Here is a 115,343-nt window from a genome sequence, read left to right as displayed (position 1 = left end):
CACCGCCGCCATCCGCAGCGTGGACGCCAAAACACCGATCATGCTGGACGGTAGCTGGTACGCCAGCGCCCGTGGCGGCCTGGCCTACTGGCCGCAGCCCAGCGCCGATAGCCGCACGCTGTACGCCTACCACATGTACGAGCCCTACGCCTGGAGTAACCCGAAGAACCACAAACAGGCCACGCCGTGGCGCTACCCCGGCGTGGTAGCCGGCCAGCGTTGGGATAAAGATGCCGTTGCCGCCTGGCTGGCGCCGGCACACGACTGGGCGCGGGCGCACCGTATTCCGGCCAGCCGCATGGTGGCCGCCGAGTTCGGTTGCCACCGCCGCAGCCCGGGTTGCGCGGCGTATCTGGAAGACGTGTTGCAGGTAGTGGAAGGGCAGGGCGCGCACTGGGCGGTGTACGCCTGGCGTGAGGACGCCTACGACGGCTACGACTACGAGCTGGGCGACAAAGCGCTGCCGTGGCAGTACTGGCAGGCGCAAGAGCAGGGCAAGCCCTACGAGCTCAAGCGCGCCAACACCGTGCAATGGCAGCCGGTGGCACGCCGGCTGGCGGCGACGCGGCCGTAAAACGCTCTCGCCGGCAGGCTGCGGCCAACTCGCCCGGTGGCCTGTTCAATCGCGGGTATGCAGTGCGCGGCCGGTGTGCGCCAGCGCCAGCTTTAGCAGTGCGTGCTGGCTATCGGCGCCCAGCTTCTGCTTCAGCTTCTGGCGGTGGGTTTCCACCGTGTTGGCGCTGATACCCAGCCGCGCGGCCATCTCGCCCTTGCCCAAACCCTGCGCCACCAGCAGGAACACCTCCAGCTCGCGGGCGCTCAGGCTGTCCACGCCTTGCGGTGCTTGCAGCCCCTGGCGGCCAGCCAGCCGTATCGCCACATTGGGCGCCAGGTAGCGCTGGCCCAGCGCCAGGGCAGCCAGCGCCTGCGCCAGCTCCTTGCCCGCCGCGTCCTTGATCAGGTAGCCGTCGGCCCCGGCGGCCAACGCCTGTTCGATGATGCTGGCCTCGTCGCGTATCGACAGCACCAGCACGCGGCTGCCAGCGGCCAGTAGCTCGGGCAGCAGTTGCAGGCCGTTGCCGCGCCCCAGGTTGATGTCCAGCAGCGTCAGTTGCGGTGGCGTGGCGGCCAGCGCGGCGCGCGCTTCGGTGAGGCTGCCGGCCTCGGCAATGCGCACGCCTGGGCAGTGGCTACCCAGCAGCGCGGCCAAGCCCAGCCGTACGATGGGGTGGTCGTCCACCAGTAGCGCGTGTTGCAGCATCAGGCCAGACATACGGTGGTGCCTCTTCCGGGTGCGGTCTGCAGTTGCAGGCTACGGCCCAGCAGGCCAGCGCGCAGTTGCTGCGAGCGCAGGCCGATGCCGTGGCTGATGGCGGCCGGGTCGAAGCCGCAGCCGTTGTCCTGCACGGTCAGCAATGGCGCGTTGCCCAGCGCCAGCGTGACGTGGTTGGCCTGGCCATGACGGATGGCGTTGTTGATAGCCTCCTGGGCGATGCGGTACACGTGCAGCCGCGCTTCGGCGCTGAGCTTGGGCGGCGTGTCGCACACCTGTAGCGCTACGCTGACGCCGCTGCCGTCGTGCTGGCTGGCCAGCGCCTGCAGCGCCGGCTCCAGCCCGTCTTCCAGTAACGGTGCGGGCGTCAGGCCGCGCGCGCCCAGCCGCACTTCGTTTACTGCCTGCTGCAGGCAGCTTTGCAGCGCGCCCAGCGCCGGCGGTAGCGGCTGCAAGGTGCTGGCCAGGCTATCGGCCAGCAGGCGCGCAGCGGTCAGCGACTGGCCGGCGCCGTCGTGCAGCTCGCTGCCAAGGCGCTGCTTTTCGCGCTCGCTGGTGTCCAGCAGCGCCGCTTCCAGCAGCTGCTGTTCTTCTTGCGCCTGCTTCAGCTCGCGCGCGCGGCGGGCCAGCCGGCGGCGGCGGCTGTCGGCGGCGCGGCGCAGACGCTGGCGGGTGCGCAGCAGCGTCCAGGTCATTCCGATCACCACGATGAACAGCGCAGCGGACAGCGCGATCACGATGATGGCTGCCGGCTCGATGACCAGCCAGCTATGCAGCGGGCTGCGCGCGAACAGGGTAAGGCGGTAGGGTTGGCCGCTGCTGGCGGTGTAGTCCAGGTTGTCCCAGTGGGTTGCCCATGGCGGCAGCGATAGCCCGCCAAGCTGCTCGTCCACGATGTAGCGCCCGGGTGGCCAGTGCGCACTCTGCCGTAGCGGGGCCGGCGGGTAGGCGTCGTCGCCGTCGTCGGGCGACAGCGGGTTGTCTGCGTCCAGTGCGTATTCGCCGTGGTCCGGCTGGCTGCGCACGGCGGCATCGATACCGCTTTGCAGGCGGTAGTGCAGGCGCACAAAGCCCGGCAGCGGCGTACCGGCTGCGTGTGGCAGCGGGTACAGCCATTCCAGGATCGGGTCTTGCCCTTGTCTGGCCCGGCGTGTACTGGCTGGCCCCGGCTGCGGTTGGCGGGCATGGGCCAGTTGCTGTGCGTTCAGTACGTCTTGCGCTGCCAGGGTTTGTAGTGTGTTGCTACCGCAGGCCAGACGGCCGGGGTGTTGGCCACGGGTAATAACCAGCTCGGCGCGCGCCCAGGTGCCGCTGGCCAGTTGGCCGCAGATGCGCTGCAGCAGCGCGCTATCGACGCTGCCGTCTGGCCGCAGCGCCAGCGTCAGGCTGGCACCGTCGCCGCGCGACTGGTCCAGGTGCTGCTGGAAGCTGCGGTAGAAATTGTCCTTGTGGTCACGAAAGCGGCGGCTGGCCTCGTGGATGCTGGCGGACCAGTGCATCAGCACTTGCAGGTAGAGCAGCGCCAGGGCAATGGCGACCACGCTGGCCATGATGAGCAGGTCGCGGCGCGGCCAGCGGTGTCGGTGTCTGAGAAATTGCATGGTGTGCCAAGTGAGGGGGTGGGGGTCAACCGGTGAGTGATTCTCACACGAAAACCCGCTGCTTATGCTGCTGCTATTGCAATCAGTCTGTCTGATGTCATGGCGACATGCGGGCAAGCAACACTGCCGGAGGCTTTCATGCACAGCGTTTTCCCCTTATCCCGCCTGGCGCACTGGCGCCGTCTCGGTATCTTGCTGGCCTGCCTACCCTTGGCCGCCTGCTCGTTTGCGCCAGTGGTGGCGCAAAAACTGGGCGTTGGCGTGGCCAGCGACCAGCAGGTGGCCGACGCCACCGCCAAGCATTTCGGGGTGCCGGCCAGCCAGGTGCGCGTTAGCGAGCTCAGCCGCGACAACAGCCTGAACGGCACCATCATCTATTACAACGCCCAGGTTGGCAGCAAGCGCTTCCGCTGCGTGATGGCCAGCTCGTTTGCCTCGGACTCGCTGCCCAAGTGCGCGAAACCCGGCGAGCCACTGCCCAGCGCCTTCTGAACCCGACACCCATCCACGAGGAGCATGCAAACATGAACAATACTTTTCAGCGCGCCGGCCTGGTACTGGCGCTGGCTTGTCTGGCTGCCTGCGGCGGCGGCGGCGGCGGCGGGGGCGGTGCGGCGGGTAGCACTACGGCGAATACCGGCAGCGCGCCAGCTGCGGGCAGCGCCGGCAGCAGCACCACGCTGAGCGGCGTGGCGGCTACCGGCAAGGCGCTGGCCAGCGCACGTATCAGCCTGCGCGACGCCGCCGGCGTAATCCGCCGCACCACCAGCGACAGCAACGGCGCGTTCAGCCTGGATATGAGCGGCCTGCAGGCACCGATGGTGCTGGAGGCGCAGTCCGGCGGCACCACCCTGTACGCACCGGTATTTGCCGGCGATACCCACGTCAACGTGAACCAGCTGACCAATGCCCAGCTGCGGCAATGGCTGCGCAGCCGCTGCGCCGACGACACCTGCCGCGGCCAGGCGGCCACCCAGCAGCTGTATGACTTTCTGGCGGCCGGCAAGGGCGACCTGGCGGCGCTGACGGCGGACAGCTTCGATAGTGACTTGCTGGCGCTTACCAGCGCCGCGGGTGGCAGTGCCGGCAAGCTGCGTACCGACAAGACCTTTGCGGCCAACGGCAAGGGTTGGGACGCGCTGCTGGACGCGAACCCTTACGGCGCCATCACGGTGGGCGACAACGGCATCACCAGCCAGGCCGGCCTGCTACAGGCCGCTGTCAGCAGTGTGCCGCTAGCCAGTGCGCCCATCTTGCCGACCTACCCGTACGACAATCTGTGCCGCGGCACGCTGAACGCCACCGTATACCGCACCGCCAATGTGGACATGTACGGCCAGGGCATCAGTGCCGACCAGCAACGCCGCGCCGCCTTGCTGGCCGATTACTACCTGCGCATGGAGCGCAGCCGCTTCGAGGTGTTGACCGATACCGGGCTGACCGGCCAGCGCGCGCAGTACTGCGTGGATGGCAGCGTGGTGAATGCCGGTGGCAGTGCCAGCGGCGGGGCGATCGGTGGCAGCCTGGGTTATTTCAGCGGCCCGCAGGCAGCGGGCGAGGACGACTGGCGTCAGGTGCTGCACCACGAAACCGTCCACATGGCGGTGAACGCCGCCACCGGCAATACCGCGGCTGGCGGCCCGAATATGGTGGAAAAGTGGCTGGATGAAGGCCTGGCCGTGCACTTTGCCGGCCAGGACGGCTGGCTGAGCGATGTGGACGGCTGGTTTGCCGACAGCGACCACAGCGTGCACCCGATGGATGTGGGGCTGGATGGCATGATCGGCAGCCAGCGTTTTGGCAACCTGGGCTACTACGAGATGTTCCGCCTGATGCTCAAGCAGCTGGAAACCGCCAACGCCGGCCCGCAGGAGCTGGGCCGCCGCGTGGCCAGCGTGCTGCGTGCTGTGAAAGGCAAGCCGATTGCCACTCACCCTGGCGTGTTCCAGAACGCAGCCAGCCAGTACCTGTTTGGCAACAGCCCGTACGCGACGTACCGCAGCAATCTGCCTGCCACCCTGCGTGACTATGTGGCCAGCCATACCGTGGCCGTTGGCGTGAGTGGTGGCACTGTGTTGCGTGGCAGCCTGCTGGCGGAAGGCGCGGCAGTCAGCTGCAGCAGCCTGCGCAATGCGCAAGATGTGCAGCTGGTGGCTGGCAAGCTGCTATTGCCCAAGGTGGACGGCAGCTATCGCCTGCTGGCGATACAGTCGGTGAGCAAGGCCGGCGGCCAGGCCACGGTCAGCTATTACCCGCTACAGACCGTCACCATCAGCAATGGTGCGGTCAACCCGGCCACGCTGGCCCTGGCCGGCCAGACGGTGGCCAGCCTCAGTTGCAGTAACTAAGCAAGCGGCTGCGGCCAACCTGCTGCAAGGTTGGCCGCATGCTTGTGCCCCGCCTGCTACACGTGCAGCAGCAAAAAGCGCCGCTCCCACGGGCTGATCACGTTGAAGTACTCGCCGTACTCGGCTTCCTTGATGGCGCTGTAAGCCTGGATAAAGTGCTCGCCAAACAGCTCGGCCAGCGGCTGGCAGTTCATCAGCAGGTCGATGGCGTCGTCCAGGTGGCGCGGCAGCTGGTGCGGCTGGTCGTAGGCGCTGCCCGCCAGCGGCGCGTCCGGCTGCAGGCCCTGCGTCATGCCCAGGTAGCCGCAGGCCAGGCTGGCTGCCAGCGCCAGATAGGGGTTCACGTCCACGCCGGCCAGGCGGTTTTCCACGCGCCGTGCTTCCGGGCCGCTGTGCGGCACGCGCAGGCTGCAGGTGCGGTTGTCGTAGCCCCAGCTCAGGTTGATGGGTGCCGAGGTAAAGCGCGACAAGCGGCGATAGCTGTTTACATAGGGCGCGAAGAAGGGCATGGCGGCCGGCAAATAGGTTTGCAGCCCGCCGATAAAGTGAAAGAACGCCGGTGACGCGCTGCCGTCGGGCTGGCTGAAGATATTGTGGCCGCCGTCCAGCGCTACCACGCTCTGGTGGATGTGCATGGCGCTGCCGGGCTGGCCCTGCATCGGCTTGGCCATGAAGGTGGCGTACATATTGTTGCGGATGGCCACCTCGCGCACGGTGCGCTTGAACAAAAACACCTGGTCGGCCAGCGCCAGCGGGTCGCCGTGGTCCAGGTTGATCTCCATCTGCGCGGTGCCCATTTCGTGGATCAGCGTGTCCAGCGCCAGCCCCTGCGCTTGGCACCAGTCGTACATCACGTCGAAGATGTCGTCGTATTCGTTCACCGCGTCGATGCTGAAGCTCTGCATGCCCGCCTCGGTACGGCGCGTGCGGCCCACCGGCGGCTTCAGCGGCATGTCTTCATCCGGCTCCAGCTGCACCAGGTAAAACTCCATTTCCGGCGCCACAATCGGCTTCCAGCCCTGCTGCTCGTACAGCTTGAGGATGCGCTTGAGCACGTTGCGCGGCGACAGCACGGCCGGGGTGCCGTCGAAATTGACGCAGTCGTGAATGATCTGCGCGGTGGGCTCTTTGGCCCACGGCACCGGGCGGAGGGTGCCGGCGTCGGGGATCAGCCGCATGTCGGGGTCGGCCGGGGCGGTGAAGTCCTGCTCCGGGTAGTCGCCGGTCACCGTCATCATCAGCACCGCCTCCGGCAGGCGCAGGCCCTCGGCGGCGTTGTACTTGTGGCGCGGCACAATCTTGCCGCGTGCCAGGCCGGTCATGTCCGGTATCAGGCACTCCACTTCGGTGATGTGGTGTTCGTCCAGCCAGCGCTGGATGGTTTGGGCATCGTTCATGGGCAGGCTCCTCGGGAGGCAAGGCCGCCGCATGGCGGGCCTTGTGGTTGTGCTGTCTTGCGTTGCCGCCTGGCGGTGGCAAAAGGTTATAGAATGCAGGCAAACGCTTGTACGCATTACCTTTCAGCAAGAACGGGGCCATGCTGTGGCTTGCGCCCCTTCCATCCTTACTAGCAGATTGTTACCGTTATGACCGAAGCCTCGCCGTCTCCTGCCGCTCATGCCGCCTCACCTTGGCCGCGCCGCCTGTTATGGACGGGTGGCACGCTAGCCGTATTGCTGGCAGGCAGCTGGGCTGCCGTGCCGCAGCTGATACAGCATTACGCCGGGCAGTGGGCGCAGGGCATAGGCCGCCAGCTGACGTTTGGCGAGGTGGTGTTCGAGCCATGGGCGCTGCGGCTGAGCTTGCGCGACATCCGCCTGGCCGACCGCGACGGTAGCCCCCTGCTGCTGGCCAAAGGCTTGCGGGTGGACGCCGACGCACTGCCCTTGCTGCTGGGGCGGGTGTCGCTGGCCGAGCTCGCGCTGGATGCACCGCAGCTGCTGGCCAGCCGCGATGCTGCCGGGCAGTGGAACTGGGCGCGCTTTGCCGCCGACGCCGCCGGCCCGGCCAAAGCCGGGCCCCAAGATAGCGAGCCGGTGACGCTGCTGATCGCCCGCCTGGCGATCCAGCAAGGCCGCATCCAGCTGCAGGATGCACTGGCAGGCGGGCTACAGCGCCAGGTACTGCCGCTGGACTTGCAGCTGAAAGACCTGTCCACCTTGCCCGGCAGCGATGGCCGTTACCGGCTGGCCGCCGCGCTGGACGACGGCACCCGGCTGGACTGGCAGGGCAGCCTGCAGCTGCAACCGCTACAGTCCGACGGCGTGCTGAAGGTGCGTGATTTGACGCTGGCTGCGGTGTGGCCCTACGTGCAGCCACACCTGACGTTGGCCGCACCGGCCGGCAAGCTGGGCCTGAGCGTGCCTTACCACGTGGACCTCAAGGGCAAAACGCTGCAGCTGGGCAGCCAGGGTTTTGCGGCCAACTTGCAAGGGCTGGCACTGCAGGCACCGTCTAGCAACAGCGCGCTCAAGCTGGCCAGCCTGACGCTGGGCGGCGGCCAGTTCGACCTGGCCTCGCGCCGCCTGGCTATTCGCCAGCTGACGCTCAGCGGTGCCGAGCTGGCCACGGTGCTGGACCGCTACGGCCGCGCCGACTGGCTGGCCGCCTTGCCGCCCGCCGCGCCGGCCAGCGCCGCTGCCAAGCCAGCCGTCAAGCCAGCCGTCAAGCCAGCCGCCGGCCCCGGCTGGCAGCTGCAGCTACCCGCCATCACGCTACAGAACTGGCAGCTGAAAGCCACCGACCAGCGCTTTGTTAGCCCGCTTAGCGCCAGCCTGACGCTGCAACGCTTGCAGGCATCGCTGGCCATGGGTGCTGACGGCAGCGTGAAGCTGGATAAAGCCACGCTGGCGCTGCGCGACCTGGCGCTGGCCAGTGGCCGTCAGCCACCACAGGCCCGCCTGGCGGCGCTGGACGTGGCCGCCAGCAGCGCCGACCTGGCCAAGCATCAGCTGGTGGTCGGCGATATCCAGCTACGCGGTTTGCAGCTGGCCGCCGCGCGTGACAAGCAGGGCGAGCTGGATTGGCAACGCCTGCTGCGTCGCCACCCGCAGCCGGCAGCAGTGGCCGCAACCGGCAGCGCGGATAAGGCACCCGCACCGGTCTGGCAGCTGCGCTACCCGCAGCTGACGCTCAGTGACAGCCAGCTGCGCTGGCGCGACGCCACCACCGCGCAGCCGGTGGTGCTGCAACTGGCAATCGACCAGGCCTCGCTGCAAGGCAACCCGCAGCAGGGTTTTGCGCTGGGCTGGCAGTCGCGGCTGGGGCGCGGCCAACTGGCGTTGCAGGCGCAGCTGGCGGCCAACCTGCAAGACGTCACCGCCACGCTGGACGCCCGCAATCTGCCGCTACAGGGCGTGGCACCGTACGCGCTGGACGCCACCACACTGCGCTTTGGCGGCGGCGAGTTATCGGCCAAGCTCAAAGGCAGCTGGATAAACCGGCGCTGGCAGGCAGATGGCCAGCTGGCACTGGCACGTTTTGCCTTGTACGAACCCGGCCAGCGCGAGCCGCTCTTGGGCTGGCAGCGCCTGCAGCTGGGCAACATCCGCGCGCGGCCGCAGCGCGTCAGCGTAGGCGACGTGCGGCTGCTATCGCCACAGCTGCGCTTTATCCTGGACGAACAGCGGGTGCCCAACTTTACCCACGTGCTGAAACCGCAAGCCGCCACGGCGCCGGTTGCGGCCAACCCCGCCGCCAACCCCGCTGCGCTACCGGTGGTGGACGTGCGTGCGGTACGGGTGCGTGACGCGCAGCTGGATTTTGCCGATCGTGGCCTGAACCCGGCATTCGGTACCCGCATTCACAGCCTGTCCGGTAGCGTGCTCGGCCTGTCCAGCCAGCCAGGGCGCCGTGGTACGGTGGCGCTGGATGGCCGCGTCGACCAGTACGGCGACGTGCGCATTCGCGGCAGCCTGTCGCCGCTGGATGTGACCCGCGACCTGGATATGGCGCTGAATTTCCGCAATATCCCGCTGGGCAGCCTCAACCCGTACGCCATGACCTTTGCCGGCTGGAAGATTACCGACGGCCGCCTCGGCACCGAGCTGCGCTACCTGCTGCAAGACCGCCAGCTGAAGGGCGATAACCGCATGGTGGTGGACAATATCCAGCTGGGTGAAGAAGTGGTGGATTACCAGGGCACGCGCCTGCCGCTGCGGCTGGCGGTGGCCATTCTGGAAGACAGCGATGGCCGCATCGACCTGTCGCTGCCGGTGGCCGGCAGCCTGGACGCGCCGGACTTCAGCTACGGCCACCTGGTGTGGCAGGCGCTGCGCAATGTGCTGGTGAAGGTGGCCACCGCGCCGTTCCGTGCGCTGTTCGGTGGCGAGGGCTTTGACGAAATCTACGCCGACGCCGGCGACGACCGTATTCCGCCGCCGGAGCGCGAAAAGCTGCACAAGCTGGCCGAGCTGCTGGCCAAGCGGCCCAAGCTGAAGCTGGCGCTGGGCGGCGGCTACGATGCCGCTGGCGATGCTGGCGCACTGGCACGGCAGCATGTGGATAGCGACATCCTGCAGCGTGCCGCGTACAAGCTGCACGCCGACGAGCCACTGCCGGTGCCCGACCTGGGCGACCCGGCCGTGCGTAGCGCGGTAGGTGACGCCTACAGCGTGCAGTTTGGCCGCCTTGCCTGGCTCAAGCGGGTGGCCAGCACGGCAGACACGCCGGCGCGGGCACAAGCCATGCGTGCCGAACTGCTGGCCGCCCGCAAGGTAGACGACAAGGCGCTGCAAGCGCTGGCTGGCGCCCGCGCCGCCGCCGCCCGGCAGCTGATGTTGGCCGCACAGCCTACCCTGGCCGAACGGATTGCCCTGCTGCCGCCGGAACAAGTGAAATCGGCGGCTGACGGCGTCCCCCTGTTGCTAAAGCTGCAGTAAATCCCCCTGCTACACCTTGGCTTGCCCTGGTGCACCAACGCCCCGCACGCCGGGGCGTTGTCATGCCTGCTTGCCCGCCCTGGGCGTTTGAAAGCGCTTTGACAGCCAAGCGTGGCAAGCTTGGTGCAAGCCGGCTTGCCTAATGCACTGCGCTGGTTCATACCACAGCAATGGCAATAAAACAGCGCCAGGCTGCGGGTATCCCCAATGGCCAGCGGTGTTCATGCCTGTTCTCATGCACCAGCCCGCTGCACGCGTGAGCAGATAACGATAAATAGAGAGAGGAAACACCCGATGAAGCTGTCTACCCGCCTGCTGATTCTTACCCTGGCCAGCCTGTTTGGCCTGCTACTGCTGGGTGGCATGTCGCTGTATTTCAAAAAACAGGGCTTGCTGCACGAAAAAGAAACCCAGATTACCCACTTGTTGCAGGTGGCAGAAAATATTGTAGAGCGCCACGCCAAGCTGGCGGCAGAGGGTAAGCTGCCCGAGGCCGAGGCCAAACAACAGGCGCTGAAAGCGCTATCCATGGTGCGCACCAAAGAGGTGTATTTCTTTGTGCGCGACAGCGGCAACGTGATGCTGTACCACCCGAAGGAGTCGCGCATCGGCAAGTATGACGACGGCGGCAAAGGGCAGGATGGCCGCACCTCGGTAGAGGTGTATGCCGAAGCGCTGGGCAAGGCACAGTACGGCATGGTGTACGTAATGGCCGCGCGCCCGGGCAGCGACGTGGACATCCCCAAGCTGAACGGTGTGGTGCGTGCCCAGCCCTGGGGCTGGGTGGTGGGCACCGGCTTTTTTGTGGATGATATCGACGAGATTTTCTGGCGCGAAGCGCGTCTGATGCTGCTGTTTGTGCTCATCGGCATTGTGGCCGTGGGTGTACTGGCCTGGTTGCTGTCGCGCAGTATCCTGCGCTCGCTGGGTGGCGACCCGGCCTATGCTGCGGCAGTGGTGCGCCGTATTGCCGAAGGCGACCTTACCGAAAAAATCGTGGTCAACGGCCCGTCAAGCAGCCTGCTGGGCAGCATGCACAGCATGCAGCACAAGCTGGCACAAATCATTACCGATATCCGCACCGGCAGCCACGATATTGCCGACGCCGGCAACCAGCTCAAGCAGCATATGGGCCATTTGCAAAGCGTGTCGCACAATGCCAGCGAATCCACCGCCTCGGCTGCGGCAGCCATCGAGCAGCTGTCGGTCAGCATCGACCACGTTACCGCCAGCGCCCGCGATAACGAAAACGATGCCCGCCACACGGTAGACGAGGCGGCCAGCGGTACGGTGCTGACCAGCGAAGCCAGCCGCCATATCGAACTGATTGCCAGCCAGATCGGCGAGGTGAATACCCAGGTGCACTCGCTGTCAGAACGCACACGCAACATCAGCGGCATTGCCGAAACCATTCGCGAGATTGCCAACCAGACTAACCTGCTGGCGCTGAATGCGGCGATTGAAGCCGCCCGGGCCGGTGAAACCGGACGCGGCTTTGCCGTGGTGGCCGACGAAGTGCGTAAACTGGCCGAGCGTACCGCGCTGGCCACCGACGAAATTTCGGCCATTGTGCAAGCCGTGGTGGCCGATACCGGCACGGTATCCAGCCAGGTGCAGAGCATCGCCCCGGTGGTAGAGCAAGGCGTGACCCGTGTGCAGGAGGCGTCCAGTGCGCTGCAGGCGATCAACAGCCGTGCGCAGGACTCGCTCAGCCGCATCCGCTCGGTAGCGCTGGCCATGTCCGAGCAGAGCAAGGCCGGTACCAGTATCGCCGGCAGCGTGGAGCAGGTGGCCGGTGTGGTGGAAGATGCTTTGTCCTCTGCCAGCAACGCGGTAGAGCAGGTGAATGCCATCCATCAGCAAGCCGAAGTCTTGCGTGCCTCGGTAAACCGCTTCCGCACCTAGCCCGCTGGCGGGCTGCCAAAGATGCCTCCTGCGGGAGGCATTTCTGTTTCTGCGGCGGTGTAGCCTGGGAGGTGGCGACGTTGCTAAGCACGCGCCAGGCCGGCGGTGGGGGCCTCGCTTCGCCCTTGACCCCCATCAATGCCCGGCACCACTAAAAATTGTGTAATCTGACGATTGGGGTGCTACATATGGTGGTGTGGTCATGGAATGGGAGCAGGCAATGGCATGGGTGGAACAAGACATTTCGCGTGAAGTGCTGCTGGAAAAATACGCCAAGAACGGCGAGCAGAGCATGAGCGAAGTACGCCAGCGCGTCGCGCGGGCGCTGGCCGAGCTGGAGAGCGACCCGGCGCGCTTTGCGCCCTTATTCTTTGCCGCACTGGACCAGGGCTTTATTCCAGGCGGGCGCATCAATTCGGCCGCCGGTACCGACCTCAAAGCCACCCTCATCAACTGCTTTGTACAGCCGGTGGGCGATGCGGTTTCGCAAAGCGAAAACGGCAAGGTCGGTATTTACGAGGCGCTGCTGCAGTCGGCGGAGACCATGCGCCGTGGCGGCGGCGTGGGCTACAACTTTAGCCGCATCCGCCCGCGTGGCGCCCAGGTCAAGGGCACCAATAGCCGCGCTTCCGGCCCGGTTTCCTATATGCGGGTGTTCGACCGCAGCTGCGAAACAGTCGAGTCGGCCGGCGCGCGCCGTGGTGCGCAAATGGGCGTGCTGGACGTGAGCCACCCGGATATCGAAGACTTCATCCACGCCAAAGACCAGGGCGATTTGCGCAATTTCAATATGTCGGTGGGCGTGTCCGACGCCTTCATGCAGGCGGTAGAGGCCGACGGCGACTGGCCGCTGACCCACGCCGTGGCCCCGGCCAACAGCGCCTTCCCCGGCAGCTACCAGCGCGAAGACGGCCTGTGGGTATACCGCACCGTGCGTGCGCGCGAGCTGTGGCAGCAGATCATGCACAGCACCTACGACCACGCCGAGCCCGGCGTGCTGTTCATGAGCAAGATCAACGCCGACAACAACCTGTCGTACTGCGAAGTGATCGAGTCCACCAATCCGTGCGGCGAGCAGCCATTGCCCGACTACGGCTGCTGCGACCTGGGTTCTATCAACCTGTGCGGCTTTGTGCGCCAGCCGTTTGGCGAGCACGCCAGCTTTGACTACGCCGCCTTCGAGCAGGTGGTGCGTACGGCCATCCGCATGCTGGACAACGTGCTGGACCTCACCGTGTGGCCGCTGGTGGAGCAAGAGCGCGAAGCACAAAACAAGCGCCGGGTGGGGCTGGGCTTTACCGGGCTGGGCGACGCGCTGATCATGCTGCGCGTGCGCTACGACAGCGAAGAGGGCAGAAGGTTGGCCGCGAGCATCGCCGAGCGCATGCGCGACGCCGCTTACGACGCCTCGGTAGACCTGGCTATCGAGAAGGGCGCGTTCCCGCTATTCGACGCCGAGCGCTACCTGGCGGCACCACACTGCGCCAGCCGGCTGCCGGCAGCGATTCAGGCGCGCATCCGCCAGCACGGCATCCGCAACTCGCACCTGTTGTCGATTGCGCCTACCGGTACCATCTCGCTGGCGTTTGCCGACAATGCATCCAACGGCATCGAGCCGCCGTTCAGCTGGTTCTACACCCGTAAAAAGCGCATGGCCGACGGCAGCCAGCAGGAATACCTGGTAGAAGACCACGCCTACCGCGTGTACCGCATGCAGGGCGGCGATACCAGCGCGCTGCCCGATTACTTTGTCAGCGCGCTGCAGATGAGCGCACTGGACCACATGCGCATGGTGGCGGCGGTGGCGCCGTTTATCGATACGGCGATCTCCAAGACGGTAAACGTGCCGGCCGACTATCCGTTTGACGACTTCGAAAGCCTGTACCTGGAAGCCTGGCGCGCCGGACTGAAAGGCATCACCACCTACCGCCCCAATAGCGTGCTGGGCTCGGTACTGTCGGTGGCGCCGGCTGCGGCCAACCCTGGCAGCCAGACGCTGCCGCAAGACCTGAACCAGAGCGACCCGGACCGCCGCATTACGCTGAACAGCGCGCCCAGCCCGGCGCTGGCCAGCCTCAAGTGGCCGCACCGGCCCAAGCTCAAGCACGGCAACCCGTCGTGGACCTTCATGGTAGAAGGCGAGGAGGGCGATTTTGCCGTGATGGTGGGTCATATCGATGGCAGCCAGCCGGGCGAAGCGGCGCTGCCGTTCGAATGCTGGGTCAATGGCGACGTGCCGCGTGGCCTGGGCGCCATCGCCAAAACGCTATCCATGGACATGCGCTGCCGCGACCGCGCCTGGCTGGCCGCCAAGCTGGACGCCCTGGCCGCCACCCGTGGCGACCGCCATTACCGCGTGGAGCTGGCCGACGGTGCGCTGCAGAGCAGCGCCGCCGCCGCCGCGCTGGCGCGCGTGGTGAAATACCGCGTGGCACAGCTGGGCGCGCTGGAAGGCGCCGACGGCGACGCCACGCCGGTGATGGACGCGCTGTTTGCCCGCAAGGAGCCCAAATCCGGTGCCGATGGCACCATCAGCTGGTCGGTAGATGTAGTCAACCCGCAAACCGGCGACGATTTTGCCCTGTTCGTGAAAGAGCTGGTGCTGCCCAATGGCCAGCGCCGGCCGTACTCCATGTGGCTGGCCGGCCACTACCCGCGCGAGCTGGACGGGCTGTGCAAGATGCTCAGCCTGGACATGCGCGTGATCGACCCGGCGTGGATAGGCATGAAGCTGCGCAAGCTGCAAAGCTACGCCGAGCCGCAGGCCGACTTTTTTGCCCGCACACCGGGCAGCGACAAGTCGCAAAGCTGGCCGTCTACCGAGGCGTATCTGGCGCGGCTGATCATCCACCGTTACGCCATGCTGGGCATCCTCAGCGAAGAAGGTGTGCCGGTAGAGGATATGGGCGTGATGGTGCCGGAGCAGGGCGAGCTGTTTGGTAACAGCGTGGTCAGCCCCGCGGCGGCAACCATGGCGGGCAAAGCCTGCCCCGAATGCGGTAACCGGGCACTGATCAAGAAAGACGGCTGCGAATTCTGCACCGCCTGCGGCCACGTAGGGGCGTGCGGCTAACCCGGTAAACGTGGTGACCCTGTGCCGCCTGCGGGCGGCATTTTGCTGTCTGCCACTGCTTTGGTATCGATTTCAGTATTTTTTGCCATGCAGCGAAAAGCCAGCCAGTGTGATGGTTAATTGCTTGGGGCTGCGGCGGGGTGTTTTCCAGCGTGACAGGGTTGGTAAGTGAAAGTTCATTGCCGATTAATATAATTTGTAGCGTGGGTGTCACTTGATTTGGCGCAAAAAGCGCTTGGCCAGAAAGCGTAGCCTGCAGGCATGAGATCGTTTTCATGAAAGGGCAAGAAAATGGCTGTTAGCGAATTCCACATCCCCGCACTTAACCTGATGGGCGCCGGTAGCGTACAAAAAGCAGTAGACGCCATGCAGGCCCGTGGTCTGCGCCGCACCCTGATCGTCACCGATACCGGCTTGGTGAAGGCCGGCCTGGTCGCCCAGGTGCAACAGAAGTTGGCCGCAGCGGATATCCAGTCTTTCGTGTTTGACGGTGTGCAGCCTAACCCCACTACGGCCAACGTGAATGCCGGCCTGGCGCTGCTGCAGGATAAAGCCTGTGACAGCGTGATCTCGCTGGGTGGCGGCTCGCCGCACGACTGCGCCAAAGCCATCGCGCTGGTGGCGGTGAATGGCGGCAAGATCCAGGATTACGAAGGTGTAGACAAGTCGGCCAAGCCGCAGCTGCCGCTGGTGGCCATCAACACCACCGCCGGTACCGCCAGCGAAATGACCCGTTTCTGCATCATTACCGACGAATCGCGCCATATCAAAATGGCCATTGTGGACAAGCACACCACGCCCATCCTGTCGGTGAACGACCCGGAAACCATGGTTGGCATGCCGGCCAGCCTGACCGCCGCTACCGGTATGGATGCGCTGACGCACGCGGTAGAAGCCTATGTCTCCACCGCGGCCAACCCGATTACCGACGCTTGCGCACTGAAAGCGGTCAGCCTGATTGCGGCCAACCTGCGTGCCGCCGTCAGCAATGGCAAGGACATGGTGGCGCGCGAGCAGATGGCTTACGCCCAGTTCCTGGCCGGTATGGCGTTCAATAATGCGTCGCTGGGCTATGTGCACGCCATGGCGCACCAGCTGGGCGGCTTCTACGACCTGCCGCACGGTGTGTGCAATGCGGTACTGCTGCCGCACGTGCAGGCGTTTAATACCCGCGTCGCATCGGCCCGCCTGGCCGATGTGGCGGTGGCGCTGGGTGCCGAAGCCAGTGCCGAGGCAGCATTGGCTACCATCCGTCAGCTGGCGGCCGATGTGGGTATTCCGGCCGGCCTGACCCAGCTGGGGGTGAAAGATGCCGATATTCCGACACTGGCGGCCAACGCGTTGAAAGACGCCTGCGGCCTGACCAACCCGGTGCAGCCGACGCAGGCCGAAGTAGAAGCGATTTATCGCGCCGCCCTGTAAGCGGGTAGCCTTATCGGGTAGTGCCCAAGCCGGTGCCTGTGCACCGGCTTTTTTGTGTGCCGGCCAGGGCTAGGGCGCGGCCGCACCGGCGGCCAGCATGGCGTCCACAAAAGCGGCGACCAGCGGCGAGCTGTCGCGTTCGCGCCAGGCCACGGTCAGCGTCATGTAGGCGTGGCTATCCAGCAGCGGCACATAGCAGATGCCGGGCAGCTGCACGCACTGCAGCGGTGCCGGTAGTACTGCTACGCCCAGCCCGGCGTCCACCAGGCCGATCTGGGTGGTGGCCTCACCGGCCAGCTGGTGGACGCGCCACTCGAAACCGGCCTCGCGTGCCAGTTTTTCCAGGCGGCGGGTAAGCCAGTTACCAGTGCTGGACGGGTAGCCGATGATGCGTTCGCCTGCCAGCTGTGTCAGGTCAATGCCGCTGCTGGCCGCCAGCGGGTGGCTGCGCGGCAGCACCGCGCACAGGCGGTCGCGCCGCACTTCGCGCAGTGCAATCCCCGGCGTGTCCTCTTCGCCATTGAAGCGCACCACGCCGACGTCCAGCTTGTTGCTGCCCAGTAGCTGGAACTGCTCGCGGGTAAATTCTTCGTGAAAGTGCAGGGTGACGTTGCCGTGTTGCTGGCGAAAGCGCTGCAGTGCGGCCGGCAGCAGCGACATCAGCGGCAGCGAGGAGGTAAAACCGATATTCAGCTCGCCAATTTCGCCCCGGGCGGCACGGCGTGCCTCGTCGGCGGCCTGGCTGGCGCCCTCCAGCAGGGCGCGCGCGCGTAGCAAAAAGCGCTCGCCGGCCGCGGTAAGTTTGACCGCACGCTGGTGCCGCTCGAACAGGCGTACGCCCAGCTCGTCTTCCAGCGCACGTATCTGCTGGCTAAGCGGCGGCTGTGCCATGTGCAGGCGCTCGGCAGCGCGGGTGAAGTGCAGCTCTTCGGCTACTGCCACGAAATAGCGCAGGTGTCGCAGCTCCATTTGATACTTTCAATGTATTAATGCTTATTGAAATATATATTGGACGTTGCCATGCGCCAAGCCTAGGCTGACACCATTCCCTGACAAGGTGTTGGATCATGTCTTGTGCTTCTGCTGTGCTGGCCCGTGTGGCTGGCGATACTACCCCGCATCACGCTGGCTCTGCCGCCTGGTGGCGCGCCACCTGGGCGGCGGCGATTGGCGGCTTTGCGACGTTTGCCCTGCTGTACGGCGTACAGCCATTGATGCCTTTGTTTGCCGCGCAGTATGGTCTGTCGCCCGCAGCGGCCAGCGCGGTGCTGTCTTCTGCCACCTTGCCCATGGCGCTGCTGCTGATTCCGGCCAGCCTGCTGGCGGAAAGGGTTGGCCGCACGCCCTTGATGGTGGCCTCGCTGGCCGGCGGGGTGCTGCTATCGTGGCTGGCGGTGTGGAGCAGCAGTTTTGGCTGGCTGCTGTGGTGGCGGGCGCTGTTTGGCGTGCTGATGGCGGGCTTGCCGGCGCTGGCGCTATCTTATCTGTCCGAGGAGCTGGCGCCGGAGTCCTTGGGGCGCGCGGTGGGCTTGTACATTGCGGCCAACGCGCTGGGTGGCATGAGCGGGCGCTACGTGGCGGCGGTGGTGGCCGACGCCTGGGGCTTGCAGGCCGGGCTGCTGGCGCTGGCGGTGATGGGTACCCTGGCCGCGCTGGTGTTCTGGAAGCTGCTGCCGCCGTCGCGCCGCTTTGTGCCGCGCCCGGTATCGCTGGCCAGTGTCTTGGCGGATAGCCGCCAGCATTGGCGTGACCCTGGTTTGTCGCGCCTGTTTTTGCTGGGCTTCATGCTGATGGGCGGTTTTGTCAGCCTGTACAACTACCTGGGTTTTCGCCTGCAGGCGGCACCGTTCGGGCTGTCGCAAAGCGCCATAGGCCTGATTTTCCTGCTGTACGTGGTGGGCATGGTGTCGTCCGGCCTGGGCGGGCGCTGGGCCGACCGCTACGGCCGCCGTGTGGTGTTGTGGAAAATGGTGGCGCTGATGCTGCCGGCGCTGCTGCTGACGCTGAGCCAGAACCTGTGGCTGGTGGTGGCCGGTGTGGCGCTGTTTACCTTTGGCTTTTTTGCCGCGCACTCGGTGGCAGCCAGCTGGGTTGGCCGCCGCGTGCAACACGCCCGCGCGCTGGCCTCGGCGTTTTACCTGACATCGTATTACCTGGGTTCGGCCTTTATCGGTAGTGGCTCCGGCCTGATGTGGCGGCTGGACGGCTGGCCGGGCGTAGCCGGGCTGATTGGTGCGCTATTGTGTCTGTGTTTGTACTTGACCTGGCAGCTGCGCAAAGTCGAGCCACTGCCGGTATTGAAATGATAGGGAGCATGCGATGACTCGCGACCAACAACTGGCGGCGGCTTGTGCCGCCGAGGGGCTGGACCCGAATGAGGCGCTGCAGATCGGCGGGCAGTACGTACCGCTGCTGCAGCACGGGCAGGAGCTGCACATTAGCGGCCAGATCCCGCGTGTGGGCAGCCAGGTGGTGGTATGCGGCCGCGTGGGGGAGCGCTGCAGCGAAGCCGAGGCGCAGCGTGCAGCCCGCATCGCCTGCCTGCGCGCGCTGGTGTTGCTGTATCAGCACCTGGGCTCGCTGGAGCGGGTAGCACGCATCCTGCGCCTGAACGTGTATGTACAAAGCGCGGCAGACTTCACCCGCCAGAGCGAGGTGGCCAATGGCGCCTCGGCCCTGCTGTACCAGCTGCTGGGCGAGGCCGGCGTGCACGTGCGTACCTCGGTGGGTGTTTACCAGTTGCCCAAGAACGCGGCGGTGGAGCTGGACATGGTCGCCATTGCGGCCTGATGTCAGGCTGGCGGATGACGCGGTGATGGCGTATACCGGATGAGTCACCACCAAGGAGTACGCCATGAGCCTGAACGTTGTTGCCATTTGTGGCAGCCTGCGGCAGAAATCCGCCAATAAAGGCCTGCTGCGCTACGCTGCGGCCAACCTGCCGGCAGGCATGCAGCTGACCATCGCCGACCTGTCCGATATGCCGTTTTACAACGCCGACATCAGCGACAAGCCCGCGCCCGTACAGCGCCTGCTGGGCCAGCTGGCCACTGCCGACGCGCTGCTGTTTGCCTGCCCGGAGTACAACTACTCCATCGCCCCGGCGCTGAAAAACGCGCTGGACTGGGCCTCGCGCGAGCCGGGCAACGCGCTGCTGGCGGGCAAGCCGGCGGCCATCATGGGGGCCGGTGGCGGCATGGGAACCTCGCGCGCGCAGTACCACTTGCGCCAGGTGTGCGTGTACCTGAACCTGCACGTACTGAATCAGCCCGAGGTATTTGCCAATGCCTTTGCCGGCGGGTTTGACGGTGATGGCAACCTGCTGGACGCGACGATCCAGGAAAATATCCGCAAGCAGTTGGCCGCATTGCAGGCCTGGCATGCACAGCTGAAAGGCTGATGCCGTTCCGGCATTGGCCACGCAACAAGGCCGCGCCCCGGGCGCGGCCTTGTTGTTTTCATCGCCCGGGTGGCTAGGGGCTATACCATAGCTCTTTGCGTTGTAGCGGTGTTTCCGCCGGTAGCAAGGGATTGTCCAGCCGGATGACCACCCGCTTGTTCAGCTGCAGCCGGCGCAGGGCGCCTGCATGGAACTGCCGGAACAGGCGATCGAAGCTGCCGTCGGCGATGGCACGCTCCAGCCCGCTTTCCAGTATGCCTGCCAAGGTCTTGTTGCCCGGCGCCACAAAGAAGTAGAACGCCGTGGGGTAGTGGATCAGGATATGCGGGTCGATGCTGATACCGCTATTGCGATGCGCTTGGTACTCGTTTTCCACCTCGATCACAGCGCGTGGGAAATAATCGAAACGTTGCTGGTTCAGCATGCTGAATAGCGGCTCGTAGTCGGACGAGGTCAGTACGGTCAGGCCGGCTGCGCGCAGGATATTCACGTCCGGCCAGTCATGGCCTTGGCCGGCGCTATAGGCGCGCAGGTCATTGATATTATGCACATCGGCCAGCAGTTGTTCCCGGCCTTCCCCCAGCAGGGCAACCCGCCAGCCTATCAGCCCCTTGTACAGCGGGATGCGTACCGGCTGAAGCTGGTGTTCACGCTCTTTGCTGGTCATCGTCCATAGCAGGTCTATGCTGCTGTCCGGGCGCTGCAACTGCAGGATGGCGCGGCTTTGTACCATCGGGCGGGCAGCTTGCAGCTTGCAGTTTTCACCGGCCTTGGTGCAGGCCAGGCGCAGCAGCCCCAGCATGTACTGCTGTTGCGGGTCGTTGGCAGTAGCCAGTAGCGGGTAACGGATGGTAATGGCCGCCTGGCTGCAGGCTGTTAGCAACACACACAGCCAGGCGATATGGCGCAGCGATAACATGATAAAGGCCTCCATTGCCGTAACATTGCATCATAGGGTCATATCCCTGATCTGCATAAATTACCGCAGACCAGGGCCTGCACCCATGATGGGCGACTTACTGGATGATGCCGCCGCCCAGGCAGATATCGCCGTCGTACAGCACGGCAGACTGGCCAGGTGTTACCGCCCACTGTTTGTCGCTAAAGGTCAGCGTGGCTTTGCCATCCACTACCGGCGACAGGCTGCACGGCGCATCGGCCATGCGGTAGCGGTTTTTGGCGGCGTAGCTGCCGGCAGCGGGTGCCTGTGGCAGCGTCCACGACAGGTCGTCCATCTGCAGCGTCGGCTTCAGCAGCAGCGGGTGGTCGTGGCCCTGTACGACGATCAGACGGTTGGCCGCCATGTCCTTGCCGGCTACAAACCACGGGTCGCCGGTGCCATCCTTGGCGCCGCCGATGTTCAGGCCCTTGCGCTGGCCCAGGGTGTAAAACATCAGGCCAACGTGCTCGCCTACCACTTTGCCGTCTGGTGTCACCATCTCGCCCGGCTTGGTGGGCAGGTAACGCTGCAGGAACTCGCGGAACGGGCGTTCGCCGATAAAGCAGATGCCGGTGGAGTCTTTCTTGCCGGCAGTGGGCAGGCCGGCCTCTTCGGCCAGGCGGCGTACTTCGGTTTTATGGATATCGCCCAGCGGGAACATGGCACGCGCCAGCTGGTGCTGCTGCAGACGGTACAGGAAGTAGCTCTGGTCTTTGGTGTGGTCCACACCCTTCATCAGGTAGTGCAGACCGCCCTGTTCCAGCTTGCGGGCGTAATGGCCGGTGGCGATACAGTCGGCACCCATGGCCATGGCGTAGTCCAGAAAAGCCTTGAACTTGATCTCTGCGTTGCACAGCACGTCCGGGTTGGGGGTGCGGCCGGCCGAGTATTCTTTCAGGAAGTACGAAAACACGCGGTCTTTGTATTCCTTGGCAAAGTTCACGATTTCCATATCGATGCCGACAATGTCGGCCACGCTCATCGCGTCCAGCGCATCCTGCTTGATGGAGCAGTACTCGTCGTCGTTATCGTCTTCCCAGTTTTGCATGAACACGCCGATAACCTCGTGGCCTTGCTGCTTCAGCAGCCAGGCTGTTACCGATGAATCCACACCGCCGGACATGCCGACAACAATACGTTTCTTACCCGTCACGGGGAAAATCCTTCCTTCCAAAGTGCAAGAGGCACCACCACCGGTGGTGCCCCGAAATGTCGGAACCAGCTATCCATTACCCACATCTGGTCACTGTCGATATCCTGCAGCGCCACGGCATGGTGCTCATCAAGCAGCAGCGGGGCGCGAAACACATCGGCCGATGGCCGGTGATAGCGCAGTAGCCGGTGATCCTGCAGCAGGGCCAACAGGCCGTGCAGATTATGCGTGTGGTCGATGCAGTCCATGCGGCCTATCAGGCGGGCGTCTTCATGGTTACCGCCCTGGTCTTCTGCAATAGGCAGCACCTGCGCGACGATCTGGTAATACGCCAGCACCACATCCTGCAGCGCGGCACGTTCCTCGGCCGCGTTGTCGGCCTGGCGCAGACGTTGTTCGAACCAGATCAGGGCATCGGGCTGCAAATCAATGGCACTGCTGCGATCGCAACCGTAATGGTAACAGAGGGTTAGCACCTCTGCACCGGCCCGCGGGGCGGGCAGGGCAAGGCATAACAATAAAAGCAGGGCTGCCCGGCGCATGCTGGCTAGCGGCCGTGGTGATAAATGCAGGCCAGCGGCAGGCGCTGACCTGCCAGGTAGTCATCCAGGCAGCGGCCCACCAGCGGGCTGCGCCACATGGCTTGTCGTGCGCGGATCTCATCCGGTGTCAGCCAGACGGCCTCTACGATGCCCTCGTCCAGCTGGCTGCGTGTCGGTTGGCCAGCGGCCTGGCACACGAAGGCAAAGCGCAGATAGGTGATACCGCTGCTATCGTCTTTGTCTGCCAGGTAAATACCGCTTAGTGCCACAGGGTTGGCCGCATAGCCGGTTTCTTCCAGCGCTTCACGCGCTACCGCCTGCAACAGCGTTTCGCCGTATTCCAGGTGGCCAGCCGGCTGGTTCAGGCGCAGGCCGTGTTCGGTGTTTTCACACACCATCAGGAAGCGGCCATCGCGTTCGATGATGGCGGCCACGGTGGTGTTGGGTTTCCACTGCGTATCGGGAGTAGGGCTGCTCATATCAATTGACAATCGTTATCATTTGTTTCTAATATACACGTATTGCGACTTATTCTTAATCATCAACGGGTGCTGCCATGTACGTTTGCCTTTGCCACGGTGTAACCGACCGCGACATTCGCCAGGCTGTCTTTGACGGCGCCGTCACCATGCGCGATCTGGCGCGTGAGCTGGGCGTAGCCACCGAGTGCGGCCGCTGCGCCTGCAGCGCCAACCAGGTGCGCAAGCAAAGCCTGCTGCAAATCAGCGAACCCGAGCTGGTAGCAGCCTGATTTTTCTGCAGAACCAGCCGCATTTCTATTGCATTTTGGCGCTTGCCGCCACGCTTGTCATTGCATAAATCTGTGCCATAATCCGTGCAATTCGATATAGCAGGAGGTCACGGCCATGCAAGGCGACAAGAAAGTCATCAAGTTTCTGAACCAGATCCTCAAAACCCAGCTTACCGCCATCAACCAGTACTTCCTGCACGCCCGCATCTTCAAGAATTGGGGCCTGAAAGAGCTGAACGAGCACGAATACCACGAATCCATCGTGGAAATGAAAAACGCCGACAAGCTGATCGAGCGCATCCTGTTCCTGGAAGGCCTGCCCAATCTGCAAGACCTGGGCAAGCTGTACATTGGCGAGAACACCCAGGAGATCCTGGAATGTGACCTGAAACTGGACACCGAAAGCCTGCCGCTGCTGAAAGACGCCATCGCCTACTGCGAGTCGGTAAAAGACTACGTCACCCGCGACCTGCTGACCAGCGTGCTTGATAGCGAAGAAGAGCACATCGACTGGCTGGAAACCCAGCTGGGCCTGATCGAAAAACTGGGCCTGGCCAACTACCAGCAGAGCATGATCGAAGACTGAGCGTCTTCAGCCGTATTGCCGTAAAAAAAGCCCGTCGGATGACGGGCTTTTTTCATACCAATTGCCAAAGGCGACTGTAATACCACATCGAAATAGGCTTTTCTTTATGACTTGTTTGGCGTTGAATTTATAGAAAGATGGCTTTAATTTGTAAATGGCATAAAATGTCATTTACATGAGGTGAGCCGGCAAGAATAATGGGCAAACTGAATTTCTACTCGGTTTGCTTGCATGCCCACCCTTGAGATAGAAACAGACAATACCGCCAGCCATCATGCACCAGCACCAGACCTTGGCTTGCTTGGCCTAGTGTTGCTGGCCCAATTCCACGGCGTTGCCGCTGACCCGGCGCAGTTGGCACACCAGTTTGCCGCTGGCAGCCAGCCCTTCAGCGAAACCGATCTATTGCTGGCAGCCAAGTCGCTGTCACTCAAAGCCTCTATTGTCAAACAGCCCCTTGCCCGCTTGGCACGGGTCAATCTGCCAGCCATGGTGCTGCGTGATGACGGCCAGCAGCTGATTCTGGCCCGCGTTGAAGGCGACAAATTTCTGGTCCACGACTTGAAAGCCGGCCGCCCGCAAGTCTTGTCTGATAGCGACTTTGCCGCACGCTACCAGGGTCGGCTGTTGTTGATGACCTCGCGTGCCTCGGTCGCCGGTGTGCTGGCCAAGTTCGACTTCACCTGGTTTATCCCGGCCATCGTCAAATATCGCCGGCTTTTGCTGGAAACACTGGCCGTATCGTTGGTCTTGCAACTGTTTGCGCTGATTACCCCGCTGTTTTTCCAGGTAGTGATGGATAAGGTGCTGGTGCACCGTGGCTTTACCACGCTGGACGTGATCACCGTGGGCCTGTTGGTGATCTCGGTATTCGACATCCTGCTGTCGGCGCTGCGCAGCTATGTGTTTTCGCATACCACCAGCCGTATCGATGTCGAGCTGGGCGCACGCCTGTTCCGTCACCTGCTGGCTTTGCCGCTGGCTTACTACGAAGCTCGGCGCGTGGGCGATACGGTGGCGCGGGTACGCGAGCTGGAAAACATCCGCAACTTTCTTACCGGTCAAGCGCTCACCACAGTGCTGGACCTGCTGTTCTCGGTGGTCTTCCTGGCGGTGATGTTCTACTACAGCGGCTGGCTCACGCTCATCGTGCTGGTCTCGCTGCCGTGCTATGCCATCTGGTCTGCGTCGCTTACCCCATTGCTGCGCCAACGGCTGGACGACAAGTTTGCCCGCGGTGCCGACAACCAGGCCTTTCTGGTGGAATCGGTCGGCGGCATGGCCACCGTCAAGGCTATGGCGGTGGAGCCGCACATGACCCGCCGTTGGGACCAACAGTTGGCTGCCTATGTGGCCGCCAGCTTCCGCGTCACCCGGCTAGCCAATATTGGCCAACACGGTGTGCAGCTGATCCAGAAACTGGTCACCGTCGCTACGCTGTGGTTGGGTGCCCGCCTGGTCATTGATGGTGAGCTGTCTGTGGGGCAGCTGGTGGCTTTCAACATGCTGGCCGGCCAGGTGGCCGCGCCCGTCATTCGCCTGGCCCAGTTGTGGCAAGACTTTCAGCAGGTTGGCATCTCGGTAGAACGCCTGGGGGACATCCTCAATACCCGCACCGAGCTGCCCGCCAGCCGCGCAGCGCTGCCCCCTATCCAGGGGCAAATCGCGTTTGACGATGTCAGCTTTCGTTACCGTGCCGACGGCCCCGAAATCCTCAAAGGCCTCAGCCTGCTGATCCGCCCCGGCGAGATCATCGGCATCGTTGGCCGCAGCGGCTCAGGCAAAAGCACGCTGACCAAACTGGTACAGCGCCTGTATGTGCCAGAGCGTGGCCGGATACTGATAGACGGCAACGACCTGGCATTGGCCGACCCGGCCTGGCTGCGCCGCCAGATCGGCGTGGTGCTGCAAGAAAACCTGCTGTTCAACCAGAGCGTGCGCGACAACATCGCCCTGGCCGACCCAGGCATGCTGCTGGAGCGCGTTATCCAGGCCGCCAAGCTGGCTGGCGCGCACGACTTCATCATGGAGCTGGCCGAAGGTTACGACACCATTGTTGGTGAACACGGCAGCAATCTGTCCGGCGGCCAACGCCAGCGCATCGCCATCGCCCGGGCGCTGGTAGGCAACCCGCGCATCCTGATTCTGGACGAGGTCACCAGTGCCCTCGATTACGAGTCCGAGCGGGCGGTGATGCAGAACATGCGCGTCATCTGCCACGGCCGCACCGTACTCATCATCGCCCACCGCCTGTCCACCGTCCGCCACGCCCACCGCATTGTGGCCATGGACAAAGGGCAGATCGTGGAAGGCGGCCTCCATGACGACCTCATCCGCAAACCGGGTGGCTATTACGCCCACCTGCATAGCCTGCAGCAAGGATAAGCACCATGAAACACTGGCTACAGGGCCTCACCGATTTCTGGCAACGCTACCGGCAAGCCTTCGTCCACAGCTGGGCCATGCGCGCCGAGCTGGCCCCCGTACCGCGCACCCGTGAAGAGCTGGCGTTTATGCCTGCCCACCTGGCGCTCACCGACACCCCGGTATCGCCGCTGCCGCGCTGGAGCATGCGCCTGATCGTGGCGCTGTTTGGCATTGCCCTGCTGTGGGCCTGGTTTGGCCAGCTCGACATCGTGGCGGTAGCCGACGGCAAAACTGTGAGCGGCGGCCGCACCAAAACCATCCAGCCGCTGGAAACCGCCGTCGTACGCAGCATTCACGTACGCGATGGCCAGTACGTGCGCGCCGGGCAAACCCTGCTGACGCTGGGCGGCAGCGACAGCGACAGCGACGTACGCAAAACTCGTGACAGCCTGCAAGCGGCCAACCTGGCCGCCGCCCGGTACCGCAGCCTGTTAGCCGCGCAGGCCAGCGGCACCGCCCCGCAGTTGGGCGCGGTAGCCGGTGCCGACGCGAGCGCCCTGCAGGCAGAGCAGGCACTGGCCAGCGGCCAGTGGCAAGCCTACCTCAGCAAGCGCGATGCGCTGGCGGCCACCCTGCGTCAGCGCGAAGCCGAGCTGGCCACCACCCAACAGCTGATTGCCAAGCTGCAAGCCACCAGCCAGCTGGCCGACGCCCGCGAGCAGGACTTCAAAAACCTGCTGGAACAGAACTTCATCTCCAAACACGCCTGGCTGGAAAAACAGCAAGCCAAGCTGGAACAGCGCAGTGACCTGGCCGCCCAGCAAAGCCGTGCCGTCGAAATCCAGGCCGCCATCCAGAACCAGCGCCAGGAGTTGGCCGCACTCAGCGCCAGCTTCCGTAGCGATGCACTGGACCAGCTGCGTCAGGCTGAAGATCAGGCGCGCCAGTATCAGCAAGACAGCAGCCGCAGCCAACAGCGCCAGGCCTGGATGACGCTTACCGCCCCGGTAGCCGGTACCGTGCAACAGCTGACGGTGCACACCGTGGGCGGCGTAGTGACCGAGGCGCAACCGCTGCTGGCCATCGTGCCGGACAAGGAAACGCTGGAAGTAGAAGCCATGGTGCAAAACAAGGACATTGGCTTTGTACGGGTGGGGCAGCCGGTGACGGTGAAAGTGGAAAGCTTCCCCTACACCCGTTACGGCTACCTGGAAGGCAAGGTGGAAAGCATCAGCCACGACGCGCTGCAGGACGAAAAGCGCGGCTTGGTGTACCAGGCCCGCGTACGGCTGCCTAAAACGTGGCTGCTGGTAGACGGCACCCGGGTCAACCTGACGGCCGGGATGGTGGTGAGTGCGGAAATAAAGACCGGGAAGCGGCAGGTGATGGATTATTTTTTGAGTCCGCTAAAAGCTAATTTGGCGGAGAGTAATCGAGAACGATAGAAGTGAAAATGTATTTCTTATTGTGTATTGGTTGGAGTTGAGATGAAAAGAATCATTATTGCCTTGCTGGTTATTGCTGTCGCATTTTATGCAATGTCAGACAGGGGTGAAAATATTGTCTTCATAAAAAAACACACAACAGGTTTTTTTGAAATTGAATACTGTCCCGTTTTCTTTAAGTCATCCAGTCAGGTTGTTCGTTTTAGCTTCTTCCCTGGAGAGACTGATGCAAAAGTTATTTTTGCATCAATTGGTACATTGGCTGCCAAAGGGGAGGTGATATTTATTGATGACGTGGAAGATAAAAAACTAACCTACAGAAAGAGTGATATGTATCGCCCCTATATATGGGATGGCAATGTGCGCATTACCGATGATTTTCCTTGGGGGAATAAATGTCGCCGTTATAAATTATTAGTGAAGGAGCCGTTTGATGAAGATTTGCAGATAAGTCTGTGGAGTAGAGGTGGATAATGATTTGCATTTTACAGGTGGTAAATTAAGTATATTCGGTAATGTACGCTTTGAATGATATGATATTTTAAATTCCCGTGTTCGTGAGTGGTTTAAAAGGCGCTAATGGTTGGAAGGGTAATATTCTTGCTGTTGATTTTGGAATTTTCTGACTGAATTATTTTGTATTAAAGGTGAAAATTCTATGCGGTTTGCTGTCCAGTCCCGGACGATTACGCACCTGCTTTTTGAACAGTTCGGGATGTGATTTCTGCCACTGTTTCATCGCCAGCAATGGTGTCTGATGCGCCAGCATCCTTTGCGGCAGATGCTGGTTGTACAACAAGACATAACGCAGCAGCGTCGCCTCCAGATCTTGCCCAGACTCAAAGCGGTGCGTGGCCAGCACCTCACTGATACGCCCGTTGAAGCGCTCTACCATGCCATTCGTCTGCGGGTGGCGAGGCTTGGTTAACCGGTGCTCGATCGCCAGCGCTACGCACAGCTGATCGAATTCATGGTGACCGCTGGCCTGCTTCTGCTTATTGAACAGACGGTCGGTGAACTCGCTACCGTTATCTGTCAGCAGGGTGCGGATGTGGCATGGGCTGGCTTTATGCAGCGCCGCCAAGAATTGCCTGGCCTCTTTCGCCGTCTTGCTCGGGCGTAGCTGGGCAAATACCCACCGGGTAGCGCGGTCGATGGCGACAAACAGATAGCGGCGCGAGGTTTCATCCGGCATTTGCGGCAAGTATTTGATATCCATGTGGAAATAGCCAGGCTCGTAGGCTTTGAATGGCTTGCTGGCCGGGGTGATTGGCCGCGTATCCAGATCGCGCAAGTTACCTACACCGTGCCGACGCAGACAGCGGTCCAGGCCGGAGCGGGAGACGCCCGGATTGAGGAATTCGCGTACGACGACAAGCAGATCGTCCAGGCCCAGACGGCAAAGCTTTCGCAGCTCAACCGCCACGATTTCTTGCGCCGGGCTGAGGGTAGTCTGCAGGCGGTGGGCGGTATGGGGCTGGTCCAACACGCTGTCGCGTTGCTTCCACTTGCGGATGGTGTGGATGCTGACATTGAAGCGTGCGGCCAACTCGGCAAGCGTGCCGGTAGCGTGCTTGATTTCCTCGCGGATAGCGGGGGTGGTGCGGGCTTGTTTGTGCAGTTTGACGATCATGGGTTGGGTGCTCGGGAGAGTTGTAGCAGGATACCCATGACTTCTCGTGCTGTGTTCAGTTTGAGTAGCCGATTGCTTATATGATCGTCAGGGATGCGACATGTCAGCGATAACGGCGAATTGTTTACCTTGCAAGAAGTGGGCGTCGCCAGCCTGAATACCGCTTTTACCAATACCAACACCGCCCTGAACGGTGGCAACATCCTCGCTCAGCAAGGCAGCTACACCCGTGCGGACGGCAATACTGCCCAAATGGGAGACGTGAACTTTGTAGCTGACACCAAATACACTGACTACAAGCAAGCCGATGCCACACTGGATATCGAAAAGCTACTGCTGCAGCTATCCCTGCCCAATCTTCGTGGTTACGGCCGCCTGAAGGATCTGAATGTGGCCGCAATGGAAAGTGCACCATTGCGCAGCATACTTATCCAGTATCGTGATGCCCCGACCAAAGCGGCGCAGTTTGCACTAATCGATGCCTTGATTGATGAATGGGTCAAGACAGACCCGCAGTACAAGCCTGTGAAGTTCATGGCGGCAATGCAAGACTCAAGGTCTAGCAACGTTATCGTTGTTGATAGCCCTGAAAATTTTCAGCAGATCATTATTGGGGAAAGTATCGACGAAGGGGAGTATGCCCGCAAAGTCGCTATTTCGAATGCATTCAATGGTACCAACCTGACAGAAATTTACCTGCGTAGCGACCTGGTAGCCGAATTCAAAAAGCAATTTGACGGGTTCTACAATCAGCTAAAGGAAAGCCTGTACGGGACAATTCTGCCCCAGACTAGAGCCGGTGCCATCTTCAGCGAGATCGTTCAGTTCATTCCGTACACACAGGATAATGGCGAGCGCCTTTATGCCCTGCCTTCGGATGGCGGCAATAAGCTACGCAGTTATTTTGATATCCAGTATCAAAAGAAGGGTGCGCAGAGCATTGTTGAGCTGTCTGACTACATTCTGCAAACCAGCAAAACTGGTAAATTTGATGCCAATCTCTCACTACTACTCGGCCAAGTACTAGACCAGCAAGTAAGCCTGGCACAGCAATCTGGTGAGTTGGAAACAATCAGGCCATATGTTGCCTCCAGTGCGTCACTCGGTGGCGGTATCAAGTTAGGTGGTATTGGAAACGAGACTGTCAATGGCACTAGTGGTAATGATGTCTTGTTTGGTTTGGCTGGTAACGACGTACTGAATGGAGGTGCCGGTGATGACACCCTCGAAGGCGGCGACGGCGACGACGTACTCAACGGCAACGACGGCGCCGACATCCTGCGTGGTGGCGCGGGTAACGACACCCTGACCACCGACTGGTGGGCGTGGAACAACACCTTCGAAGGCGGTGCCGGCAACGACAAGATGGTAGGCAGTTACGCCAAGGACACCTACGTGTTCAACTTGGGCGATGGCCAGGACACCATTATTGACTCGGCGGCCCAGTACCGAGACTACGCAGACTGGAATGCCAATTACCACGATGAGTTGCGCTTTGGTGCCGGTATCAGTAGTGATCAATTATGGTTTAGCCGCAGTGGCAATGATCTCCAAGTCAGTGTTGTTGGTACGGAAGATCAAGTCACTATCACCAACTGGTACGCAGACAAGGCTTGTCAGATTGAAACTGTACGCGCTGGCGATGGAAAGGCGCTGTTGTCTAGCCAGGTCCAGAACCTGGTTAGCGCCATGGCAAGCTTTAGTCCTGCTGCTGCTGGTCAAGTGACGCTGAGTGCTGACTATCGAGAGGCGCTACAAACAGTACTTGTTGCTAACTGGAAGTAAGGCCTGGCCAGCCCTATTGGCTAGCTGTAAATAAGAACCCCGCCATTTGGCGGGGTTTGTCTTGTGCGGCCAACCTTTGCGGCCAACCTTACTGCGCGGCGGAGGCCTCGGCCGGGGCGGGTTCTTCCGGCTCCTGCCATGGCAGCGCTACGTTGTGGTTGTTTACTTTCAGGATGCCTTCGTTGAACAACAGGCTGGTACTGATCTGGCCCCCTTCGCGGCGGATCAGCTTCTGCGCGGCCCATTCGTCCAGCTGGGCAGACAGCAGGCTGCGCGCCAGGGCGTCGATTTCTTCCAGGTTCGGCTGCTCTTCGGCGCTGGCGTCCACGGTAAACAGGTTGCGTGCTTGCGCTACTACCAGGTTTTCCAGGGTTTGCTGCGGCAGCTCGATATTGGCCTGTGCGGTAAAGCGCTTCAAGAATAGCAGGGTGTTTTTCAGGTCGCTCTGCTGGAAGCCTTTCAGCGCCAGGCTGCCGCTGGCTTGCGCCACGCCGCTAGGCATTTTGAGGTAGAAGGCATTCACCATCAGCTTCGGGTCGTTCTGCAGCAGGGGCAGGCCTTCTTTCACGATGGTGTCGAGGTATTTCTTGCGCAGCTGCGCGGGCTCCAGGCCCTGGAAGGGCAGCTTGCCCAGCGCGTCGTCCAGTTTTACCAGGGTAGGGCCGTGCAGGTGGTTGGCCGAAATGTCCAGCTTGAACGGGCCGTACACGCTGTCGTTGTAGGCAAAACGCTCGAAATCCAGCTTGCCGCGGGTGTTGACGAAGTCGTCCTGCTCGCTGGTGACAATCTGGTACTTCAGCTTGGACAGGCCCACGTTGGACGGACGGAACTCGCCGGACGGGTTGATGAACTCGCCCACGCGCACGCGGCCCACCAGGTAGATCAGCTCGTTCAGCTTGATGCTATAGGGGATGGCTTCGTTCCAGTTGAGCTTGATGTCGCCCACCGTCAGCTCGCTGCTGCCCAGCTTTACCCCGCTGCTGCCGGGGCGGACTTCGGACAGGTACTTCACGCTGTCGAAGGCAAAGCGGCCTTTCGGGCCGGCTTCCAGCGTAAAGCCCGGGCTGGTGGATTCGACGTGGTATTCCTTGTAGCCGGCCTGGTAATTGACTTTCAGGTCAAAGCCTTTCCAGTTCATTTTTACGCCAGCCAGCGTTTCTTCGTAGTCGAAGGTCGGGATAGAGACCGCCAGCTCGCCACCACCGGTCAGGCCCAGGCGGTTGACCACCGTAATGGGTGGCGCGTCGCCAAAGAAGCGTTGCAGGGTCTTGCGCGTGGCATCGCTCATGTCGAACTCGGTGCGCACAATGGCGCGCGCCGGGCGCAAGTCCATGTCGAACAGGCCGGGTAGCAGGCCGTGGCGGACCTGGTGGCGGTAGCGCAGCGTGCCGCCTAGCAGCGGGCGCAGGTTTTCCGGCAGCAGGCCGATGTAGGGGCCTAGCAGCTGCTGGTTCAGCGCCAGCTCGGTGGTTTCTTCGGACGAGAACCAGCCGCGCTCGTACTGGTGCGATTTCACCGTGAATACCGACATCGCGGCAATCATGCGGTGCTGTTCGGCCAGGGTTTCTTCGGCCTTGATGCCCGCCCAGTAGGCAAAGCCACTGTACAGTACGAAGGCACCGGCGATGCCGGCGGCAGCCAGTTTGAGGTGTTGCTTGTTAACGTTCACGATCCGGCCTGAAAAACGAAATGAACAGGCATCTTACAATACCTGCGCCGGCTTATGAATCGGCATGCAGGCCGATGTTGGCCGCAGCACCCTTGTGCGTTGAATTTTCATGGCATTTTGCGCGGTTTTCTGAGCATTAGGCTGGCGAATGTGCTGGGTTTCAATAAAGCAATAGGTGTAAAATGAGGCATTGTCTCTACGTACCATGAGGTTTGACGCATAAATGGAATGGCTTAACGGTCTGATCGACCTGCCCTGGTGGGGCTATATCGTGGTGGCGCTGGTGCTGACCCACATCACCATTGCCTCTGTCACCATTTTCCTGCACCGCCATCAGGCGCACCGTGCGCTGGACTTGCACCCGATTCCTAGCCATTTCTTCCGTTTCTGGCTATGGCTGACTACCGGCCAGGTTACCAAGGAGTGGGCTGCCATCCACCGCAAACACCATGCGCGTTGCGAAACTGCCGAAGACCCGCACAGCCCGCAAGTACTGGGTATCGACAAGGTACTGTGGCAAGGCGCCGAGCTGTACCGTACCGCCTGCCAAGACCGCAGCATCATGGAAAAATTCGGCCACGGCACGCCGGACGACTGGCTGGAGCGCCACGTGTACACCGGCCAGACCGGCAAGGGTATCTTGCTGATGCTGGTGATCGACCTGGTATTGTTCGGTGCCGCCGGTCTGGCGATCTGGGCGGTGCAAATGGCCTGGATCCCGTTCTTTGCCGCTGGTGTGATCAACGGCATTGGCCACTACTGGGGCTACCGCAACTTCGAAAACGAAGATGCCTCTACCAATATCGTGCCTTGGGGCATCCTGATCGGTGGTGAAGAGCTGCACAACAACCACCACACCTTTGGCACCTCGGCCAAGCTGTCGTACAAGTGGTTCGAGTTTGATATTGGCTGGATGTATATCCGCATCATGGAAATCCTGGGCCTGGCCAAGGTACGCAAGGTAGCGCCGCGCCTGGTGCAGACTGCGGCCAACCCGCAGCTGGATCTGGATCAGCTGCAAGCCATCATCGCCAACCGCTACGCCGTAGCGGCCCGCTATGCGCGCGAGCTGAAGGACGTGTACCGTGCCGAGGCCGCCAAGATCCAGCTGCCGGAGCTGGGTAATACCGACCTGGCACGCAAGATGAAGGTATGGCTGAAGCAGGACGCCAAAGACACTCCGATGGCCGAGCGTGCCCAGTTGGCCGCCGTACTGGCCAAGAGCCAGGTGCTGAACACCGTGTACAGCATGCGCCAGGAGCTTACCCGCCTGTGGGAGCGTTCTTCGCTGAGCCGTGACGAGCTGCTGAAAGAGCTGCAGGACTGGTGCAACCGCGCCGAGGCCAGCGGTATCGAATCGCTGCAGCGCTTTGCACAAAGCCTGCGAACTGCCGCGGTAGCCTAATCCCGCTACCAGCCGAAAGCGCCGCCTTATGCGGCGCTTTTTTTATTGCAGCCGGCGCAGCTGCGCTACAATCCGCGCTTTCCCTTGTTATTGCTACAGGAGCTGCCATGAGTATCTATCGTCATCTGCCGGGTAAACGCATGTCCGAAGCCGTGGTGGTCAACGGCCTGATCTACACCGTACAGGTGCCGGAAAGCGGCCAGGGCAACGCCCGCGAGCAGACGGCAGAAACCCTGGCGCTGGTAGACAAGGTGCTGGCAGAGCTCGATAGCGACAAGACCCGCATTATTGAAGCCACCATTTTCATGCCGGACCTGGCCGAATTCGACCAGATGAACGAAGCCTGGGACGCCTGGGTAGCCGAAGGCCACGCGCCGGTGCGCTGCACGGTAGGTGCCAAGCTGGCGCACCCGGACTGGAAGGTAGAGATCCGCATTGTGGCCGCGCGCTAGGTTTTTGCGGCGGTAAAAACAACAAGGGCAAGGTCGCCAGACCTTGCCCTTGTTGCATGCTGCGGCCAACGTTGGCCGCACGGGGGCGCCGTGTTAGTGCCCGGCGTCCACCACCGGTGCGGCCCCGGCTGCCGCCTTGGGCGGGCGCGCCAGCCACACCAGGCCGGTGAGCAGCAGGAATAGCCCCGCCGCCAGCCAGAAGATTTCGTTGGCGCCGATAAACAGCCCCTGGCGGCTGATGTCGCGCGTCAGCAGGGCGGCGGCCTGCTCCTGGCTTAGCCCCAGCTGCTGCATGCCAGCCAGCGTCTGGCGCGTGCTGTCGTCGTACAGGCTGATGCGGTCGGTGAGCTGCACATGATGAATGCCTTCGCGATGCTCCCACTGCCAGGTGGTGAGCGAGGCGCCCACCGAGCCGGCCAGCGTACGCAGAAAGTTGGACAGGCTGGACGCACTGGCCAGCTGTTGCGGCTTCATGTTTGACAGCGTGATGGTGGTCAGCGGCATGAAGAAACCCGCCAGCGCGATACCCTGCACAAACTGCGGCCACACCACGTCGGCAAAGGTCATGTCCGGGTTAAAGGTGACCGCGCGCCACCAGAAGCACAGGGCAAACACCAGAAAGCTCACCGTGACCACCCAGCGCATATCCAGCCGCTGGGCGTTCTTGCCGATGACCGGCGACAGCAGCACGGGCAGAATGCCCACCGGCGCGGTGGCCAGGCCGGCTTCGGTGGCGGTAAAGCCCATCTGCGTCTGCATCAGCAGCGGCATCAGCACGATGGCGCCAAAGTACAGCATGAAGCCCACGCTGACCGAAATCACCCCCACGGTAAAGTTGCGGTCACGGAACAGCGACAGGTCGATTACCGGGTGCTTGTCGGTGAGTTCCCACACCACCAGGTAAGACAGGCTCAGCAGCGCCACCACGCCGTACAGCATGATTTCGCCAGAGTGGAACCAGTCCAGCTCCTTGCCGCGGTCCAGCATCATCTGCAGGCAGCCCACGCCCAGCACCAGCAGCGTGAGGCCAAGCTTGTCGATAGGCAGCTGCAGGATAGTGGTTTCGCGGTGGCGCAGCTCGCGCCAGCTCAGCCACGCGGCTACCACGCCTACCGGCACGTTGATGAAGAAAATCCAGCTCCAGTGCCAGTTGTCCGACAGCCAGCCGCCCAGAATCGGGCCGAAAATCGGCGCCACGATGATGGTCATGGTCCACAGCGCCATGGCGATGGCGCGCTTTTCCGGCGGGTAGCTCTGCAGCAGCAGGCTCTGCGACAGCGGAATCATCGGCCCCGCCAGCGCGCCCTGCAGCACGCGGAACAGGATCAGCAGCTCCAGGCTGGGGGCGATGCCGCACAGCAGCGACGACAGCACAAAGCCAATGGTGGCAATCAGGAATAACCGTACTTCGCCCAGCTTTTTGGCCAGCCAGCCGGTAATGGGTACCGCAATGGCGTTGGCCACGCCAAACGAGGTAATCACCCAGGTCCCCTGGCTGGTGGACGCACCCAGGTCGCCGGCGATAGTGGGGATGGCTACGTTGGCGATGGTGGTGTCCAGCACCTGCATGAAGGTCGCCAGCGACAGCGCCAGCGTTACCAGCGTGCGCGAGCGCCCTTGTAGCGGGGGATGTGCCATGCAGCCTCCTTATTTGCCGATGTTGGCCGCAACAATTTGCGCTACGCGGCGGTCGGCTTCGGCCAGTTTGCCGTCGAATACATTGGTCGCCAGTACTGGCGCGGCTTTGGGAGCGGCGCTCAGCAAGGGGCCATCCTGCTGGCTGGTGTCCACGCTGACGTGCATGGACAAGCCCAGGCGTAGCGGGTGGGCTTTCAGCTCGGCCGGGTCCAGCGTAATGCGCACCGGCACGCGCTGTACCACCTTGATCCAGTTACCGGTGGCGTTTTGCGCCGGCAGCAGCGAGAACACGCTACCGGTGCCTGCCCCCAGGCCGGCCACTTTGCCGTGGTAGGTCACATCGTCGCCGTACTGGTCGGCGTGCACCTCTACCGGCTGGCCGATGCGCAGGTCTTGCAGCTGTACTTCCTTGAAGTTGGCATCCACCCAGGCGCTATCCAGCGCGGCGATGGCCATCAGCGGGGTGCCAGGGGCTATACGGGCACCGGGTTGGGCGCTGCGGCGGGCGATTTGCCCGGCCAGCGGGGCGCGAATCTCGGTGCGCGACAGGGCCAGCCAGGCTTCGCGTACGGCGGCGGCAGCACGGGCGACGGCGGGTTGTTTCTCTGCGCTATCGGCCAGTACCAGGGCGCGGCTGGCTTTTTGGTCTTCGCGCGCGGCATTCAGCGCGGCCGTAGCGGCCGCCAGCTGGGCGCGGGCGGCGTTGGCCGCATCGCGGGCGTGCTGGACTTCTTCTTGCGCGATGGCTTGTTCTTTGGCAGCGGCCTCACGGCGTGCCAGGTCACCGGCGCTGCGGGTGGCGTCGGCCTGGGCGCGGGCCAGGTCGGCTTCGCGCTGGGTCACTACCGCGTCGGCCTTGCCGCTCACCGAAATCAGCTGGCGGGTCTGGCGTACCGCCTGGGCCAGGTCGGCTTCGGCGCGGGCCAGAGCCAGGGTGGCATCGCTTTTGTCCAGGCTCACCAGTACATCGCCGGCCTGCACGGTGTGGGTGTCGTCAGCGTGAACGGCACGGATGCTGCCTGCCACCTGGGCGGAGATGGGAATCAGGTTGCCTGCCGCGTAGGCATCGTCGGTGCTTTGGTGATGGCGCAGTGCCACAAACCAGTAGGCACCGCCGGCCAGGCCGGCCAAAGCCAGCGCCAGGGTCAGGCGGGTGAGGGCGGTACGGCGGGCGTTCGGCTGCTGTTGGTCCATCGTGTTTTCCATGTTTTGTCCTTTCGATAGCGCAGCGCTTAGCTGGCGGCGCGCTGGCTACCCAGCGCACGCAACAGTGCGGCCTGCGCTTGCAGGCGTTGGGCACGGGTTTCGAGTGTGGTGAGGCGGGCCTGCGTGTAGCGGCGGTTTTCTGCCAGCCACTGGCTGCGCGATACCAGGCCGCTTTGCAGGCGAGCTTGCAGTACGCGTGCGGCTTCGTGGCGCGCGGCCTGGGCTGCCTGGGCCTGGCTTTCGGCCTGGTTCAGGTTGTGTAGCTGGCTGCTGCGGTCGGCGGTTTCCTGGATGGCGGCCAGCAGCGTCTGGTTGTACTGCGCCACGGCTTGCTCGTAGTCGGCGGTGCGGCCGGACAGGCGGGCATTCAGCTCGCCATTGCTGAAAATGGGTAGCGTCAGCGCCGGGGCAAAGCGCAGCAGGCGGGCGCCGGGGTCCAGCAAATTGGATAGCTCGGCCGACGATAGTGCGGCCAGGCTGCCGATACGCAGATCGGGGTAAAAGTCGGCACGTGCGGCGCGCATCGTGGCGCTAGCGGCTTCTACGCGCTCGCGGGCCGCCTGGATATCAGCACGCTGCCCCAGCATGGCGGTACTGTACTGGCTGCTGTCCAGCTGCCATTGCGGCAGCGGGGCGTCGGGCAGCTGGGCCAGGCTGGTTTGTGCTTGTGCCGTGAGGGCGGCCAGTGCGTGGCTGGCCTGCGCTTCGCGTTGGCTGGCGCGGGCCAGGCGCTCGCGGCTTTCAGCCAGCTGGGCTTGCAGCTGCGCCAGCTCTTCCGGCGCGGCCAGGCCGTGTTTGCTGCGCGTCTGGCTGTTTTGCAGCAGCGCTTCGGCCTGGGACAGATCCTCGCGCAGCAGCTGCAGGGCGTGCTGGGCAGCGCGCCACTCCAGATACTGGCTGCTCACGGCCCAGGCTAGCCATTGGCGTGCGTCGTCGGCTTCCAGCTCGGTGGCACGGGCCTGGCCGCGTGCAGCAGCGAGCTGGGCGCGGGTTTTACCCCAGAAATCGAAGCGGTAGCTGATGTCCAGGCCGAGTGTTTCCAGGTTGGTATAGATACCGCGGTAGGCGGGCGGGTTGTTACCGTATTCGGAGCTGCGTTCGCGGGTAAAGCTGGCGCTGCCGTTGACGCGCAGGCCATCGCTGCTGGCAACGCTGTCGCTGCTGGCGCGGGCGGCACGTAGCTTGGCATCGGCCATGGTCAGGCGCGGGCTGCGTGCCAGTGCCACCGATACCAGTTTGTCCAGTACCGGGTCGTTCATGGCCGACCACCAGTTGGCCGCAATGTGCGGGTTGGCCGCTTGCACGGCCAGGGTTTCTGCACTGAGCAGGCTGGCGGAGGGCGGCGCCACATCCGGCGTGGCACAGCTGGCCAGCAGCAGGCTGAGTGGCAGTACGGCCAGGGGGGGCATGCGGGTATTGATGTTACGCATGTAATTATCACCTGCGTTACTAGTTGGGCGTCAAAAAACCGGCCGTTTTACACGAGCCGGCTCTATCTTAATCAAGGCAATACTATTGCAAATGCTTCCAATCTGTATGAAACAGAATGTATCAGCCGCCTACCTTGCGCAAGAGCTTGCGCAGCATGCCATCCAGCAGGGCGCGCTCTTCGGGGCTGAAATCCTGCCATAGCTCGCGCATGCGCTGGCGCTGTTCCGGCATGACCATGGCGATAAAGGCCAGGCCTTTTTCGGTGAGGATCAGCTCGGTCTTGCGGCGGTCTTCCTGCGAAGGCAGCCGCTGCATCATGCCGCGCTGGCACAGGTCGTCTACCACGCGGGTGGCGTTGGTGCGCGAAAACGCCAGCGCATCCGATAACTCGGACGGGCTGATGCGCTGCTCTGGCCGCGAGTACAGCACCATCAGCGCCATCCACGTGGTTTCGTTCATATCGTGGCACTTCAGCGTTTCGTTGAAGTAGCCGGTAAGGTAGGGCTGGATATGAAAGAACAGCCGGGTGAGCAGCACTTCTTCGCGCGGGGCGCCGGGCATCTTGCGCGAGATGGTGTCCACGGCTTGTTCGCACGGGATGAAGCTATTGCAGCAGGTAGGGTATTCGGACATGGCAATATGGTAACGTGCGTTACTAATTTTAACAAGCAGCCAGCCAGGCTTCCACCTGCTGTGCTACCGGGGTGAGCAAGTCGGCAGACTGGCAGTCTAGCGGGGTATTCTGCGGCATGCTGCGTAGCCAGGTAAGCTGGCGTTTGGCTAGCTGGCGGGTGGCGGCAATGCCGCGGTAGCTTAGCTCGGCCATATCGTACAGCCCGTCCTGGTATTCCCAGGCCTGGCGGTAGCCGACGCAGCGCATGGACGGCAGATCCAGCGATAGCGATGGGTACTGCTGGCGTAGCTGCGTTACTTCATCCAGAAAACCTTGCGCCAGCATTTGTTCGAAGCGCAGGGCAATGCGCTGGTGCAGCCAGGCGCGGTCGGTGGGCTGCAACGCCAGGCGCAGCGTGGCAAAGCTGGCGGCATCGTCGCGCCCCTGGCGCATCAGCTGCGACATGGGTTGGCCGCTGAGCAGGTAGACCTCCAGCGCGCGCTGGATGCGCTGCGCATCATTGGGGGCCAGCCGCGCTGCGGTTTCGGCGTCGACTGCGGCCAACCTTTGGTGCATCGCCGGCCAGCCCAGGCGGGCGGCGTCTGCTTCCAGCTGCGCGCGTGTGGCGGCGTTAGCTTGCGGCAGGTCGGACAGGCCTTCCATCAGCGCCTTGAAGTACAGCATGGTGCCGCCCACCAGTAGCGGGATACGGCCACGGCGGCAGATGTCGGCTATCAGGCGGTTGGCGTCAGCGTGAAACTGCGCCGCCGAGTACGACACGGTCGGGTCGATGATGTCTATCAGGTGGTGCGGGCAGCTGGCCATTTCGGCGGCGGTGGGCTTGGCAGTGCCAATGTCCATGCCGCGGTAAACCAGCGCGGAATCCACGCTGATGATTTCTACCGGGAAGCGTTGCGCCAGCGCCAGTGCCAGGCCGGTTTTGCCGGAAGCGGTGGGGCCCATCAGCAGGATGGCGCGGTGGGGAGAAGTCATCGGGTAGCCAGGAGCAAAATGGAAGGGCGCTATTGTCGCACAAGGCGCCAAAAGAAAAAGCCGCCCGGGGCGGCTTTTTGCTGTCTGTTTCTGGCATTACATCACCAGTTTGGCGCCGATCAATACCATCATGATGGCCAGCGCGGGGCGTAGCCATTGTTCGGCCACACGGCGGGTCATGTGGCTGCCCATCCAGATGCCCGGCAGCGAACCCACCAGCAGCTGGCCCAGCAAGCCATAGTCCATATTGCCCATGCTGGCGTGCCCCAGGCCGGCTACCAGGGTAAGCGGTACCGCGTGGGCGATTTCGGTACCCACCAGGCGGGCGGTAGGCAGTAGCGGGTACAGGGCAAAAATGGCCAGCGTGCCCAGTGCGCCGGCACCGATCGAGCTGAGCGTCACGATGACGCCCAGTACCACGCCGGTGGCGATGGTGGCCTTCACTGGTACGTAGCCTTCCGGGCGCGGCGGGCTGATGCGCGCCAGCTGTTTCAGGATGAAGGGTTTGAACAGGATGGCAACGGCGGTCAGCATCAGGGCAAAGCCCAGCGTGACCTTGATGACTTTGTTAACGTGCGCGGTTTCCAGCTGCAGGAAGTGCAGCACGGCCACGGTCAGTAGTGCGGCGGGCACGCTGCCCAGCGCCAACAGGCGGGTGATGTGCCAATCGATGTGCTTTTGCTTGTGGTGTACCCATACGCCACCCATCTTGGTAATACAGGCGTAGAGCAGGTCGGTACCCACGGCTGTGGCCGGATTGATACCGAACCACAGCAGGATGGGGGTCATCAGCGAGCCGCCACCCACGCCGGTCAGGCCAACGATAAAGCCGACAACCAAGCCTGCAATCACATAGCCCAAGTCCATGGGGCACCCTTCGGTATTGACAGATAAGGGGCCATGCTAACCGATGGTCTTATGCGCCTTTAGACGAATTTCATGGTTAGTTATTCAGAAAATGAATAAAGAAGGCTGCCGCCAACGACCTCATGGCTAGCTGGCGGCGGGGGGTTATTGCGGCAGCTGGCTTGCCCAGTCTTGCAGGGCTTGCAGGATGGCTTGCTGGGCTGGCGTGGCGGTGGCGGCCAGGGCGGCCAGCTCTTGCTGGAAGCTGGCATGGCTGCGCCCGCCAGGTTGGCCGCTATCCAGCTTTTGCCTGCACCATTGCTGCCAGTGCTGCGCCTCCTCCGGGCTCAGGCTGTGCGGGAAGTTGCGTGCACGGTAGCGCCATAGCAGGCGCGTCAGCTGGCTGTCTTCGAACGCGGGGCGTTCTGCGGCCAACTCGGGCGCCGACAATTGTTGCAGACGGTTCAGGATGCGGCGGTCGTTGTAGCTGACAAAGCCACCGTACAGGTTTTCGTCGACATCGGGCACCTCGCCGGCTTCGCGGCGGAATACGGCTTTCCATACCGGTGTCAGGTCGGGCAGGGTGGCGGCGTGGGCGGCGTTTTGCAGCGCCAATGTCTTGTCTATGCCCAGCTCGGCGGCGCGTGCGTCGCTGAGTACCGCCAGCTTGTTGCAGACAAAGGGTGATTTGTTGATGTGGATGCTCTTGAGCGGCAGGCGGCTGACGCCTGCCGGCAAATCGGTACTGCGGGTAAACAGGCGCAGGCGGATGTCTTCTGGCGACAGCCCGGCCAGCTGGCGCGGGTCGTGCGCCAGGTCCCACACCAGTACTTCGTTCTTGTTGCTCGGGTGGTCGGCAATCGGCCACACAATCGCCACATTGCCGCGCTCGCTGCCAAACATGCCGGACACGTGTACCAGCGGCTGTGGGGCGTGCTGGCTGAGCTGGTGGCGCACCGCGTCTTTTTTGCGCAGGTCCAGGCAAAAGTCGAACAGCTTGGGCTGGCGCTGGCGGATCAGCCGCGCCAGCGCGATGGTGGCGCGCACGTCGGACAGGGCGTCGTGTGCCGCCTCGTGCGCCAGACCGTTGGCCGCTGTGAGGTGCTCCAGCTTGAAGCTGGGCAGGCCGGTGTCGTGGCGCGGCCAGTGGATGCCTTCCGGCCGCAGCGCGTAAGTCGTGCGTACCACGTCCAGCAGGTCCCAGCGGCTGCAGCCGTGCTGCCATTCGCGCGCGTACGGGTCTTTCAGGTTGCGCCACAGCAGGTAGCGCGTCACTTCGTCGTCAAAGCGAATCGAGTTGTAGCCGACGCCAATGGTGCCGGGCTGGCCCAGCTCGCGCTCGATGGCGGCGGCAAACTGGTGCTCGGGTACGCCCAGCTCGGCGCAGCGTTGTGGCGTAATGCCGGTAAGCAGGCAGGCTTCCGGCGAGGGCAGAAAGTCCGGTGCCGGTTTGCAGTACAGCATGACCGGTTCGCCGATTTCGTTCAGCTCGCCATCGGTACGAATGCCGGCAAATTGTGCCGGGCGGTCGCTGCGTGGCACGGCGCCGAAAGTCTCGTAATCGTGCCAGAAAAAAGTAGTTTGGGTCATGGCGGGCGGCGCGGCATAAAAAGCGATTGTCCCACCGTGCGCCCCGGTGGCCAAGCGGTGTGGAACTTGGGCGTGTTTAGGGTTTCAAAGCCACCGTGGCACCACGGTGTTCACGCCCCCTGATGTTGTACTCCTTGGGCCGGGTTTGCGTTTGCAAGCTCGGCTTTTTTCGTTTTACAACAAAATCGAATCGTGTTGCCCGTTGATGTGAACATGCTTTTGGCGTAGCGAGAAAAAGCGGGTGCCGTTTTATCGGAGCTTGTTCGGGGTATGGTTCATGCAGACGGCTGCAGATGGCTGGCAGGGTGCCGGCAGGTGGTAATGGCAGGTGGTGATGGTACTGGCGCAGGGGGTGTTGGTGCGGGGTAGGGCTAAGTGGCTGATTTGCCAGTGCGCGAACGGCAGGCAAAAAAAATGCGCGGGGTTTGATGCCCGCGCCAAGTCTACAAAGGAGAAATAGAGGAGAAACTATCAAGAAGCAATTGCTGCATCTCAACGAGAACGGATTATCCGGATCACACCGCAGGGTGTCAATGTATACAATTTACAAAAGCGCAAAAAATATAACATTTCGTCGCGCATAGGATACATTGAATGTTCGAAGGTGAAAATCGAGCGCTTGCTTGTTGTTGCTGTGTAGTGGCAAGCGGCGGCAGGGTGAGCCTGATTTGGCCCGGCGGGTCTGCCATGCCCCCGCGCTAATCTGCACTTTGCACCGGTTACAGGCTCGCCCTCGCTGCCCGGCTGTGCGAAAATACGGTTTTGCCCATCCCACCGGTTGTCAGCAATGAGCGATTTAAGCCCCGTTTTGCCCGATCCACGCCAGTACCCCGAATCTTCCCCTTCCAATATGTTGATCCACTACGCGCAGTCCATTGCGACGGCACGTAGCGAAGACGACCGTGCCATGTGGCAGGACTCGTTGCGAGCCGCCTTGTCGGAAATGCTGGAACGTGAAGAGCTGTTGTCGCTGTCGGTAGCGCTGGCGATGGTCACGTCGCAGCAAACCTACCAGATCCTGTGGGATGCCCTGCGCGATGCCGCCGAGTGCCCGGATGCTGGCCGCCACGCGGTGGTATTTGCTGTGCCGGTAGTGCTGGTGGTGGGCAGCAAGAACAAGGTGACGCTGCCAGAGCGCATTGCCGATGTGGACGGCCTGAATGGTTTGTTCCGCCAGCACGGCCTGTTTGCCCAGGGCGCAGAAGTGTTCCTGTCTGGCAAGCTGCTGCACCCGGATTCCATTGTCGACATTTCATCGGCACAGATTTACCGCTATACCCGCCAACTGGCCGACGCGGCCCGCGGCCTGCCGCTGGAGCTGCCGGCAGCAGCCATCACCGCCAAGGACGAGGGCGTGTTCCTGCGCTATCTGCTGGGCGTGGCCATCCAGGAAGAGGGCGCGCCTGCGCCGGTGAAGCTGGGTGGCAGTGTGGGTGCCTGGGGCGTGCCGCTGATGAAGTTTCTGGGCGACCAGCTCAAAACCGACGGCGTGACGCTGTTCCCGATTCCGCGCCCGCCCATGCCGCTGATGCAGGCTATTGCTGCGGCCAACCATGCCCGGCTGGAGGTGGCGCTGCAGGTGTTTGCCAGCAGCCAGATCCGCCTGTTGCGCGACCAGGGGCAGGAGCCGGTGGCGGTAGTGTCCGCCCACGATAATGGCGAGCTGCACTTTACCGTGTCGGCCGCGGGTAACGAAAAAGACTGGGGTGGTTTTGTGTGGCCGCTGGCAGCACAGGATGTAGTCGGCCAGATCGAAACCAGTTTCCGCATCTTGATGGCCGAGTGCCAGGTAAGCGATGTGCGGCTGGTGCCGGATGTGCAGCCGGAAAGCCGCGATGGCATCCCGCTGTTTTTCACCGCAGACGACTGGCCGGTAAGCCAGACCCTGCAGTAAGACAACAGCGTGGCGAAGGAACATGAATGCAATTCATTGTTTCTTCGCCATTTGTTCATTTCGGCCGGTGGCCGTAATGCGCTAGAATTTTTTCATCCATAACCCTTTGATGGAATTGTCGACGATGTTTGCAGATATCAAGATTGCCCAGTACGACCCGGAACTCGCTGCCGCCATGAGCGAAGAAGTTGTGCGCCAGGAAGATCACATCGAGCTGATCGCCTCGGAAAACTACACCAGCCCGGCCGTCATGGAAGCCCAGGGCTCCCAGCTGACCAACAAGTACGCCGAAGGCTACCCGGGCAAGCGTTTCTACGGTGGTTGCGAGCATGTGGACGTGGTAGAGCAGCTGGCCATCGACCGCGTAAAGCAGCTGTTCGGCGCCGAGTACGCCAACGTGCAGCCGCACTCCGGTTCGCAAGCCAACCAGGCGGTGTACTTCTCCATCCTGAAGCCGGGTGACACCATCATGGGCATGAACCTGGGCCACGGCGGTCACCTGACCCATGGTTCCCCGGCCAACCTGTCCGGCAAGATGTTCAACATCGTGGCTTACGGTCTGAACGAAAACGAAGAGATCGACTACGACGACATGGAGCGCGTGGCGCTGGAAACCAAGCCGAAGCTGATCATCGGCGGTGCTTCCGCTTACGCCCTGCGTTTTGACTGGGCCCGCATGCGCGAAATCGCCGACAAAGTAGGCGCCTACTTCATGGTCGACATGGCCCACTACGCTGGCCTGGTAGCAGCCGGTGTGTACCCGAACCCGGTACCGCACGCCCACTTCGTGACCTCCACCACCCACAAGACCCTGCGCGGCCCGCGTGGTGGCATCATCCTGGCCAAGGCCGAGTTCGAGAAGTCGCTGAACAGCAACGTATTCCCGACCCTGCAAGGCGGCCCGCTGATGCACGTTATCGCCGGTAAAGCCGTGGCTTTCAAAGAGGCGCTGCAACCGGAATTCAAGACCTACCAGGAGCAGGTACTGAAAAACGCTGCCGCCATGGCTGAAACCCTGGCTGCCCGCGGCGTGCGCATCATCTCCGGCCGTACCGAGAGCCACGTGTTCCTGGTGGACCTGCGCCCGAAAGGCCTGACCGGCAAGGCTGCCGATGCTGCCCTGAGCAAAGCGCACATTACCGTGAACAAGAACGCCATCCCGAATGACCCGGAAAGCCCGTTCGTGACCTCCGGCATCCGTATCGGCTCCCCGGCCATCACCACCCGCGGCTTCAAGGAAGAAGAAGCCCGCATCGTGGCCAACCTGGTAGCCGACGTACTGGATAACCCGAACGACGACGCCGTACTGGCCCGCGTAGCCGAGCAGGCTACCGCGCTGGCTCGCCGCTTCCCGGTATACGCCAAGTAATCATCGCGGCCGCCTGCGGGTGGCTGTTGTGTGTACAGCACCGCGCCTTCGCCAGAAGCGCGGTGTTTTTTTGCGCCGTCTTGCTGTCACGGTTTTGTCACCTGGTTGTTATAAGTTGGCCGCATCACACTCACGCCGGATGGAATGCACCATGAAACGTCTGCTTTTGCCCCTGCTGCTGGGTGCGGCGCTGCCTGCGCTGGCCGAGCCGTTTACCCTGCTGGAAACCCGCGAGCCGAACATCGCCGCGCTGGAGCGTTACGAAGTGGCCACGCCGATGGTGCCCTACGCGGGCGCGGCCAAGGCCGCCTTCCCGCAGGGCTTGCCGCTGGCGGTAGGGTCCGGCTTGCGTTTCAAGGGCTACGAGAAAGCCACCTCGGCGCTGGAGTTCTGGTCGCTGACCGACCGCGGCCCCAATGTCGATTCGCCAGATGTGGCGGATGGCAAGGGCAAGCGCGCCAGCAAGGTATTTGCGGTGCCGGATTACACCCCCACCATCACCCAGCTGCGCGTGTCGCTGGCCGAAAAAGCCGAGGTGACCAAAACGCTGCCGCTGAAACAGAACGGCAAGCCGATTAGCGGCCGCCCGATTGCGCCGGGGCAGGTGGGCGCCAGTGGCGAGCTGGGCCTGGGCGAGCAGTTGGCCGCGCTGGCGTATGACGCCAGCGGGCTGGACCCGGAAGGCATCGATGTGGATGCCGCCGGCAACCTGTGGATCGTGGATGAGTACGGTCCCTTCATCGTGAAGGTGGACGGCAAGAGCGGCGAGATCCTGCAGCGCTACGCGCCAGGTCAGGGTTTGCCCGCAGAGTTGGCCGCACGCCAGCCCAACCGTGGCTTTGAAGGTGTGGCGGTAACGCCGGCCGGCAAGGTGGTGGCCATCGTGCAGAGTACGCTGGATGTGGATGGCAAGACCCGCAACGACGCGCTGTTTACCCGCATAGTGGAGCTGGACCCGAAGACCGGCGCGGTGCGCCAGTTTGCCTACCCGGTATCGGCGCACTTCAAGAAAACCGGCGACATGAAGCTGGGTGACATCGTGGCGTTGTCCGACACCCAGTTTGCCGTGATCGAGCAGGGCAAGGACAAAGACAAGCGCATGCATAACGACATCGTGCTGCTGGATCTGGCTGCTGCGACCGACATCAGCGGCAAGCAGCTGGCCGACGGCCGTGCACTGGAGTATGGCGACGCCGCAGCGTTGGCCGCGGCCGGTGTGCAGCCGGTGCGCAAGAAAACCGCGATCGACCTGCGCGCCCTGGGCTGGACGGCAGAAAAAAGCGAAGGTCTGGCCCTGGTGGATGGCAGCACGCTGGCGGTGATCAACGATAACGACTTTGGCGTGGCCAGCGAGCTGCGCGGCAGCAGCCTGAAGCTGGACGAGCTGCGCGTGGCCGACGGCAAGCTGGTAGACAAGCAGGGGCGGGCGCAAGCCGGTGCCAGCCTGGGGGTGGCGGCCAACGGTGAAAGCACGCAGCTGTGGCTGATTACCCTGCAAAAGCCGCTGAAAGAGCTGCTGCAGTAATTGGTTATCGCGAAACAGCAAGGCCCGCTTGCCCCGGCAAGCGGGCCTTGCTGCGTGCGGCGGCTTGCAATCCGGTTATAAGAACAGAGCTTAATATTACAAAGCACATTTTTTGTGCAAATAATTGATTTAAAAGTATAAATGCTGTTTTGGCCGGCGCTGGGGGTTGGCGGGGTGGCGAAGCGCCGGCGCGGCGCCCGTATAATGCGGCCAACGAGGAGAGCATCATGACCCAGCCTGAATTCAAATACCTGGAAGACTTCGTCGGCAACACCCCGCTGGTGCGCCTGAAGCGCATGCCCGGCAACAGCAGCAATGTGGTGCTGGTGAAGCTGGAAGGCAATAACCCCGCCGGTTCGGTAAAAGACCGCCCGGCGCTGTCGATGATCCGCCATGCCGAAGCGCGCGGCGACATCCGCCCCGGCGATACGTTGATCGAACCCACCAGCGGCAATACCGGCATTGCGCTGGCCATGGCGGCCACCATGATGGGCTACAAGATGATTCTGGTGATGCCGGAAAACTCCAGCCAGGAGCGCGTTGATACCATGCGTGCCTACGGCGCCGAGGTGGTGTTGACGCCGAAGGAAGCGTCGATGCCCGGCGCCATCGATGAGGCGCGCCGCCTGCAGGCTGCCGGGGTTGGCCGCATCCTGGACCAGTTTGGCAACCCGGATAACCCGCTGGCGCACATCGAAGGCACTGGCCCGGAAATCTGGCGCGACACCGCTGGTATGGTGACGCATTTCGTGTCCAGCATGGGTACCACCGGCACCATCATGGGTACCAGCGCGTATCTGAAGCAGCAGAACCTGGCCATCCAGATTATTGGCGTGCAGCCGCAGCTGGGCAGCCAGATCCCCGGCATCCGCAAGTGGGAGGACGAATACCTGCCCAAAATCTGCGACTTTAGCCGCATTGATGAGCTGTTGCTGGTAGACCAGCAAACGGCGGAAGATACCGCCCGCCGCCTGGCGCGCGAAGAGGGCATTCTGGCCGGCCCTTCATCCGGTGGCGCACTGGCGGTGGCGTTGCGGCTTAACGAGCAATTACAGAATGCCGTGATTGTTTCTATTGTCTGCGACCGCGGCGACCGTTATCTTTCCACCGGTCTATTTTCTTGAGCGCAAGGTTGGCCGCATGCGGCCAACTTTTACCCATACCACTATGTCCCAACACGTGTTTTCGCCACCCAGCGATGGCTCCATGAGCCCGCAAGCCTGGTATCAGGCAGCCAGCCAGCAAGAAGGCTTTATTCATGACGCCGCCCAGGCAGCAGCAATCGAGCGTCTGGATGCCTTGTGGCAAGCGCTGGTTGACTTCAAGGGCAAGCGTAATCGCTTCCTGGGGCGCAGCCTGCGCAAGCCGGACGTGCCGCGCGGCCTGTACTTCTGGGGTGGGGTAGGCCGGGGCAAGAGCTTCCTGATGGACGCTTTCTTTAGCTGCGTGCCGTACCAGCGCAAGCGCCGCGTGCATTTTCACCACTTCATGGCGGAAATCCACAAGCAGCTGCGCACGGTGTCCAACGAGGCCGATCCGCTGAAAACCGTGGCGGCGCGTATTGCCAAAGACGTGCGGCTGCTGTGCTTTGACGAGTTTCATGTCAGCGATATCGCCGATGCCATGATACTGGGGCGCCTGTTCAGTGAGCTGTTTGCGCATGGCATCATTTGCGTGATGACCTCGAATTACCCGCCGGATAATCTGTACCCCAACGGCCTGATGCGCAGCAATTTCCTGCCCACCATCGCGCTGCTCAAGGCCAATCTGGACGTGCTGAACGTGGATGGCGGCAACGACTACCGCCTGCGCGAGCTCACCCGCGAGCCTTTGTTCCATGTGCCGGCGGGTGCAGAGGCAGAGCAAAAAATGCAGGCCATGTTCGAGCGCCTGGCCGGTGCCACGCCGGAAGAAGCGCATGTGCTAAGCGTGCTGGGGCGCGAGATTACGCTAAGGCGCCACGTGCCTGGCGTGATCTGGTTCGACTTTCTGGCCATTTGCGATGGCCCGCGCGCGCAAACCGACTACCTGGAAATCGCCAGTGAATACCACACCGTGTTCGTGTCCGATATTCCCAGGCTGGCCGCGCGCGACGCTGCCATAGCGCGGCGTTTTACCTGGCTGATCGATGTATTCTACGACCATCGCGTCAAGCTGGTGGCGTCGAGCGCCGTAGAGCCGGAGCAGATTTACACCGAGGGCACCCAGTCCAGCGAGTTCTTCCGCACCGCCAGCCGCCTGACAGAGATGCAGTCGCGCACCTATCTGGAGCTGCCGCACCTGGTGGATAACTTCAAGATTGGCGAAGGGGTCAGCGAGACCTGACGGCAGGGCGTGGTACGTAAAAAGCCGCAGCGGGTGCTGCGGCTTTTTTGTTGGCCAGGCGGTTTGGCGGTTGGCCGGCGGCTAGTGCGCGCCTGCCGGTACCAGTAGTGGCTGGTAGCCCAGTGCCTTCAGTTTGGCCATGGCTTCTTCGGCCTCGGCGCGGGTATTGAACGGCCCCAGTTGCACGCGGGTTTCGGTGCGGGCGTTGATGCCGCGCTTTTTCAGGTCATCCAGCAGTTTTTCCGCGTTGCCCGGGCTGGCAAACAAGCCCAGCTGTACCTGATAGCCCAGCGAGGCGCCGCCAGGGGCTGCTTTCACGGCGGGCAGGGTTGGCATGGTGGCTTTGCTGGCCGCCTGTGGCGGAACGGGGGCTGCGGCTGGCGGCAGCTCGACCTCGCCTACCGGGCTGGTCTTGCCGCTACTGCGTGCTGCTGCTGCCGGGGCCGTTACTGGTGCAGGTGCGGCGGCTTTGGCGGCGACAGGGGTTGCGGGTGGTGTGGCCGGTTTGCTTGGGGGGGTGGCAGTGGCCGTTGCTGGCGCTTTGTTACTGGCCGGTGCGGTATTGGCGCTGCTGGCTTTGCCGGCCGGGGTAGCGGTGGCCATGGCAGGGGTGGCAGGGGCGGCGGTGGCGGGCAGCGGGCTGGTTTGGCCCAGGTTGGCCGCAGGGGTCTTGCCCAGGTCCGGTGTGGCCGGTGATGGCGTGGCGATGGCGGGGGTGCTGGCGGCAGCAGGGGCGCTGCTTTCCGGTAGCTGGGCGATCACCAGCGTAGGCTCGGACGCGGCTTCTTTATTGACAATGCGGCCTGAGCTGACCGGTACGCTGGTAGGCGTGGTTTCCGGTTTTTTGCCGGACATGCTGTCCAGCACCGGGATGGCGGCCAGGGCAATGGCCACCAGGCCTGCCGCCATGGCCAGGCGTTTCTTCAGCTCTGGGGTCATGGCGGTTGCGGAATCAGAAGTGGTGCGCGGATCGGGAGAGGATGGATTCATCGCTGATTAAATTCTGTGCAGCAAACGCTGGTGAACACTGGTAAAATGCCGGGTTCCTCAAAATTGGGTCACTGGCAAGCCTGAAATGCGCATGCCAAGTGTAACCATTTCACTTGCAAACTGGGAGAATTTGTATGGCTATCGAACGCACTCTGTCCATCATCAAGCCGGACGCTGTTGCCAAGAACGTAATCGGTAAAATCTACGACCGTTTCGAAACCGCGGGTCTGAAGATCGTTGCCGCCAAGCTGAAACAGCTGTCCCGCGCTGAAGCCGAAGGCTTCTACGCTGTACACAAAGAGCGTCCTTTCTTCAACGATCTGGTGTCCTTCATGATCTCCGGCCCGGTAATGATCCAGGTGCTGGAAGGCGAAAACGCCATGCTGAAGAACCGCGAACTGATGGGCGCTACCGATCCGAAGAAAGCTGACGCCGGCACCATCCGCGCCGACTTCGCCGACTCCATCGACGCTAACGCCGTTCACGGTTCCGACAGCCTGGAAAACGCAGCGATCGAAATCGCTTACTTCTTTGCTGCTACCGAAGTAACCGCACGCTAATCGCCGTTTGCGGCCAACCCTGGCCGCACGCGGAACCAGTTGTACCCGGCGGCTGCCCAAGGGTGGCCGCCTTTATCCGAGATACACATGAAGACCAACCTGCTCGACTTCAACCTGAACCAGCTGACTGAACACTTTGCCGCGATGGGTGAAAAGCCGTTTCGTGCCAAACAGATCATGCGCTGGATGCACCAGATGGGTGAGGCCGATTTTGACGCCATGACCGATATCGCCAAAAGCCTGCGTGCCAAGCTGCACGACACGGCGCTGGTAGGCATACCGGACCTGATGGTGTCGCAGGAATCCGAAGATGGTACCCGCAAGTGGCTGCTGGACGTTGGCACCGGCAATGGTGTGGAAACCGTATTCATCCCCGAGGATGACCGCGGCACCTTGTGCATATCATCTCAGGTAGGCTGTGCGCTGGAATGCACTTTCTGCTCTACCGGCCGCCAGGGCTTCAACCGCAACCTCAGCACCGCCGAAATCATTGGCCAGCTGTGGTGGGCCAACAAGGCCATGGGTGTGACCCCGCGCAACGAGCGCGTGGTTTCCAACGTGGTGATGATGGGCATGGGCGAGCCGCTGGCCAACTTTGATAACGTGGTATCTGCGCTGCAGATCATGCTGGATGACCACGCCTACGGTTTGAGCCGCCGCCGCGTTACAGTGTCGACTTCGGGTATGGTGCCGCAGATGGACCGCCTGAAAGAGGCCTGCCCGGTAGCGCTGGCCGTATCGCTGCATGCGTCCAACGACCGCATCCGCGATGAAATCGTGCCACTGAACAAAAAATACCCGTTAAAAGAGCTGATGGCAGCCTGCCAGCGCTACCTGGTCAAGGCGCCGCGCGACTTCATTACCTTTGAATACGTGATGCTTGACGGGGTGAACGACAGGCCGGAACATGCACGCGAGCTGATTGCCCTGGTGCGCGATGTGCCGTGCAAGTTCAACCTGATTCCGTTTAACCCGTTCCCGAATTCCGGTTACGATCGTTCCAGCAATAACGCTATCCGCGCATTCCGCGAAATCCTGCAAGAGGCAGGCTTTATCGTGACCGTGCGTAAAACCCGTGGCGATGATATCGATGCTGCCTGTGGCCAGCTGGCCGGGCAGGTGCAGGACAAGACGCGGCGCCAGGAAAAGTGGATCCGTATCGCAGAGGATAAAGGCTGATGAATAAAACACGTATCCTGACCGGTTTGCTGGTGGCGCTGTGCGCTGCCCAGTTGGCGTTGGCCGCAGCCCCGCCGCGCGAACTGGCCGAGATGCGTGCCCAGCTCGCGATCGAATACATGCGCTACGGCAATATGCGCGTAGCACTGGAAAATGCCGATCAGGCCATTGCGGTAGACCCTACCTTCCAGGCCGGCTACCTGGCCCGTGCGCTGATCTACATGCAGCTGCGTGTGGATAGCGAGGCTGAAGCGTCCTTCCGCAAGGCTTTATCCATCCAGGCGGGTAATCCGGAAGTCAACAATAACTACGGGCTGTTCCTGTGCAATCGCCGCCGTTTTGACGAAGCGCTGGCGCGGTTTGACCAGGCGCTGGCCGACCCGTTTTTCTCTGCACCCCACACAGCGTTGATCAACAAGGCAGTCTGCCTGGGGCAGATGAACCGCAATGACGAGGCCAACCAGCTGCTGCTGGAGGCTCTGCGCCGCGCACCGAATGATGCATCGGCACTACGCGAGCTGACGCGCCTGGCCTTGCAGGGCGGTAATGCGCAGCTGGCACAATTTTATTTTGAGCGGCTGGGTAAGGACGAAAAGCGTTTTGGCCCGGCCGAGTTGCTGCTCGGGGTGAAGCTGGCGCGCCTCAAGAAAGACGCGGTTACCGAGCAGCGTCTGGCCGGCCTGCTGAAAAGCCGCCATCCGGATAGCCTAGAAACCCAACAGCTCTTGAGCGGGACCTGATCCCAGGAAGCATGCCCAGGATATGACCTCTTCCGTTGCACAACAGATTGGCCAGCAGCTGCGCGATGCCCGTATCGCGCGCGGCCTGAGCCTGCACGATGTGGCCGACCGTCTGAAACTTTCCCTGCGCCAGCTCGAATGGATGGAGACGGGGGATTTCGCCCGCCTGCCTGGCGCGACCTTTGTCCGTGGCTTTGTGCGCAACTATGCCCGTTTTCTGGAGCTGGACAGTGCACCGCTGATGGCGCTGCTGGAACAGGAGTACCCGACCAGCCCGGCAGACCGCGCACCGCCGCCGCAAGCAGCCGAGGTGCGCGCTGCCGGTGGCGGCAAACCATGGTGGCTGCTGGTGCCAGTTTTGCTGGTGGCAGCCGTGGTCGCCTGGCAAATGCAAGGCAGTCGTAGCGAGGCCGTAGCGCCGCAGGGTGAACTGGCGCCCATGCTGCACCAGGCGTCCAGCGATGCCCTGGCCAGTGCGCCGCAAAGCGGGCCTGCCAGTGCGCCTGTCGTGGCCGCGGTGGCACCGCTTGCTTCTGCCGTGGCAAGTGCCAGCCCGGCTAGTGCTGTGCTAGCGGTGCCGAAGCCTGTCAAGCAGGCCTCAGCCCCTGTAGCGCTGGCCGGCCAGAAAACCGTAAGGGTGCAGGCCAGTGCTGATAGCTGGGTGTCGGTAGTAGACGCGAGTGGCAAGAAACTGGTGTACGGCCTGATCAGCGCAGGCCAAAGCCAGGAGGTGCGTGGTGTACCGCCCTTCAAGCTGAAAATTGGCAACGCTGCCCAAGTTGCGTTGAGCTACGACGGTGCGGTGATAGATCTGAAAGACAAGACGCGCGGTGCGACCGCCAAACTGGAATTGAACTGATAACAGATGGACGCAACGATCAAACGCCGTAAAACGCTGCAGGTAGCGGTAGGCCATGTGATGGTAGGTTCCGAGCACCCGGTGATGGTGCAGTCGATGACCAATACCGATACCGCCGACGCTGCTGCCACGGCACAGCAGGTATTCGAGCTGGCGCAAGCCGGCTCCGAGGTGGTGCGCATCACGGTAAACAGCCCCGAGGCTGCTGCGCGTGTAGCCGAGATTCGCCAGCGCCTGGACGATATGGGCTGCGTGGCACCGCTGGTGGGCGATTTCCACTTTAACGGCGAGCGCCTGCTGAAAGACTACCCGGACTGCGCGCGCGCGCTGGGCAAGTACCGCATCAACCCCGGTAACGTGGGCAAGGGCGCCAAAGGCGACGACAAGTTTGCCTACATGATCCGTACCGCTGCCGAATACGGCAAACCGGTGCGCATCGGCGTGAACTGGGGCAGCCTGGATCAGGCTTTGCTGGCGCGCATGCTGGACGCGAATAGCCATGCGGCCAACCCCAAGGCGCTGGACGTGGTGATGCGCGAGGCGCTGATCGTGTCGGCACTGGAATCCGCCGACAAAGCGATGGAGCTGGGCCTGCCAGCCAACCAGATCCTGCTGTCGTGCAAGGTCAGCAATGTGCAGGACCTGATCACCGTGTACCGCGATCTGGGCAGCCGCTGCGAGTTTCCGCTGCACCTGGGCCTGACCGAAGCCGGCATGGGCAGCAAGGGCATCGTGGCCTCCAGCGCTGCGCTGGCCGTGCTGCTGCAGGAAGGTATTGGCGATACCATCCGTATTTCGCTGACGCCGCAGCCGGGCGAGGCGCGCACCAAAGAAGTGGTGGTGGCGCAGGAGCTGCTGCAAACCATGGGCCTGCGCTCGTTCACGCCGCTGGTTACCGCCTGTCCTGGCTGTGGCCGCACCACCAGTACTTTCTTCCAGGAGCTGGCCGACAGCATCCAGACCTTCCTGCGCGAGCAGATGCCTGTCTGGCGCCTGCAGTACCCCGGCGTGGAAGACATGAAAGTGGCCGTGATGGGCTGTGTGGTGAACGGCCCGGGTGAGTCCAAGCTGGCCGATATCGGCATCAGCTTGCCAGGCACTGGCGAGGTACCGGTAGCACCGGTGTATGTGGATGGCCAGAAAGACGTGACGCTCAAGGGTGACAATATCGCGCTGGAGTTCAAGGCTATCGTGGAAAACTACGTACATACCCGCTACGGCGTGGGCGGCGCCAAGCGCCGTGAGGTGGTAGCGCGCACCATCCCCATCAAACAGGTTTAAGCCGGTGGCCAGCGTTGGCCGCCGCTGCACATGATCAAGCAAAAGAAAGTATGAGAATGGCCCAGAAAATACAGGCTGTGCGTGGCATGAATGATGTGCTGCCGGCAGAGTCGCAGCAGTGGGAATACTTTGAAACCGTTTTGCGCGGCTGGCTGCACGACTACGGCTACGCCAATATCCGTACCCCTATCGTGGAGCCGACACCGCTGTTTGTGCGCTCTATCGGTGAGGTGACCGACATTGTCGAGAAGGAAATGTACTCCTTCGAAGACAAGCTCAACGGCGACCCGCTGACGCTGCGCCCGGAAGGCACCGCCGGTACCCTGCGCGCGGTGGTAGAACACAACCTGCTGTACAACACCACGCAAAAGCTGTGGTATATGGGCCCGATGTACCGCCACGAGCGCCCGCAGAAAGGCCGCTATCGCCAGTTTCACCAGATCGGTGTGGAAGCACTGGGCATGGCCGGCCCGGATATCGACGCCGAAATCATCGCCATGACCGCTGACCTGTGGCAGCGCCTGGGGTTGGCCGCTAGCGTGCAGCTGGAAATCAACTCGCTGGGTAACAAGGAGGAACGTGCCGCACACCGCGAAGCGCTGATCGCCTACCTGGAAAAGCACGTCGATATCCTGGACGAAGACGGCAAGCGCCGCCTGTACAGCAACCCGTTGCGCGTGCTGGATACCAAGAACCCCGCGCTGCAGGACATGGCCAACAACGCGCCGCGCCTGGCCGACTACCTGGGCGACACCTCGCGTGCACACTACGAAGGCTGGAAAGCCATGATCAGTGCGCTGGGCATTCCGTTTGTGGAGAATCCGCGTCTGGTGCGTGGCCTGGACTACTACAACCTGTCGGTATTCGAGTGGGTGACCACCGAGCTGGGTGCACAAGGCACCGTGTGTGCCGGTGGCCGTTACGACGGGCTGATCGAGCAGCTGGGTGGCAAGCCGGCGCCAGGTATCGGTTTTGGCATGGGTATGGAGCGTGTGCTGCTGTTGCTGGCCGAAAAAGGCCTGCTGCCAGCGCGCCGTGGTGCGGATGTGTTCATCGTAAACCAGGGCGCAGGCGCCGCTGCTTACGCCATGCAGCTGGCGCAGAGCCTGCGCGCTGCCGGTTTTAGCGTTGTACAGAACATGGGCGATGGCAGCTTCAAGTCACAAATGAAAAAGGCAGATGGCAGTGGCGCCCTGGTGGCACTGATCATTGGTGAAAACGAAGTGGCAACCGCGCAAGTGGCTATCAAGCCGCTGCGTGCCGAGGCTGCTCAGGAAACCGTAGCTGCCGCCGACGTGGTGGCTGCTGTTTCCCGCTTCAAGTCTTAATTACAAGGGGGCCGCATGGCTTACGACCTGCAGGAACAAGAACAGATCGACGCGCTCAAGGGCTTCTGGGCGCAGTGGGGCAAGCTGATCGGCGGCGCTGTACTGGCAGTTTCGCTGGGTTTTATCGGTTACAAAGCCTGGCATGCTTACCAGAAGAGCCTGGCCGAACAGGCTGCGGTGGTATACAGCCAGCTGGAGCAACAACTGCAGGCCGGCCAGCTGGATAAAGTAAAGGCTACCGTAGCTGCCTTGCAAAAGGACTATCCTGCATCGGCTTATGCGGCCAACGGTACCCTGCTGGCGGCCAAGCTGGCCTTTGACAGCAAAGAGCTGGGTTTTGCCCGCGGCCAACTGAAGTGGGTGGTGGAGCACGCAGAGAAAGACGACACCTTGCAAGCCGTTGCCCGCCTGCGTCTGGCTGCCGTTTTGCTGGACGAAAAGCAGTACGATGCCGCTCTGGCCGAACTGGCCATGGCGCACCCGGTAGCGTTTGATGCCATGTTCCTGGACCTGAAGGCCGACGTACTGGTAGCGCGTGGCGATATTGGCGGTGCACGCGAAGCCTACAAGGCTGCGCTGGCCAAGTCTGCCCCGGAAGCACCGGTACGCGAGTTTATCCAGGCCAAACTTGACTCTTTGGGGAGCTGACCATGATGCGCCGACTGTTGCTGTGTGCTGCACTATTGCCTGCGCTGGGGGGCTGCGCATCGTGGTTTGAAGGCGAAGCAGCCTATCAGCCTACGCCGCTGAAACCCTTGCAAGCGTCTGCGGGGCCGAAGGTGTTGTGGCAAGCCAGTGTGCCGGATGCCGATCGCGGCCTGTTTTCCCCATCTATCGAACAAGGTAAGCTGTGGGTTGCTGGCAGTAGTGGCAAAATCCAGCAACTGGACGCGCAAACCGGCAAAACCCTGCATACACTGGATGTGAAACAGGCGCTGGTAGCTGGTGTGGCGGTAGATGATGGCTTGGTGTTTGTGGGTAATGATCGTGGCGAGCTGCTCGCTGTAAGTGCTGCAGATGGCAAGCCGGTATGGAAGCAAACGCTTACCAGCCTGCTGGCAGAAGCGCCGCAATTGGCCGGCCAGGTATTGATCGTGCGTGCGGGTGATGGGCGTGTGTCTGGCTTCGACGTAAAAACCGGCCGCCAGGTCTGGACGCAATGGCAGGCCCAGCCTCCGCTTACCGTGCGTGCTACCACACCGCAAATCAAGGTGGAAGGTAGCGACGTGCTGCTGGTGGGCGAGGCGGCAGGCAAGGTGGCAGCGTACGCCGCCGAGCGTGGCGACCAGCTGTGGCAGTCTGTGGTGGCCAATGCGCGTGGTGCCAGCGAGCTGGAGCGGGTAACCGATGTGGTAAGCCAGCCCATGTTTGATGGCCGCCGTGTGTGCGCGGTAGCGTACCAGGGGCGTGTCGCCTGCTTCGATTCGCGTGGCGGCCAGCAACTATGGGCACGCGACCTGAGCAGTAGCCGTGGCTTGGTGTCGGATGGCAAGACCGTCGTTGTGACGGCTGAAGATGGCGCGATCTGGGCATTTGATGCCGACTCGGGTCGCAACCTATGGAAACAGGACGATTTCCGCTACCGCAATGTGTCTGCCCCGGTAACGCTGGGTGGTCAATTGCTGGTAATTGATGGTGAAGGCTATGCACATCTGCTTTCATCCCTTGATGGACGTATAGTTGGCCGCAGTAGCCTGAAAGTAAACGGCACCGTGCCACGCCCGCTGGTAAGCGGCGACGTGGCCTACGTGCTGGATAACCATGGCAACCTGTCCGCGCTGACGAAGTAAGTAGTACACAATGAAACCGACTATTGCCCTGGTGGGCCGCCCGAATGTGGGCAAATCTACACTTTTCAACCGACTGACCCGCAGCCGTGATGCCCTCGTGGCTGACCAGCCGGGCCTGACCCGCGACCGTCACTATGGCCATGGCCGTGGTGCCAGCAAGCCTTATCTGGTGGTGGATACCGGCGGTTTCGAGCCGGTGGTGGACGAAGGCATCCTGTTCGAGATGGCCAGGCAAACCCTGCAGGCCGTGGACGAAGCCGATGCCATCATTTTCCTGGTGGATGGCCGTGTGGGCCTGACGCCGCAGGACAAGATCATTGCCAACCGCCTGCGCCAGTCCAACCAGCCGGTTTACCTGGCGGTAAACAAAGCTGAAGGCGTGAGCAATGCCATGGCGGCTGCCGAGTTTCACGAGCTGGCACTGGGCGAGCCACTGGCGATCTCTGCCTCGCATGGTGACGGTGTGCGCGAGCTGGTAGAGCTGGTGCTGGAAAACTTCCCGGAAGCCGAGGAAGAAGAAAAAACCCATCACCCGAAATTTGTGGTGATCGGCCGCCCGAACGTGGGCAAATCCACATTGGTGAATGCTGTGCTGGGTGAAGAGCGCGTCATCGCTTTCGACCAGGCCGGTACCACGCGTGACAGCATCTATATTGATTTTGAGCGCGATGGCCGCAAATACACCATTATCGATACCGCAGGTGTACGCCGCCGTGGCAAGGTGAACGAGGCGATCGAGAAGTTTTCGGTGATCAAGACCATCCAGGCTGTGGAAGATGCCAACGTGGCGGTGCTGGTGCTGGATGCGCAGCTGGATATTTCCGAGCAGGACGCTACCATCGCTGGTTTCGCGCTGGAAGCAGGCCGTGCGCTGGTGGTAGCCGTAAACAAATGGGAAGACCTGGAACTGCACCAGAAAGACACCATCAAACGCGATATCCTGCGTAAGCTGGGCTTCCTGGATTTTGCCAAGTTCCACTATATTTCCGCGCTGCAAGGCCGTGGTGTGGGTGACTTGTTCAAATCTATTGATGAAGCGTACAAAGCTGCCATGAGCAAGCTGCCTACGCCGAAGCTGACACGTATCCTGCAGCTGGCTACCGAACGCCAGCAGCCGCCACGTGCCGGCCAGGTTCGCCCGAAACTGCGTTATGCCCACCAAGGTGGCATGAACCCGCCGATTATCGTGATCCACGGTAACTCGCTGGACAAGATTCCGGACAGCTATACCCGTTACCTGGAAGGCATGTTCCGCAAGGCGTTCCACCTGCAAGGCACACCGCTGCGCGTACAATACAAATCGAACAGCAACCCGTTTGAGGTCGAAGCGACAGGTACCAAGGTAAGTTTGCTGCGCCACAAGGGGTTCAAATAGTCTGCTGGAATTTTTTATGCTAAAAAGACTGTTAGCACCAGCTCGCTTGTACTGAATTACAAAAACTGCATCGAATCGGAGAACAAAAATGAGCGCCAAAGGGCAAATGTTACAAGACCCGTTTCTGAACATCCTGCGTAAAGAGCACGTACCGGTATCCATCTACCTGGTAAACGGCATCAAGCTGCAGGGTCAGATCGAGTCGTTTGACCAGTACGTGGTTCTGCTGAAAAACACGGTGACCCAGATGGTGTACAAACACGCCATTTCCACCGTGGTTCCTGCCCGCCCAGTGAACATCCCGCACGAGCACCATGGTGCCAAGTCGGACTCGCAAGACGCGTAATCCCTAGTCTTACCCCAAGGCTGGCCGGCGTATGCTGGTCAGCCTTATTTATTGAAAGTCCCCTGCGTGTTTGATCGTCCTGATCTTGGTGACCAAGCAGTACTGGTAAGTCTCGACTTTGGCGAGGCGGATTATGAAGATGGCGTCAGCGAGTGCCTGGAGCTGATAAAAGGCGCCGGTGTCGCGGTGACCGGCCTGATCAAGGGCAAGCGCCAGCGCCCGGATGTCGCCTTGTTTGCCGGTAAGGGCAAGGTGGAAGAAATCGCTGCGCTGGTCAAAGCTACCGATGCCAATGTGGTGATCTTCAACCACGCCCTGGGGCCGGGGCAGGAGCGTAACCTGGAACGCGTACTGCAGTGCCGGGTAATAGACCGTGTCACCCTGATTCTGGACATTTTTGCCCAGCGTGCGCGCAGTCACGAAGGCAAGCTGCAGGTAGAGCTGGCACAACTGACGCATATGTCCACCCGCCTGGTGCGCGGCTGGACGCACCTGGAGCGCCAGAAGGGTGGTGTCGGTATGCGTGGTCCGGGTGAAACCCAGCTGGAAACCGATCGCCGCTTGCTGGGCTTGCGCGTGAAGGCACTGAAAGACCGCCTGGCTACCGTGCAAAAGCAGCGCAAAACACAAAGGCGCAGCCGCGACCGCTCCGGTTTGCCGTCCGTCTCCATTGTTGGCTATACCAACGCGGGCAAATCGACATTGTTCAATGGCCTGACCAAGGCTGGTGCCTACGCGGCCGACCAGCTGTTTGCCACGCTGGACACCACCAGCCGTCGCCTGTTCATCAATACCGATGTATCCATCGTATTGTCAGATACCGTCGGCTTTATCCGCGATTTGCCTCACTCGCTGGTGGCCTCCTTCCGTGCCACGCTGGAAGAAACCATCTCTGCCGATTTGCTGCTGCATGTGGTCGATGCGGCCAACCCCATGCGCGAGCGGCAGGTAGAAGAGGTCAATAAAGTACTGAAAGAAATCGGTGCCGATCACGTACCGCAGCTGATGGTGTGGAACAAGACCGACCTGCGGGGTTTGCCCCCCGCCATCCTGTACGACGAATACGGCGCGGTAGAGGGCGTACGGGTTTCGGCACTGTCCGGCGCTGGCCTGGAACTCCTGCGTGAAGCCATTGCCGAACGGGCGTTGGCAACGACTCACTCGCAAACCACAGAAAAAGTAGATCACTATGGCACAGAATGACGATAACCGCGGCAAGCGTCCTGACGACGGCCCGCCGGATCTGGAAGAAATCTTTCGCCAGCTGAACCAGAAGCTGTCACGCCTGCTGGGCGGCAAGCCTGCGCAGCCGGGCGGCAATAATGGTTTTGGCGGCGGCAATGGCGGCATGCCTTCCGAGCGTGGCATGAAGTTTGGCGCTGCCGGGATTGTGGCCATTCTGGGCGGCTTGTGGCTGGCCAGCGGCTTCTACGTGGTAGATGCGCGCGAGCAGGGCGTGGTGCTGCGCCTGGGTAGCTACGACCGTATCAGCGATTCCGGCCTGCAGTGGCATGCGCCTTATCCGTTCGAGCAGGTAGAGATCGTCAATCTCACCGAAGTACGCAGTGTCGAAATCGGCTATCGCGGCTCGGCCAAGAGCCGTGTCGAAGAAGAGTCGCTGATGCTGACCGAAGACCAGAACATCATCGATGTACAGCTTTCGGTGCAATACGATATCAAGGATGCGCGCGAATTCCTGTTCAACAACCTGGCCCTGGAAGAGGGTGCTCAGGATGTGGTGAAACAGGCTGCGGAAACGGCTATCCGTGAAGTGGTTGGCCGCAACAAAGTGGACTTCGTGCTGAACGAAGGCCGTGGCCAGATTGCTGTGGATACCCAGCGCATCATGCAGGAGATTCTGGACCGCTACGGCATGGGGGTGCGCATCGCCAAGGTCAACATCAACGATGTGCAGCCGCCAGAGCCGGTAATTGCCGCCTTTGACGACGCGGTAAAAGCCGGGCAGGACAAGGAAAAGCTGCGTAACGAAGGCCAGGCCTACGCCAACGAGGTCATTCCTAAAGCCCAGGGCCTGGCAGCGCGCCTGGCGCAAGAGGCCGATGGTTACCGCCAGCGTGTGATTTCCACCGCCGAGGGTGATGCAGCCCGCTTCCAGAGCGTGCTGGCCGAGTACGGCAAAGCACCGAAAGTGATGCGTGACCGCCTGTATCTGGACATGATGCAGCAAGTGCTGACCAATAGCAGCAAGGTGTATGTAGACCAGAAAGCCGGTAGCAACCTGCTTTACCTGCCGCTGGACAAGCTGATGCAGCAAACTGCCAGTGATAAAGCTGCCGAGGCCAAGCCTGCCCCTGCTGCGCCGGCCGCCGATACGGCCGCCCCGGCTGCCCAGCCCAACCAGAACATGGCACGCCCGCCGGTAGAGCGCGACGTTGTTCGTGGCCGCTAAAAGGATAGCAAGATGGATCGTTTCTTTCCTGTAGTACTGGGTATCGCCGGCGCTTTGCTGCTGGCATCCGGCTCGCTGTACACCGTAGACCAGCGCCAGTTCGCCATGGTGTTCCAGTTTGGTGAGGTGGTGCGCGTGGTGAAAGAGCCTGGCATCCAGTTCAAGGTGCCAATGCTGCAAAACGTGCGTTTCTTCGATCGGCGTATCCAGACCATCGACCCGGAAGCACCCGAGCTGTTCAACACCCGCGAGAAGAAAAACGTGCTGGTGGATAGCTTTGTGAAATGGCGCGTACGCGATGTAGAGCAGTTCTACAAGAGCGTAGGGGGCAACGAGACGGTAGCCGTGCAGCGCCTGCGTCAGACCATCAATGATGGCCTGCGTGCCGAGTTCGGCCAGAAAACCGTTGCCGACGTGATTTCCGGCAAGCGTGACGAGGTGATGGAGCTGGTGCGCAAGCGTGCCAACGTTGATGCGCAGAAAATCGGTATGGAAATTCTCGATGTCCGCTTAAAGCGCGTGGATTTTCCGGATAAAATCAGCACTTCGGTTTACGAGCGCATGAACTCCGAACGCCGCACGGTAGCCAACCAGCTGCGCAGTGAAGGCGCAGCCGAAGCCGAGCGTATTCGTGCCGATGCCGACCGTCAGCGCGAGGTGGTGCTGGCTGAAGCCTATAGCAAGGCTCAGGCCATCAAGGGCGAGGGCGACGCCAAGGCTGCAGCGATTTACGCCCAGGCTTATGGCAAGAATCCGGAGTTCTATGCCTTCTGGCGGAGCATGGATGCGTACAAGCAAACCTTCCGCAACAAGAGCGACGTGATGGTTCTGGACCCAAGTTCAGAATTCTTCAAGTATTTCAAGAATGCGCAACCGAAGCCACGCTGATAAAATGGTGTGACTTGCGACAGCCCGGCACGTGCCGGGTTGCGATAAAAACAAGGCGGGATCACGCATCCCGCCTTTTCTTGTGTGCAAAAAACAATGCGTAACTGGCTGCTGCCCGAACATATTGCCGATATTTTGCCCGCTACTGCCCGCCAGGTAGAAAGCGCAAAATCGGCCATGCTGGACCTGTTTCGCCTGTCCGGCTACGAACTGGTACTCCCGCCACTGGTGGAGTACGCCGATGCCCTGGTGTCTAGCGACGATGCAACGCTGGACCTGAAAACCTACAAGCTGGACGACCATCTGTCCGGCCGTCAGCTGGGTCTGCGTGCCGATATCACGCCTCAGGTGGCGCGTATAGATGCGCACCTGCTATCAGCCCGTACCGGCGTTACCCGCCTGTGTTACGCCGGTAGTGTTGTGCACGCCCGGCCATCCGGCCTGATGAGCTCGCGCGAGCCGCTGCAGGTAGGTGCCGAGTTATACGGCTACGCCGGTATCGAGGCCGATGTGGAAATCATCGGCCTGATGCTGGACGTCCTGCAGCAGGTTGGCGTGAGCCAGGTGCGGCTGGATGTAGGTCATATCGGCATTTACCGTGGCCTGGCGGCGGCTGCAGGCCTGTCTGCCGAGCAGGGGCGCGAGCTGTTTGCCGCGCTGCAAGCGAAAGACGTTGCCACCATCAGCGAGATGGTTGCTGGCGTGGCCGAGCCATACCGCAGTGCCTTCCTGGCCCTGCCGGAGCTGTACGGCCCGGCCAGCATTCTGGATAAAGCGCGTTCGCGCCTGCCATCGCTGCCGGAGATCGAGCTGGCGCTGATGCAGCTGTCAGCCATTGCTGCGGCGGTGGGTGATCGCGTACAGCTGAGCTTTGACCTGGCCGAGCTGCGTGGCGATGCCTACCATACCGGCCTGATGTTTGCCGCCTACGCGCCTGGCTGGTCCGAGGCGCTGGCGCGTGGTGGCCGTTACGACAACGTTGGCCGCCGTTTTGGCCGCGCCCGTCCTGCCACCGGTTTCAGCCTGGACCTGCGTGATCTGGTGCGCATCCTGCCGCAAAAAGACAGCGTGCAGGGCGTCAAACTGGCTGCCCGCCTGTTGCCGATGGCTGCAGGCAAAGTGACTGAACTGCGCGCCGCTGGCGAGCGGGTCATCATCGACTATCTGGGTGAATCTGCCGAAGCGCTGAACTGCGACCGCGAACTGGTCCTGGTATCGGGCGAATGGCAGCTTGTGCCTTTCAAGTAATGTGATTTCTGAAGAGAAGAGGTTTTTTCCAATGTCCAAGAATGTCGTGGTAATCGGTACCCAGTGGGGTGACGAGGGCAAGGGCAAGATTGTTGACTGGCTGACAGACCACGCCCGTGCGGTAGTGCGTTTTCAGGGTGGTCATAACGCGGGCCATACCCTGTGGGTAAACGGCAAGAAAACCGTGGTGCGCCTGGTACCGTCCGGCATCCTGCGTGATGGCGTGGAATGCTTCATCGGCAACGGTGTCGTGCTGTCGCCAGAGGCACTGCTGAAAGAGATCGACGAGCTGGAAGCCGCTGGTGTCAACGCATCGGCCCGCCTGAAGATCGCCGAAGGTTGCCCGCTGATCCTGCCGTATCACATTGCGCTGGACCAGGCCCGCGAAGCCGCCAAAGGCGATGCCAAGATCGGTACCACCGGCCGTGGTATCGGCCCGTGCTACGAAGACAAGGTAGCGCGCCGCGCGCTGAAGGTGATCGACCTGTTTGATACCGACCGTTTTGTGGCCAAGCTGAAAGAAAACGTCGAGTACTACAACTTCCTGCTGACCAAGCTGTTCAATGCCCAGCCGGTAGACTTCGACACCATCCTGGCCAACACCATGCAGCAAGCCGAGCGCATCAAGCCGATGGTGGCCGATGTGTCGCGCATCCTGCACGACCTGGACAAGGCCGGTGTGCCTATCCTGTTCGAAGGCGCGCAAGGCACCCTGCTGGACATCGACCACGGTACCTACCCGTACGTGACCTCGTCTAACTGTGTAGCCGGTGCAGCAGCACCGGGTGCCGGCGTGGCACCACAGATGCTGAACTACGTACTGGGCATTGTGAAGGGCTACGCTACCCGCGTGGGTTCCGGCCCGTTCCCTACCGAGCAGGAAAACGATATTGGCGCTTTCCTGGCCAAGCGTGGCAACGAGTTCGGTTCCGTTACCGGCCGCCCGCGCCGCTGTGGCTGGTTTGATGCAGCTGCACTGAAGCGTTCCATCCAGATCAACGGTGTGTCCGGCCTGTGCGTGATGAAGCTGGACGTGATGGACGGCCTGGAAGAGATCAAGCTGTGCGTAGGTTACAAGCTGAATGGCGAAGTGGTAGACATCCTGCCATTCGGTTCCGACGCCGTAACCCGCTGTGAGCCGATCTACGAGACCATGCCAGGCTGGAGCGACAGCTCGGTAGGTGCCAAGCGTTGGGAAGACCTGCCGGCTAACGCCCAGGCCTACCTGAAGCGCATCGAAGAAGTTTGCGGTGCGCCGATCGATATCGTGTCTACCGGCCCGGATCGCGAAGAAACCATCGTACTGCGCCACCCGTTCGGCCTGTAATGGTCTGATAGTGCCGGCTCTGCCGGTGCGGTGTAACAAAAAGCCCGTCCATGTGACGGGCTTTTTTTGCGTGCTACCGCTGGTGAGAGAAAAGCCCCCTGCGTAGGCAAGGGGCTTTTCAGCACAGGCGGGGGCGCTCAGAGTCCGGTATTCTGCACGCGTACTTTCTGCCCTGGTTGCAAGTTGGCCAGCTGTTCCGGGTTGTTCCAGCGCAGGATGTCGGTATGGGCTACGCCAAACTTGCGGGCAATGCTGAACACCGTATCGCCGCGCTGCACAACATAGTCTACTGCTACCACTGCTGTGGCCGGGCGGCTGTAGGATGCCGGGCGCAGGGCGCTGCTATCGGTGGCGCTAGCCACAGCGTTACTGCTGGTACCGATCACTTTCAGTATCTGACCCAGTTTGACCGTGTCGTCCTGCAGGCTGTTCAGGCTACGCAAGTCGGTGACACTCATGCTGTAGCGCCGTGAAATATTGTACAGCGTATCGCCAGCAGCCACAGTGTGCAGGCTGGCGCTGGCGCTCACGACTTTATCCGGGTTGCTCACCGGAATGTTGTCTCCCAGCGAGCCAGCTGTTTCGGCCTTGGCTGCCACTTTGACCACCTCTGGCTTCACCAGCTCGGCGCGAATCGGCTCGAAGCGTGGTTCGTTGCGGCCAGGCGCTGCGACAGCTTCGGTGCGGGTGGCAACACGCACGGTGGCGGGCTCGGGGCGCGGGCTAGCATCGCTGCGGGCGGGCTCGGCTTTTTGCAGGGTACGTAGCGGCGTAGCTTCGGCCGTTTTGATGGTGTCAGGCTGCGGGGCCGGCTTGGCGGGCTCGGCGACTGCTTTGGGTGTATCCATCGGCCCGGCGTTGGCCGCAAAGGCTACCAGCGTGGCACTCTCGGCTGGCTGGGCAGGGATGTCTGTGCTTTCCAGTGCCGGGGCCGGGCTGTTGTTGCGCAGGGCGACCAGTACCGGCCGGCCGGCCGCCAGCGCACTGCCTTTCAGATTGTTTGCGGTGATCAGCTCGTTCGGATTCATGTCGAACTGGCTGGCCAGCTCGCCCGTCGTCGTATCATTTTCAGGCACAAAGACCTGCCAGGTCAGCAGGGGTTTGTCCCACTTGGCCAGATTGGTTTCAAACTTGTGCAGTTTGGTGGCTGGCAGCAGCATCTGGCGGCCCGGCTTGTGGGCATATACCGGCAAGTTGAAGGCCGGGTTCAGCTCCTTGAATTCGGCTACCGGCATCTCTGCCAGCTTGGCGGCAATATCGATATTCATGTGGCGGCCGTTGCTGGTAGCCACAAAGGTGGGTTTGTTCGGGAACGGGTCCAGTTTCAGGCCGAATTTTTCCGGCTCCAGCATGATGTTGCGCACGGCCAGCAGCTTGGGCACGTAGTTGCGTGTCTCGGCGGGCATCTGGATGTTTTCGTAGGTTTCCACTTCGCCACGGGCACGCACTTTTGCGATGGCGCGCGACAGGTTGCCTTCGCCCCAGTTGTAGGCAGCCAGTGCCAGGCTCCAGTCGCCGAACATGGTGTACAGGTTTTGCAGGTAGTCCAGCGCGGCACGGGTAGATTCGGTGACATCACGGCGGCCGTCGTACCACCAGGTTTGCTCCAGGCCATACTGGCGGCCGGTGGCCGGCATGAATTGCCATAAGCCCGAGGCCCCGACTTGCGACTGGGCGCCGGGGACGAACGCACTCTCGACTACAGGCAAAAAGGCGATTTCGGTAGGCATGCCACGGCGCTCTACCTCGTTCATGATGTGAAACAGGTATTTGCGGCCCCGGTCCATGGTGCGCTTGAAGTAGGCGGCCTTGCCGGCAAAGTTGCGCTCGTGGCGGCGAACCAGTTCCGGGTTGACCTCTGCCATCTGGAAGCCTTCCCGCGCACGGGTCCACACACTGTCACCGTTACGTAGCGGGCTGGTATTCAGCAGCATCATGTCCAAGCCGGCAGACAGGCCATCGTCGACATTCCCTGCGGGGTAGTCGTAAACGGGTGCGGCATTATTGGCATGAGCCAGCATGGGCAAGGACAGCGCAAGGGTGACCGACAATGCGAGCGGAGTAAGCTTTTTCATGGGCGGGGCCTGTTTTCTCTATGCGGGCGATGCTAACACGGCTTGAGCAAGTAATAAGTCATAAAAAGTGCTCAAGGCCCTGATTTTTGCTGATTTTTAGAGAGGTTTCAGTAGCTTGGCTAGTGATTTTTTACAATTGCTTGATATTTTTGTCTAAAAGTTATTTTTCCATAAGCGGAGTGTGGCAAAAATGTCTTCTTCGCTGGTGATTTCATGCCCGGCATATTGTTTGGCCGCGTGGCGTACTGCGGTCTGCGTGATGCGCAGAAAGGGGTTGGTCGCCAGTTCGTCTGCCAGCAGGGTAGGCAAGGTAGGCTGGTTGGCCGCACGGCAGGCCTGGTCGCGTTGCTGGCGGGTGATGATTGCGGTGTTGCCAGGCTCTACCACTGCCGCAAAGGCCAGATTGGACAGGGTGTATTCGTGTGCCGGGTAGCACAGTGTGTCTGGCGGCAGGCTGGCCAGGCTGCGTAGCGAGTGGAACAGGTCTGTCATGGTGCCATCGAATACCCGCCCGCAACCGGCACCAAACAAGGTATCACCACAAAACAGATGGGGTGCCAGATAAAAAGCCAGATGGTTGGCCGTATGGCCCGGTATAGCCATGACCTGGGCCGCGCGGCCAAAGGCAGGAACTGTGCTACCGTGGCGGCAAGGGTGGTTCACGCCCGTGATGTCCGCCGGCCCGTATACCGCCAGCTGCGGCCACGCGGCGAGCAGGGCAGGCAGCCCGCCGATGTGGTCGGCATGGTGGTGGGTAACCCACACCGCCTCCAGCTGTAACTGCTGCCGCGACAGCCAGGCTTGCAACGGGGCGGCATCGCCCGGGTCGACTGCAATGGAACGGCGGTTGTCGTGCAAAACCCAGATATAATTGTCAGCAAACGCGCTTATAGCGGCGAGGCGAAACATGTCGGCCATGATGTATCCCGAAACGATGGAAGAATTTGCGGACTGGCTAGCCAGCAGCGCGCTGGGGCACGATCTGCTATGCCGCGAGCAAGCCTTTTTTGACCATGCGGTGGCAGATATATTCGGTTTCCGTGCCGTGCAGCTGGGCCTGGTGGATTATGACTTTCTGGCCTGCAACCGCATACCCTGGCACGGCTATGCCGGCATGGATGGCCAGGCGGATGTCGTGTGCGACCCGGCCTACCTGCCGTTTGACAGCAAAAGCCTGGACCTGCTGCTGATGCCGCACGCGCTGGATTTTACTAGCGAGCCGCACCAGGTGCTGCGCGAGGCCGAGCGCGTGCTGTTGCCGGAGGGCCGGCTGGTGCTGACCGGCTTCAACCCGTTTTCATTATGGGGCGCCAGCCGGCTGCTGTACCGCCGCCGCCGCGTGCCCTGGTGTGGCAATTTTGTGGGTACCAGCCGTCTGAAAGACTGGATGACTTTGTTGCAACTGGAAACCACCGCTACCCGGTTCATGGCATACTCGCCGCCTTTCGCGCGCGCAGACTGGCTGGCCCGCTGCCGTTTCATGGAGCAGGCTGGCGAATACTGCTGGCCGCAGCTGGCGGGTGTCTATGGTGTGGTGGCGGTAAAACGCCAGCGCGGCATGCGCCTGATCATGCCGCGCTGGCAGCGTGCCAAGCCGGCCAGGTCGCTGGCAGTGGCCAGCGGCAACGAGCGCCAACCCATTAACCGAACCCAAGCGAACGAGACAAGCCATGAGTGACGACGCTATCGTCGAGATTTACCCCGATGGTGCCTGCAAGGGCAACCCAGGCCCTGGTGGCTGGGGTGTGCTGCTGCGTTACAAAGGGCAGGAAAAAGAGCTGTTCGGCGGCGAGCACGGCACCACCAATAACCGCATGGAATTGATGGCGGTGATACAGGGCCTGCAGCTGCTCAAGCGCCCGTGCCGCATCGTGGTGTACACCGACTCGCAATACGTGCAAAAGGGCATTTCCGAGTGGATACACGGCTGGAAAACCCGTGGCTGGAAGACCGCCAGCAAGGAACCGGTAAAAAATGCCGACCTGTGGCAGCAGCTGGACGCCCTGCGTAATGGCCACCCGCACGTAGAATGGCGCTGGGTAAAAGGCCACGCCGGCCACGAATTCAACGAACGCGCAGACCAGCTGGCCAACGCCGGCGTGGAAAGCCTGCGCTAGCCTGTATTAGCGGCAGCCCGTCAGGCTGCCTGCCGAAAGCCCATCATGCGTCAGATCATTCTTGATACCGAAACCACCGGCCTGGACCCGAACCAGGGCCACCGCATTATCGAATTTGCCGGCCTGGAGATGGAAGGCCGCAAGCTGACCGGCCGCAGCCTGCACCTGTACATTCACCCGGAGCGTGACATCGACCCGGACGCCGAGCGCGTGCACGGCATCTCGCTGGCCAGCCTGGAAGGCAAGCCGCGTTTTGCCGAGGTGGCGCAGCAGCTGGTCGATTTTATCGATGGAGCCGAGCTCATCATTCATAACGCCCCGTTTGACGTGGGCTTCATGAATGCCGAGTTCAAGCGCCTGGGCATGCCGCCGGTGGCCAAAGTGGCAGGCGGGGTAATCGACACCCTGGCCATGGCGCGCGACAACTTTCCCGGCAAACGCAACAGCCTGGACGCGCTGTGCGACCGCTTCGAGATTGACCGCAGCAACCGTACCTACCACGGCGCGCTGATCGACTGCGAGCTGTTGTCCGAAGTCTACCTGTGGATGACGCGTGGCCAGGACAGCCTGCTGATGGACGCCGGCCTGGCGGAAAACGACAACAGCGCCAGCGGCATGCGCATGGCCTTCGAGCGCAAACCGCTGGCCGTGCTGCAGCCCAGCGCCGACGAGCTGGCCGAGCACCAGGCCTACCTGGACCTGCTGGATAAAAGCGTGAAAGGCAGCTGCCTGTGGCGCAGCATCGAAAACCCGCCGCCGGCGGAGCCCGCCGCATGAGCCAGCGTATTGCCCTGATACCGGCAGCCGGCCATGGCAGCCGTTTTGGTACTGCTACGCCCAAGCAGTACCAGCTGCTACACGGCCAGCCACTGCTGGCACACACCGTCAACGTACTGTGCGGCTGTGCCGCCATAGACCGCGTAGTAGTGGTGATTTCCCCCGGCGACGAATGGTTTGACAGCTACAGTTGGCCGCAAGCCAAGCTGGAAGTGCTGCGCGCAGGCGGCGCCAGCCGTGCCCAGAGCGTGGCCAATGGCCTGGCGGCGCTAGCCGCCGACGAAGACGACTGGGTGCTGGTGCACGACGCCGCGCGCTGCTGCCTGAGCCCTGACGCGCTGCAACGCCTGCTGGACGAAGTGGGCGACGACGCCATCGGCGGCATTCTGGCGCAGCCGGTAGCCGACACCGTCAAGCAGGGCAAGGTTGGCCGCATTGCCGCCACCGTGCCGCGCGACAATCTGTGGCTGGCACAGACCCCGCAAATGTTCCGCGCCGGTTTGCTGGCCGAAGCGCTGCAGGATGCGGCCAACCCGGCCATTACCGACGAAGCCTCCGCCATCGAGCTGCTGGGCCACGCGCCACGGCTGGTGGTGGGCGAGGCGCAGAATTTCAAGGTGACCTGGCCGGGTGACCTGGCGCTGGCGGCGGCCATTCTGGCGGCGCGCCACGCCTGACACCGGCTGCGGCCAACCATTGCAAGGACAAGACATGACACCGTTTCGCATAGGCCAGGGTTACGATGTACACCGCCTGGTAGAAGGCCGCCCGCTGATACTGGGCGGGGTGACGATCCCGCATGACAAAGGCCTGCTGGGCCACTCGGACGCCGACGCGCTGCTGCACGCCATTACCGACGCCGTGCTGGGCGCTGCTGCGCTGGGTGACATTGGCCGCCATTTTCCTGACACCGACCCCACGTTCAAAGGCGCCGACAGCGGCGTCCTGCTGCAAGAAGCCATGCGCCGCGTGCGCGCCGCCGGCTGGCAGCTGGTGAACGTGGACAGCACCATCATTGCCCAGGCCCCCAAGCTGGCGCCGCATATCGATGCCATCCGCGTGCGCATTGCGCAGCTACTGGATATCGACGTGGCTTGCGTCAACGTAAAAGGCAAGACCAACGAAAAGCTGGGCTACCTGGGCCGCGCCGAAGCAATAGAAACGCAGGCCGTCTGCCTGCTGGTGCCCGCCAACTGATTTTCTTTCCCTTTTGGAGTGCTACACCATGGACCAGAACCAACTGAAACAACTGGTAGCCCAGGCTGCCGTCAAGCTCGTACCGGAAGACTGCATCGTCGGCGTGGGTACCGGTAGCACCGTCAACTTCTTCATCGACGAGCTGGCCAAGATCAAGGGCCGCATCAAGGGCGCGGTTTCCAGCTCCGAGGCATCCACCCAGCGCCTGAAAGCCATCGGCATTCCGGTATTCGACCTGAACACCGTGGGCCCGGACGAAGTGCCGGTGTACGTGGATGGCGCCGACGAGGTCAACCACCATCTGCACATGATCAAGGGCGGTGGCGCGGCGCTGACACGCGAAAAAATCGTGGCCGCGGTGGCGCAGCAGTTCATCTGCATTGCCGACCAGAGCAAGTACGTGGAGATCATGGGCAAGTTCCCGCTGCCGGTAGAGGTCATCCCGATGGCGCGCAGCCACGTGGCGCGCGAGCTGGTGAAGCTGGGCGGCCACCCGGAATGGCGCATGGGCGTCACCACCGATAACGGCAACATCATTCTGGACGTACACGGCCTGCAGATTGCCGAGCCGGTAAAACTGGAAAACCAGATCAACCAGATCGTGGGTGTGGTCACCAACGGCCTGTTTGCCCAGCGTCGTGCCGACGTACTGCTGCTGGGTACGCCAGACGGGGTAAAAGAGCTGCGCTAAACCCGGTGGGCCGGCCCGGTGTGGGTTTGCTGCGGCAAGCCAGCGCCGCGCCGGCCTTTTTTGTGCGGATGAAACATAACTGTCATCTGGCCGCCATATCATGACGTGTTGAGTCAATTCCCGACGAGGTTGCCATGCCTGAACATATTTCCAAACAGTTTGACCTGGAGCTCGAAACCATCCGCACCCGTGTGCTGCAGATGGGCGGGCTGGTAGAGCAGCAAATCCGCGCCGCCATGGATGCTTTGCAAAGCGGCGATGTCGACCGTCTGGACAAAGTGGTGGCCGACGATACCAAGGTTAACGCGCTGGAAGTGCAGATCGACGAAGACTGCCAGCACATCATTGCGCGCCGCCAGCCGGCTGCCAGTGACCTGCGCATGGTGATCACCGTGATCAAGACCATTACCGATCTGGAGCGCATCGGCGACGAGGCGCAAAAGATTGCCCGCGTTGGCCGCACCATGTACCAGACCGGCCGCTACCCGGCACCGCGTTTTCGCGAAGCCGCCAAGATGGCCGAGGTTGCCCTGGGCATGCTGCACCGTGCGCTGGACGCCTTTGCCCGCCTGGATGCGACCGCCGCCATCGAGCTGGCCGAGCAAGACCTGCTGCTGGACCAGGATTACGCTTCCGAGCTGCGTGCCCAGGTGACCTTCATGATGGAAGACCCGCGCACCATCAGCATGTCCATCGACACCATGTTCATCTGCAAGGCTATCGAGCGTATCGGTGACCACGCCAAAAACATCTCCGAATACGTGGTGTACCTGGTGAAAGGCAAAGACATTCGCCACACCTCGCTGGAAGACAAAAAGCGCGAGTCTCTGGGTGATGCTGCCACGCAATAAGCATGGCAAGCAGGGCCAAGCGGCGGTAACATCGGTTACCGCCGTTTTTTATTGACCTACTGACAAGAGAGAAGGGGTGACATTTGAGCTCCGTTAAGCCCCCGTTTGACGTGCTGGCTACCGTAGATATGGGGTCGAACAGCTTCCGGCTGCAGATTTCCCGCGTGGTAGACGACCAGCTGTATACCCTGGATTCCCTCAAAGACACCGTGCGCCTGGGCGGTGGCCTGCAAGACGACAAAACCCTGGATAGTGAAACCCTGCAGCGCGCCCTGGCCTGCATGGGCCGTTTTGGCGAGCGCCTGCGCGGCTTTGACCCCAAGCAGGTACGCGTGGTGGGTACCAACACCCTGCGCGTGGCGAAAAATGCGCCCGAATTCATCGTGCAAGCCGAGCGTTTGCTGGGCTTCCCCATCGAAATTATTGCCGGCCGCGAAGAAGCCCGCCTGATTTACCTGGGCGCCGCGCACAGCCTGCCGGCCACCAAAGAGCGCCGCCTGGTCGTGGATATCGGCGGTGGCTCTACCGAGTTCATCATCGGCAGCGGCTACAAGGCGCACGTGACTGAAAGCCTGCCGCTGGGCTGTGTGGTGTTCAGCAAACGCTTCTTTGTGGATGGCAAGATCAGCAAGAGCGCTTTTCGTGACGCCGAGCTGGCCTCGCGCAACGAAATCCAGCGCATCGTGCACGAGTACCCGGCCAGCGAATGGCAGCTGGCGGTAGGCACCTCCGGTACCGCGCGTGCGCTGCGCGACATGATGGAAGCCAACGGCTGGAGCAATGGCGAGATCACGCTGCGCGGCATGAAGCGCCTGCGCGACGACCTGATTACCTGCGGCCACACCAAAGACATCCGCATCAATGGCCTGAAAGACGACCGCGCCCCGGTGCTGCCGGGCGGCCTGGCTATCATGATTGCCATTTTCGAGTCGCTGGCCATCGAGCAGATGATCGTGACCGACGGCGCGCTGCGCGACGGCGTGCTGTACGACCTGATGGGGCGCCAGCGCGAAAAAGACATGCGCGACTCCACCATTACCCAGTTCAAGCGCCGCTACCACGTAGACGTGCCGCAGGCCGAGCGGGTGTCCGGCCTGGCCGAACGCCTGTTCCGCCTGGTGTCGGGCGACGCGCTGGACCCGGACATGCTCAAACGCGTGATCTGGGCGGCCAAAGTGCACGAAATCGGCCTGACCATCGCCCACGCTGCCTATCACAAGCATTCGGCTTATGTGCTGACCAATGCCGACATGCCCGGCTTTTCGCGCCGTGAACAAAGCACGCTGGCGACCATCGTGCTGGGCCACCGCGGCGATATGGGCAAGATGGTAAAAGAGGTTGCCGACCCGGCGCTGTGGCCTGCCGTGCTGTCGCTCAGGTTGGCCGCATTGTTCTACCGCAGCCGCAACGAGCTGGACATCAACGCCGTGCATGGCCTGACGCCCACCATGAACGGCTACGCGCTGACCGTGGGCAAAGACTGGCTGGCGGCCAACCCGCTCACCACCGCGGCCTTCCGTCAGGAAATCGCGCAGTGGAAAGCCATCGGCGTGGCGCTGGAGCTGCGCGGCGACTAGTACCGCGGGTCGCATGAACCGCCGCGGCGTACGCCGCTGGCACCCAGCCTTGCCGCACCTCGGTGCGGCTTTGTCACGTATCAAGGTCTAGAAAAGGATTGCCATGCGCCACCCCGAGCAGAAACAGCGCCACTCCACGCTGGGTGATGCCCCAGGCACGCTGGCCGCAGCAGCAGAGGGGGCGGTGGCCAGCAGTATCTCGCTGGTGGAATACACGGCCGACGACTACCTGGAGACGCGCTTTGCCACCGTAGAAGCAGGGCTGGCGCATCGCGCACAGCTGCCCAACCTGTGGCTCAACGTGTACGGCCTGACCGACCCCGCCGTACTGCAAGCCATCGGCCAGCGTTTTGGCCTGCACCCGCTGGTGCTGGAAGACATCGCCAACACTCGCCAGCGGCCGAAGGTAGACGATTACGGCAGCTACCTGTTTATTGCCACCCGCGTGTACCGCTACCAGCAGGAAGGCCAGCGCCTGGTGCACGACCAGGTGTATCTGGTGATAGGCAGTGGCTTTGTGCTGACTTTCCAGACCCAGCCGCTGGGGGTATTCACCAGCCTGCGCGAGCGGCTGCAGGCAGGGCGCGGCCTGGTGCGCCAGCTGGGGGCAGATTACCTGGGCTACTCGCTGCTGGACGCCATCATCGACGACTACTTTGGCGTGCTGGACCAGTTCAACGCCCGCGTGGAAGACCTGGACCGCCAGGTGCTGGGCGGGCACGACCGCTTCATCCTGGCGCGCATCCAGCGCCAGAAGCAGGACGCCATGCGCCTGCGCCGCGCCCTGGTGCCGCTGCGCGAGGTGCTCAATACGCTGGTGCGTGGTGATTACGCTTTCTTCCAGCGCGACACCATGGTCTACCTGCGCGATGCCTTCGACCACACCCTGCACCTGATCGAGTCGCTGGAGGCGGCGCGCGAAGCCATTGGCGGTATGCTGGACCTGTACATGTCGGCGCAGTCCAACCGCCTGAACGTGCAGATGCGCGTGCTTACCGTGATTACCATCATCTTCATGCCGCTAACGCTGATTGCCGGTATCTATGGCATGAACTTCGACAATATGCCCGAGCTGCACTGGCACTTTGGCTACTACTACACCATTGGGCTGATGGCGGCCATTGCGCTGGGGCTGGGCATTGTCTTCTGGCGGCGGCGCTGGCTGTAGCGGCTTGTTGAATACCCCTTGGGGGTATAAGATAAGGCTATCATCTTACTGGTAACGCCCGATGAATACCGCCCATCTGCACCTGCCCGTCAGCGGCATGAGCTGCGCCGCCTGCGCATTGCGCATCGAAAAAGTGCTGAACCGCCTGCCTGGCGTGGCCGCTAGCGTGAGCTTTGCCAGCGAGAGTGCTGACCTTGACTACGACCCGGTGCAAACCACTGCGCAGCAGGTGCTGGACGCCATCGCGCGTGCAGGTTTTACCGTGCCTGACACGGTGCTGACGCTGGTGCTTTCTGGGATGAGCTGCGCCGCCTGCGGCCAACGTATCGAGAAAGTGTTGAACCGCCAGCCCGGCGTGCAGGCCAGCGTCAATATGGCCAGCGAAACCGCGCAGCTGCGCTTTGCCTGCGGCCTGTATAACCCCGAGCAGCTGGTGGCCGTGGTGCAGGGCGCCGGCTTTGGCGCCAGTGTGCTGGATGATGCCGCACCGGCCACGCCGCAGCACGACGAGCGCCGCGAGCTGGCCTGGTTTGCGCTGGCGCTGCTGCTGACGCTGCCCTTTGCCGGCGAGATGGTGGCTATGTTAGGTGGTGGCCACCACGGCTGGCTGCCGCGTGCGTGGCAGCTGGCGCTATCGGCGCCGGTGCAGTTCATCGTCGGCTGGCGGTTTTACCGTGGTGCTTACCATGCGCTGCGCAGCGGGGCCGCCAATATGGACGTGCTGGTGGCGCTGGGCACCAGCGTGGCGTGGCTGCTGTCGGCGTGGGTAACGTTGGCCGCAGACCACAGCCAGCACGTGTATTTCGAGGCCAGCGTATCGGTGATCACACTGGTATTGCTGGGCAAGCTGCTGGAAAGCCGCGCCAAGCGGCGCACCGCGGGTGCCATCGAGGCGCTGCTGGCGCTGTCGCCCAAAACCGCCAATGTAGAACGCGACGGCCAGCTGCACGAAGTGGCCATCGGCCAGCTGTTGCCCGGCGATGTGGTGGTGCTACGCCACGGCGAGCGGCTGGCGGTAGACGGCACCGTGCTGGCGGGCAGCGCGGTGCTGGACGAAAGCGCGCTCAGCGGCGAAAGCCTGCCGGTAGCGCGCGGCGAAGGCGATACCGTGTACGCCGGCACCCAGAACGCGGGCGGCATGCTGAAGGTGCGCGCCACCAGCGTCGGCCAGGCCACGCAGCTGGCCGCCATCGTGCGTGCCGTGGCGCAGGCGCAGGGCAGCAAGGCGCCGATCCAGGCGCTGGCCGACCGCATCTCGGCCATCTTTGTGCCGGTGGTGCTGGCCATCGCCACGCTCACGCTGCTGGCCACCGCCTGGTGGCTGGGCGATTGGCAGCAGGCGCTGATTCACGCGGTGGCGGTGCTGGTGATTGCCTGCCCGTGTGCATTGGGCCTGGCTACGCCCACGGCGGTGATGGTGGGGGTGGGCGTGGGGGCGCGGCGCGGCATACTGTTCCGCCACGCCGCCGCCTTGCAGCACGCGGCCAACATCGACCTGCTGGTGGTAGACAAAACCGGCACCCTGACCGAAGGCAAGCCGCAACTGACCGACATCATTGCGCTTGCCGATATCCAGCCCGACGCGGCGCTCACGCTGGCCGCCACGCTGGAGCAGGGCGCCGAGCACCCGCTGGCACAAGCCATCGTGCAGGCGGCGGCAGCCCGCCAGCTGGCGCTGCCGCATGTGGCCGGTTTTGCTGCCGAAATCGGCCACGGCGTGTGTGGCCAGATTGCCGGCCAGGCCTACCGCCTGGGTGAACCGCAATGGGCGCTGGGCCAGCTGCCGCCGCAGGCCGCCGCGCTGTACGCACAAGGCAAGACCGTGCTGGCGCTGGCGGAAGGCGATACACCGCTGGCGCTACTGGCCTTGGCCGACCGCTTGCGGCCAAGCTCGGCCGCTGCCGTCACCGCCTTGCAGGCGCTGGGCGTGCAGGTAGTGATGCTGACCGGCGACAAGCAGGCCACCGCCGACGCCATCGCCGCCCAGGCCGGTATTGCCGAGGTGCACGCCAGCCAGCGCCCGCAGGACAAGGCCGCCTATATCCAGCGCCAGCAAGCCGCTGGCCGCCGTGTGGCGATGGTAGGCGACGGCATCAACGACGCCCCGGCGCTGGCGGTGGCCGACGTCAGCTTTGCCATGGGTGCCGGGGCCGATATCGCCATCGACACGGCGGATGTCACGCTGATGCACGGCAACCTGCAACACCTGGCCGACGCGCTGCGCCTGGCACACGCCACGCTGGACAAGATCCGCCAGAACCTGTTCTTTGCCTTTGTCTACAACGTGCTGGGCATCCCGCTGGCCGCGCTGGGCCTGCTCAACCCGGTACTGGCCGGCGCGGCCATGGCGCTCAGCTCGGTGTCGGTGGTGAGCAACGCGCTGCTGCTGCGGCGCTGGCGGTGATGAGAGGTGTGCCAGGTAGCGACCGTAGCATCCGGGGAGGCAGGTTAGGCTACTGGCTCGGGTGCCTTTCTGAAAGGGGAGCAGGATGAGTAATGTCATTGACTGGTGTGTTGGCGTATTGCTCGGGCTAGCCCGCTTCCTGCTGGCGGTACTGTTGCCGGCTTACCTCGAACACAGGCTGAATAAGCCTTGGATCGTGGTGATTCTGGTGATCTCGCTGCTGGGCATTACGCTGTATTCCTACTTTTATTGGTAGCCATTTACCCGGATGCGCCTGCGGCGTATCCGGGCTACCACTTTTAAGCCCCTCACCCCAATAGCCAGTTGAACAGCCCACCGCCCAACATCAGCCAGCCAAACAGCAGCCCGGCCAGTAGCAGTGGTTGCCAGCCGGTGGCGCGGATGGCGCTGGCGCGGGTGTCCAGCCCCAGCGCGGCCATGGCGGTGGCCAGCAGCAGGGTGGTGAGCTGCTGCAGCGGGGCCACCACGGCGGCCGGCAGCCAGCCGCTGCTGTTCAGCGCCACCATCGCCACAAAACCGAAGGCAAACCACGGGATGGTGATGCGGCCACGCTGGTTATCCGCCTGCGGCTGGCGGCGCTGCCACCAGGCGGCCAGCAGCAACAGGAACGGCGCCAGCATCATCACGCGCAGCATTTTGGTGAGCACGGCGGCGTTGGCTGCCTGGTCGCTTACCGCCTTGCCGGCGGCCACCACTTGCGCCACTTCGTGCAGGGTGGAGCCGGTCATGATGCCGTAGGCGGTATCGCTGACGCCCAGGCTGGCCAGCAGCGGGTAGGCCGCCGGGTACAGCAGCATGGCGACGCTGCCGAACAGCACTACGCCGGCCACTGCCAGGCTGGCGCGCTCGCCGCTGGCACGGATCACCGGCTGTGCCGCCATCACCGCGGCCGCACCGCAGATGGCGCTGCCGGCGCCGATCAGCACGCTGCTTTCGCGGTCCAGCCCCAGGCGCGGGCCGGCCCACAGCGCCAGCGCGAAGGTGCTGCCCAGTACGGCGGCGTCGATCAGCCACACGGTGGGGCCTAGCTGGCCCAGCTCGCCCAGCGTCAGGCGCAGGCCGAACAGCACGATGCCCGCACGCAGCAGCGTGGTTTTACAGAATGCGAGTGTGGCAGGGGCCGGCCGCGTATGGCGCGGGCCCAGGTTGGCCGCCAGCATGCCCAGCAGCATGGCCACGGTGAGGGCGGATACGCCGTGCTCTGCCAGCCACGGCAGGGTGGCCAGCCATAGCGAGGCCAGCGCCAGCGCGAGTGCCAGCAGCAGGCCGTGTTGCTTATCCAGAATTTTCATATCGTTATTACCTCCATGAATAAGCCAAGCTTAGTAGGCTGCTATTCAGTGGTAAAACAGATAATATGAATCGTACCAATCACTAAAACCGATTAATCATGGCACTAAAACTATCGCTGCGCGAACTGGAAGTGTTCGCCGCCGTGGCCGCTTGCGAGTCGGTGACCCGCGCCGCTGCCGAGGTGGCGCTGTCGCAATCGGCCGCCAGCCAGGCGCTGGCGCAGCTGGAGCTGGCGCTGGGCGTGCCCTTGTTCGACCGCATCGGCCGTGGCCTGCAGCTGAACGAACACGGCCGCACGCTATTGCCACGGGCGCGGGCGCTGCTGGACGAAGCCGCGGCGCTGCAGGATTTGTTTGGCGAGGCGGCGTTGTCGTTGCGGCTGGGGGCCAGTACCACCATTGCCAACTACCTGTTGCCGCAGCGGCTGGCCGCTTTGCGGCAACGTTGGCCGCAGTGTCGCGTCAGCCTGCAGGTGGCCAATACCCGCGACATCGTGGCGGCGGTGGCGGCGTTGCAAGCCGACTTCGGGCTGATCGAAGGCCCGTGCCACCACCCGGCGCTGCACAGCCAGCCGTGGCAGCAGGACGAGTTGCTGGTGTTCGCGGCGGCCAACCATCCGCTGGCCGGGCGGCAGGTGAGCCTGGCCGAGCTGGCGGCGGCGCCGTGGCTGCTGCGCGAGGCCGGTTCCGGCACTCGCGAGGAAGTGGAGCGCGTGTTGCTGCCGCACCTGGGCAGCCTGAATGTGGAAATGGAGCTGGGCGATTCCGAGGCCATCAAGCGTGCGGTGGCGGCCGGGCTGGGCGTGAGCTGCCTGTCACGCCGCGTGGTGGCGGAGCTATTGGACAGCGGCGCGCTGGTGCCATTACAGACCGCCTTGCCGCCGCTACAGCGCACCCTGTGGTGCGTCCGCCACCGCGACAAGGCGCCCGGCAGCAGCATGCGCGCCTTTCTGCAGCTGGATGACCTGCCGCCGGCTAGCGGCACCTAGCCGGCCAGCGTGCGCCACGCCATCAGCACGGCAAAGCCGATCAGCAGCACGCCGCACAGCTGGTTGATGCGGCGCTGCCCGGCCGGCCCCAGCCGCGCCAGCAAGCGCCCGCCGCCGTAGGCCAGCAGCAGCCACCACAACGCCGAGCCGGTAAACACGCCGGCCACCATCAGCGCCGCGTCGGCCGGCGTAGCGTGCTGGCCGCCGGCCAGGCTGGCAAATACCGCGATAAACGACAGGATGGTCATCGGGTTGCTCAGCGTCAGCCCCAATGCCGACAGGTAGGCTGCCAGCAGCCCGCCGCCTTCGCTGGCGCGGGCGGCATGGTTGGCCGCAGCGCGGCGCAGCGTGCCCACGCCCATGTACAGCAGCAACGCGCTACCGGCCAGCGCCAGCGGCGTGGCGATGGTGCTGAGGGTGTACAGCAGCGTGCCCATGCCGGCGGCGCCGGCGCTGGCGTACAGGCCGTCGGCGCTGGCGGCACCCAGGCCGGTAACAAAACCGGTGGCGGGGCCGCGGCGCAGCGTGCGCTCGATGCACAGCAGGCCGATAGGGCCGACCGGTGCGGCAATGGCCAGCCCGATGGCGGCCGCTTCCAGAAACAGGCTCATGGTGTTCTCCTTTGCTGCTGCATAGTGTGTCGTGGCGCGGTGCCGATGCCCATGCCGTGATGCAGGCGATGCGCTATGCTGGCTTAAGAAAATCAGGCCAAACGGCAGAAGGGCTTAACAAATGGAAGTAGATACCAAATCGTGGGCCATTCTGGCTGCGCTGCAGGACAATGCCCGCCAGTCGCTGACCGAGCTGGCGCAGGCGGTGGGGCTGTCGGTGCCGGCGGTGTCGGAGCGCGTCAAGCGGCTGGAAGAGGCGGGGGTGATACGCGGCTACCACGCGGTGGTGGCGCCGCTGAAGGCAGGGTATGCGCTGTCGGCGCTGGTGGGCATTACCGTGCCGCAGCCGGCCAAGAAAACGCTGCTGGACAGGTTGGCCGCCATGCCAGAGGTACAGGAGTGCCACCATGTTACCGGGGTGGATTCCTACGTGTTCCGCGTGCTGGCGCGCGACGTGCAGCATCTGGAGCTACTGGTGTCGCACCTGAACGATCTGGGCGAGACGCGCACCAGCATCATTCTGTCCACGCCGCTGTCGGCGCGGCCGGTGTGCCCGCCGCGTTAGGCGGTGGCGGCCGGGCAGCGTGGTGCCACACAAAACAGCAAGGCCCTGCCGCATGGCAGGGCCTTGTGCTTTGCGGCCAACCTTGGCCGCAGCCGCTTAATCAACGCGGATGTACGCCCAGCCCTTGGCTTTCATGCAGCTGCTGTACATGTCCTCGCGCTGCTCGGCGTTGGCGTCGTAGCTTTCACGGCGTTCCGGCTCCCAGTAGCCCGGCGTCCACGTGCACTGGTTGTTGGCCGCACAGATTTGCCGTGGCGGCTGGAACGACGCGGCGCGCGCCACACGTTCGCGCATGTCCGGCGGGAAGGCTTTGGCGGCCTCCTGCTTGCATGGGTAGCTCTCGGCGTCAAAGTTGCGGGTGCCGTCGCCGTGGCGCCACTGGTAGGTGGCGCAGCCGGCCAGCAGGCTGCACAGCAGCAGGGGAACGATGGCTTTCATCGCAGGCTCCTCAAACAGTTTGCGGCTGGCGTGCCGCCCAGCGGTATAGCGCGATACCGGCCACGATCATCGGCAGGCTCAGCCACTGGCCCATGCTGATCACGTCGGACTGGCCGAAGATGCCGGCGTCCGGGGTGCGGAAGTATTCGGCAATGAAGCGGAAGCTGCCGTAGCCGATCAGGAACACCGCCGACACCTGGCCCACCGGGCGGCGGCGCGCCGAGAACAGCCACAGGATGACGAACAGCGCCAGGCCTTCCAGCAGCGCCTGGTATAGCTGCGACGGGTGACGCGGCAGCATGTCTACGCGCGGGAAAATCATCGCCCACGGCAGGTCGGCCGGTGCCACGCGGCCCCACAATTCGCCATTGATGAAGTTGCCGATACGGCCTGCGGCCAACCCTGTGGGCACCAGCGGGGCGACAAAGTCGGCTACCTGCCAGAAGCGGCTGCCTTGCTTGCGCGCAAATAGCGCCATGGCCACCAGTACGCCGATAAAGCCGCCGTGGAAGCTCATGCCGCCTTTCCACACCATCAGGATTTCGGCCGGGTGTTGCAGGTAGTAGCCGGGCTGGTAAAACAGCACTTCGCCCAAGCGGCCACCGACAACGACACCCAGTACTGCCCAGGTGAGAAAGTCGTCCAGGTCCTTGGCGCTCCAGCCGCTCCATGGCTGGCTTTTCACGCGCAGATTGCCCAGCCACAGGAACAGGCCAAAGCCCAACAGGTACATCAGGCCGTACCAGTGCACGGCCAGCGGGCCCAGGTGGATGGCGACGGGGTCAAACTGAGGATGGATCAGCATTTGTCAGTAATGTGCGTTTGCGGTAAAAGGAAGATCTAAATTATACGGAAAGCGCCAGGTGGCGTCCCGACGCGATCATGACGGGATGGTGCCATTAACAGAAACTTCACGCACCCGGAAGTTCCTGCCAGCTGCTCACAGAAGCGGCGATGCGCGCAAACAGGACAAGATTCAGGCTGTGCCCATGTGGCGCAGGCAAAGAGACCCAAAGGATAAAGCCATGCCGCAATACCGCTCCAAGACCTCTACCGCAGGCCGTAACATGGCCGGTGCCCGTGCGCTGTGGCGCGCCACCGGCATGAAGGACGAAGACTTCCAGAAGCCCATCATCGCCATTGCCAACAGCTTCACCCAGTTCGTGCCCGGCCACGTACACCTGCACAATATGGGCCAGCTGGTGGCGCGCGAGATCGAACGTGCCGGTGGCGTCGCCAAAGAGTTCAATACCATCGCCGTGGACGACGGCATCGCCATGGGCCACGGCGGCATGTTGTACAGCCTGCCCAGCCGAGACCTGATCGCCGACAGCGTGGAGTACATGGTAAACGCCCACTGTGCCGACGCGCTGGTGTGTATCTCCAACTGCGACAAGATCACCCCCGGCATGCTGATGGCTGCGCTGCGCCTCAACATCCCGGTGGTATTTGTGTCCGGCGGCCCGATGGAAGCCGGCAAAGTGCAGTGGGGCAACGACATCCGCAAGCTGGACCTGGTAGACGCCATGGTGGAAGCGGCCAACAGTGCCGTGTCCGACGCCGATGTGGACAAGGTAGAGCGCAGCGCCTGCCCGACCTGTGGTTCCTGTTCCGGCATGTTTACCGCCAACTCGATGAACTGCCTGACCGAGGCGCTGGGCTTGAGTCTACCGGGCAACGGCAGCCTGCTGGCCACCCACGCCGACCGCAAGGAGCTGTTCCTGAAAGCCGGCCGCCTGATCGTGGAGATCACCAAGCGCCACTACGAGCAGGACGATTACAGCGTACTGCCGCGCAGCATTGCCACCAAGGCCGCGTTCGAGAACGCCATGAGCCTGGACGTGGCCATGGGCGGCTCCACCAATACCGTGCTGCACCTGCTGGCCGCTGCCAGCGAAGCCGGTGTGGATTTCAAGATGGCCGACATCGACCGCATCTCGCGTAGCGTGCCGTGCCTGTCCAAGGTGGCGCCGGCCACGCAGAAGTACCACATGGAAGACGTGCACCGTGCCGGTGGCGTGATCGCCATTCTGGCCGAGCTGGACCGCGCCGGCCTGATCCAGCGCGACGTGCCTACCGTGCACAGCGCCAGCATGGGCGCCGGTATCGAGGACTGGGACGTAATGCGCCACGGCCCGGACAGCGAGCCGCACCGCTTCTACCGCGCGGCGCCAGGTGGCGTGCCTACCACCATCGCCTTCAGCCAGAGCATGCGCTACCCGACGCTGGACGACGACCGCGCGCAAGGCTGCATCCGCGACAAGGCCAACGCCTACTCGCAGGACGGCGGCCTGGCCGTGCTGTACGGCAATATCGCCGAGCGCGGTTGCATTGTGAAAACTGCTGGCGTGGACGATTCCATCCTCAAGTTCACCGGCCGCGCCCGCGTGTTTGAAAGCCAGGACGACGCCGTGGCAGCGATCCTCGCCGACCAGGTAGTGGCCGGCGACGTAGTCGTCATCCGCTACGAAGGCCCGAAAGGCGGCCCCGGCATGCAGGAAATGCTGTACCCCACCAGCTACCTGAAATCCAAAGGCCTGGGCAAGGCCTGCGCGCTGCTGACCGACGGCCGCTTCTCGGGCGGTACCTCCGGCCTGTCCATCGGCCACGTGTCGCCAGAAGCTGCCGAAGGCGGCGCCATCGGCCTGGTGGAAGAGGGCGATACCATCGAGATCGACATCCCCAACCGTGGTATCCAGCTGGCCGTCAGCGCTGAAACGTTGGCCGCACGCCGCGTCGCGCAGGAGGCGCGTGGTACGCAGGCCTGGAAGCCGCTGGAGCGCCAGCGCGTGGTGAGCCCGGCGCTGCGCGCCTACGCCGCCATGACCACCAGCGCCGATACCGGCGCGGTGCGTGATGTGTCGCAGGTGGAGCGCAAGTAAGTATCAGCGCGCTGTATGACTGCGGGTAACTAGCCTGCTTTGCCGTGCCAAAGACAAACCCCGCTAGCAGTATTTGCGGGGTTTGTCTTGTCTGCGGCTGGGTAGGTGAGACCTCCTGGCAAGCAGTACCATTACTGTGCCGTGGTGGTAGCCAGAGGGTGTTGCAAGGGTGGTGCCCTGTTGCGGGCGGGTACCTGTTGAGCCTAGTGCGCCGCTGGCTGTGGTGTGGCGGCATGTGCCACCGTCATCCCCATCTACCCAGAACGGATGTTGATGCTGGTGAGTGCGGTATCCGCCCAGCTCCCACTGCACGTGTACGCCATGCGTTCCACGCCATGGCGCCGCCGCCTACCCAGCCAGCGCTATGGGGCAGGCGGGCGACTGGGTAGCCAGTCTGCTAGTATCTGCTTGGCAAGGTTTGCTTTTGAGTACCGGCAAAGGCCACCACGCTTTTGGCCGGGAGGACGCAGCGCTATAGCTTGTTTGCGGATGCACAGTTTTGCCATGTGCTTGCCGCAAATGGCTGATGGCTGAGGGACTTCTTGTTATGCTTGCGGATGGCCATCAGCCTGGCCCGCAGAGTGTGCCCGTACCTGATTTGATTTCTTGTGATCGTTCTCGTCCGCTACGTTGGTATCAATTGTGGCTATACGATTTTAATGAATAGCTGTTATAGGGCAATATAAATACGGTAGGGAAATGGTGTGGGAGCGAGCATCGGAGTGGCGGTAACCATGGTTGGTGGTGGTTTTTTTATTTAAGATAGGCCTGGCTGTGAATTGGCAGGCTATAATTTATTATTCCGGTACTTTGGTTGTATTCAAATCAAAAGAGTTTTGGCTTGTTTTGGGGTGGTGTTTAAAATGCGAATATTATTCAATGGTTTTAAATATTTAATAGTGGCGTGCCAGATACTGCCTGCGGCAGCGTTGGTGGTCCCCAATCTGCCTATGGTAGGTGCCTCTGTTTCGCAGCCACCACTGAACGTACTGGTCGTTGGCCGCGATCGCAATATGTTCGTTGAAGCCTACAACGATGCTACCGACCTGGACGACGATGGTGTGTACGACGTGGAGTTCAAGCCGTCCATCGATTACTACGGCTACTTCAACAGTAACGTCTGCTATGCCTACTCCACCACCAACAGCCGTTTCGAGGCAATGCAGTACACCGCCGACAAGAAATGCGGCGGCAGCTACTGGTCTGGCAACCTGCTGAATTATGTGGCCATGTCGCGTGCAGATGTGCTGCGCAAGTCACTGTATGGTGGCCAGCGTGAGGGTAGCACGGCTGTGCTGGTACGCTCCCGTGTGCCACGTGATGCCCATGCCTGGGGCAAGCAGCTTACCGCCGACTTGTCAGGCCAGGGCAGCCTGCTGGATTACGTGCCATCCGCCTTCAAGCTTGGCACGTTGGCTTACTGTAACGATTCCGGTAACAGCAACTTGTGTGTCAGCGCGTCAGGGGCCAGCAATACCATCAAGAGCCGGCTGGACCTGGGGCATACGCTGGTGTTCGCCAATGCCGATGACGGCTCGACGCCCGTCATCAAGGTGGCGTCGGCCAGCAGTGGTATGGACATTACCCAGTGGGTCAGTAGTGAAACCAACGGCAACCTCAACAACAACCGCTTCACCGATATGGTGGGTATGACAGCCAAGGTAGTGTCGTGCACCAGCTATGACCTGCAGGCCGCCGTGGCATTGGGCCGGAATGCCAACTGCCGCTTGTACGGCAGTATCTACAAGCCTACCGGTCTGCTGCACAAATACAGTGTGGACAACAATATGGAGTTCGCACTGTTTACCAGTATTTATGCCAGCCCCAAGAGCGGTGCTGCCCTGCGCGTGGGCATGCGCCGTTTTGCCAGCGAGATCGATGCTAATGGCGACTTTGCCGCCGGCGGCATCGTCAAGACGCTGGACGCGTTGATGATCTATAAGCCCAATAGCGGCGGTTACAACAGTGGTGGGGATGGTAACTGGGGCAACCCGCTGGCCGAGATGTATTACGAGGCGCTGCGCTATTACGCCGGCAAGAGTGGCCCGACTTACTTCACGGCAGGCAGCAGCAGCACCATCGACAAGAACAATATCGGCATCAATTTCCTGGAAAACTGGTCCAGCTACAAACCGTACGCCGGCAAGTACTGGTGCTCCAAGCCGTTCATTACCGTGGTCAGCGATGCGGTATCGTCGTTTGACAGCAAACTGCCTGGCTCGCCGTTCGAAAGCATGGCGACCGAGTCCGGCATGAGTGATCTTGACGTGAACACCCTGGCCAGCACCCTGTGGAACAAGGAATTTGCCGGTGCGATGAAAACCATCATGATCGGCCAGGTCAACGGCAGCAGTAGCAGCGTGGGCTTGCCTACCGGCAAGTCGGCCAGCTCGTTCAACGTGCGTGGCATTTCGCCGGAAGAGCCTACCCGCCAGGGCGGTTTCTATGGTGCCATGGCTGCCTACTACGCCCGAACCAAGCCATTGGTGGACGTGGCGGTGCCGGCCGGCAAAAGCAAGCCTGCCATTCGTACCTTTGCCATCGCCCTGTCCAACTCTTTGCCCAGGGTCGAGCTGAAGTTCCCCCAGCAGACGGTGAACTTCATTCCGTATGCACGTTCCGACGCTAATACGATGTCCATCGTGGATTACTACCTGTTCAAGAGTGACAGTAGCTGCGCCTGGCCCAATTGCTATCGCTTCCGGGTGAATTTCGAGAACTCCGAAGACGGTAGCGACTGGGACGTCGACCACATAGTGGATTACCGCATCAGCAAAGACAGTAGCAGTACGGTGCGCGTCAAGGTGGATACCTTCTACGCGGCCAACGGCGCGCAGACTTACGCCGGCTTCATCATTTCCGGTGTCAGCCCGCTCAGCGGCGCCACCGATGGCAACAAGGGTGGCCCTTACCTGGTGATACGAGAAAAGGAAAATGAACCGTATGCACAGGATTTCAATGGCTATAAAGGCACCAGTAACGAGTGCATTGCTACCAGCCAGCCTTACTATGGCCTGCTGTACGGCCTGTATAACAGCCCGCGCCGCAGCAATTGCCTTATTCTGCCGGAAAATTTCGACCGCGTTTTCACCGTCAGCAATGGCGCGGCCACGGTTGAGCAGCTGCAGTCGCCGCTATGGTATATGGCCAAGTATGGTGGCTACACCGATGCCAAGACGGGCAGCGACCCTAATGCACTGCTGGACAACAGCCAGTGGGACGCCGACGGCGACGGTACGCCGGATGCTTATGCTTCCGCTACCAACCCCTTGAGGCTGGAGCAGCAGCTAGACCGCATCTTCAATACTATCCAGCAGCAGGCGCCGTTTCTGGTACCGGCCGTGGGTAGTGGCAGCAAGCTGGAAACCGACACTGCAGAATATACTGGCGGCTACGACTCTGCCGACTGGTCGGGTAGCCTGATCGCCAGGAAGTACGATGCGACGCAGAAGAAGTTTGCCACCACACTGTGGTCGGCGGCCGAATTGCTGCCGGCCAGTGGCAGCCGGCAGATTATTGCCGGGGTCAGCCATAGCACGGTAAAAGCGATTCCGTTTACGGTAGACAGCCTGGGCTTGCCAGCCTATAACCTGCTGCCGTCACTGCGTGAAAGCTTTGAGACAAGCAGCGTGGCCACCAATCGCGTCGATTACCTGCGCGGGAGTGCCAGCAATGAAGGCACTACCACCGGCAAGTTCCGCGTGCGTAGCCGTACCAAGCTGGGCGACATCCTGCATTCCCGTGGCGCCTACGTTCCCGCGCCGGTTAGCGGCTTTCGCAGCGATAGCAGCTACACCAGTTTTTACAACAACAACAAAGCCCGAGCCCCCATGCTGTACGTGGGCGCCAATGATGGCATGCTGCATGGCTTTGATGCTGCCAGCGGGGTAGAGCGCTTTGCCTTCATTCCCAAGGTGTTTTTGTCGTCCACTGTGGGGCAGTCGCCATTGATCGACCTGACCGAGCAGGGCTATAGCCACCGCTACTTTGTCGATGGCCAGCTGCACAGCAGTGCTGCCTGGGCCGATAGCAGCTGGAAAACCTTGCTGGCGGGAGGTTTGCGTGGCGGGGGGCGCAGCCTGTTCTTGCTGGATGTCACCACGCCTGGCAACCTGCAGGAGAGCAAGGCCAACGACGTGGTGCAGTGGGAGTTTACTTCGTCGAACGATAGCGACCTGGGTCTGACTTTTGCCCAGCCGCAGATACTGCAGCTGAATGATGGCAATTGGTACGTGGTCTCGCCCAATGGCTACAACAGCAGTGCAGGCAAGGCAGCCATGTTCTTCCTGCCCGTCAATGCGCGCAGTAGCTGGGCTGCGGCCAACTACAAGAAAATGGTGGTGGAAGACACCAGCGGTGCCAACGGGCTTTCCGATTTCTCGTATTACGACCTTAATAAGGACGGCAAGGTAGACCTGATTTACGCTGGCGACCTCAAGGGCAATATCTGGCGTTTTAATGTCAGCAATAGCGACAAGGATCAATGGAGTGCGAGCAGTATCTTTGTGGCTACTGGCCCGGATGGTAAGGCACAGCCGGTGATCCTGGCGCCACAGTTGTCACAACACCCTACACTCAGCCTGACCCGCACGGCTAGCAAGCCGAACCTGGTGCTGACGTTTTCCGGTGGCAAGTTCCTGGAATCCTGCGATAAGGACGCTGCAGGTTGTACCGGCGAGTCCACTACCCGTAGCGTATACAGCATCTGGGACTTTGGCGGCAATATCTGCAACCGTAGCGAGTTGGCTGCGGTAGGTGTTGAGCACTTTCCTGCTACCACCATGCCGAAAACCCGGCACGTGTTTGACTATGGCACGCTGACGTATCCCGGTTCTGCGTTAAACAATGCGGCTTGTGTCACCAGTGGCGATCGTACGCTACTCAGTGTCGACGGCCAGACCTCGTATAGTCTGTCCAGTTACAAGCTGGGTTTCTATATTGATCTGGAATTGCCGCTGGAAAACGTGGTGAACCTGGAGGTGTTCGGCAAAACCCGAGTCATCTTTGAAACCGACTACCGCAAATCGGGTACCGATGCCTGCGAGTCCGAGTACGTCACCTATCCATACGATAACTTCAGCCTTACCGGCAAACCTCTGCTTGGGGTAATCAACCCGCCAGCCACTGCCGAGGTGGACGCACTGGTGGCCCAGCTGATCGCCCGCGGGTACACCGAAGCCAAGGCGCGCCAGTTGGCCAGCGGTATTGGCGGCCCCGGTAGCCTGTCACTGGCGGGTTCTTATGGTTTGCTTCGCCGTAATACCTTCAAGCAGGGTAACAAGTGCTACCTGAGCTATAACGGCAACGTGATCGGTCCGGTTGCTTGCGGCTCTTCGCGTGTTATCACGCGGGTTAGCTGGCGTGAGGTCATCAGTGACTAATGGTTGCTAATAACCGCTTTTCACTTTATTCGCGGTGCCCCGGGTCGGTATTTCTGGCTCTGCCCTGAATGGCGTCTTTGCCTGCCACCGCTTGCGGTGGCATATGTAGTAAGCCATAAGCAAGTGGCAAAAAAGGACAGCCCTCGTTGTAAAACGGGGCTGTCCTTAGTGTATGTGCTACCGCATGCTGCGATCAGTCTTGGGCACTATTTTTGCCGCTTGTTGACATGCTGCCGGAGCCGTGCCCGGCCTAAGGGTCATGGCCGCTTTTCAGTATTGGCTGCCATGTGGTACGTGGCGTGTTGCGGTTTGCCATCAGTTTCCAGTCTTGCCTCTTGCTGGCCCTTTGTCTGTGCAGGGGCATTCATCTAGTTAAAATCAGGACGGTGTGAAACCCTGGCACCAGGGTGTCGGAATTTTTATTCTTTACGGTATGGTTTATAAAAAGTCTGTATTACATAGGTTTTTTAATGGGAGTGGTGCCAGCTTTATGGTTTGACAGTATTTTATCGATGATTTACCGAGAAGAGCAGTTGTCAGTATTTTCTTATATTTTTGCAATTTCATTCTATAAGTATTTTCAATTTATATTTTATCGACTACGATAAAAGCATCTTGGCATGCTTGCATGCATTTTATCGAGCTAGATATGTCAATGTCTTTTATAAGGTTGAAGTTTGCTGCCGTTTGCATGCTGGTGGGTTCTGCTCACGCTATTGTACCGTCCAGTTCGTCACCACTAGCCGGTACGGGCGATACCGACGGCCCGAATGTACTGCTGGCACTGTCCATCGAGTTTCCTACTGCCGGCTGGGCTTATCAGACTGACTACACTACCAGTAGCGAGTATCTGGGTTATTTCGACTCAGGCCTGTGCTATAGCTATGTCACCAATGACACTGCTGCGGGGGTGAACTATTTCAACCCGGTAAGCAAGGTAAACAGTAGTACCTATCGTACGTGCAACGATGGCTACTGGTCGGGTAACTTCCTGAACTGGGCGACCGGTACGGCTACCGATATCTTCCGCAAAACCCTGACCGGCGGTTACCGTGTGAAAGAAATCACCGGCAAGACGATTTTGCGTTTTTCTCGTCACGGTTATGGTGATGCTTCGCGTAGCTATGGTGATTTTCGTGGTTACCTGCCTTTGCTATCCGGGCATAGCAGCACTAACAGCTATCAAAGCATGGGGACTACGCTGGCGCGCCCCAGTGCCAACCCGTTTTCTTTGAACCTTACCCGTACTTACCAGCGCTGGAGCGGTAGCCGATGGCAGTCGTTCAGCGACACCACGCTTTACGACTTGAATGTGCGCGCTTGCGTGCAGTCCGGCAGCTTTGCCATGGGTAGTAACTGCACGCTGTATACGCCGTCTACCGGCGTGGTGGATTACAAGCCGGAAGGTTTGATCCAGAAGTATGCAAAAACCATGCGGGTAGGGGTGTTCAGCTATTTGCTGGATAGCAGTTACGATCGTGACGGTGGGGTATTGCGCGCGCGGCTGAAATATCCGGGCTGCTACCAGACCGTGACCACCAATGGCGGCAATACCATTGAACTGGGGCGCGAGTGGGACCCGAAAACCGGTGCTTTCTACACCAACCCCGACCCCACCGATGCGACCAATAGCAGTGTCAGTAATAGCGGCGTAGTGAACTATCTGAACCGCTTTGGCGAGGGGGGCTACAAGTCTTACGACCCGGCAGCCGAGCTGTACTACGCTGCCCAGCGCTACTTGCGTAACAAGGGCAACCTCAGCGCCTACACCAACATCACCAACAATAGCCAGAAAGACAGCTTTCCGGTCATCACCGACTGGGACGACCCGCTCAAGAGCTCCGACCAGAACAACTTCATCATCTACCTGGGTGATGTCAACGTACACGGCGATGTGGACTTGCCAGGCTCTACCTGGGGTACCCCTAGAAAACCAAGCGATGATACTGACCTGAATGTCAGTACCTTGCTCAGCACTGTTCGCAACGGCGGCACCGACAATATCGGTTCTACCAATTCCCCAGGCTATATTGCCGCGCTGGCGTACTGGGGCAATGTGTTTGATATCCGCAGCGACAAATCCGGCGAGCAGCACGTCAAAGCATTCATGATCGACGTGGTGGAAAGCGGCTCGTACAAAACAGAAACCACCAACTCGTTTTACCTGGCGGCCAAGTGGGGGGGCTTCGAAGATAACGACGGCAGCAAAACACCTAACGTAAAGTCGGAATGGTCCAGCGATCTGCAAACCATCAGCGCGTTTCCCAACGGCGTGCCGGACAACTACGCCCCCGCCAACAACCCGGAAGCCCTGGTAAAAGCGCTGAACCGTGCCTTCAGCTACGCCGCCCTGGCAGTGAAACCGTCGCTGTCTGGCCTGGCGGTGTCATCCGGCACCAATAATGTCAACAATGGCAGCCATATGTTTCGCACCACCTTCGAGCGCTCGTCCACCGACAGCACCGATTGGTATGGTGATGTAGAGGCGTACAAGGTAACGCTTACCAATAATGTGCTCAACACAAGCTCTCTTTCCCTGGACTGGAGCACCAAGGCCAAGCTGGAAGCGCAGCTGGGCACCACGGCCAGCGGCCGCAATATCTACGCCTATAACAAGACCAATGAAACAGGCATCAGCTTTAGTAGCGCCAGCAGCTATCTGCAGGGCGAGACCGGCATGAATGCCAATGGCCTGGCCTACCTGATGGGCGACAATACCAACGCCGGTAATAACGGCAGCAAGGCATACCGTACCCGAAGCGCCCGCCTGGGGCCCATCGAGCTGGCCAAGGTTGCCTTTGGCGGGGCACCGGTAGACATCAGCGGTTGTGGTACGTTTTCGGCAACGGCAAAAGCACGGCCGTCCATTTACGCCGTACCGGCCAATGACGGTTTCCTGCATATTTTCAATTATGGCGACAAGGTCAAGGCAGATCAGGGCAAAGAGCTGTTTGCTTTCATGCCTTCTGCCGTGTACCCGCAGGCAGCCAAGTTGGCCGCAAAAGACTACGAGTACGTACGGCTGCATGATGGTAGCCCGGTGATCAAGGACGTCTGCCTGAATAACCAGGCAGCCACCCTGCTGATTGGTGCGTCGGGCCGCGGGGTTACCAAGGCAGACGGCTACGGCAGCAGCAGTATCTATGCCATTGACGTCACCACTCCCACCAGCATGAATGCGGCCAGCGTACGCTGGGAGTTCTCCTCGGCCAATGACAGCACGCTGGGCAATATGATGACGCTGCCCAAACTGGTAAAGCTGAATAATGGCCGCTGGGCGGCAGTGCTGGGCAACGGCATCAACCAGACGGGTACCAATGCGGGCGTATTCCTGCTGATGCTGGACAAGCCCGCCGGGCAGGCCTGGGTACTGAATGACAATTACTTCAAGCTAACGGTGGCACCCTCTACCACCCCGCTGTATGTGCCCAACGGTATTACCGATGTCAGCACTTATGACGACGATGGCAATGGCACCGTGGACTACCTCTACGCCGGCGACCTGAACGGTAATGTGTGGAAGTTCGATATCAGCGCCGCCGCGCCCACCAGCTGGAACGTGGCACTGGGTGCCACCCCGCTGTTTACCGCCTACACCATGAGCGGTACCACGCTGGGCAGCCGCCAGCCCATTACTGCCGCCCCTGTGCTGATGAAGACCACGGCTGGCCAGAAGGTCGTGGTGTTTGGTACCGGTATCAATTACGACGAGCAAGACCGGGCCTCTACCGGCCATGCCATTTATGGCATTTACGATAACGGCGTTGCCGTGGGTGACCCGCGTAGCTTGTTGGCGCACAGCGCGCCATCGTCTGATTCCGGCTACTCGCGCACCTCTACCAGCAGCATGACAGTCAACCAGAAGGGGTGGTATATCCCGCTCACCACCAACGAGCAGGTGGTTTCGTCACCGTTTTATCTGTCGGTACTGAAAAGCGATATGGTGGTGGTGGATAGCATCCGTCTGCGCCAGGAGTGCTCCACCGCCGGCGAAGCATCGTTCCGTACCATCGTCAGCCTCAGTAATGGCACAGCGCCCGACAAGCCACTGATGGACACCGATGGCGATGGCCGGGTCACCAGCCGCGACAGCAAGGCAAACCGGCAATCGCTGTCTACCGGCGTGAATTATGGTGGCTCTTTGCTGGTAACACTCGCCGGCAACAAAAACAAGCTGGTGCTATGCAATACCGGTGTCAGCGGTACCATTGAATGTAATCAGCTAGGCTCATCCAGCCGGGTAGTCAGCCGCGTCAGCTGGCGCGAGATTATTACCCCGTAAGCAGCACGGCCGGCAGCCATCTGCCAATGCGGCCAACCTTTTCACAGGTTTGGGGAATGATTGGATAATTCTTCCCCCGCAAACCCTTGCCCAATCAGGCAAAGGACCTGTCAGTGTTGAGCGGAAGCAGCCAACAAAAAAAGACAGCATCCGGTGTGAACCGGTGCTGTCCTCAGTTTTTGGCTTTAGCGTTTAGCTGCCGCTTTGGTGTTTACTCAGCCTGTTCGCTGTCAGTGTCACCCTCGGCCTGGCGGGCTTCGAAAGCGGCGCGCTTTTCCGCGTTGGCCGCAGTGCGGGCCTGGAACTCGGCGGTGCGGGCGGCTTTGGCGGCCTGCTTTTCGGCTTTTTCGATGGCGCGCAGCTCGGCCAGCTGGATTTCACGCACTTCGCGGGCAGCAATGGCGATAGCACGGGCGGCGTCGCGCTCGGCTTCTTCGCGTGCTTCCATTTCCGCCACTTCGGCGTGGGTCATGCACGGGCTGGTTTTTTCGAACCAGGCGATGGATTCCACGTGGCCGGTGTGCGGGAACATGTTCACGATGCCGGCCGATTTCAGCGTGTAGCCTTTGGTGTGCACCAGAATGCCGGCGTCGCGTGCCAGGGTGGACGGGTTGCACGATACGTACACCAGGCGCTGCGGGGCGGTTTCTTCGGTAAAGGCTTTTACCAGCTGGATGGCACCGTCGCGTGGCGGGTCGATCAGCATTTTGTCGAATTTGCCCAGCGCCGCCAGCGATTCTTCGGTCACGTCGAACAGGTTGGCCATCTCGTAGCTCACCTTGTCTTGCAGGCCATTGTGGGTGGCGTTTTCTACCGCACGTTTTACCAGCGCCTGGCTGCCTTCCATACCGTGTACGGTGGCGCCACTACGGGCGATAGGCAGGGTGAAGTTGCCGATGCCGCAGAACATGTCGGCGATGCGTTCGCCGGCTTGCGGGTCCAGCAGGCGCAGGGCGCGGGCGACCATCACGTTGTTGATGTCCGGATTGACCTGGGTGAACTCGGTGGGGTAGTACGGCATTTCCACGTTGAAGTCTGCCAGGCGGTAGGTCAGGCGTGGCGCGTCCAGCGGGTAGATGGGGTAGCAGGTTTCCGGGCCTTTGGGCTGCAGCCACATTTGCAGCGGGCGGCCTGGCTGGCTGTATTGGTCGGAAAAGCCTTTCAGGATGGCGACGTCGGCGTCGGTGATGGCGTCCATATTGCGGAACACCAGGATATCCACGTCCGAGCCCACGGCGACTTCTACCTGCGGCATGCGGTTATTGATGGACAGCTGGTAAATCATCTGGCGCAGCGGGGTAATCAGCGCCGAGATGTGCTTGGGCAGAATGTGGCACTCGTTCATGTCGGCGATGAAGCTGGAGCGCTTTTCGTGGAAACCTACCAGTACGCCACCTTTTTTCTCTACCAGGCGGGCAGACAGGCGGGCGCGGTGGCGGTAGCCCCAGGCCGGGCCGGCGATAGGGGTCATCACCACTTGCGGGCGCACCTTGCCGATGCGGGCCAGGTTGTCTTCCAGTACGCGCTGCTTGATGGCAACCTGGGCGGTAAACTCGACGTGCTGCATGGAGCAACCACCGCATACGCCATAGTGCGGACAGGATGGCTGGGTGCGCATGTAGCTGTCTTTCAACACATCGACCGCTACTGCGTTCTCGTAGCTGGGTTTTTTACGGAAGCTGCTGTAAGTAACAACTTCGTAAGGCAGTGCGCCTTCGATAAATATTGTCTTGCCTTCGACGTGGGCAACACCACGTCCTTCATGGTCCAGGGATTCGATCTGGGCGATTTGTTGCTGTTGAGTCATTGTTTTTTAAAGTCAAAATGCGTTGGCAAAGGCGGTAATTGTCGCAGAAACCACAGCAAAACGCACGGTGTCCGGCTGGCCGCATGGCAATGCAACAAATCGCCTTGCATCTGCTACCATCCTTGCTATTGCAACCTGTTCAAAGTACCAAATTGACACTCAAGCCCAGCCTTGCCCTCTTTGCCTTCATCAGTAGCACTGTATGGGCGTCTACCCCCGAACCGGATGTCGACATTGCCCCTCTGGGCCAGCACCTGGTAGTCAACCTGCCGCAAACCCGCGTGTTGCTGTATCAGGATGGTGTGTTGCTGCGCAGCTACCCGGTGGCGGTGGGCAAGCAGATCACGCGCACGCCTACCGGTAGCTACAGCATTACCGGCATACACCGTGACCCGACCTGGCATGTGCCCAAGTCCATTCAGGCGGAAATGGTGAAGAAAGGCCAGCCGGTAAAAACCGAAGTGCCGCCGGGGCCGGATAATCCGCTGGGCAAAGTATTTATCCGCTTTGGCGAGCCGCGTCTGGGCTTGGGCTTTCATGGCACCAACCAGCCCGGCAGCGTACCCGGGGTACGTAGCCATGGCTGTGTAAGGCTGAAAAACGAGAATGCGCTGGCCCTGGCCGACTGGGTGAGTAATGGCGCCCAGGTGACCATCGCCTACCAGCCGCTGGTATTGAACGAAGACGAGGCCGGCGAGCTGTGGCTCACCGCCTACCGTGATATCTATGGCATGAAAGACCCGTCCTATCGCCATCTGGCCAATACACTGCTGGAATGGCAGCGCGACAAGTCCAAAGTGCTGCACGGTGCCCGTGTGGATGTGGCGATTCGTGAACGCACCGGCAAGCCGGTATGCCTGTCGTGCAAGGATGTTGCCACCGCTACCATAACCGGTGGGCTTAGCATCAAGCGCTGGCTAAGCGTAGAGCCGGAGCCGGTGCAGCAGGAGGCGACGGTACCGGTGCAGGGGCGTGCCTTGCAGAGCAAAGCGCCTGTTGTCAGCCCAAGCTAGTACCCATCACGCCTGTTTGCTGGCCAAGCTCACCACTTGTGGTGGGCTTTTTTGCGGCTGCTTGTTGCCATACGCCAGTTTGCGGCGAGCAGGCCGCTACGGCTTGGCTGACCTTGGGTAGATGGCTACGCCGGGTAAGCTGGCGGGCAGGGACGCAGGCCAGCAGCCCCCGTGCAGCCTGCTTTTTGCATGCTCTGCGGGTAGGCGGGGCAGTGTTTGATCAGGGTCATTTCGTGGTGCTCTGGCGGTGCAATACTGGAATCAGCCCATGCGGTACCGTGCTGCACGGGCGGCCAGGACACTGGATACCCGATGAAACCAGAAGACTATCTGATACAGACACACCAGCATTGCCAGCAGTTGTTCCAGGCTTTGCAGAGCCGGATAGCACAGCAGCGCTGGGTAGAAGCACAGCAAGCCTGCCATGATTTTTGTGCCGAGCAGGACAGCCATTTTGCCGACGAAGAGCAGGTGCTGTACCCGCTGTACGAGCAGCAAAACGGCCAGCAGCAAGGGCCCACCGAAGTGATGCGCTACGAGCACGAGCAGCTGCGCGACCTGATGGAGGCGCTGTACCAGGCGGTACAGCAGCGTGACGTGGCCGTATGCGCACCGCTGGCTGGCGTATTGCAACGCCAGCTACGGCTGCACCACAGCAAGGAAGAAAGCATCCTGTACCCGTTTTGCCTGCTGGGTACGGCTGATCTGCTTGCGCTGCGCTGGCCGGGTGTTTCGGCCGGGGGCTGAGTATCAGGCAGCGTGCTGCAGCTTGCGCCGTGCCTGCGCCAGGTCCCAGTCGCCTTGCAGGTCCAGCCAGAAGCGCGGCGGCAGGCCAAACAGCAGCGATAGCCGCAGCGCGGTATCGGGGGTAATGCCGCGATGGCCCTGGATGATTTCGTTCAGGCGGCGGCGCGACAGCCCCAGCCGGCAGGCGGCATCGGTTTGTGTCAGGCCGGCAGGCCGCAAGAAGCGGCTGTGCAAAAAGCGCCCCGGGGCCATGGGGGTTCGGGCGGTAAGGATTTTGTGTGCCATGCGGCCAACCTTTGAAAAAATGGCCGGGGTTTCCCCCGGCCCAACTTACCCACACACTCTACAACTATCGTTTGCCGGCACCGCGTGGCGGGCCGGCGTGTAGCTACAGGGCCTGCGTGACAGCAAGACGCCGTCACGGCCAGCCCTAATCCTTGAACATGCGAAAGCCGCTGATCATGGTGGACACCATGCTCTGCTTGGACATGATGTCCTCGCGGATGGCGGCGTACACGTGGATCATCACGAACAGCAAAATCGCCCACATGCCCAGCCGGTGCCAGCTGTGTACATCCAGGCTGTTGCCAAAGGCCACGATTACCCAGTTAAAGGCGGTATGCGCCCAGCTGCCATCGCCGGTGCCTTCGCCGTACAGCGCAAAGCCGGTGGCGCACATGAACAGCGTGGCCCAGATGAAGCTGGCCATGGCGATCTGGCCTACCGGGTTGTGGCCGATGTATTTCTTGGGGTAGCGCTCGATAAACAGGTACCAGCGGATCTCGAAGAAAAATTCTTTCCACCACGCCTTGTCCCACACCGGCACCAGGATGATTTCGCGCGCGTGGTGGTTGCCCACCACCGCCCAGTACAGCCGCCCCACCAGCCCCACCGCCAGCACGTAGCCAGCGGCAAAGTGGGCAAAGCGGATGTAGCCCATCACATAACGGAAGGTGGCCTCGCCCGGCACGCTGGGTAGCGGCTTGCCGATAAAATAGCCGGTGAGCGACAGCGTGATGATGCACAGCACGGTGACCCAGTGCCACAGCCGCACCGGTGCCTCGTACACATAAACCGACGTTACCTTGCGGCCCAGCCCCTGCGGGGCGTTGCCGTCAAAACCATAGCTTTTCATCGCTTGCTCCTGAGTCTGTGCCACCCCCCGCTACTCGCTTGTGCAGCGGGGCCGTAGCATCTGCTCTGAATAAACCGGCAGCGCCGCAGCAGGGGATTGCAGCCCCCGCCGCGGGCCATTCCGGCGATCCGGCTGCCGCCGGGGTGTGCGGTGGCGGCAGCCGGGTCTGGGGACCAAAGGTTGGCCGCATGCGGCCAACCCGATGCGTTTAGCGCACCTGTACTTTCACCAGCTCGCCGCCGTCATCGCCGATAACGTGGGTAGAGCAGGCCAGGCAGGGGTCGAAGCTGTGCAGCGTGCGCAGGATCTCCAGCGGCTGGTCTGGCACCGCCATCTTGGTGCCCATCAGCGAGGCTTCGTAAGCGCCGATCTGGCCCTTGTCGTCGCGCGGGCCGGCGTTCCAGGTGGTGGGTACCACGCACTGGTAGCTGTCGATCTTGGTGTTTTCAATCTTCAGCCAGTGGCCCAGCGCGCCGCGTGGCGCCTCGGTAAAGCCCACGCCTTTTACCGACGCCGGCCAGGTGGACGGGTCCCATTTCTCGACGTTGGCGGTAGCGGTGTCGCCGTTCTTGATATTGGCGATCAGCTGGTCGTAGAAGCTGGCCATCTGGCGTGCCGCCCACACCGATTCCAGCGCGCGCGCAGCGGTGCGGCCGTTGGTGGAGAACATCACCTCCAGCGGCGCGTTGAAGTGCTTGAGTAGCGCGTCTACCGGCTCTTTGAACTCCGGCTTGTTCTGGTGGTAGCCAATCAGGTAGCGCGCCAGCGGGCCTACCTCCATGGCGTGGCCTTTCCAGCGCGGCGACTTGATCCACGAGTACTTGGCCGACTCATCCAGCGACTCGATGCGCGTCTTGGTGCCTTTGTGGTTCGGCCCCAGCTCGAATTTTGGCTCGGTGATGCCATCAAACGGGTGCAGGCCTTTCTTGTCGTCGCCGTAGCTGTACCAGCTGTGGGTAACGAATTCCTGGATTTCGTCCGGCGCGTACAGGTCTACCGGGTGGATGTCGCTGAACTTGCCATTGATGATGGCGCCGCGCGGCAGCAGCAGGTTGGCCGCACTGTAGTCGTTGGCCTTGTCGGGGAAGTCGCCGTACGACAGCACGCTCTGGCTGGCCAGGCCGCCGCCGATCTTGAACCACTCCGGGTAGAAGCCGGCAATGGCGATCACGTCCGGCACGTACACCTGCTCGCAGAACTCGATGGTGCGGTCGATCACCTGTTTCACCAGGTTCAGGCGTTCCATATTGATGGCACCCACCGCGCCGGTGTCGTCCACGTTGATGGCGCACGGCATGCCGCCTACCAGCCAGTTCGGGTGCGGGTTCTTGCCGCCGAAGATGGTGTGGATCTTGACGATTTCTTTCTGGAAATCCAGCGCTTCCAGGTAGTGCGCCACCGCCATCAGGTTGGCTTCTGGCGGCAGTTTCATCGCCGGGTGGCCCCAGTAGCCGTTGCGGAACGGGCCTAGCTGGCCGCTTTCCACAAAGCGCTTCAGCCGCGACTGCAGGTCGCGGAAGTAACCGGGGCTGGACAGCGGCCAACTGGAGATGCTTTGTGCCAGCTCGCTGGTTTTCTTGGGGTCGGCTTTCAGCGCCGATACCACGTCTACCCAGTCCAGCGCGTGCAGATGGTAGTAGTGCACCAGGTGGTCGTGCACGTACAGCGCGGCCTGCATCAGGTTGCGGATCAGGTTGGCGTTGGCCGGGATATTGATCTTCAGCGCGTCTTCTACCGCGCGTACCGAGGTCAGCGCGTGGGTGCCGGTGCACACGCCGCAGATGCGCTCTACAAACGCCCAGGCGTCGCGCGGGTCGCGGCCTTTCAGGATCACCTCCAGCCCGCGCCACATGGTGCCGGTGGATACCGCGTTGGTAATCACGTTGTTGCTGTCCAGGTTCACTTCGCAGCGCAGGTGGCCTTCGATGCGCGTTACCGGGTCTACCACCACGCGGCGGCCGCTGTTGTCCAGGGTAAAGCCTTGGGTCTGGTAGGCCATTACACGTTCTCCTTGTTCTTGTTCTGGGTGTCGTCAAGCGGCTTCAGGTCCTGCTTTTTCAGCACCGTGCTCTTGATGGCGCTCACCGCCGCGTGGGCGGCAATGGCCGCCCCCACGCCGCCGGCTACCGTCATGCCGATCTGGTCGGCGTTGGCCTCGATGCCGAACTGCGGAATGCTGGTGACGCGGTCGTAGAACGAGCCCTTGTCCCAGAAGCCGTCTTCCGAGCAGCCGATACAGCCGTGGCCGCTTTGTACCGGCCAGCTCACGCCGCCGTTCCAGCGCACGGTGGAGCAGGCGTTGTAGGTGGTGGGGCCTTTGCAGCCCACCTTGTACAGGCAGTAGCCCTTGCGCGCGCCTTCGTCGTCCCAGCTTTCCACGAACTGGCCGGCGTCGAAGTGCGGGCGGCGGTAGCATTTGTCGTGAATGCGCTGGCCGTAGAACATCTTGGGGCGGCCCTGGCGGTCCAGCTCCGGAATGCGGTCGAAGGTCACCATGTAGGTGATGACGGCGGCCATTACTTCGGGGATGGGCGGGCAGCCCGGCACCTTGATGATGGGCTTGTCCAGAATCACCTGGTGTACCGGCGTGGCGCGGGTGGGGTTGGGCTTGGCCGCTTGCACGCAGCCCCAGCTGGCACAGGAACCCCAGGCGATCAGCGCCTTGGCATTGGCCGATACGCGCTTGAGTTTTTCCACGAAGGGCTCGCCGCCGGGGAAGCAGAACATGCCGTCCTCGTTCAGCGGCGGGTTGCCCTCGATGGCCACGATGTACTCGCCTTTGTGCTTTTCCATGATCTCTTCCAGGATGGCTTCGGCCTGGTGGCCGGCGGCAGCCATGATGGTGTCGTCGTAGTCCAGCGAGATCAGCGACAGGATGGCGTCTTTGGCCAGCGGGTGCGCCGAACGGATAAACGATTCGGTGCAACAGGTGCATTCCAGCCCGTGCAGCCAGATCACCGGCGTGCGTGGCTTGGTTTCCAGTGCCTGGGCAATGCGCGGCACAAAAGCCGAGCCCAGGCCCATCGAGGTGGCGGTGAGGCTGCAGAACTTCAGAAAGCTGCGGCGGGTAACACCCTGGCGCCGCATGGCCTGGTAGAAAGTCTCCATCGTGGTCTCTGCCTTATTCTGTTTTATAGGGGGGTGGTTACAACATGGGTGGCAGCCTGTTACAAGAAGCGTGCCAGCTTGCTGGTGTGTGCAAGTGACTGTTTTTGTTTGGTTTTGTTGGTGGCGTTGCAGCGGGGTGGTAAGCGGCTTTGCAGTGGGTGCGGCCAACTGGCTGCCCGCTGTGCGGCGGGGCGGGCAAAAAAATACCGGGCAGGCGCGGGGGGCGGCCTGCCCGGCTGTTGTCATGCATAACAACCAGGTTTGGATGGAGGAGTGTGAGCGGCAATACCACTCGTGCAGCGCCCGTCGGGCAGGCGCTGCGCGCGGGGTACAACCAGCCTTGGCTAGATAGGCATGCGCCGGCCGTTTTCAAGCCCGGCCGGCAACAGAATTACAGGCTGGACGCCAGCAGCCAGGCACCGCTGGCGGCAATGGCGGCGCCGGTAGCGCGAACCCACAGGCTGGCACGGGCCAGCAGGGTGTGGCCAGCCACCAGGCCGCCAGCGTGTAGTGCGGCGGTCGCCAGCACGAAACCGGCCATATAGCCGGCCAGGCTGCCGGCCGGTGCTTCGGCACCGTGGGCGTGGCCGTGTACCAGGGCAAAGGCGGCAATCAGCGGCAGGCCGATACTGGCCGGCACGCGGCTGCCGGCGGCCACCATCAGGCCCAGCACCAGTACCGACAAGGCAATGCCCGGCTCTACCGCAGGCAGGTTGATACCGGCCGCGCCCAGCAGGCAGCCGCCCAGCATGGCCAGCACAAAAGTTGCCGGCGCCGCCAGGCGTACCTTGCCCTGGTGGGCTGCGGCCCACAGGCCGACGGCCACCATGGCCAGCAGATGGTCCAGCCCGCCTACCGGGTGGGCCATGCCGGACAGCAGGTTAAATGTATCGTTGTGGCCGGTGTGGGCCAGCGCGGGCAGGGCGGCCAGGCTGAGCGCGCCAGCCAGCAAGCTGCGGGTCGGGGTCATCGGTGTCTCCGGTAAGTTGTCTTGTGCCGCACGCAGCGGTTGAAGCCGCTAGCTTGCAGGAAACATGCCAGCTTGCCGTTTTTGTTGCCAAGTACTTGATATCTAATGATCTGTCCAGGCACTGTAACGGGGGCGGTTACAGTGTCTGGCAAGCAGCTTTGCACTATGGCCGGCCGGCTGGCAGCCAGCTTTGCTGGCCGGGTGTCATCGCGCTGTCACGCCATGGCGTTACCGTGGCAGCCGTTTCTCAGCTTTTGTCCCGATGCGTTTCTGCCTTGTGCGGCCTGCCATGCAGGCCGTTTTCTTTTGTTACGCCAGCGGCGGCAGCGGGCAGCTTAGCCCCAGCAACACGCCGTCCTGGCGTACCACCTCAAACCCCTCGCGCACATAGAAAGCCACCGCCCGGCTATCGTGGAAGGTACGCAGCCGCAGCTCGCCGTGCCCGGCGGCTTGCTGCCGCAGCCAGGCCAGCGCCTGTGCGCCCAGGCCGCGGCCTTGCCACGCGGGCAGCAGATGCAGCTCGGCCAGATAGACGGCGCTGGCTTCCAGCCGGTAGCCGATGATGCCGACGCGGGCATTGCCCAGCTGCAGCCAGTGGAAGCGGGTGTCGGCGGCGCGCAGCCGGAAGGCGGCACTGTCCCAGGCCAGCTGGTGGCGCTGGTAGTGCCCGGCCATCGCGTTGCGGACAAGGCTGTCGATGGTGCTCAGGTCGTCATTGCTGGCGGGCGGGAAGCTGAGGGGCGTGGGCATGCTAGTGGCACCAAGGTTGGCCGCAGTGGCGGTACGGCCATACTAACCGTTATCTGGATGCCATTCCGCGCCGCCATGCTGCGCGCGGCCCCGGTGCCGCTCTCCTTGCCACGGCCTGCCCGCTACGGCGGGCTTTCTTTTTGTTTGACGCGCAGCCGTGTCAGCTGGCTTGCGGCAGCGTCAGCGTAAAGCAGGCACCGCCTTCTGGCAGGTTGGCCGCAGACAGCGTGCCGCCGTGCTGCTCCACAATGCCATAGCTGATCGACAAGCCCAGGCCGGTGCCTTTGCCCACCGGCTTGGTGGTAAAGAACGGGTCGAAGATGCGCGCCAGGTTGGCCGCGGCAATGCCGGGGCCGTTGTCGGCCACGCTCAGCGCCACCCGGCCGTGCCCGCAGGCCAGTGTCAGCGTCAGCGCCGGGGCGGCTTGCGTTTCTACCGCGTCGTAGGCGTTCTGGATCAGGTTCACCAGCACCTGCTGCAGCTGGTTGGCCGAGCCGGTGACCCACTGTGCGTCGTCCAGCCCGTGGCAGTGCACGTTGACGCGGTGCGGCGCCGCCTGGCCCACCCAGTGCAGCGCACGCTGCACCGCTTCGGCCAGGTTCACGCGCTGGCGGGTGTCGGTTTCGATGGCAGAAAAGCGCTTCAGTGCGTCCACAATCGCGCTGCTGCGCTGCGCACCTTCCATCAGCCCGTCCAGCAGCGACGGCAGGTCGGCCAGCAGGCGGTCTATCTTCAGCTGCTGGCGCAGCGCGGCGGCGTCGGGGTTGGCCGCGTGCACGGCGGCCAGGTACTGCTGCAGCTTGCCAGCGTAGCGCTGCATGGCGTGGGTGTTGCCCACGATGAAGCTGATCGGGTTGTTCAGCTCGTGCGCCACGCCGGCCACCAGCCGCCCCAGCGACGCCATTTTCTCGGCTTGCACCAGCTGCGCCTGCGCCGCCTTCAGCGCCTCGTGCGCCTGTTTCAGCTCGGCGTAGGCTCGTTTGAGCTCGCCCACCGGGCGGCCCACGGCCACAAAGCCGCTGTAGCGCCGTTCGCCGTCGTACAGCGCGCTAACATTCCAGGTGACCGGTATCGATTCGCCGTTGTGGGCGATCAGCGCAATTTCGATATCGCTACCCTCGGCATTACCTGCGGCCAACCTGTGCAGCAGCAGCTCGCGCTCGGCCTCGCCCGGCACCAGGTCGGTGAGTTTGCAGGCGGTGAGCAGGTTTTCGCTCAGCCCGGTGAGCGACACCATGGCGCGGTTCACCTGCCGTACCTGGCCCAGCGTGTCGCACACCACCATCACGTCGGTCATCGCCTCCAGCACGCCTTCGGTAAAACGGTGCGCGTCGGCCAGCTCGCGGTGCTTGGCTTCCAGCGTTTCCTGCGATTGCACCAGCTCGGTGTACACCTGGTCCATGCGGCGTATCACGTCTATCCAGGCTTCTTCGGCCAGCTCGCCGCCCAGGCGGGTGGCTTCGGCGCTGCTACTGAGTTTGTCGGGCATGGGGTCCTCTACTGCACCGTGCACACCTGGCACGGGTCGAAGCTGCGCACGATGTGCTGCACTGCCAGCGCCTGCGCGTCGTCGGCCACGGTGCCCAGCAGGGCGGCTTCCAGCGGGCCGGGCTGGCCGTCGCTGTCGCGTGGCGAGAAGTTCCAGGTGGTGGGCGCAATGATCTGGTAGCGCTGGATGCGGCTGCCGTCCAGCGTCACCCAGTGGCCCAGCATGCCGCGCGCCGCTTCGGTCAGGCCTTCGCCGCGCGCATACAGCGGGTGCGCCGGCAGGGCGGTCTGGAACGGCGCGCCCAGCTCGATGCCGGCCAGCCACGCCTGCATCTGCAGCACCAGCAGCGCCATTTCGCGTACCCGTGCCAGCACGCGGGTGTACACGCTGCTGCCTTGCGCCTGCACCAGCGTGGTGGTCAGCCGGTCGCGGCGCAGCAGGGCGCGGGCGATGGCGCCGGTTTGTGCTGGCTGGCCGGCCAGGCGCGGTGCCTTGCTCCAGCTGTAGGCGTCGGTTTTGTCCGGCACCGGCAGCGTGTCGTCGTCAAACGGGTGGGTGGGGCCGTAGTCCACCAGCCAGGCGTGGCGGCTGTGCTCGCGGATCTGCGCGGTATCCAGTACGTCGGTTTTGCCTTGCAGCCATACGCCGGCCGGCGACCAGGCATTGCTGCCTTCGCCTTCCAGATAGGACGGGCCGGCAATCAGCGGCGCGTCGCAGCGCCCCAGTGCGGCCAGATTCAGGCTATCGGCCAGCTGCAGAAAGCGCGCCAGGTCGGCCTGCGGCTGGCGGCCCGCGTAGTCGGCCAGCGCCGCCGGGCTGTCCCAGGCGGCCACCTCGGGCAGCGGCACGCCGTAGGTGTGCTGTTCCAGGAAGCGGCGGAAAGCGGCCAGCCATTGCCCCAGCCGCACGCGTTCGGCAGCGCTGACGGTGCGGCTGACGCCGCCGGGCTGGATCACCATGGTGTGCGGCCAGTGCCCGGCCAGCGTGCCCATGAAGCGCATCAGCGTGGCGCGTGCGGCCAACATCGGCGCGTGGGCGCTGCCTTCTACGGCCTTGAAACGGGCGCGGATGTCGGCGTGCCAGCCGTGGCCGGCGTAGGCGTCGCGGGCGAAGTCCGGCATGAAAAACAGGTAGAAGTGCGACAGGTGGTCGGCCACGTTTTCCACGGCGTGGATCAGGTTGGTGACGCGTTCGCCGTTGGCCGGCGGCGTCACGTTGTACAGCTGCGCCAGCGCGCGCGCGGCGGCTACCGACTGCGACACCGAGCAGATGCCGCAGATGCGCGGCACGATGGCCAGCGCGTCCATGGCCTGGCGGCCTACCAGAATGCGTTCGAAGCCGCGAAACAGGCCGCTGGTGGCTTCGGCGGCGGCTACTTTGCCGTCTTGCAGTTCCAGCGTCAGGGTGAGGTCGCCTTCCACACGGCCCAGCGGGCCCAGTATGCGTCGTGTCATGGGGTGTTCTTTTTGGGGAGCGACGGTGGCATGGTGATGCGATCCTGCGTGGCGTTAACCTTCACCCGTGTGGGCGTGGCCGACTTGGACAGCGTGGACAGCGCCACGAACCAGGCCTTGGGCATGTCGGTGGGCAGGCCCACCGGGAAGCCGGCAATCTTGGGTGTGTCGAAAAATGCGTGGCCGGGGTCGGCAAAGTCGGGCGCGGTGCAGTTGATGCACGGGTAGCCGCCGGTCAGGCAGGAGCCTTCGCCGTTCCACGGCCGGATATTGCAGTCGGCGTGCGCCTGCGTGCCCTTGCAGCCGACAAACTCCATCAGACAGCCTTGCTGGCCGGGCGCCTCGGCGCTGGCCTTGAATTCGTAAAACTCGTTCTTGTCGCAGCCGTGGTGCACCAGCTTGTCGGCGTAAAAGCGCGGCCGGCCCAGCGGGTCCAGGTCGCTGGCGGCCAGCGCGTCGGCGGCCAGCAGCGCCAGCGTTTCCAGCACCCAGCCGGGGTGGGTGGGGCAGCCGCTGATGTTCACCACCGGCAAGCCGCTGCTGCCGGCAAAGCCGCTACCCAGCAGGCCGCCGGGCTGGTTGCCCTGCCACGCCAGGCCGGTGGCGCCGGTGAGGTTATCACCGGCGGCGGTAATGCCGCCGTAAGCGGCGCAGGTGCCCACTGCCACCACGTAGCGGGCGCGGGCGGCCAGCGCGGCGATCTGCTGGTAGTAGGGCTGGTGTTCGCTACCGCTGATGTGGAAGCGCCCGTCTGCCCCCAGCATCACCGAGCCTTCCAGGCACAGGATGTCGATGCCGTCTGCGGCCAACCCGGCCAGCAGCGGCGCCACCTCGTCGCCGCTGGCTTCGGTCAGCGACGGGTGATAAGCCAGGCGGATGCCGCTGTCGGCCAGCGCGGTAAAGAAGTCGGGGCTTTCCGCGCACAGCGCCGACAGCGTACAGCCGCCGCAGCCGCCGCTTTGCAGCCAGACCAGCGTTTTGCTCGTCATGTCATTCCAGCCCGTAGCGCGTCAGCTTGCTGCGCAGGCCTACCCGCGACAGGCCCAGTTCTTCGGCGGCGCGGGTTTTGTTCCAGCGCTGGCGGGTGAGGGTTTCTTTCAGGATGCGCTTTTCCAGCGCTTCCAGCCGCGTTTTGAGGTCGCCCTCGATGCCGGCCAGGAACGCCAGCTCGGCCACCTGTTCCTCGGCTGCGGCTTGCAGCACCTCGGGCGACAGCAGCTCGGCGCCCAGCGCGTCACCATCGGCCAGCACCAGCATGCGGTTCAGCTCGTTGCGCAGCTGGCGCACATTGCCTGGCCAGCGGTACAGCCGCAGCGCGTCCTGCGCGTCGGCCAGCAGCGTCAGGCCGGGGCGCTGGTAGTGGCGGCGCGCGTCGTCCAGCAGCTTTTCGGCAATCAGCGGAATATCGGCCGGCCGTTCGCGCAGCGGCGGCACGGTGACGGCAAACGCCGACAGCCGGTAGTACAGGTCTTCGCGAAAGCGCCCCTCGCGCACCAGCTCGGCCAGCTTGCGGTTGGTGGCCGACACCACGCGCACGTCCACCTTCAGCGGGCGCGGGCTGCCCACCGGGCGGATTTCGCCTTCCTGCAGCACACGCAGCAGCTTGGCCTGGAAGGCGGGCGAGGTTTCGCCGATTTCATCCAGAAAGATGGTGCCGCCGTCGGCCTGCTGGAACAGGCCGATGTGGTCTTGATAGGCGCCGGTAAAGGCGCCGCGCTTGTGGCCGAACAGCTCGCTTTCCAGCAGCTGCTCCGGCATGGCGGCGCAGTTTTCCACCACAAAGGGGCGGTCGCGGCGGTGGCTGGCGTAGTGCAGCGCGCGTGCCAGCAGCTCTTTGCCCACGCCGGATTCGCCCTCGATCAGCACCGCAATGTCGAAGCCGGCTACGCGCTCCAAAAGCTCGCACACTTTGTCCAGCGGGCTGCCGGCGGCGCGGGTGATGTTGGCCATGGCGTTACGGGCCTTCAGCTCGCGGCGCTTGCCGTCCACCCGGCCTTGCAGCCACGGGGCCGAGGTTTTCAGCTCCACGTTCAATAGTTCGTTGTCCTGCTGCAGGCGGAACAGCTCGGCGGCGCCCTGTACGGTCAGCAGCAGGCTTTCCGGGTGCCAGGGCTTCAGCAGGTACTGGTAGATGCCGGCTTCGTTGACGGCGGCGATGATGTCGGCGTTGTCGGTGTAGCCGGACAGGATGATGCGCACCACCTGCGGGTGGCGCTCGCGCACGCGGCGCAGCAGCGCCACGCCGGTCATGTCCGGCATGCGCTGGTCGGTAACGATCACCTGGATGAATTCGCTTTCCAGGATGGCCAGTGCCTCGTCGGCACTGCTGGCGGTAAACAGCGTGAAGTCGTCTTCCAGCGTGCGTTGCAGCGCTTCCAGCGAGCGGATTTCATCGTCCACCAGCAAAACGGTAGCTTGGGGGCTCATGGCGTGTCTTTCAGGGGCATGGGCGTATTGTAACGGGGCTTAGCAAATGCGCGGCAGCATCTCGCCGGCCAGCCAGTCCAGCAGGCGCTCGCCGCCAAACGGCGTGCGCACACGCACGAAGTGGTGCGGGTCGGCCACCACCTGACCGATGTTGGCCGCATGGCGGCCCAGCGGGTGCGCCCGCAGCGCGGCCAACGCAGCGTCGGCTTCGGCGGCGGGGCAGACGGCAATCAGCTTGCCCTCGTTGGCCACGTACAGCGGGTCCAGGCCCAGGAACTCGCAGGCGGCGCGCACCGCCGGCTGCAGCGGTATCGCGTCTTCCTGCAGTTGCATGCCCACGCCGGACTGGCGGGCGATCTCGTTCAGCGTGGTGGCCAGGCCGCCACGGGTGGGGTCGCGCATCAGGCGCAGGCCGGGGCTGGCTGCCATCAGCGCCGCCGCCAGCGTGTGCAGCGCGGCGCTGTCGGACACGATGGGGCTGGCAAAGCCCAGGTTTTCGCGCTGGCTCATCACCGCCATGCCGTGCTCGCCCAGCGTGCCGGATACCAGAATCGCATCGCCCGGCTGCGCCTGGCTGCCGCACAGCTGTACGCCGTCGGCCACCACGCCAATGCCGGTGGTGCTGATGTACACGCCGTCGCCGTGGCCGCGTTCCACCACTTTGGTGTCGCCGGTCACAATGCGCACGCCGGCGTCGCGGGCGGCGGCGGCCATGCTGTCCACGATACGCTTGAGGTCGGCCAGCGGCAGGCCTTCTTCCAGAATAAAGCCGGCGCTCAGGTACAGCGGCGTGGCGCCGCCCATGGCCAGGTCGTTCACCGTGCCGTGCACCGAGAGGCTACCGATGTCGCCGCCGGGGAAGAATAGCGGCGAGATCACGTGGCTGTCGGTGGCGATGGCCAGGCGGCCGCCGGGCGGCGGCAAGATGGCCTGGTCGTTACCCTGCGCCAGGTAGTCGTTGCGAAAGGCCGGGGCGAACAGCTCGTCTACCAGCTGCGCCATGGCGCGGCCGCCGCTGCCGTGGGTCATGTCGATGCGGCCGTGGGTGATGTCCAGCTTGCGGGTGGGGTGGCTCATGCCGGTTGCTCCTGCGGCGCGGTAAAGCGGCCGTAGTGGTAGTGGGCGGCGCAGGCGCCTTCGCTGGACACCATGCACGAACCCAGCGGGTTGTCGGGGGTGCAGACAATGCCGAACACCTTGCAGTCCTGCGGCTGTTTTTGCCCGCGCAGGATGGCGGCGCACTCGCAGGCGCGGTGGTCCGGCACGTGGCGGTAGGGCAGGCCGAAGCGCAGCTCGGCGTCGAAGTCGGCGTAGTCGGGGTGGATGGCCAGCGCCGACTGCGGCACCTGGCCCAGGCCGCGCCATTCAAAGGTTGGCCGCAGCACCAGCGTTTCGGCCACCACGGCGCGGGCGGTGGCGTTGCCGTCGGTGGTGACGGCGCGGGTGAACTGGGTGGCCACGCCTGCCTCGCCACGGTTGATGCGTTCCACCAGCATCAGCACCGATTGCAGCACGTCCAGCGGCTCGAAACCGGCAATCACCACCGGCTTGGCGTAGGCGTCGGCCACCGCCTGGTACGGCGCGCTGCCGATCACGGTGCTGACGTGCGAGGGGCCGATGAAGCCGTCCAGCTGCACCGCGTCGCCGGCGGCCAGCAGGTGCTGCATGGCAGGCGGGGTCAGCACGTGGTTGCAGAACACGCTGAAGTTGCGCAGCCCTTCGGCGCGGGCGGCTTTCAGCGCCAGCGCGGTGGGCGGGGTGGTGGTTTCAAAGCCGATGGCAAAGAACACCACCTGCCGCGCCGGGTTGTCGCGCGCGATCTGCAGCGCGTCGGCGGTGGAGTACACCATGCGCACGTCGCCGCCCAGCGCCCGCGCCTTGTACAGGCTGAGCTTGTTACTGGCCGGCACCCGCAGGCAGTCGCCGTAGCTACAGACGATGGCGCCGTGCTGCAGCGCCAGCTCGATGGCGGAATCGATACGGCCGATCGGCAGCACGCACACCGGGCAGCCGGGGCCGTGGATCAGCTGCACCGCCGCCGGCAGCAGGCCGGTCAGGCCGTAGCGGGCAATGGCGTGGGTGTGGCCGCCGCAAAACTCCATCAGCCGGTAGTGGCGGCCGGGCTGTACCGCCTCGGCAATGCGGGCGGCCAGGCCGCGCGCCACGTCGCCGCGGCGGAATTCGTCTACGTATTTCATGGCTGCTCCCCCTGCGGCAAGGCGGCCAGCTCGTGCATCAGCGCCAGCGTTTTTTCGGCTTCGGCGGCGTCCAGCCGGCCGATGGCGTAACCCACGTGCAGGATCACGTAATCGCCGGGCTGCACGCCCGGTACCAGGGCGATGGATACGTCGCGCATCACGCCGTCCACCTCGACACGGGCGTTATCGCCCGCCAGTAGCTCCGTTACTTTCACCGGCATGGCCAGGCACATGGGTCAGTCTCCTTGTTGGCCAGTATCTGCCGTGCTACCCAGGCCTGGCCCACGGCCAGACCGCCGTCGCCGGCCGGCAAGGCCTGCGGGTGGTACACGGCCAGTCCGGCCTGTTGTAATCGCGGTAGCAGCGCGGCCAGCAAGGTGCGGTTGGCAAAACAGCCGCCGCCCAGTGCCACCGTGCCGATCGAGTATTGTTGCGCGGCAGCCAGTACCCAGCTGGCAAGCGCCGCCGCCAGCGTGGCGTGCCACAGGCTGGCGATGGTGGCGGCGTCGGGCCGGGCCAGCAGCTGCCGTAGCAGCGGCGCCAGCTGCAACACGTTGGCCGCATCGATATGCCAGGCCTCGGCCAGCGGCGCGCAGGGCTGCGCCAGCGCTTGCAGCCGTTGTGGCGCTTCGCCTTCGTAGCCTTGCTGCAGGCACACGCCGGCCAGTGCGGCGACCAGGTCGAAATAGCGGCCCATGCTGCTGCTGTACGGCGTGTTGATGCCGCGTGCCAGCTGTTGCTGTAGCAGCGGCCACGCCGGCTGGTGGCCAAAGCGGCGTTCTGCCTCGCTCGCCAAACCGTGTTGCAGCAGCCAGGCGGCGGCCACGCGCCACGGTTCGCGTGCGGCGGTGTCGCCGCCGGGCAGCGCCAGCGGCGCCAGGTGGCCGATGCGCTGGCTGTGCGCGCCGTCTACCCGTAGCAGCTCGCCGCCCCAGGCGCCGCCGTCGTCGCCGACGCCGTGGCCGTCCAGCGCCAGGCCCAGCACCGGGCCGTGCAGCTGGTGTTCGGCGCACACGGCGCCGATGTGGGCGTGGTGGTGGCTAATGCGTAGCAGCGGGAGGTTGGCCGCCGCGGCCAACTGCGCCGCCAGCTGGCTGGCAAAGTGCTCGCCGTTGTCGCAGGCGATGGCTTGCGGTGCGTGGCCGGCGTGCAGCTGCAACGCGGCGATGGCGTGCTCCAGTGCCACGCAGGCAGCCGGGTGCGCCAGGTCGCCGACGTGGGCGCCGGGCAGCGCCGCGTTGCCGTACAGCAGCGCCGGGGCGTTTTTCAGGTAGCTGCCGGTGGCCAGCACGGTGGCACCGTCGGCGGCCAGCGGCAGCACGTCCGGCACGTAGCCACGGCTGCGGCGCAGCGTGGCGTGGCCCAGTGCGTCGACGCGCAGCACGCTGTCGTCGCTGCGGGCGTGGATGGCGCGGTCGTGCAGCAAAAAGCCGTCGGCAATGCCGGCCAGTGCGGCGAGCGCTTCGTCGTTATCGATGGCCACCGGCGCGCCGCTGGCGTTGCCGCTGGTCATCACCAGCAGCATGGCTTGGGCGTCATCCAGCCAGCCGGTGCCGGCCGGGCGGCCGGCGGCCTCGTGCCACAGCAGCAGGTGCAGCGGCGTGGGCGGCAGCAGCACGCCCAGCTCGGCCAGGCCCGGCGCCAGCGCGTCCGGCAGGGGGGCGCCGCCGCGTGGCAGCAGCACGATGGGGCGCGCCGGGCTGGCCAGCAGCGTGGCTGCAGCGGCATCCAGCTGCACCACGCCGTGCAGGCTGGCCAGGTTGGCCGCCATCAGCGCCAAGGGCTTGGCCGGGCGGTGCTTGCGCTGGCGCAGGCGGGCAATGGCGCCAGCGTTGCGCGCGTCGCAGGCCAGATGAAAGCCGCCGCTGCTTTTTATTGCCACGATGCCGCCGCCTTGCAGCGTGGCCAGCGCCAGTGCCAGCGGGTCGCCAGCTTGCGGCGTGCCCTCCGCGCCGAGGTAGTGCAGCTGCGGGCCGCAGGCCGGGCAGCAGGTTGGCTCGGCGTGAAAGCGGCGGCTGGCCGGCTGCTGGTAGTCGGCGTTGCAGGCCGCGCACAGCGCAAAGCCGGCCAGCGTGGTGGCGCTGCGGTCGTAGGGCAGGGCGCGGGTGACGCTGTAGCGCGGGCCGCACTGCGTGCAGTTGATGAAGGCGTGGCGCCAGTGGCGGCCAGCCGGCTGGCACAGCTCGGCCAGGCAAGCGTCGCACGGCGCGCTGTCGGCCGGTAGCCGCACCTGTGCTGTGTTGCCTGCGCTGGCGGCAATGGTGAAATCGTGCTCGCCCTGTGGCGGCAGCGCGTGGCTGGTGAGGCTATCCACCTGCGCCTGCGGCGGCAGGCCGGCCAGCAGCTGTACGGCAAAGGCGTCCAGCTGCGCCGCGCTGCCTTCCACCTCGATCACCACCCCGCTGGCGTGGTTGGCCACGTGGCCGGCCAGGCCCAGCGCCTGGGCCACGCGCCACACGTGCGGGCGAAAGCCCACGCCTTGCACGCGGCCACGGGCGGTGAGGCAACGGCGTTGCAGCGCCATGCCTTAGCGCTGCGCCAGCTGC

General features: G+C 62.7%; 96 protein-coding genes (2 of these 96 cut by a window edge). 56 read left to right on the top strand and 40 right to left on the bottom strand.

From position 1 onward, the window contains the following. Positions 1-574, top strand: the end of a protein-coding gene (locus PQU95_RS04915; protein ID WP_272750955.1) for a glycoside hydrolase family 5 protein. It extends 614 nt beyond the left edge of the window; the window shows 574 of its 1,188 coding nt (coding positions 615-1,188); its start codon lies beyond the left edge, outside the window; its stop codon occupies positions 572-574. A gap of 45 nt (positions 575-619) precedes the next feature. Here the strand turns inward: PQU95_RS04915 and PQU95_RS04910 are convergent, their stop codons facing one another. Then, a complete protein-coding gene (locus tag PQU95_RS04910) occupies positions 620-1,273 on the bottom strand; it encodes a response regulator transcription factor (RefSeq protein ID WP_272750954.1) in 654 nt (217 codons plus the stop codon). Then, positions 1,261-2,874 (bottom strand): sensor histidine kinase, encoded by a 1,614-nt coding sequence (locus PQU95_RS04905; RefSeq protein WP_272750953.1) that lies wholly within the window; start codon positions 2,872-2,874, stop codon positions 1,261-1,263. Before PQU95_RS04905 ends, PQU95_RS04910 begins: the two co-directional genes overlap by 13 nt. 138 nt (positions 2,875-3,012) lie before the next feature. Here PQU95_RS04905 and PQU95_RS04900 point away from each other — a divergent pair, with 138 nt between their 5' ends. Both PQU95_RS04900 and PQU95_RS04895 read left to right on the top strand, forming a co-directional pair. After that, positions 3,013-3,366 carry a hypothetical protein gene (locus PQU95_RS04900; RefSeq protein ID WP_017508460.1) on the top strand — a complete coding sequence of 118 codons (354 nt, stop codon included), beginning with the start codon at positions 3,013-3,015 and terminating at the stop codon, positions 3,364-3,366. Between the two features lie 32 nt (positions 3,367-3,398). After that, the gene (locus PQU95_RS04895; protein ID WP_272750951.1) at positions 3,399-5,222 is read left to right on the top strand and encodes a carboxypeptidase-like regulatory domain-containing protein; all 1,824 of its coding nucleotides are present in this window, start codon (positions 3,399-3,401) and stop codon (positions 5,220-5,222) included. Positions 5,223-5,278: 56 nt separating this feature from the next. On the opposite strand, the gene PQU95_RS04890 is transcribed toward PQU95_RS04895, so the two are convergent. After that, positions 5,279-6,619 carry a glutamine synthetase family protein gene (locus tag PQU95_RS04890; RefSeq protein ID WP_227304662.1) on the bottom strand — a complete coding sequence of 447 codons (1,341 nt, stop codon included), beginning with the start codon at positions 6,617-6,619 and terminating at the stop codon, positions 5,279-5,281. A gap of 189 nt (positions 6,620-6,808) precedes the next feature. Here PQU95_RS04890 and PQU95_RS04885 point away from each other — a divergent pair, with 189 nt between their 5' ends. From PQU95_RS04885 to yiaY, 4 genes are all read left to right on the top strand, one after another. Next, positions 6,809-10,102, top strand: a complete 3,294-nt coding sequence (locus PQU95_RS04885; protein ID WP_272750950.1) for a DUF748 domain-containing protein — start codon at positions 6,809-6,811, stop codon at positions 10,100-10,102. A 294-nt stretch (positions 10,103-10,396) separates the two neighbouring features. Further along, positions 10,397-12,007, top strand: coding sequence for a methyl-accepting chemotaxis protein (locus tag PQU95_RS04880; RefSeq protein WP_272750949.1), 1,611 nt, complete (start codon positions 10,397-10,399; stop codon positions 12,005-12,007). A 202-nt stretch (positions 12,008-12,209) separates the two neighbouring features. Further along, positions 12,210-15,080 carry an adenosylcobalamin-dependent ribonucleoside-diphosphate reductase gene (locus PQU95_RS04875; protein ID WP_272750948.1) on the top strand — a complete coding sequence of 957 codons (2,871 nt, stop codon included), beginning with the start codon at positions 12,210-12,212 and terminating at the stop codon, positions 15,078-15,080. A gap of 291 nt (positions 15,081-15,371) precedes the next feature. Further along, entirely contained in the window at positions 15,372-16,502 is a 1,131-nt protein-coding gene (gene yiaY / locus PQU95_RS04870; protein ID WP_272750947.1) for an L-threonine dehydrogenase, read from the top strand. A gap of 69 nt (positions 16,503-16,571) precedes the next feature. Here the strand turns inward: yiaY and PQU95_RS04865 are convergent, their stop codons facing one another. Next, a complete protein-coding gene (locus tag PQU95_RS04865; protein ID WP_272750946.1) occupies positions 16,572-17,471 on the bottom strand; it encodes a LysR substrate-binding domain-containing protein in 900 nt (299 codons plus the stop codon). 98 nt (positions 17,472-17,569) lie between these two features. On the opposite strand from PQU95_RS04865, the gene PQU95_RS04860 reads away from it, so the two are divergent. The 3 genes from PQU95_RS04860 to PQU95_RS04850 all read left to right on the top strand — a co-directional run bounded on the left by PQU95_RS04860 (position 17,570) and on the right by PQU95_RS04850 (position 19,902). Beyond that, positions 17,570-18,808 (top strand): MFS transporter, encoded by a 1,239-nt coding sequence (locus tag PQU95_RS04860; RefSeq protein WP_272750945.1) that lies wholly within the window; start codon positions 17,570-17,572, stop codon positions 18,806-18,808. 13 nt (positions 18,809-18,821) lie between these two features. Beyond that, positions 18,822-19,292 carry a RidA family protein gene (locus PQU95_RS04855; RefSeq protein WP_272750944.1) on the top strand — a complete coding sequence of 157 codons (471 nt, stop codon included), beginning with the start codon at positions 18,822-18,824 and terminating at the stop codon, positions 19,290-19,292. 64 nt (positions 19,293-19,356) lie between these two features. Next, entirely contained in the window at positions 19,357-19,902 is a 546-nt protein-coding gene (locus PQU95_RS04850) for an NADPH-dependent FMN reductase (RefSeq protein WP_272750943.1), read from the top strand. Between the two features lie 73 nt (positions 19,903-19,975). On the opposite strand, the gene PQU95_RS04845 is transcribed toward PQU95_RS04850, so the two are convergent. The 4 genes from PQU95_RS04845 to PQU95_RS04830 all read right to left on the bottom strand — a co-directional run bounded on the left by PQU95_RS04845 (position 19,976) and on the right by PQU95_RS04830 (position 23,016). Continuing rightward, complete coding sequence (locus PQU95_RS04845; RefSeq protein WP_272750942.1) at positions 19,976-20,821, bottom strand: type 2 periplasmic-binding domain-containing protein; 846 nt, start codon at positions 20,819-20,821, stop codon at positions 19,976-19,978. A 97-nt stretch (positions 20,822-20,918) separates the two neighbouring features. Then, on the bottom strand, positions 20,919-22,004 hold the full coding sequence (mnmA, locus tag PQU95_RS04840; RefSeq protein ID WP_308446604.1) for a tRNA 2-thiouridine(34) synthase MnmA: 1,086 nt from the start codon (positions 22,002-22,004) through the stop codon (positions 20,919-20,921). Beyond that, positions 21,992-22,471 carry a hypothetical protein gene (locus PQU95_RS04835; RefSeq protein ID WP_272750940.1) on the bottom strand — a complete coding sequence of 160 codons (480 nt, stop codon included), beginning with the start codon at positions 22,469-22,471 and terminating at the stop codon, positions 21,992-21,994. Before PQU95_RS04835 ends, mnmA begins: the two co-directional genes overlap by 13 nt. Positions 22,472-22,542: 71 nt before the next feature. Continuing rightward, entirely contained in the window at positions 22,543-23,016 is a 474-nt protein-coding gene (locus PQU95_RS04830) for an NUDIX hydrolase (RefSeq protein WP_272750939.1), read from the bottom strand. 77 nt (positions 23,017-23,093) lie between these two features. On the opposite strand from PQU95_RS04830, the gene PQU95_RS04825 reads away from it, so the two are divergent. The 5 genes from PQU95_RS04825 to PQU95_RS04805 all read left to right on the top strand — a co-directional run bounded on the left by PQU95_RS04825 (position 23,094) and on the right by PQU95_RS04805 (position 28,160). Continuing rightward, on the top strand, positions 23,094-23,288 hold the full coding sequence (locus tag PQU95_RS04825) for a (2Fe-2S)-binding protein (RefSeq protein WP_272750938.1): 195 nt from the start codon (positions 23,094-23,096) through the stop codon (positions 23,286-23,288). Between the two features lie 115 nt (positions 23,289-23,403). Then, positions 23,404-23,874 (top strand): bacterioferritin, encoded by a 471-nt coding sequence (gene bfr / locus PQU95_RS04820; RefSeq protein ID WP_272750937.1) that lies wholly within the window; start codon positions 23,404-23,406, stop codon positions 23,872-23,874. A gap of 231 nt (positions 23,875-24,105) precedes the next feature. Next, the gene (locus tag PQU95_RS04815; protein ID WP_272750936.1) at positions 24,106-26,259 is read left to right on the top strand and encodes a type I secretion system permease/ATPase; all 2,154 of its coding nucleotides are present in this window, start codon (positions 24,106-24,108) and stop codon (positions 26,257-26,259) included. A gap of 5 nt (positions 26,260-26,264) precedes the next feature. Next, complete coding sequence (locus tag PQU95_RS04810) at positions 26,265-27,686, top strand: HlyD family type I secretion periplasmic adaptor subunit (RefSeq protein ID WP_272750935.1); 1,422 nt, start codon at positions 26,265-26,267, stop codon at positions 27,684-27,686. Positions 27,687-27,728: 42 nt separating this feature from the next. Next, a complete protein-coding gene (locus PQU95_RS04805; protein WP_272750934.1) occupies positions 27,729-28,160 on the top strand; it encodes a hypothetical protein in 432 nt (143 codons plus the stop codon). A gap of 157 nt (positions 28,161-28,317) precedes the next feature. Here PQU95_RS04805 and PQU95_RS04800 read toward each other — a convergent pair whose 3' ends face one another. Next, a complete protein-coding gene (locus tag PQU95_RS04800; protein ID WP_272750933.1) occupies positions 28,318-29,319 on the bottom strand; it encodes an IS481 family transposase in 1,002 nt (333 codons plus the stop codon). A 93-nt stretch (positions 29,320-29,412) separates the two neighbouring features. On the opposite strand from PQU95_RS04800, the gene PQU95_RS04795 reads away from it, so the two are divergent. Further along, entirely contained in the window at positions 29,413-31,104 is a 1,692-nt protein-coding gene (locus PQU95_RS04795) for a calcium-binding protein (RefSeq protein WP_272750932.1), read from the top strand. Positions 31,105-31,192: 88 nt separating this feature from the next. On the opposite strand, the gene PQU95_RS04790 is transcribed toward PQU95_RS04795, so the two are convergent. After that, a complete protein-coding gene (locus tag PQU95_RS04790) occupies positions 31,193-32,773 on the bottom strand; it encodes a YdgA family protein (protein WP_272750931.1) in 1,581 nt (526 codons plus the stop codon). Between the two features lie 223 nt (positions 32,774-32,996). On the opposite strand from PQU95_RS04790, the gene PQU95_RS04785 reads away from it, so the two are divergent. Together PQU95_RS04785 and PQU95_RS04780 are read left to right on the top strand one after the other, a co-directional pair. Further along, positions 32,997-34,178: a DesA family fatty acid desaturase gene (locus tag PQU95_RS04785; RefSeq protein WP_272750930.1), complete on the top strand. Its 1,182-nt coding sequence runs from the start codon at positions 32,997-32,999 to the stop codon at positions 34,176-34,178. Positions 34,179-34,285: 107 nt separating this feature from the next. Beyond that, positions 34,286-34,630, top strand: a complete 345-nt coding sequence (locus PQU95_RS04780) for a RidA family protein (RefSeq protein ID WP_026107885.1) — start codon at positions 34,286-34,288, stop codon at positions 34,628-34,630. A 93-nt stretch (positions 34,631-34,723) separates the two neighbouring features. On the opposite strand, the gene PQU95_RS04775 is transcribed toward PQU95_RS04780, so the two are convergent. The 7 genes from PQU95_RS04775 to sbcB form a co-directional block, all read right to left on the bottom strand. After that, positions 34,724-36,268 (bottom strand): DHA2 family efflux MFS transporter permease subunit, encoded by a 1,545-nt coding sequence (locus PQU95_RS04775; RefSeq protein WP_272750929.1) that lies wholly within the window; start codon positions 36,266-36,268, stop codon positions 34,724-34,726. A 9-nt stretch (positions 36,269-36,277) separates the two neighbouring features. Continuing rightward, positions 36,278-37,462 carry an HlyD family secretion protein gene (locus tag PQU95_RS04770; RefSeq protein ID WP_272750928.1) on the bottom strand — a complete coding sequence of 395 codons (1,185 nt, stop codon included), beginning with the start codon at positions 37,460-37,462 and terminating at the stop codon, positions 36,278-36,280. 38 nt (positions 37,463-37,500) lie between these two features. Then, positions 37,501-38,904, bottom strand: coding sequence for an efflux transporter outer membrane subunit (locus PQU95_RS04765; RefSeq protein ID WP_272750927.1), 1,404 nt, complete (start codon positions 38,902-38,904; stop codon positions 37,501-37,503). A gap of 121 nt (positions 38,905-39,025) precedes the next feature. Beyond that, positions 39,026-39,538 carry a MarR family transcriptional regulator gene (locus PQU95_RS04760; RefSeq protein ID WP_017508483.1) on the bottom strand — a complete coding sequence of 171 codons (513 nt, stop codon included), beginning with the start codon at positions 39,536-39,538 and terminating at the stop codon, positions 39,026-39,028. 28 nt (positions 39,539-39,566) lie between these two features. After that, complete coding sequence (gene miaA / locus PQU95_RS04755; protein ID WP_272750926.1) at positions 39,567-40,511, bottom strand: tRNA (adenosine(37)-N6)-dimethylallyltransferase MiaA; 945 nt, start codon at positions 40,509-40,511, stop codon at positions 39,567-39,569. 96 nt (positions 40,512-40,607) lie between these two features. Then, positions 40,608-41,378, bottom strand: coding sequence for a sulfite exporter TauE/SafE family protein (locus tag PQU95_RS04750; RefSeq protein ID WP_272750925.1), 771 nt, complete (start codon positions 41,376-41,378; stop codon positions 40,608-40,610). A 144-nt stretch (positions 41,379-41,522) separates the two neighbouring features. Then, positions 41,523-42,947 carry an exodeoxyribonuclease I gene (sbcB, locus tag PQU95_RS04745; protein ID WP_272750924.1) on the bottom strand — a complete coding sequence of 475 codons (1,425 nt, stop codon included), beginning with the start codon at positions 42,945-42,947 and terminating at the stop codon, positions 41,523-41,525. 787 nt (positions 42,948-43,734) lie between these two features. Here sbcB and PQU95_RS04740 point away from each other — a divergent pair. From PQU95_RS04740 to zapE, 5 genes are all read left to right on the top strand, one after another. Continuing rightward, positions 43,735-44,841: a DUF2863 family protein gene (locus PQU95_RS04740; RefSeq protein ID WP_272750923.1), complete on the top strand. Its 1,107-nt coding sequence runs from the start codon at positions 43,735-43,737 to the stop codon at positions 44,839-44,841. Between the two features lie 124 nt (positions 44,842-44,965). Beyond that, on the top strand, positions 44,966-46,210 hold the full coding sequence (glyA, locus tag PQU95_RS04735) for a serine hydroxymethyltransferase (protein WP_017508488.1): 1,245 nt from the start codon (positions 44,966-44,968) through the stop codon (positions 46,208-46,210). 151 nt (positions 46,211-46,361) lie between these two features. Beyond that, complete coding sequence (locus PQU95_RS04730) at positions 46,362-47,735, top strand: esterase-like activity of phytase family protein (protein ID WP_272750922.1); 1,374 nt, start codon at positions 46,362-46,364, stop codon at positions 47,733-47,735. A gap of 227 nt (positions 47,736-47,962) precedes the next feature. After that, positions 47,963-48,859, top strand: coding sequence for a cysteine synthase CysM (gene cysM / locus PQU95_RS04725; RefSeq protein WP_272750921.1), 897 nt, complete (start codon positions 47,963-47,965; stop codon positions 48,857-48,859). Between the two features lie 43 nt (positions 48,860-48,902). Then, entirely contained in the window at positions 48,903-50,060 is a 1,158-nt protein-coding gene (gene zapE / locus PQU95_RS04720) for a cell division protein ZapE (protein ID WP_272750920.1), read from the top strand. A gap of 81 nt (positions 50,061-50,141) precedes the next feature. Here zapE and PQU95_RS04715 read toward each other — a convergent pair whose 3' ends face one another. After that, positions 50,142-50,999, bottom strand: a complete 858-nt coding sequence (locus tag PQU95_RS04715; protein WP_272750919.1) for an SPOR domain-containing protein — start codon at positions 50,997-50,999, stop codon at positions 50,142-50,144. A gap of 185 nt (positions 51,000-51,184) precedes the next feature. Here PQU95_RS04715 and ndk point away from each other — a divergent pair, with 185 nt between their 5' ends. The 15 genes from ndk to PQU95_RS04640 all read left to right on the top strand — a co-directional run bounded on the left by ndk (position 51,185) and on the right by PQU95_RS04640 (position 66,381). Continuing rightward, positions 51,185-51,610 carry a nucleoside-diphosphate kinase gene (ndk, locus tag PQU95_RS04710; protein ID WP_147683833.1) on the top strand — a complete coding sequence of 142 codons (426 nt, stop codon included), beginning with the start codon at positions 51,185-51,187 and terminating at the stop codon, positions 51,608-51,610. An 87-nt stretch (positions 51,611-51,697) separates the two neighbouring features. Continuing rightward, on the top strand, positions 51,698-52,789 hold the full coding sequence (rlmN, locus tag PQU95_RS04705) for a dual-specificity RNA methyltransferase RlmN (RefSeq protein WP_017508494.1): 1,092 nt from the start codon (positions 51,698-51,700) through the stop codon (positions 52,787-52,789). Then, entirely contained in the window at positions 52,789-53,529 is a 741-nt protein-coding gene (pilW, locus tag PQU95_RS04700; protein WP_272750918.1) for a type IV pilus biogenesis/stability protein PilW, read from the top strand. Before rlmN ends, pilW begins: the two co-directional genes overlap by 1 nt. 22 nt (positions 53,530-53,551) lie before the next feature. Continuing rightward, positions 53,552-54,388 carry a helix-turn-helix domain-containing protein gene (locus PQU95_RS04695; RefSeq protein WP_272750917.1) on the top strand — a complete coding sequence of 279 codons (837 nt, stop codon included), beginning with the start codon at positions 53,552-53,554 and terminating at the stop codon, positions 54,386-54,388. Between the two features lie 6 nt (positions 54,389-54,394). After that, positions 54,395-55,669 (top strand): flavodoxin-dependent (E)-4-hydroxy-3-methylbut-2-enyl-diphosphate synthase, encoded by a 1,275-nt coding sequence (gene ispG / locus PQU95_RS04690; RefSeq protein WP_272750916.1) that lies wholly within the window; start codon positions 54,395-54,397, stop codon positions 55,667-55,669. A gap of 56 nt (positions 55,670-55,725) precedes the next feature. Then, on the top strand, positions 55,726-56,997 hold the full coding sequence (gene hisS / locus PQU95_RS04685) for a histidine--tRNA ligase (protein ID WP_272750915.1): 1,272 nt from the start codon (positions 55,726-55,728) through the stop codon (positions 56,995-56,997). 15 nt (positions 56,998-57,012) lie between these two features. After that, complete coding sequence (locus PQU95_RS04680; RefSeq protein ID WP_272750914.1) at positions 57,013-57,645, top strand: YfgM family protein; 633 nt, start codon at positions 57,013-57,015, stop codon at positions 57,643-57,645. Positions 57,646-57,647: 2 nt separating this feature from the next. Beyond that, a complete protein-coding gene (bamB, locus tag PQU95_RS04675; protein WP_272750913.1) occupies positions 57,648-58,787 on the top strand; it encodes an outer membrane protein assembly factor BamB in 1,140 nt (379 codons plus the stop codon). A 10-nt stretch (positions 58,788-58,797) separates the two neighbouring features. Then, a complete protein-coding gene (gene der, locus PQU95_RS04670; RefSeq protein WP_017508501.1) occupies positions 58,798-60,162 on the top strand; it encodes a ribosome biogenesis GTPase Der in 1,365 nt (454 codons plus the stop codon). A gap of 88 nt (positions 60,163-60,250) precedes the next feature. Further along, complete coding sequence (hfq, locus tag PQU95_RS04665; protein WP_017508502.1) at positions 60,251-60,508, top strand: RNA chaperone Hfq; 258 nt, start codon at positions 60,251-60,253, stop codon at positions 60,506-60,508. Between the two features lie 66 nt (positions 60,509-60,574). Then, positions 60,575-61,711, top strand: a complete 1,137-nt coding sequence (gene hflX, locus PQU95_RS04660) for a GTPase HflX (RefSeq protein WP_272750912.1) — start codon at positions 60,575-60,577, stop codon at positions 61,709-61,711. Then, entirely contained in the window at positions 61,698-62,918 is a 1,221-nt protein-coding gene (gene hflK, locus PQU95_RS04655) for an FtsH protease activity modulator HflK (RefSeq protein WP_272750911.1), read from the top strand. Before hflX ends, hflK begins: the two co-directional genes overlap by 14 nt. Positions 62,919-62,930: 12 nt before the next feature. Further along, positions 62,931-63,806, top strand: coding sequence for a protease modulator HflC (gene hflC, locus PQU95_RS04650; RefSeq protein WP_272750910.1), 876 nt, complete (start codon positions 62,931-62,933; stop codon positions 63,804-63,806). Positions 63,807-63,902: 96 nt separating this feature from the next. Beyond that, a complete protein-coding gene (locus tag PQU95_RS04645) occupies positions 63,903-65,054 on the top strand; it encodes an ATP phosphoribosyltransferase regulatory subunit (protein WP_017508506.1) in 1,152 nt (383 codons plus the stop codon). A gap of 31 nt (positions 65,055-65,085) precedes the next feature. Next, positions 65,086-66,381 carry an adenylosuccinate synthase gene (locus PQU95_RS04640; protein WP_017508507.1) on the top strand — a complete coding sequence of 432 codons (1,296 nt, stop codon included), beginning with the start codon at positions 65,086-65,088 and terminating at the stop codon, positions 66,379-66,381. 137 nt (positions 66,382-66,518) lie between these two features. Here the strand turns inward: PQU95_RS04640 and PQU95_RS04635 are convergent, their stop codons facing one another. Both PQU95_RS04635 and gloB read right to left on the bottom strand, forming a co-directional pair. Next, positions 66,519-68,456, bottom strand: a complete 1,938-nt coding sequence (locus PQU95_RS04635; protein ID WP_272750909.1) for a LysM peptidoglycan-binding domain-containing protein — start codon at positions 68,454-68,456, stop codon at positions 66,519-66,521. Between the two features lie 153 nt (positions 68,457-68,609). Further along, entirely contained in the window at positions 68,610-69,374 is a 765-nt protein-coding gene (gloB, locus tag PQU95_RS04630) for a hydroxyacylglutathione hydrolase (protein ID WP_272750908.1), read from the bottom strand. Here gloB and PQU95_RS04625 point away from each other — a divergent pair. The 11 genes from PQU95_RS04625 (at position 69,373) to PQU95_RS04575 (ending at position 79,494) form a co-directional block, all read left to right on the top strand. Next, positions 69,373-70,134 (top strand): class I SAM-dependent methyltransferase, encoded by a 762-nt coding sequence (locus PQU95_RS04625; RefSeq protein WP_272750907.1) that lies wholly within the window; start codon positions 69,373-69,375, stop codon positions 70,132-70,134. The two genes, gloB and PQU95_RS04625, sit on opposite strands and share 2 nt — an antisense overlap. Continuing rightward, on the top strand, positions 70,127-70,573 hold the full coding sequence (gene rnhA / locus PQU95_RS04620; RefSeq protein WP_017508512.1) for a ribonuclease HI: 447 nt from the start codon (positions 70,127-70,129) through the stop codon (positions 70,571-70,573). The genes PQU95_RS04625 and rnhA overlap by 8 nt, the downstream gene beginning before the upstream one ends. 45 nt (positions 70,574-70,618) lie before the next feature. Beyond that, positions 70,619-71,350 (top strand): DNA polymerase III subunit epsilon, encoded by a 732-nt coding sequence (dnaQ, locus tag PQU95_RS04615; protein WP_272750906.1) that lies wholly within the window; start codon positions 70,619-70,621, stop codon positions 71,348-71,350. Then, the gene (ispD, locus tag PQU95_RS04610; RefSeq protein WP_272750905.1) at positions 71,347-72,027 is read left to right on the top strand and encodes a 2-C-methyl-D-erythritol 4-phosphate cytidylyltransferase; all 681 of its coding nucleotides are present in this window, start codon (positions 71,347-71,349) and stop codon (positions 72,025-72,027) included. The genes dnaQ and ispD overlap by 4 nt, the downstream gene beginning before the upstream one ends. Positions 72,028-72,061: 34 nt before the next feature. Then, positions 72,062-72,547 carry a 2-C-methyl-D-erythritol 2,4-cyclodiphosphate synthase gene (gene ispF / locus PQU95_RS04605; RefSeq protein WP_272750904.1) on the top strand — a complete coding sequence of 162 codons (486 nt, stop codon included), beginning with the start codon at positions 72,062-72,064 and terminating at the stop codon, positions 72,545-72,547. Positions 72,548-72,575: 28 nt separating this feature from the next. Then, positions 72,576-73,238, top strand: coding sequence for a ribose-5-phosphate isomerase RpiA (rpiA, locus tag PQU95_RS04600; RefSeq protein WP_017508516.1), 663 nt, complete (start codon positions 72,576-72,578; stop codon positions 73,236-73,238). 134 nt (positions 73,239-73,372) lie between these two features. Then, entirely contained in the window at positions 73,373-74,089 is a 717-nt protein-coding gene (gene phoU, locus PQU95_RS04595; protein WP_017508517.1) for a phosphate signaling complex protein PhoU, read from the top strand. 83 nt (positions 74,090-74,172) lie between these two features. Further along, positions 74,173-75,666 (top strand): exopolyphosphatase, encoded by a 1,494-nt coding sequence (gene ppx / locus PQU95_RS04590; protein WP_272750903.1) that lies wholly within the window; start codon positions 74,173-74,175, stop codon positions 75,664-75,666. Positions 75,667-75,769: 103 nt separating this feature from the next. After that, positions 75,770-76,834, top strand: coding sequence for a magnesium/cobalt transporter CorA (gene corA, locus PQU95_RS04585; RefSeq protein WP_272750902.1), 1,065 nt, complete (start codon positions 75,770-75,772; stop codon positions 76,832-76,834). A gap of 61 nt (positions 76,835-76,895) precedes the next feature. Continuing rightward, complete coding sequence (locus tag PQU95_RS04580; protein WP_272750901.1) at positions 76,896-79,238, top strand: heavy metal translocating P-type ATPase; 2,343 nt, start codon at positions 76,896-76,898, stop codon at positions 79,236-79,238. Positions 79,239-79,323: 85 nt separating this feature from the next. Next, a complete protein-coding gene (locus PQU95_RS04575; RefSeq protein ID WP_272750900.1) occupies positions 79,324-79,494 on the top strand; it encodes a hypothetical protein in 171 nt (56 codons plus the stop codon). Positions 79,495-79,546: 52 nt separating this feature from the next. On the opposite strand, the gene PQU95_RS04570 is transcribed toward PQU95_RS04575, so the two are convergent. Continuing rightward, the gene (locus tag PQU95_RS04570; protein ID WP_272750899.1) at positions 79,547-80,551 is read right to left on the bottom strand and encodes a YeiH family protein; all 1,005 of its coding nucleotides are present in this window, start codon (positions 80,549-80,551) and stop codon (positions 79,547-79,549) included. A gap of 98 nt (positions 80,552-80,649) precedes the next feature. Here PQU95_RS04570 and PQU95_RS04565 point away from each other — a divergent pair, with 98 nt between their 5' ends. Then, positions 80,650-81,540 carry a LysR family transcriptional regulator gene (locus tag PQU95_RS04565; protein ID WP_272750898.1) on the top strand — a complete coding sequence of 297 codons (891 nt, stop codon included), beginning with the start codon at positions 80,650-80,652 and terminating at the stop codon, positions 81,538-81,540. Here the strand turns inward: PQU95_RS04565 and PQU95_RS04560 are convergent. Next, positions 81,537-82,151, bottom strand: a complete 615-nt coding sequence (locus PQU95_RS04560; protein ID WP_272750897.1) for a LysE family translocator — start codon at positions 82,149-82,151, stop codon at positions 81,537-81,539. The two genes, PQU95_RS04565 and PQU95_RS04560, sit on opposite strands and share 4 nt — an antisense overlap. A 121-nt stretch (positions 82,152-82,272) precedes the next feature. Here PQU95_RS04560 and PQU95_RS04555 point away from each other — a divergent pair, with 121 nt between their 5' ends. Further along, positions 82,273-82,716 (top strand): Lrp/AsnC family transcriptional regulator, encoded by a 444-nt coding sequence (locus PQU95_RS04555; RefSeq protein WP_272750896.1) that lies wholly within the window; start codon positions 82,273-82,275, stop codon positions 82,714-82,716. Between the two features lie 96 nt (positions 82,717-82,812). On the opposite strand, the gene PQU95_RS04550 is transcribed toward PQU95_RS04555, so the two are convergent. Beyond that, positions 82,813-83,154 (bottom strand): hypothetical protein, encoded by a 342-nt coding sequence (locus tag PQU95_RS04550; protein ID WP_272750895.1) that lies wholly within the window; start codon positions 83,152-83,154, stop codon positions 82,813-82,815. A 10-nt stretch (positions 83,155-83,164) separates the two neighbouring features. Further along, positions 83,165-83,959, bottom strand: a complete 795-nt coding sequence (gene lgt, locus PQU95_RS04545; protein ID WP_272750894.1) for a prolipoprotein diacylglyceryl transferase — start codon at positions 83,957-83,959, stop codon at positions 83,165-83,167. A gap of 220 nt (positions 83,960-84,179) precedes the next feature. Here lgt and ilvD point away from each other — a divergent pair, with 220 nt between their 5' ends. From ilvD to PQU95_RS04530, 3 genes are all read left to right on the top strand, one after another. Continuing rightward, entirely contained in the window at positions 84,180-86,036 is a 1,857-nt protein-coding gene (gene ilvD / locus PQU95_RS04540; RefSeq protein WP_272750893.1) for a dihydroxy-acid dehydratase, read from the top strand. A 950-nt stretch (positions 86,037-86,986) separates the two neighbouring features. Continuing rightward, positions 86,987-91,417 carry a pilus assembly protein gene (locus tag PQU95_RS04535; protein ID WP_272750892.1) on the top strand — a complete coding sequence of 1,477 codons (4,431 nt, stop codon included), beginning with the start codon at positions 86,987-86,989 and terminating at the stop codon, positions 91,415-91,417. A 649-nt stretch (positions 91,418-92,066) separates the two neighbouring features. After that, positions 92,067-95,699: a pilus assembly protein gene (locus PQU95_RS04530; protein WP_272750891.1), complete on the top strand. Its 3,633-nt coding sequence runs from the start codon at positions 92,067-92,069 to the stop codon at positions 95,697-95,699. Between the two features lie 211 nt (positions 95,700-95,910). Here the strand turns inward: PQU95_RS04530 and rlmD are convergent, their stop codons facing one another. Next, positions 95,911-97,506, bottom strand: coding sequence for a 23S rRNA (uracil(1939)-C(5))-methyltransferase RlmD (rlmD, locus tag PQU95_RS04525; RefSeq protein WP_272750890.1), 1,596 nt, complete (start codon positions 97,504-97,506; stop codon positions 95,911-95,913). A 152-nt stretch (positions 97,507-97,658) separates the two neighbouring features. Between rlmD and PQU95_RS04520 the strand changes: the two genes are divergently transcribed. Both PQU95_RS04520 and PQU95_RS04515 read left to right on the top strand, forming a co-directional pair. Next, complete coding sequence (locus tag PQU95_RS04520) at positions 97,659-98,519, top strand: L,D-transpeptidase (RefSeq protein WP_272750889.1); 861 nt, start codon at positions 97,659-97,661, stop codon at positions 98,517-98,519. A 312-nt stretch (positions 98,520-98,831) separates the two neighbouring features. Continuing rightward, positions 98,832-99,266: a hemerythrin domain-containing protein gene (locus PQU95_RS04515; protein ID WP_272750888.1), complete on the top strand. Its 435-nt coding sequence runs from the start codon at positions 98,832-98,834 to the stop codon at positions 99,264-99,266. Between the two features lie 3 nt (positions 99,267-99,269). On the opposite strand, the gene PQU95_RS04510 is transcribed toward PQU95_RS04515, so the two are convergent. The 15 genes from PQU95_RS04510 to hypB all read right to left on the bottom strand — a co-directional run. Continuing rightward, complete coding sequence (locus PQU95_RS04510) at positions 99,270-99,551, bottom strand: HigA family addiction module antitoxin (protein ID WP_272750887.1); 282 nt, start codon at positions 99,549-99,551, stop codon at positions 99,270-99,272. 145 nt (positions 99,552-99,696) lie between these two features. Next, on the bottom strand, positions 99,697-100,401 hold the full coding sequence (cybH, locus tag PQU95_RS04505; RefSeq protein WP_272750886.1) for a Ni/Fe-hydrogenase, b-type cytochrome subunit: 705 nt from the start codon (positions 100,399-100,401) through the stop codon (positions 99,697-99,699). 208 nt (positions 100,402-100,609) lie between these two features. Further along, positions 100,610-102,400, bottom strand: coding sequence for a nickel-dependent hydrogenase large subunit (locus tag PQU95_RS04500; protein ID WP_272750885.1), 1,791 nt, complete (start codon positions 102,398-102,400; stop codon positions 100,610-100,612). Further along, positions 102,400-103,509, bottom strand: coding sequence for a hydrogenase small subunit (locus PQU95_RS04495; RefSeq protein ID WP_272750884.1), 1,110 nt, complete (start codon positions 103,507-103,509; stop codon positions 102,400-102,402). Before PQU95_RS04495 ends, PQU95_RS04500 begins: the two co-directional genes overlap by 1 nt. A 391-nt stretch (positions 103,510-103,900) precedes the next feature. After that, on the bottom strand, positions 103,901-104,479 hold the full coding sequence (locus PQU95_RS04490; RefSeq protein WP_272750883.1) for a HupE/UreJ family protein: 579 nt from the start codon (positions 104,477-104,479) through the stop codon (positions 103,901-103,903). Positions 104,480-104,788: 309 nt separating this feature from the next. Then, positions 104,789-105,229 carry a GNAT family N-acetyltransferase gene (locus tag PQU95_RS04485; protein WP_272750882.1) on the bottom strand — a complete coding sequence of 147 codons (441 nt, stop codon included), beginning with the start codon at positions 105,227-105,229 and terminating at the stop codon, positions 104,789-104,791. A 160-nt stretch (positions 105,230-105,389) separates the two neighbouring features. Next, positions 105,390-106,718 carry a sensor histidine kinase gene (locus PQU95_RS04480; protein WP_272750881.1) on the bottom strand — a complete coding sequence of 443 codons (1,329 nt, stop codon included), beginning with the start codon at positions 106,716-106,718 and terminating at the stop codon, positions 105,390-105,392. Between the two features lie 8 nt (positions 106,719-106,726). Next, positions 106,727-108,172: a nickel-dependent hydrogenase large subunit gene (locus PQU95_RS04475; RefSeq protein ID WP_272750880.1), complete on the bottom strand. Its 1,446-nt coding sequence runs from the start codon at positions 108,170-108,172 to the stop codon at positions 106,727-106,729. Beyond that, the gene (locus PQU95_RS04470; protein WP_272750879.1) at positions 108,169-109,161 is read right to left on the bottom strand and encodes an NADH-quinone oxidoreductase subunit B family protein; all 993 of its coding nucleotides are present in this window, start codon (positions 109,159-109,161) and stop codon (positions 108,169-108,171) included. The genes PQU95_RS04475 and PQU95_RS04470 overlap by 4 nt, the downstream gene beginning before the upstream one ends. A 1-nt stretch (position 109,162) precedes the next feature. Continuing rightward, positions 109,163-110,599: a sigma-54-dependent transcriptional regulator gene (locus PQU95_RS04465; RefSeq protein WP_227304326.1), complete on the bottom strand. Its 1,437-nt coding sequence runs from the start codon at positions 110,597-110,599 to the stop codon at positions 109,163-109,165. Positions 110,600-110,638: 39 nt separating this feature from the next. After that, positions 110,639-111,676 (bottom strand): hydrogenase expression/formation protein HypE, encoded by a 1,038-nt coding sequence (hypE, locus tag PQU95_RS04460; protein ID WP_272750878.1) that lies wholly within the window; start codon positions 111,674-111,676, stop codon positions 110,639-110,641. Beyond that, positions 111,673-112,797 (bottom strand): hydrogenase formation protein HypD, encoded by a 1,125-nt coding sequence (gene hypD, locus PQU95_RS04455; protein ID WP_272750877.1) that lies wholly within the window; start codon positions 112,795-112,797, stop codon positions 111,673-111,675. The genes hypE and hypD overlap by 4 nt, the downstream gene beginning before the upstream one ends. Next, entirely contained in the window at positions 112,794-113,030 is a 237-nt protein-coding gene (locus PQU95_RS04450) for a HypC/HybG/HupF family hydrogenase formation chaperone (RefSeq protein WP_147683734.1), read from the bottom strand. Before PQU95_RS04450 ends, hypD begins: the two co-directional genes overlap by 4 nt. Beyond that, a complete protein-coding gene (gene hypF / locus PQU95_RS04445; protein ID WP_272750876.1) occupies positions 113,009-115,321 on the bottom strand; it encodes a carbamoyltransferase HypF in 2,313 nt (770 codons plus the stop codon). Before hypF ends, PQU95_RS04450 begins: the two co-directional genes overlap by 22 nt. 3 nt (positions 115,322-115,324) lie before the next feature. Beyond that, positions 115,325-115,343, bottom strand: partial view of a hydrogenase nickel incorporation protein HypB gene (gene hypB / locus PQU95_RS04440; RefSeq protein WP_272750875.1) — the 3' end only. It continues 1,028 nt past the right edge of the window; the window shows 19 of its 1,047 coding nt (coding positions 1,029-1,047); its start codon lies beyond the right edge, outside the window; its stop codon occupies positions 115,325-115,327.

The organism is Vogesella aquatica, assembly GCF_028548455.1.
GTDB lineage: Bacteria > Pseudomonadota > Gammaproteobacteria > Burkholderiales > Chromobacteriaceae > Vogesella > Vogesella aquatica.
Note: the sequence above shows the minus strand (reverse complement) of the source record. Positions and strands in the feature narration are given on the sequence as shown.

Bases quoted from the DNA above. Each gene is read 5' to 3' on its own strand.
- PQU95_RS04910 (WP_272750954.1), bottom strand. From the start codon at position 1,273: ATGTCTGGCCTGATGCTGCAACACGCGCTACTGGTGGACGACCACCCC.
- PQU95_RS04905 (WP_272750953.1), bottom strand. From the start codon at position 2,874: ATGCAATTTCTCAGACACCGACACCGCTGGCCGCGCCGCGACCTGCTC.
- PQU95_RS04900 (WP_017508460.1), top strand. From the start codon at position 3,013: ATGCACAGCGTTTTCCCCTTATCCCGCCTGGCGCACTGGCGCCGTCTC.
- PQU95_RS04895 (WP_272750951.1), top strand. From the start codon at position 3,399: ATGAACAATACTTTTCAGCGCGCCGGCCTGGTACTGGCGCTGGCTTGT.
- PQU95_RS04890 (WP_227304662.1), bottom strand. From the start codon at position 6,619: ATGAACGATGCCCAAACCATCCAGCGCTGGCTGGACGAACACCACATC.
- PQU95_RS04885 (WP_272750950.1), top strand. From the start codon at position 6,809: ATGACCGAAGCCTCGCCGTCTCCTGCCGCTCATGCCGCCTCACCTTGG.
- PQU95_RS04880 (WP_272750949.1), top strand. From the start codon at position 10,397: ATGAAGCTGTCTACCCGCCTGCTGATTCTTACCCTGGCCAGCCTGTTT.
- PQU95_RS04875 (WP_272750948.1), top strand. From the start codon at position 12,210: ATGGAATGGGAGCAGGCAATGGCATGGGTGGAACAAGACATTTCGCGT.
- yiaY (WP_272750947.1), top strand. From the start codon at position 15,372: ATGGCTGTTAGCGAATTCCACATCCCCGCACTTAACCTGATGGGCGCC.
- PQU95_RS04865 (WP_272750946.1), bottom strand. From the start codon at position 17,471: ATGGAGCTGCGACACCTGCGCTATTTCGTGGCAGTAGCCGAAGAGCTG.
- PQU95_RS04860 (WP_272750945.1), top strand. From the start codon at position 17,570: ATGTCTTGTGCTTCTGCTGTGCTGGCCCGTGTGGCTGGCGATACTACC.
- PQU95_RS04855 (WP_272750944.1), top strand. From the start codon at position 18,822: ATGACTCGCGACCAACAACTGGCGGCGGCTTGTGCCGCCGAGGGGCTG.
- PQU95_RS04850 (WP_272750943.1), top strand. From the start codon at position 19,357: ATGAGCCTGAACGTTGTTGCCATTTGTGGCAGCCTGCGGCAGAAATCC.
- PQU95_RS04845 (WP_272750942.1), bottom strand. From the start codon at position 20,821: ATGTTATCGCTGCGCCATATCGCCTGGCTGTGTGTGTTGCTAACAGCC.
- PQU95_RS04830 (WP_272750939.1), bottom strand. From the start codon at position 23,016: ATGAGCAGCCCTACTCCCGATACGCAGTGGAAACCCAACACCACCGTG.
- PQU95_RS04825 (WP_272750938.1), top strand. From the start codon at position 23,094: ATGTACGTTTGCCTTTGCCACGGTGTAACCGACCGCGACATTCGCCAG.
- bfr (WP_272750937.1), top strand. From the start codon at position 23,404: ATGCAAGGCGACAAGAAAGTCATCAAGTTTCTGAACCAGATCCTCAAA.
- PQU95_RS04815 (WP_272750936.1), top strand. From the start codon at position 24,106: ATGCCCACCCTTGAGATAGAAACAGACAATACCGCCAGCCATCATGCA.
- PQU95_RS04810 (WP_272750935.1), top strand. From the start codon at position 26,265: ATGAAACACTGGCTACAGGGCCTCACCGATTTCTGGCAACGCTACCGG.
- PQU95_RS04805 (WP_272750934.1), top strand. From the start codon at position 27,729: ATGAAAAGAATCATTATTGCCTTGCTGGTTATTGCTGTCGCATTTTAT.
- PQU95_RS04800 (WP_272750933.1), bottom strand. From the start codon at position 29,319: ATGATCGTCAAACTGCACAAACAAGCCCGCACCACCCCCGCTATCCGC.
- PQU95_RS04795 (WP_272750932.1), top strand. From the start codon at position 29,413: ATGCGACATGTCAGCGATAACGGCGAATTGTTTACCTTGCAAGAAGTG.
- PQU95_RS04785 (WP_272750930.1), top strand. From the start codon at position 32,997: ATGGAATGGCTTAACGGTCTGATCGACCTGCCCTGGTGGGGCTATATC.
- PQU95_RS04780 (WP_026107885.1), top strand. From the start codon at position 34,286: ATGAGTATCTATCGTCATCTGCCGGGTAAACGCATGTCCGAAGCCGTG.
- PQU95_RS04775 (WP_272750929.1), bottom strand. From the start codon at position 36,268: ATGGCACATCCCCCGCTACAAGGGCGCTCGCGCACGCTGGTAACGCTG.
- PQU95_RS04770 (WP_272750928.1), bottom strand. From the start codon at position 37,462: ATGGACCAACAGCAGCCGAACGCCCGCCGTACCGCCCTCACCCGCCTG.
- PQU95_RS04765 (WP_272750927.1), bottom strand. From the start codon at position 38,904: ATGCGTAACATCAATACCCGCATGCCCCCCCTGGCCGTACTGCCACTC.
- PQU95_RS04760 (WP_017508483.1), bottom strand. From the start codon at position 39,538: ATGTCCGAATACCCTACCTGCTGCAATAGCTTCATCCCGTGCGAACAA.
- miaA (WP_272750926.1), bottom strand. From the start codon at position 40,511: ATGACTTCTCCCCACCGCGCCATCCTGCTGATGGGCCCCACCGCTTCC.
- PQU95_RS04750 (WP_272750925.1), bottom strand. From the start codon at position 41,378: ATGGACTTGGGCTATGTGATTGCAGGCTTGGTTGTCGGCTTTATCGTT.
- sbcB (WP_272750924.1), bottom strand. From the start codon at position 42,947: ATGACCCAAACTACTTTTTTCTGGCACGATTACGAGACTTTCGGCGCC.
- PQU95_RS04740 (WP_272750923.1), top strand. From the start codon at position 43,735: ATGAGCGATTTAAGCCCCGTTTTGCCCGATCCACGCCAGTACCCCGAA.
- glyA (WP_017508488.1), top strand. From the start codon at position 44,966: ATGTTTGCAGATATCAAGATTGCCCAGTACGACCCGGAACTCGCTGCC.
- PQU95_RS04730 (WP_272750922.1), top strand. From the start codon at position 46,362: ATGAAACGTCTGCTTTTGCCCCTGCTGCTGGGTGCGGCGCTGCCTGCG.
- cysM (WP_272750921.1), top strand. From the start codon at position 47,963: ATGACCCAGCCTGAATTCAAATACCTGGAAGACTTCGTCGGCAACACC.
- zapE (WP_272750920.1), top strand. From the start codon at position 48,903: ATGTCCCAACACGTGTTTTCGCCACCCAGCGATGGCTCCATGAGCCCG.
- PQU95_RS04715 (WP_272750919.1), bottom strand. From the start codon at position 50,999: ATGACCCCAGAGCTGAAGAAACGCCTGGCCATGGCGGCAGGCCTGGTG.
- ndk (WP_147683833.1), top strand. From the start codon at position 51,185: ATGGCTATCGAACGCACTCTGTCCATCATCAAGCCGGACGCTGTTGCC.
- rlmN (WP_017508494.1), top strand. From the start codon at position 51,698: ATGAAGACCAACCTGCTCGACTTCAACCTGAACCAGCTGACTGAACAC.
- pilW (WP_272750918.1), top strand. From the start codon at position 52,789: ATGAATAAAACACGTATCCTGACCGGTTTGCTGGTGGCGCTGTGCGCT.
- PQU95_RS04695 (WP_272750917.1), top strand. From the start codon at position 53,552: ATGACCTCTTCCGTTGCACAACAGATTGGCCAGCAGCTGCGCGATGCC.
- ispG (WP_272750916.1), top strand. From the start codon at position 54,395: ATGGACGCAACGATCAAACGCCGTAAAACGCTGCAGGTAGCGGTAGGC.
- hisS (WP_272750915.1), top strand. From the start codon at position 55,726: ATGGCCCAGAAAATACAGGCTGTGCGTGGCATGAATGATGTGCTGCCG.
- PQU95_RS04680 (WP_272750914.1), top strand. From the start codon at position 57,013: ATGGCTTACGACCTGCAGGAACAAGAACAGATCGACGCGCTCAAGGGC.
- bamB (WP_272750913.1), top strand. From the start codon at position 57,648: ATGATGCGCCGACTGTTGCTGTGTGCTGCACTATTGCCTGCGCTGGGG.
- der (WP_017508501.1), top strand. From the start codon at position 58,798: ATGAAACCGACTATTGCCCTGGTGGGCCGCCCGAATGTGGGCAAATCT.
- hfq (WP_017508502.1), top strand. From the start codon at position 60,251: ATGAGCGCCAAAGGGCAAATGTTACAAGACCCGTTTCTGAACATCCTG.
- hflK (WP_272750911.1), top strand. From the start codon at position 61,698: ATGGCACAGAATGACGATAACCGCGGCAAGCGTCCTGACGACGGCCCG.
- hflC (WP_272750910.1), top strand. From the start codon at position 62,931: ATGGATCGTTTCTTTCCTGTAGTACTGGGTATCGCCGGCGCTTTGCTG.
- PQU95_RS04645 (WP_017508506.1), top strand. From the start codon at position 63,903: ATGCGTAACTGGCTGCTGCCCGAACATATTGCCGATATTTTGCCCGCT.
- PQU95_RS04640 (WP_017508507.1), top strand. From the start codon at position 65,086: ATGTCCAAGAATGTCGTGGTAATCGGTACCCAGTGGGGTGACGAGGGC.
- PQU95_RS04635 (WP_272750909.1), bottom strand. From the start codon at position 68,456: ATGAAAAAGCTTACTCCGCTCGCATTGTCGGTCACCCTTGCGCTGTCC.
- PQU95_RS04625 (WP_272750907.1), top strand. From the start codon at position 69,373: ATGATGTATCCCGAAACGATGGAAGAATTTGCGGACTGGCTAGCCAGC.
- gloB (WP_272750908.1), bottom strand. From the start codon at position 69,374: ATGGCCGACATGTTTCGCCTCGCCGCTATAAGCGCGTTTGCTGACAAT.
- rnhA (WP_017508512.1), top strand. From the start codon at position 70,127: ATGAGTGACGACGCTATCGTCGAGATTTACCCCGATGGTGCCTGCAAG.
- dnaQ (WP_272750906.1), top strand. From the start codon at position 70,619: ATGCGTCAGATCATTCTTGATACCGAAACCACCGGCCTGGACCCGAAC.
- ispD (WP_272750905.1), top strand. From the start codon at position 71,347: ATGAGCCAGCGTATTGCCCTGATACCGGCAGCCGGCCATGGCAGCCGT.
- ispF (WP_272750904.1), top strand. From the start codon at position 72,062: ATGACACCGTTTCGCATAGGCCAGGGTTACGATGTACACCGCCTGGTA.
- rpiA (WP_017508516.1), top strand. From the start codon at position 72,576: ATGGACCAGAACCAACTGAAACAACTGGTAGCCCAGGCTGCCGTCAAG.
- phoU (WP_017508517.1), top strand. From the start codon at position 73,373: ATGCCTGAACATATTTCCAAACAGTTTGACCTGGAGCTCGAAACCATC.
- corA (WP_272750902.1), top strand. From the start codon at position 75,770: ATGCGCCACCCCGAGCAGAAACAGCGCCACTCCACGCTGGGTGATGCC.
- PQU95_RS04580 (WP_272750901.1), top strand. From the start codon at position 76,896: ATGAATACCGCCCATCTGCACCTGCCCGTCAGCGGCATGAGCTGCGCC.
- PQU95_RS04575 (WP_272750900.1), top strand. From the start codon at position 79,324: ATGAGTAATGTCATTGACTGGTGTGTTGGCGTATTGCTCGGGCTAGCC.
- PQU95_RS04570 (WP_272750899.1), bottom strand. From the start codon at position 80,551: ATGAAAATTCTGGATAAGCAACACGGCCTGCTGCTGGCACTCGCGCTG.
- PQU95_RS04565 (WP_272750898.1), top strand. From the start codon at position 80,650: ATGGCACTAAAACTATCGCTGCGCGAACTGGAAGTGTTCGCCGCCGTG.
- PQU95_RS04560 (WP_272750897.1), bottom strand. From the start codon at position 82,151: ATGAGCCTGTTTCTGGAAGCGGCCGCCATCGGGCTGGCCATTGCCGCA.
- PQU95_RS04555 (WP_272750896.1), top strand. From the start codon at position 82,273: ATGGAAGTAGATACCAAATCGTGGGCCATTCTGGCTGCGCTGCAGGAC.
- PQU95_RS04550 (WP_272750895.1), bottom strand. From the start codon at position 83,154: ATGAAAGCCATCGTTCCCCTGCTGCTGTGCAGCCTGCTGGCCGGCTGC.
- lgt (WP_272750894.1), bottom strand. From the start codon at position 83,959: ATGCTGATCCATCCTCAGTTTGACCCCGTCGCCATCCACCTGGGCCCG.
- ilvD (WP_272750893.1), top strand. From the start codon at position 84,180: ATGCCGCAATACCGCTCCAAGACCTCTACCGCAGGCCGTAACATGGCC.
- PQU95_RS04535 (WP_272750892.1), top strand. From the start codon at position 86,987: ATGGTAGGTGCCTCTGTTTCGCAGCCACCACTGAACGTACTGGTCGTT.
- PQU95_RS04530 (WP_272750891.1), top strand. From the start codon at position 92,067: ATGTCAATGTCTTTTATAAGGTTGAAGTTTGCTGCCGTTTGCATGCTG.
- rlmD (WP_272750890.1), bottom strand. From the start codon at position 97,506: ATGACTCAACAGCAACAAATCGCCCAGATCGAATCCCTGGACCATGAA.
- PQU95_RS04515 (WP_272750888.1), top strand. From the start codon at position 98,832: ATGAAACCAGAAGACTATCTGATACAGACACACCAGCATTGCCAGCAG.
- PQU95_RS04510 (WP_272750887.1), bottom strand. From the start codon at position 99,551: ATGGCACACAAAATCCTTACCGCCCGAACCCCCATGGCCCCGGGGCGC.
- cybH (WP_272750886.1), bottom strand. From the start codon at position 100,401: ATGAAAAGCTATGGTTTTGACGGCAACGCCCCGCAGGGGCTGGGCCGC.
- PQU95_RS04500 (WP_272750885.1), bottom strand. From the start codon at position 102,400: ATGGCCTACCAGACCCAAGGCTTTACCCTGGACAACAGCGGCCGCCGC.
- PQU95_RS04495 (WP_272750884.1), bottom strand. From the start codon at position 103,509: ATGGAGACTTTCTACCAGGCCATGCGGCGCCAGGGTGTTACCCGCCGC.
- PQU95_RS04490 (WP_272750883.1), bottom strand. From the start codon at position 104,479: ATGACCCCGACCCGCAGCTTGCTGGCTGGCGCGCTCAGCCTGGCCGCC.
- PQU95_RS04485 (WP_272750882.1), bottom strand. From the start codon at position 105,229: ATGCCCACGCCCCTCAGCTTCCCGCCCGCCAGCAATGACGACCTGAGC.
- PQU95_RS04480 (WP_272750881.1), bottom strand. From the start codon at position 106,718: ATGCCCGACAAACTCAGTAGCAGCGCCGAAGCCACCCGCCTGGGCGGC.
- PQU95_RS04475 (WP_272750880.1), bottom strand. From the start codon at position 108,172: ATGACACGACGCATACTGGGCCCGCTGGGCCGTGTGGAAGGCGACCTC.
- PQU95_RS04470 (WP_272750879.1), bottom strand. From the start codon at position 109,161: ATGACGAGCAAAACGCTGGTCTGGCTGCAAAGCGGCGGCTGCGGCGGC.
- PQU95_RS04465 (WP_227304326.1), bottom strand. From the start codon at position 110,599: ATGAGCCCCCAAGCTACCGTTTTGCTGGTGGACGATGAAATCCGCTCG.
- hypE (WP_272750878.1), bottom strand. From the start codon at position 111,676: ATGAGCCACCCCACCCGCAAGCTGGACATCACCCACGGCCGCATCGAC.
- hypD (WP_272750877.1), bottom strand. From the start codon at position 112,797: ATGAAATACGTAGACGAATTCCGCCGCGGCGACGTGGCGCGCGGCCTG.
- PQU95_RS04450 (WP_147683734.1), bottom strand. From the start codon at position 113,030: ATGTGCCTGGCCATGCCGGTGAAAGTAACGGAGCTACTGGCGGGCGAT.
- hypF (WP_272750876.1), bottom strand. From the start codon at position 115,321: ATGGCGCTGCAACGCCGTTGCCTCACCGCCCGTGGCCGCGTGCAAGGC.